Origin of the sequence: Prochlorococcus sp. MIT 1303 (genome assembly GCF_001631965.1) — a bacterium.
Lineage (GTDB): Bacteria > Cyanobacteriota > Cyanobacteriia > PCC-6307 > Cyanobiaceae > Prochlorococcus > Prochlorococcus marinus_D.
In genome coordinates this window covers 171,195-286,537 of sequence record NZ_LVHK01000044.1, presented here as the reverse complement: position 1 = coordinate 286,537, position 115,343 = coordinate 171,195, and the positions used below count along the sequence as shown (strand labels likewise).

Genomic DNA, 115,343 nt, shown 5'->3' with positions numbered 1-115,343 from the left:
TATGATTGACGAATTAAACCTGTAATCTTGACTCAAGACGAACGCCATCAATCTATCAATGATAGTCAAACAATTTGCGCAAGAAATGCCTGCAATGACCCAATTAATCATCACAATATATTCAAGGCTTTCACGTATAATTAAAAATCTTATGCACAAAAATTCAATGGCATTCATTCCGAGTTACTAGAAGCATTGCCGCCTTAATCTCGAATCCCGCAAAAGCAATCAACAACAGAACTCAAGAACAGGCCTAGATTCCTTAAGAATCCCCAGAAGACATCCATCCACCTGCGTCATGTCGGTCGCCGAACCCAACCAAGCCAACCAATCATGGACCGTTGCCGACAGTACCACCCTCTATGGCCTGGATCGCTGGGGTGAACCATATTTTTCAGCCAATGCACGCGGTCATGTCGTTGTACAGCCACGTGGTGACCACGGTGGTTCTCTTGATCTGGTGGCCCTGGTTCAAGAGCTGCGCGGCCGCGATCTCAACCTGCCATTACTCATCCGTTTCGACGACATCCTCGAAGATCGTCTCGAACGATTGCACGGCGCATTCGAGAGAGCCATCACTCAATACGGCTACACCAATCGGTATCAGGGTGTCTTTCCTGTCAAGTGCAACCAACAGCGTCACGTGGTTGAGCAACTAGTAGAGAGTGGCCGTCGCTGGCACTTTGGCCTCGAGGCTGGCAGCAAGGCCGAACTGCTGATTGCTCTTTCCTTGGTAAGCGATCCAGAAGCCTTATTGATATGCAACGGCTACAAAGATCAGCGATATATCGAAACCGCAATCCTGGCACGCCAACTCGGCCGCCAGCCTGTTGTGGTGATCGAACAACCCGATGAGGTGGAACGAATTATCCGCTCCAGCCAAGAACTTGGCGCAGCACCCTTCATCGGTGTACGAGCAAAGCTAACGACACGCAGTACGGGCCACTGGAGTAGCTCAGTAGGCGAGAAAGCCAAGTTCGGTCTCTCAGTGCCGGATCTGCTAACCACAGTGGAAGCCTTAAGGCAAGCTGATCTACTCAGCGATCTGCGCCTACTGCACTTCCACATCGGCAGCCAAATTAACGACATCGCCGTACTCAAAGACGCGCTTCAAGAGGCCGCCCAAATCTACGTAGAGCTGAGCAAGCTGGGAGCCCCCATGGGGTATTTAGATGTTGGGGGTGGGCTAGGTGTCGACTACGACGGCAGCCGCAGCGCTAGCGCAGCATCGACCAACTACTCCCTACAAAACTACGCCAATGATGTGGTCGCAACGGTGCGCGAATGCTGTGAACCCCATGGCATCACTTTGCCTATCCTTGTGAGCGAAAGCGGGCGCGCGATCGCTAGTCATTTCTCAATACTCGTGTTCGATGTACTGGGCACAAGTACTGTCCCAGGCGCTGTCCCCCTGCAAACAGGAGAGGAACCCCTCACCATTAACAACCTCAGGGAGACCCTCGCCGAAGTAATGGCAACTCAAAAGAGTGCTGTGACTGAGACATCGCGCCTACAGGAAGCATGGCACGACGCGATCAAATTCAAAGACGATGCCCTCGCTGCCTTCCGCCTGGGTTACATCACTCTGCCAGAACGGGCTCTGGCAGAACAGCTCACATGGGCTTGCGCCGAAACAATTGTGGGCCAATTGCCTTGCAACGAAACAATTCCCGACGACCTACAAGGTTTAAGAGCTGTTCTCGCTGGAACCTACTACGCCAACCTTTCAATATTTCGTTCAGCCCCAGACACCTGGGCCATCGATCAACTCTTTCCACTCATGCCGATTCACCGATTGAATGAAGAGCCAACTCGGCTAGGTCACTTCGCTGATCTCACATGCGACTCCGACGGGAAACTGGACCGCTTTATCGGGAATGGGCAAACCAAAACTCTGCTGGAGCTTCACAACCTGCGCCAAAACGAGACTTACATGATTGGCATGTTTCTCGGCGGTGCTTACCAGGAAGTGATGGGCAATCTGCACAACCTGTTCGGCAGTACCAATGCAGTGCACATCCGGCTAACAACTGGTGGTGGCTACCAGGTAGACCACGTTGTGCGAGGCAACACCAATTCCGAGGTGCTCGAAGCGATGGAGCACAACCCTGAGCTCCTGCTAGAGAGGCTGCGCTTAGCTAGTGAACTTGCTATTCAGCGAGGCGAGCTCAAGATCAACGATGTGCGGCGGCTGATGGACCATCTAGAAGCGAGCCTGCGTCAGGCGACGTACCTTCAAGGCTAGAACTTGACATCCTTTTTATATCGCATAAATGAGCCACTGTGATCACAGCTACTCATTGAGCACTCAAGCTTCTTATGCCTGGAGATCAGAAACTTGTTTGACTGAAACCTTCCCTAAAACACCTTAATCCAAAACTGTTCTGGCTAGTCAATTCAACCCGTAACCGTGCTCAAAAGCTCTAAGAGCCCAGCGGCAACAGCCCTCGTTTAACCAGCGGCTGCAGATCTACCAAACGCAGGGAGCCTTCGATCTCCTCCAGTGTTCCACGACTGCGCAGCTTGCTCAATGTCCGAGAGGTAGTCTCCCTGGACAAACCTGCCATCAGACCCAGCTCCCTTTGGGCCAAAGGTGGAATCACCACTTTGGGATCATCGGCAGAAGAACTCTTACGGGCCAAGTAAGCCAATGCATTGAGTAAGCGCGTCGTGGCATCACTGGTCTGGATTGCAAAACGCTGATTGAGATCCCGCAAGCGAGATGCCTCAAGCTGAGCAAGGGCAAGGGCAAAGCCCACTTCCTTGCGCAGCAAAGCCACAAAAGGCGACGTTCTCATCTTCAAAAGCTTCACTGGCGTTAAGGCCACAACATCAGCAGACCTAGGTGCTGCATCAAGAGCAGCCATCTCACCAAACAAATCCCCCTCCCCCAGCACTGACATCACAACTTCTTCGCCATCAGCCGTATAAGTGCGGACTTTGGCCATGCCTGAGCACAACAGAAAGACCGACTCCCCCCAGTCTTGCTCCATCACGAAAACCTGTTCAGCACCATGACTGGACTCAAGATGGCGATCCAATAATTGCTGACACTCATCAGTTGTTAAAGCCGAAAAAAATTGCACCGCCTGCAACTGCTCAACGCTGAAAATAGCCATTTCAATTATTTTTTAGTTATTAAATAGTAATACAATAATTCCGATCAAGCCAACTTGCAAGAAAAATGCAACCTCGAAATCGCTCTTCAATTAACAATCAATTACAGGCGCATGAATCGACCTCCACTCACACAATAAGTATGAACTATTCCTGATGAAAACAGTCGATCTCAAAATAAAGCTGTTCCTGCCTAATACAACAAGAGCTGGCTGTTCCGAACGACTGGCATCACGATGGTTATTAGCAGTCTTGAGCATGGGTAGCGGCAAAGGGCAAAGAGATCAAGCACCAAGCGACTGTCTTAAGCCTTGGAGTGGTAATTGGCGGCATTGGCTTGCTCTATCCCAGCCCAAAAGAGCTTCTTGAACTGGCATTTGTCGATGCTGCCCAAGAGCTTCGTGGCCCACGTCGGGCTCCCGATGGCATCACGGTCGTGGCCATTGACGACTTCAGTCTGCAACAAGCATCCAATACAGATCTTAGTGAGAGAAGAGATTTACGTAGTTTGCAGCCTTGGCCATGGCCACGAAAAAACTATGCAACTGTTTTGGATCGTCTCATTGTCTTGGAGTGAAGGCTATTGGTGTTGACATGCTCTTCGATAGCCCAAGTATCTATGGCCCAAACGACGATCAAGTCTTATCCATCAATTTAAAGCGCTTCCAACTCAAAGTCGTATTGGCAGCAAAAGTGCTCGAAAGCCTTGGTGCTGTAGGAGGCCTAAGCCTTCTTCGTGCCACCCCTGCACTTAGCGCTGCCTTGGGAACAAACCAACTAGGACTCCGTTGAAGAGTCTTGGGGAATGATGATGTGCTCCGCCAACGCCCGATTAATTACTCCACCACGGTCAGCAAGACTCTTGGCAAAACACTCCTCGAAGCCTAGGGATGACGCTCTTACAAGCTGCAGACCTAGCAATTAATCATCAGGTTAGAATAAACAACAATTTAGAAATACCATGCAGTTTCAATCAGTTAGCTGCTCAATATGAACTGGTTAAATAAGTCCAAAGAAACCAAAAAATAACTAGCCGAATGCAGATAAATCTATAGACACTTCTAGTAATGACCCAGGCGATACCTCTCCAAATCATTCAGACAATTTCAAGAGGTCAATGAGCTCTGTCAGCAATGAACAGTCAGCAAGCCGGCAATCTTTAATGGATGGGCTATTTGATGGTTCCACTAAAAATATGCACTCAAGCTTGCAATCTTCTATCATTTTCACGTAAACATGATTCTACGGTGCTGCACAATATTGATTAGAAGACAAATGAAGCCTTAACATAAAGCCAATCATTTTGAAAACTGCTGTCCAGTCGCCAACATTACTGGTTTAACTAAACAAGTTTTTCCGAATCAAGCAACAGCTTGCATCGGCTCTGCAAACTGTTGCCATTCATACCAAGATAATGAAAGCCATCCACAGCAGCCATGTGGGGACAAGAGCCTCAACTTCAGCGAGTCCGCGAGCGACTGAAGTTACTGCTGGCGACCCACGCCAATGAACTCCATCCCAAAAGCTTGTATGCCAAGCCAGGAGAGCTGCTCCTCAAGCAAGACGCAGCAGCCAAGCACCTGCTTCTGCTGACTCAAGGAAAGGTGGCGATTGAGATCCAACAACAAGGTCAATCTCCTCACACGCTGACAGTGATAGAAGCCGAAGCATTATTGGGGGAGATGGGCCTATTCGGCGATGGCACCCACTCTGCTGATGTCAGGGTGGTTGATGGACCTGCGGAACTACTCCAAATCAACGGTAACGATCTACTCAAAGCACTGATCTATGACTCCGAACTGCTGATCGAACTGCTTGCTCTGATGAGTGAGCGTGTCCGCAATACCAATAAGATAATCACATTGCTACTTGATGGAATTAACGGAGCCTGCAAAAGAGATGATATCTTGTTGGACAAAGCACTCCAAGACTTAAAAAGTCTGAACCAGTTCGTTTCACAAACGGCCGAACAACTGAAACACCACTAGGAAAAATGAATAACCAAAGAAATCAGTCATTAACAAATGGCATCTTGTTCATAATGGCTTTCAAGTATTAATAGAGCAGCTCGTCAGGTCTACTCAAAATCAACCAAAGAGAACCCATCTTGATCAATAGCAACTTGACTCCCAAAGAAAAAGATTTTCTAGGTTAGGCTAGAAAAATCCTCATCAACGAACTAGAAAACCATTATCAAGACATTAATCCTATCCAGCAAAGCTAGAGCCATCAGACGGATCGATCAATGTTTACCTGTTAACCGATCGATGACAGTCCAGCCCTAAAGAAACCTATCCAAGCAATATTCCTTTACTTATTGCCACTAGCAATCATCAATCAGCTACAAGTAGTTTCTATGAAAAACATTTCAGTCCGCAGTCTTCTTCTAAGTTTTGCTTTCACTGGCTTAGTGTCACCATCTGTTTATGCCGAATCAAGCAATCCAGCGAAGGGATTAGTTCTAGATATCCCTGCCCTGCGCAAAGTAATCGGTGATCCTCCAGAAATAGGTAGCAAGTCATTACAACGTGATCTCGATATTCTCTTCTGGCTTCAAAACAGCAGAAACCCTAGCGGAGTTAGAAATGCTTGGACCTATCTGGACAAAGTTTTGACAGTTTTCGAACCTGCCTTGGGTTCTGATTTCTCCAAAACAGCTCCAAAGATCAAAAAAAAGCTTCCCCAATTCATCAAGCTAGTCAACAACGTGAAAGACACTTTCAAGAAAGAAATCAGTCGTGATCGCCCCTTCGTCGCCTATTCCACCATCAAACCCTGCCTACCATTGGAAGATAGCAAGAGTTATCCCAGTGGCCATGCAAGCTGGTACACCACAGCGAGTTACCTGCTAGCCGATCTGTTCCCGCAACGGCGTGAGCCCCTCTTGCTAACAGGGCGCCAGGGGATCTATGCCCGTCCGTTTTGCGGCTTGCACTACCCCAGCGACGTAGAAGCAGGTCACCGACTCGGCAAGGCCGCTGCTCAACAGATTATCCGCAGTCCCCAGTGGTCAAAATTTAAATTATCAGTGCAGCAGGAAGCCAAAAGAGCTCTAAATCCGCCACCTGCAGGCCTACCATTAATTAACTACTAAGCTGATTGAATCAACAAGCTTAGGCGGTGATTGTAATCCAGAGCCTTGTGAAATTTCTTTTTTTGATTCAACCTAAGCTATTAGAATATATTAGCCCAATAAATATCATCTGATTTTGCTACACATGCAGTAAATCCTAGCTGAAGCGATTGGCCATAAGCAAGCACCTAGAAGCATGTCTTTCAAAACTCCCGCCCTAAAGACGTAGCAAATATCGTTGAATGAACTCAATAAGAAAACTAATACAGCAAGGTCATACAATTACTTGACATCTCAACAATCAAGCTCTTAGTTAAGACGTCTACCTGCAATTAAAAACTCAGCCCAAGGCTTGCTGCAGATCAACCTTTGCCGCTTCCAATGCTCCATCCAAAGCCGCGCCATCGCGTCCGCCCGCCTGAGCCAGATTGGGGCGACCGCCGCCGCCGCCGCCGCAACGCTTAGCGATCAAGCCAATGAACTTGCCCGCTTGCTGACCCTGAGCGATCAACTGCTTGCCAAAGGCCGCTACCAAAATCACCTTGCCTTCGTCGCTCGGATCAGGCAAGCCTCCCAACACAACAGCAGCACCATCCCCCAATTGATCCAATAAACCCTGAGCTGCGTTTTGTAAACCCGCACCCTCCACACCATCAAGACGGGCCACCAACAACTGGTACTCACCAACAGCTACTGCCTGGGTTGCCAAGGCCGCTGACTTCGCGACCGCTAATTCAGCCCGTGCTGCAGTCAACGCTTTTTGGCTGCTCTTTAGCTCCTCCTGCAGCGATGTCACCCGTTCGACGATTTCGCTGGGCTGCACCTTCAAGCGCTCCAAAAGTTTCTTCACCACCTCATCGCGCTCATTGAGATACGCCAGCACCGCCGGGCCAGCTACCGCCTCAATCCGCCGAATTCCTGCAGCAACACTGCTCTCAGCAACGATCTTGAACAAGCCGATCTCAGCTGTATTGGCCACATGGGTTCCGCCGCAAAGTTCCATCGACACACCTGGCACATCCACCACGCGCACCACATCGGCGTACTTCTCTCCGAACATCGCTACAGCACCGGCAGCCTTGGCCTCTTGGATCGACATCTCCTCAACAATCAGATCATGAGATTCCATGATCCAACCGTTAATCAAAGCCTCAATCTGCTCGAGTTCCTTGGCCGTAACAGCTCGCGAACAGTGGAAGTCGAAGCGCAAGCGATCGAAGTCCACCAGAGAACCTGCCTGACCGATCCCCGAATCAACGACCTGCTTGAGCGCCGCCTGCAAAAGGTGTGTTGCAGTGTGATTGGCCTGGGCACGGCGACGACAGGCCCGATCCACCTGAGCGTTAACCAGGTCGCCCAGGGCTAACGTGCCGCGCTCAATACGACCAAAATGCACAAATACGTTGCGATGACGACTCACATCGTCAACAGCCACGATCACACCATTGCCGCCGGATCCTTCACCCGAAAGCACACCGTGATCACCCACCTGGCCACCACTTTCACCGTAAAAGGGCGTGGTATCGAGCACGATCTGCACACTGTCACCAGCGCTGGCTCGTTCGGCCGACTCCCCATTCACGACTAGGGCCAAGACACAACAGGGCTGTTCCAAGACCTCATAACCCTTGAAGAGAGTGGCCTCCAGCTCAGCTGCCATTTGCTCGATAGCCCCCTGAAGCGTGAGATCAATGCTCACTGCAGCGGCCTTAGCCCGCTGACGTTGTTGGCCCATCGCTTGCTCAAATCCTTGGAGATCCACAGTCAAGCCATGCTCTTCAGCAATCTCCTGGGTGAGCTCCAAAGGAAAGCCATAGGTGTCGTACAACTCAAAGGCCTGGGCCCCTGAAATCATCTGGGGCTTAGCAACCAACACATCAGCCAGCAACTTCTCACCACGCTCCAACGTTTCCAAGAAGCGGGCCTCCTCGCGATTGAGTTCCGCCAAAATCAGCTTGCGGCGCTCCTCAAGCTGGGGGTAAGCCTCCACCATTAAGGCAATCGCCGCTTCCCCCATTGCCTGCAGGAAAGGCTTCTCGATCCCGACCAGTCGCCCATGACGAACCACTCTGCGTAGCAAACGCCGCATGATGTAACCGCGGCCAAGGTTGCTAGCAGTAACCCCATCACAGATCAGATGCGTAATCGCGCGGCAGTGATCGCCGATCACCTTGAAGCTGGTCTTCCCCTTGTCATCAAGCTTTTGATAATCGAGACCCGCCAGGCCAGCAGCCGTCTCGATCAATGGGTAAATAATGTCAGTTTCATAGTTATTAGGGACGCCCTGCAAAATCTGAGCCATCCGCTCCAAGCCCATGCCGGTATCAATATTGCGGTTCGCGAGTGGGGTGAGATTGCCCTCCCCATCGCGGTTGTATTGCATAAAAACCAGGTTGTAGAACTCAACAAAACGACCGTCGTCTTCCAGATCAATGTCGTCGTTGCCCAGATCAGGCTTGAAGTCGTAATAGATCTCCGAACAAGGTCCACAGGGGCCAGTCGGCCCTGAAGCCCAAAAATTATCAGCCTCATCCATACGAATGATGCGCTTGGGGTTCACCCCCACCACATCTCGCCAGATGGCCTCAGCCTCATCGTCCTCACGAAAGACGCTCACCACCAAATTCTTCGGATCAAGTCCAAACACCTCAGTCGAGAGCTCCCAGGCCCACTCAATCGCTTGTTGCTTGAAGTAATCGCCAAAAGAGAAGTTGCCAAGCATCTCAAAAAACGTGTGATGCCGCGCTGTGCGACCCACGTTCTCGATGTCATTCGTGCGAATACATTTCTGGCTACTGGTGGCCCGCGGCGCAGGGCGTTCAGCCTGACCCATGAAAACGGGCTTAAACGGCAGCATGCCAGCGATGGTTAGTAGCACCGTGGGGTCTTCAGGAACCAACGAAGCACTAGGAATCACCTGATGCGCACGCTCAGCAAAAAATGTCAGAAAAGCACTGCGGATCTCTGACCCAGTGCGAGGTCCCGACTCACCAGAACGCAATGATCTTGCAACGGCCATGAAGAATTCGGACGTGGAACAAGGATCCACCAGCCATGATCGCCTTTGGACCTCCCTATGACGTTGGCCGCCACCCCAACCATCCCCATGGATTGGGCCCAGATGCACTTGCATTCGCTTGGGCAATGCCAACTTCAGGCATGCGTGCAGCCCTGTTAAACCTGCCCTTCAAACTGATAATGGCCTTATTTTCCTAAGACTGTGACTTGCTCTATTGCAGCTGTAGCTTGCGCAATCCACAGCCGCACCCCCCTCGAAAGCAGCTGGCAATAGCTAGGGGACCGGCGCCCTGGCATGATTGGTTGTGGAACTCCTGCGTGGATGGTTGCCGTTGATCGGCAGTGCACTCCTGCTCCAAGAAACCCAACACATACTTTTTGCGTCGCGGCCATGAGCCTGCTGCACGCCACCTGGCTTCCAGCCATCCGTACTCCGACCAGCTCCGGTCGCCCTGCGCTCCTTGTGTGGGCAGATACCTGGCGAGTCGCTACCCCAGCAGGACCAGCAGCAACTCCCGCACTCCACCCCTTCACCCTCAACCCAGACGATCTACGTGCCTGGCTGATTGAGCGCGATCTACTGCCCGATGAAATCATCGACGCCACAGCATGTCTGACCCTGCCTAGCCGAACAGTCAAACCGCGCAGCAAAGCCAAGAACGTATCCACTGAATCCGACGAAGACAAAGACCACAAAACAAGTTGGACAGGACTGCCCCTACAAGCAGGCGAACCCATTCCCAAACAAACGGAATGGTGGCCCTGGCAGGTGCAAGGCCTAGCAGTGGAACCTGCTGCTGCAACGGCCTGGCTTTCGAAACTGCCTCTTTCAGGAGATCATCCTGATCTCGCCGATGAATTGCGCTGGTGGAGCCATCTCCAGCGCTGGGCCCTGAGCATGATTGCTCGCGGACGTTGGCTACCCCAGGTGGAACTCAGCAAGGGAGAGGGCTATCCCCACCGAGCACGCTGGACACCGCTACTCAACCGTGAAGATGATCGCCGCCGCCTCGAAGACCTTGCCGCTCAGCTCCCCTTAGTGGCCACCTGCGCCCTCCCCTGGCGGGAGCCCACCGGAAGGCGTAGCAACCGAATGACCCGCCTAAGACCAGATGCGATGCGAGCCGCTAACCCTGTGGCTTCATGCCGACCCCGCAGCGGTCGCCTTCGCGTAGCCAGCCTGCTGGAAGAACTCTTGGATGCCCAACTGCGCACCGGATTTGAAGCGAGTGAGCAAGGCCTAGACCCATTGCTCACAGCCTGGCAGGAAGCACTGGGGTCGGACAGCGGCGTAATCAACCTCCCCGATGAGGAAGCCGAACGTCTCGCTACAGCAAGCAACCATTGGCGAGAAGGCGTGGCTGGCAACGTCGCACCAGCCAGGGCCTGCTTAGAACTCTTCACTCCCGGCGAAGGGGAAGACCTCTGGGAGCTGCGCTTCGCCTTACAGGCTGAGGCTGATCCCACGATCAAAGTCCCGGCCGCAGCAGCCTGGGCAGCTGGTCCCAAGGTCCTGCAACTAGGCGAAATCCGTGTGGAACATCCAGGCGAGGTGCTACTGGAAGGCATGGGGCGAGCCCTCACGGTGTTTGCACCGATCGAACGAGGCCTCGACAGCGCCACACCAGAAGCAATGCAGCTCACCCCTGCTGAAGCCTTTGTATTGGTGCGCACTGCAGCGGCCCAACTGCGTGATGTTGGCGTTGGCGTGGAATTGCCTGCCAGCCTCTCGGGAGGGCTGGCCAGTCGCCTAGGCCTAGCGATCAAGGCGGAGCTATCGGAAAGATCTAGAGGTTTCACTTTGGGCGAAACCCTCGACTGGAGTTGGGAGCTCATGATCGGTGGCGTCACCCTGACGCTTCGCGAACTGGAGCGACTAGCAAGCAAGCGCAGCCCGCTTGTCAACCACAAGGGCGCCTGGATCGAATTACGCCCCAACGATCTCAAACATGCAGAACACTTCTGCAGCGTCAATCCAGGCATCAGCCTCGACGATGCCTTGCGCCTTACCGCAACTGATGGCGACACGCTGATGAGACTGCCCGTTCACCGCTTTGAGGCCGGTCCACGACTACAGGCGGTGTTAGAGCAGTACCACCAGCAAAAAGCTCCCGACCCCCTACCTGCTCCCGAAGGCTTCTGCGGTCAGCTAAGGCCTTATCAGGAAAGGGGTCTGGGTTGGCTGGCCTTCCTGCATCGCTTCGATCAAGGGGCATGCCTGGCCGACGACATGGGCCTGGGCAAAACGATCCAGCTACTGGCATTCCTGCAACATCTCAAGGCGGAACAGGAACTCAAACGGCCGGTATTGCTTATCGCTCCCACATCCGTACTCACCAACTGGAAGAGAGAGGCATTGGCCTTCACACCAGAGTTAAACGTCCGCGAACACTATGGGCCGCGTCGGCCCTCTACCCCCGCCGCCTTAAAGAAAGCACTCAAAGGCTTAGATCTCGTTCTCACCAGTTACGGGCTCCTGCAGCGAGATAGTGAGCTCCTAGAAACGGTCGACTGGCAAGGAGTGGTCATCGATGAAGCCCAAGCGATTAAGAACCCCAACGCCAAACAGAGCCAAGCAGCACGCGATATGGGCCGCCCAGACAAAAACAATCGCTTCAGGATTGCTCTTACCGGCACACCCGTCGAAAACCGAGTCAGTGAACTTTGGGCACTGATGGACTTCCTCAACCCAAGGGTTCTCGGTGAAGAAGACTTCTTCCGCCAGCGCTACCGGCTGCCAATTGAGCGCTATGGCGACATGTCTTCCCTGCGAGACCTCAAAGGCCGTGTTGGCCCCTTCATCCTGAGACGACTAAAAACCGACAAGGCAATCATCTCCGACCTACCTGAAAAGGTAGAGCTGAGCGAATGGGTGGGTCTGAGCAAAGAACAGGCAGCCCTCTATCGCAACACAGTGGATGAAACGCTGGAGGCCATTGCCCGCGCACCCAGGGGTCAACGTCATGGCAAGGTGCTCGGATTGCTTACCCGACTGAAGCAAATCTGCAACCATCCCGCCCTAGCCCTCAAAGAAAAAACCGTTGCCAAAGGCTTCATGGACCGCTCCGCCAAGCTGCTGCGTTTGGAAGAAATTCTCGAGGAAGTGATCGAGGCAGGAGATCGCGCTCTGTTATTCACCCAATTCGCAGAATGGGGTCATCTCCTTAAGGCCTACCTGCAACAACGCTGGCGCTTTGAAGTTCCCTTCCTGCACGGCAGCACAAGCAAAACTGAACGTCAGGCCATGGTTGATCGCTTCCAGGAGGATCCACGTGGACCCCAACTGTTCCTGCTGTCACTCAAAGCCGGTGGCGTAGGCCTCAACCTCACGCGGGCTAGCCATGTGTTTCATGTTGATCGCTGGTGGAATCCTGCCGTAGAAAACCAGGCCACTGATCGCGCTTACAGGATCGGGCAAACCAATCGGGTGATGGTGCACAAATTCATCACCAGCGGCTCAGTTGAAGAGAAAATTGATCGCATGATTCGTGAAAAATCTCGACTTGCCGAAGACATCATTGGCTCTGGAGAAGACTGGTTAGGTGGCTTAGGCGTCAGTCAATTGCGCGAACTAGTGGCCCTAGAAGACAGCTGATTCAAAGATGACCTCATGACAAGCAGCACCAACAACACCAGCATCACAACCGCCCTAGGGGAAGAGGGGCTAGGTCAACAGCCTTGGTGGGTGGAGCAATGGATGGAATTGATTAATTCCTACCGCTTCAAAAAGCGACTTGAGCGTGCCTGGACCTACGCCAGAGAAGGCAATGTCACCTCAATACGCTTCGAGGGTCGCCGAGTACACGCCAGAGTCCAGGGCACCGGTGAAGACCCCTACAAGGTGAAACTCTGGCTTGATGTCCTCAACGACGAAGACTGGGGGTATGTACTAGAAGCCCTTACCCAGAAAGCGCGCTGGTCTGCCCAGTTGCTGGCAGGGATCATGCCGGCAGACATCGAGCGGGCATTTGCAGCCAGTGGACGACGTCTTTTTCCCTTCAAGCTGCAGGAAGTCCGCAGTGAATGCAGCTGCCCAGATAAAGCCAATCCCTGCAAACACATCAGCGCCATCTATTTCCTGATGGGGGATCGCTTCAGCGAAGATCCCTTTGTACTGTTTCAGCTACGCGGTCGCACCCGCAACAAATTACTTGCGGATCTAGCCGAACAACGGCGCGATGCACTCGCAAAACTGGCAGAAACAGCTGCCGCAAAGAATGAGGTTCCTGCTGAGTCATCCAGCAGCGACGACCTGCCTGTACCACCCCATCCCGCCGTTGTGGACCCGAGCTTATGGTGGCGCTACGACTCCAGCCTCGATGCCGATCTGGTGGTGATTACTCCAGCCATGGAAGGCGACACAGGGCTCGATGCAGCAGGTGATCTTCCCCTGGCCGAAGAACCCCGCTTCCCAAAAGCCCGTCAGACTTTCCTCAATCATCTCAGGGAGCAGGGACAAGCCCTATCCCAGCAAGCCATGCTTCAGGCGATGGCGACCGGTGGCTGAAGCCCCCTGGCTATCTTCGGAGAAGCAGGAGCTGGTGAACCTGCTTTTAATCTCTCACCAACAAGCTTTCAATCACCCACTTCTGGCATGTGAACGGCGGCGGCCTTCACAACGTCTTGCCAGCCAGGAACTGTTTGCCTCAAGACAGCCCGTACTGGCCCATAGTGATGGGCACGATCCAAATCTCAGCTATGCCAATGCTGCAGCACTTCAGCTGTGGGGACGGCGCTGGGCAGAGATGGTCGGCATGCCTTCCCGCTTGACAGCACCAACCAGCGAACAAGTTGCACGCGCCAATGCCTTAGACAAAGCGCTCCAACAGGATGCAATCAAAGACTATCAAGGGATCCGTATTAACCATGAAGGGCGAAGGTTTCTAATCAAGAACGCACGCATATGGACCCTATGGAATCAAGAAGGTCTACGCATCGGCCAAGCTGCTGCGATCGGCAGCTGGCATTGGTTATGAGTGCACACCAGCCCATTAACAATCAAAGCTTCACGCTGCCTTGAAACCAAGTTCATGCAAAAAGCTAAGGCGATCATCAGCCAATACGCATGGACTACTTTCTAACAAATGAAGTTCAAATAAAATCCACAGATTGACTTTGGGGCAATCACTTAAGCCCTGAACATTTCCTGCTTTGAGAATCAAAGAATGCTGATCAAAAGCCAATCTTCCTTTGCGTTATTTGAACGCCTGGAGCAGTAACTCGACACATCACAGCCCATTACCACAACTGAAATTGTGCAAACAGCAATGAAAGTTACACAATTTCAGTTAACCGATCGGATTTAGGCAGGCCGCCATGAGTTTAAAAAACTACCAATCTGACCCTGATATTCAATAATTAAGGGCGCAACAAAGACAAAAACACTTAGCTGACAAATAACAACAAAGAGTCTCTGATCCTGCTGTCAAAGTTTTGGACCATGAACTGCTCAAAACATTCTGCTATGGAGTCTTGCATCATCACTTCCACTGGCCCTAAGAGCGAGAGCGCGAACAGACAAAAGCGACCTGGCCCGCTGCGATTCTGGAGATCAGCGTCGCCAAAAACCAAGCATCACATCGCGAACACAGTTCAGATTAAGAACGACGTGTGATACCAATAAGACCCTTTAAGCATGACTCAATGTTGTGGAGGAGTGCTCTTTGAAACCAGCCCTAGCCCGAAAAGCAACTCCAAGCTTCATTCTTCAACTGACATCGTTGCTCTGAACTTGTCGATGCGCCGTAAAATCGCAGCGACCCAGAGAACTGTATGCAACGTCGAAAACTACTCGGGTCTGGTGCTACGGCTGTCTCAGCAGCCGTCGGCGCAGGCATTCTCAGTGCCTGCACAATCCGTAAAGAGGAAGAAAGCGGCAGTAACAGCAGCCAGCCGAAGGTGCTCTGGCGCATGGCCACCAGCTGGCCCCCCTCACTAGACACGATTTATGGGGCTGCCGAAACAATCAGCCAACGGGTGAATGAACTAAGCGGCGGCAACTTCCAAATCAAACCCTATGCCGCCGGTGAGCTCGTACCAGGCCTAGAAGTCCTTGATGCGGTTCAGGCGGGCTCCGTCGAATGCGGTCATACCGCCAGCTACTACTACATCGGCAAAAATCCCAGCTTTGCCTTCGGCACTTCCGTACCGTTTGGCCTTAGCGCACAACAACAGAACGCTTGGCTCTACGAAGCAGGCGGTAACGACGCCATTAACAACCTCTATGCCGATTTCGGAGTGATCAGCTTCCCCGCCGGAAACACCGGAGCACAAATGGGCGGATGGTTCAAGCGCAAACTCGAAGGCCTGAGTTCTCTACAGGGACTCAAAATGCGCATTCCTGGTCTAGGTGGAAAGGTACTTGCCAGCCTTGGCGTCAATGTGCAGGTCTTACCTGGCGGAGAGATCTACCTGGCCCTAGAGCGTGGCGCGATCGACGCCGCTGAATGGACCGGCCCATACGATGACGAAAAGCTTGGCCTAGCCAAAGCTGCACGCTTCTACTACTACCCAGGTTGGTGGGAACCCGGACCCACCCTTGCAGCTCTGGTCAACCAACAAGCTTGGAGCAAGCTGCCGAGCGAATATCAAGCGATGTTCAACACCGCCTGTTACGAAGCCAACCTCACCATGCTCAGCCGATACGACAACCTCAACGGGGCTGCTCTGCAAAGGCTTTTAAAGGGCAACACCGAGCTGGTTCCCTATGACCAAAGCATCCTTAAAGCTGCCCAGGAAGCAGCCTTCCAGCTCTACAGCGATACCGCCGCGCAAGATGCCAGCTTCCGCAGCCTGCTTCAGCAATGGCAAGGCTTCCGTAAGGAGGTTTACGCCTGGAACAACGTCAATGAGTTCTCATTCGCTCGCTTCAGTTACGACCAGCTGCAAGGAACTTGATGAGACGCTGGCTAGACCTAGCAGAACGCCTTGACGCCTTAAACAAGGCCTTTGCATTCATTGCTCGCTGGTCGGTGTTGATGATGTTGGGATTAGGGCTCTGGAACGTTGTGGGGCGCTATCTGGGTGTGTCCATCGGCCACAATCTCAGCTCCAACGGTCTCATCGAAGGGCAGTGGTACCTCTTTGATCTGGTGTTCCTCCTGGGACTGGGCTGGACCCTCCAACGCCATGGGCATGTGCGGGTTGATGTGCTTCAAAGCCGCTGGGGAGAAAAGCACCAAACACGTATGGAGCTGCTTGGCACCCTGGTCTTCCTGTTGCCATTTGCCCTGGGAGTGATGCTGATCTCGCTCGAACCCGCCCTGCAGTCTTGGAGGATCGGCGAAGCCTCACCCGACCCCAACGGCCTGCCGCGCTACTGGGTTAAATCCCTCATCCCATTGGGCTTCCTACTCTTGGCCCTACAAGGCGTCGCCGAAGCCATTCGAGCCTGGGCAAAGCTAAAAGCCCAAACATTTAGGCCATTCAACCCTGAAGCGGAACAGGGCGGAGATCGCCTTGATTGAGATTGAACTACTCGACCATGTGATCAGTTTCGATCCCGCCACCACACTGGGGCCTGGGATGTTTGTAGCCCTGGTCTTCGCCCTATTGAGCGGCTATCCAGTGGCCTTCTGCCTCGGTGGCATTGCCGTGATCTTCGCGTTGCTGGGCATGGCTCTTGGTGTGATCGATCCACTGTTCGTTACCGCTCTGCCGCAGCGAATCCTGGGGATCATGGCCAACTTCACCTTGTTGGCCATTCCGGCGTTTGTGTTCATGGGCGCCATGCTCGAGACATCAGGTATTGCAGAGCGACTGCTCGAGAGCATGGGACGTCTACTCGGCAAACTGCGCGGTGGCCTAGCCCTGGCCGTCGTGCTCGTGGGCTCACTGCTCGCTGCTACCACCGGAGTCGTAGCAGCGACAGTCACCACTATGGGGCTGATCTCTCTACCGGCCATGCTGAGAGCGGGCTACGACCGCTCACTCGCCACGGGGGTCATTGCTGCCTCAGGCACCCTTGGCCAGATCATCCCACCCAGCATTGTCTTGGTGGTTCTCGGCGACCAGTTGGGTGTCTCAGTAGGAGATCTGTTCCTCGGCTCACTGATTCCAGGGGTTCTCATGGCTGGTGCATTTGCCACTTATGTGCTCGTGATCAGCCACCTCAAACCTCATCTCGCCCCCCAACTGAATCCAGCCGAACTGATCCCCATGCAACCTGGCCAACTGCTGCGTGTGATCATCCCGCCCCTAGGCCTGATCCTCTTGGTGCTAGGCAGCATCTTCTTTGGAATCGCAACACCCACCGAAGCTGGCGTTCTTGGTGCCACTGGCGCCATGGCCCTAGCAGCTCTCAATGGAGGGTTCAGCCGCAGCAGCCTCTCAAAAGTATGCGATGAAACCCTACGAACCACCGCCATGGTGATGGCGATTTTACTGGGCTCAACAGCTTTTAGCCTTGTCTTTCGCGGCGTAGGCGGCGATCAACTCATTGCCGATCTTTTGCTCAACCTACCCGGGGGCAAGGTTGGTTTTATGGCCGTGAGCATGCTCACGATCTTCGGCCTCGGCTTTTTCATCGACTTCTTTGAAATCGCCTTTATTGCCGTTCCGCTCTTACTCCCAGCAGCTCGCGAAATCCTTGGACCCGAGGCCTTGATCTGGCTAGGTGTGGTCATCGGCGCCAATTTGCAAACCTCCTTCCTCACTCCACCTTTCGGCTTCGCACTCTTTTATCTACGTGGAGTAGCCCCTAAAACCATTACCACACAAGAAATCTATAAGGGTGCACTGCCCTTCGTGGGTCTGCAAATCGCTGTCTTGGTGCTGATCATTGCAGCCCCACCCCTAGTGGATTGGCTGCCCAACCTTGCCGCCTCCTGAACGACAGCACAGTTCTCCGAACACCCTCCGTAGAGTTTTGGCATTGGTGTAAAGGGTCCATGAACGTTGCGAGCAAAGACACCACGGTGACAACGACCAGCACTGCTCCAAGGTTGTCACTCCAATGCGCAGTTATCGCTAGCGACACCACCACGATCCGTGCCCTCGATTGGGACCGCAGCCGCTTTGATATCGAGTTCGGGCTCCGTAACGGCACCACCTACAACAGCTTCCTGGTGAGAGGTGCCCAGACAGCACTGATCGATACCAACCACCTCAAGTTTGAGGACACCTGGCTAGCGATGCTTAAGGAGCAAATCGATCCAAAAGCGATCGACTATCTCATCATCAGCCACACCGAGCCCGACCATTCCGGTCTAGTGGGCCAGATCATCGATCTCAATCCCGAGATCGAAATCGTTGCTTCGAAGGTCGCCATCAAGTTCCTAGAAGATCAGGTGCATCGCCCCTTCCGCTCGCGAGAAGTCAAAAGCGGCGAAGAACTGGATCTAGGCACTAACCCAACAAGCGGTATCGCTCACCGCTTCGAATTTCTGAGTGCGCCCAACCTGCACTGGCCAGACACAATCTTCTCTTTCGACCACGCCACAGGGATTCTTTACACCTGTGATGCATTTGGTCTGCACTATTGCTCAGATGAACTCTTCGACCAGGACCCCTCAGCACTGGCCCCAGACTTCCGCTTCTATTACGACTGCCTGATGGGGCCCAATGCGCGCAGTGTTGTCCAAGCTTTGAAGCGCATGGATCAGCTACCAGAGATCACCACAATTGCCGTTGGTCACGGCCCGCTACTCCGCCACCATCTCAAGCTTTGGGTCGACGACTATCGCGACTGGAGCAGCCAACGAAGCAAAGGAGAAAGCTATGCAGCCATCTGTTATCTCAGTTATTACGGCTTTTGCGACCGGCTCAGCCAAGCCATTGCCCACGGCATCGGCAAAGCCAAAGGAGAGGTACAACTAGTCGATCTTCGAGCCACTGATGCCCAAGAACTGAGCGCATTAATTGGGGAAGCAAAGGCAGTAGTAGTACCAACTTGGCCATCCCAACCAGATGCAGAACTGCAGAGTTCAATTGGCACCCTATTGGCAGCTTTGAATCAAAAGCAATGGGTTGCCGTTTACGATGCCTATGGCGGCAATGATGAGCCAATTGATGCAGTAGCAGCGCAGCTGCGTAGCCTTGGGCAAAAAGAAGCTTTCGAACCTTTAAGGGTGCGGCAAGCTCCTGACGGGAATCTCTACCAACGCTTCGAAGAAGCTGGTACCGACCTTGGACAACTGCTCAACCAAAAGCAAAATATTGCGGCCATGAAAAGCCTAGATACTGAACTTGACAAGGCCATGGGTACCCTTAGTGGCGGCCTTTATGTCGTCACCGCCAGCCAAGATGAAGAGTCCAGCCAACGACGTGGCGCCATGATCGCAAGCTGGGTAAGTCAAGCAAGTTTCACACCGCCAGGGCTAACCGTCGCAGTAGCCAAAGACAGAGCCATAGAAACCCTGATGCAAGTAGGAGATCGTTTCGTGATCAACGTATTAAGAGAAGACAACTATCAACCCTTACTAAGGCAATTCCTTAAACGCTTCCCCCCCGGAGCCGATCGTTTCGAAGGAGTGAATGTACTCAACAACGTTGCTAAAGGAGGCCCCGTACTCGTGGATGCGCTGGCCTTCTTGGATTGCCTCGTCAAACAGCGACTAGAAACCCCCGATCACTGGATCATCTACGCCCTGGTGGAACAAGGCAATGTGGCGGATGCTGAAGCTAAAACAGCAGTACATCACCGCAAAGTAGGGAACCACTACTGATGTCGATATCCTCCATCCACGAGCCTGCTGCAGCAGCGCAGCGAACGGTGATCACACTCCCAATCGAAAAGGGCCTGATCAGCTTGCGCGGCCTTAGTCCACAACGTCTGCGCTTTGAGCTGGAATATGCCCTGGAGCGAGGCAGTTCAGCCAATAGCTTTCTTTTCTCTGCCGGTGACGACTCACATGGGCAACCTCAATCGGCTGTCCTCGTACACCCCCCTGGCGACGCCTATGCCGAGGTTTTCATGCCGGCACTCGCCAAGGCTCTACCTTCAGATACCAAAACGTTGAAGGTGGTCGTTGGTCACATCAACCCCAACCGAGTTGCGCTACTCAAAAAGCTGGCCAACAGCTACCCCCAGCTGGAGTTAATCAGTTCCAATCCCGGCGCCAAATTGCTCAGAGAGCTTTGGGAACAACGCAAACCAACAACACCCAACAACAATGAACAGGAAGAGTCATCCCTTCCGTCTCTTCCATCCATTGAGATTGTTCGACAAGAACAGAAGCTCTCCCTCAGCAATGAACACGCATTGTGGCTGCTACCAGCGCCAACAGCTCGCTGGCCAGGAGGTCTACTGGCCTTCGAGGAAAGCCTTGGCTTCTTGATGAGCGACAAACTATTCGCCGCCCACCTCTGCACAAGCGAATGGGCAGAAGCCAATCGCATCAGCACAGAAGAGGAGCGTAGGCATTTCTATGACTGCCTGATGGCTCCCATGGCCAGCCAGGTAGATACCTTAGTAGAGCGGCTTGAAGAGCTAGACATCCGCACGATCGCCCCATGCCATGGGCCAGCCATAGAAACGAGCTGGCGGAGCCTGCTGAATGACTACCGCCGCTGGGGTGAAAGCCAACAACAAGCCACTTTAAAGGTTGTTCTTCTTTTCGCCAGCGCCTACGGCAACACAGCGGCGATTGCTGACGCACTCGCAAAAGGAGTCTCCAGTACTGGTATTCAAGTAGAAAGCCTCAACTGCGAATTCACACCTGCGAATGAATTGGTAAATGCAATCCAACAAGCTGATGCCTACTTGATTGGATCGCCAACCCTTGGAGGGCATGCACCAACCCCAATCGTATCGGCCCTAGGAACCTTGCTGGCCGAAGGTGACCGCAACAAAAAGGTAGGCATATTCGGCAGCTATGGCTGGAGTGGAGAGGCATTGGAACTTCTCGAAAAGAAGCTACGTGATGGTGGGTTCTCCTTTGGATTCGAGCCAATCAAAGTGAAGTTCAGTCCCGATGCTGCCATGGTGAAAACCCTGGAAGAAACAGGCACACTCTTTGGCCGAGAACTCCTCAAGCAACAACAACGCCAGCAACCACGAGCAAGCAGTGGCATGAGTGCAAGCCGTAGTGATCCAGCCGTGCTTGCCCTTGGTCGGGTAGTGGGCTCACTATGCATCTTGACGGCTCGTAAAGGTGAAGGGAATACAGCGCTTAGCGGCGCAATGGTCGCAAGCTGGGTCAGCCAAGCCAGCTTTTCACCGCCAGGGCTGAGCGTGGCCGTCGCCAAAGACCGAGCCGTTGAAGCGTTGCTGCATCGGGGCGACCACTTCGCTCTCAATGTGTTGGCAGCAGGAAGGCAACACGAACTGATGAAACATTTCCTGCAACCATTCCCAGCTGGTTCAGACCGGTTCGCAGGGCTAGACCTTGACGCCAGTCCCGCAGGTCAACCGCTGCTTAAAAATGCTCTGGCATGGCTTGAAGGATGCGTACAGCAACGCATGGAATGTGGAGACCACTGGCTGCTATATGCCGAGATCAGCCATGGTGCCCTACTTGAACGAGAAGGCACGACGGCTGTGCATCAGCGCCGGAGTGGAGCCAACTATTAGTCCATGGTCGCGATGACTGCTGGCGAGCATTCATGTACTGGGTACCTGATTCTTCATAAACCTCTCCAAGCCCACAACTAGCGCCAATCTCGAAGCCGCCTTCGCTGGCGAGAGCATGGCCAATCGCAAATAACTCTTCTTCGCCGACGTTGCCAAGACACTTGGCAACAATGCATTAGCCAAGCTTTTCCGCGATACCGCTGCTCAAGAAACTAAGCACGCCTTTGCCCGCTTCCGGCTCCTCCATCCCGAACTGGAGATTGACGATCCAGCCAAGCTCAATGCACAACAGAAGCAACAAGTCCTCAGCCGATGCCTCGAGCTGGCCATTGAAGGTGAAACCTACGAATTCACCACGATGTATCCCGAGTTCGCAGCTCAAGCCCGTACTGATCGTGACAACGACGCAGAAGCAGAATTCAACGAACAAATCGACGAAGCTCAGCAACACTCAAGCCTTTTTCCTCGTGCCGCTCGCAACTTCGGCTTTTTAGTGCCAATCGAGCAACATCATGCTGAGCGCTACGGCGTTGCCCTCGATGCACTGGAAGGGAAGTGTGTAGCAGGAGAAGCGGAGCAGCCCGTAGCTGGTCAATGGATTTGCAAAGTGTGCTCAATGCTCTATGACCCAGCCATCGGTGATCCCGAGTCAGGCATCTCCGCAGGAACCGCATTTGAAGCGATTCCGGAGGATTGGTTCTGCCCCATCTGCGGCAAGGAAAAGCCAACTTCATGCCTTACCGAGAAGCAGAACTAACCGAAGCAGCCTGAGGTTGCTCAGGTGCTGCAAAACCTTTTACATATTAGTTGCGTGAGCACAGCATCTCTTGAGTTAGACCAATCCTTATGGCCTTATCACCCCCCCCCGATCTGCTTGTCATCGCCGCTAGCAATGGCGAAAATTTAAAACTAGCCCGTCGCATCGCCGCTCAAGCTGAACATCAGTGCCACACAGCTAAGGTTCTCGATCTCACAAGCTTGGGCCTGCCACTGTTTACCCCTGTGGCAAAGGAAGCTGGAATGCCAGACGGTGTAGCACCACTCCATCAACAGCTGATCGCAGCCACGCACTGGGTGATCTGCGCGCCTGAATACAACGGCTCGATTCCACCTGCATTCACAAGTGCCGTCGCCTGGCTCTCCGTGCAAGGAGATGACTTCCGCAGTTTGTTCAACGGCAGGCCAATCGCAATGGCAAGCTTTTCCGGCGGGGGCGGCATGGGCATGTCGATGAGCCTGCGCAATCAACTCAGCCACCTCGGCGCTCAAGTGCTTGGACGGCAGCTGATGAGTAACCACGCCAAGCCCGCCAAAGACGAATCCATTCGAGACTTAGTGCACCTGCTGATGCAGATGCAACCTCTCAAGCTTTGATCCATCCGAACCAATCACCGTTGTTGCAACAGCCTCGACAAGGATCTTCTCGACGACCGCTCGAAGGCCTAGAACTGCGAAACGAACTAAATCTAGTGAACACTAGATGTGGATTCTGACAAAAGAAACTCTCTACAGCTTTAAACGCAAAAAATCTGGTTTTGCTAACTTAAGAATGAGAGCAAAAGCCTGACCTACCAGAAGCCTTGCCCTGTCTAGAAGCAACAAAAGCCAGACGCAATCATAATCATAAAGATAATCTAAAAAAAGATTGGCACGCTAGATATTGTGGCTTGAAATGCACAAGTCATTTCATTCAGCCCTCGGCGCGATGGGATCTCAGCCTGGCCAAAACGCTGCTGTTCGATACCGCGGTTTTCTGCTCCTGCCACAGAGCAACCAAACATGGTTGGTTAGACCTGAACGCAGTCCAATGCTTTTGTTGCCGTTCCGCACCCCAATCTGTTCCTTGACAGATGTCAAGTCGATGCTGGATTGGCGTCTCTCTCAACAAACAAAGTTGTTTGATGCTGCCTGATCAATTAGGCAGCATGAGGAGGAGGTGTGGGGTGTCCTTGAGATTGAAATGGCAGCACCAATGTTGCCCATCGCTCTGGACGATCAGGTCGTTGACGGCGTGGCTGACGGACACCAAAAGGAACACGCACCACATTGGTACCATCAACCGCCAAGGTATGTCCCTGCAGCAGAGCAGATTCCAATCCATCTGGAAGGGTAGGAAGAGTTACCCCAGCCCCCCTAGAGGACTGATCTCCTTGGTTCAATGAAGTGTCGCTATCCATGCTGTCCCCCCAGCGATGGTGCAGATGCGGGACAGTATGGTCAAAACACTGCCACATGTGCTGAATTAAAAACCAAAAATTCGGTTTTCAGTGAAAAGTTACTGCCTTTAATCTGTTCACACCAGGGGAGGTTTAAGAACAGCGTTATCAGCAAGCTCCTCAACTGATGGGCAGCTACACAGCAAATTACGATCGCCATAGGCATTATCAATTCGCGAAACCGCAGGCCAAAACTTGCTTTGGCGCTGCTCAGCCAATGGGAAAGCAGCTTCGGCGCGGGAGTATGGACGATCCCAAACCTCTGCTGTGACGGCCGCCAAGGTGTGAGGTGCCCGTCGCAGCGGGTTGTTCTGAGGATCGATCTGGCCTGACTCAATCGCTGCCGTTTCTTCGCGTATGGCAATCATGGCGTCGCAGAAGCGGTTGAGCTCCTCCAAGCTCTCGCTCTCAGTGGGTTCCACCATCACAGTCCCTGCCACCGGCCAGCTCACGGTTGGGGCATGAAAGCCGTAGTCCATCAACCGCTTTGCAATGTCATCCACCTCCAAGCCTGCACTTCGCTTAAGGGGGCGCAGGTCAAGGATGCATTCATGGGCAACCAACCCTGCTTGACCCCGAAACAGCACCGGGTAATGAGGATGCAACCGATGGGCTAGGTAATTAGCAGATAACAGTGCAACAGCACTGGCCTGCCGTAATCCCTCCGCACCCATCATGCGCAGGTACATCCAGCTGATCGGCAGGATGCCTGCACTGCCCCATGGCGCAGCCGAAATTGCGCCGATTCCCTGCTCGCCGCCGCAGGCAGCGAGGGGATGACCTGGGAGGAAGGGCATCAAATGAGCAGACACCGCGATCGGACCAACCCCTGGTCCACCACCGCCATGGGGGATACAAAATGTTTTGTGCAGATTGATATGACAAACATCAGCGCCATAAGTCCCAGGACGACAAAAACCGATCTGCGCATTGAGATTGGCGCCATCGAGATACACCTGGCCACCGTGGCCATGAACGAGCTCACAGATTTCACGAATCTGCGGTTCAAAGACACCATGGGTTGAGGGATAGGTGACCATCAGGGCTGCCAGCTGAGGAGCATGGGCCTCTGCCTTGCTGGCCAAATCATTGAGATCCACGTTCCCGTCTGCATCACAAGCCACAGGCACCACCCGCAAACCGGCCATCACGCACGTGGCTGGATTGGTGCCATGGGCACTGGTCGGGATCAGACAAACATCTCTCTGCTGCTCTCCGCGGGAATGATGCCAAGCGCGAATCACCAACAAGCCAGCTAATTCCCCCTGAGAGCCGGCATTCGGCTGCAAAGACACCCCGGCAAAGCCAGTAATGTCTGCAAACCAATGTTCCAGGTCCTGAACCAATCTCTGATACCCCTGGCAATGATCCTGAGGAGCAAAAGGATGCAGCGCCGCAAACTCCCTCCAACTAATGGGGATCAGTTCAGCTGCAGCATTGAGCTTCATCGTGCAACTGCCCAGGGGGATCATCCCGTGCACCAATGAAAGATCGCGGCCCACCAATCGCTGGAGGTAACGAAGCAACTCGGTTTCGCTGCGATAGCGATGGAACACCTGCTGCTGCAGCCAAGGTCGCTGGCGCAACGGCAAGCCAACAAGCTCCTCAAGGTGAGGGTTTCCAGGGTCTTCGAGAACCGGCACAGGCTGACCTGCAGCCTCAGCCAAAATCTGGAGGATCGACTTCAGCTCCTGATCGGTGCTGAGCTCATCAAAACTAATGCCAAATCCATGGGCCGCCTCTGGAGCAACACCCAAAGGCAACACCCGCAGGTTGAATCCCGCCAAAGCGGCTGCCTGATGAACAGCAGGAGCTTCACGACAGATCACCTCAATCGTGTCAAAGCGAGCTATCGACTGGACTGGATAGCCCAACTGGTGCAATCCCCTCTCCAGTTGAGCCCGTAAAAGCAGGACTCGTCTAGCGATTGCAGCGAGCCCATCGGGTCCATGGTGCACTGCATAGAATGACGCCATCACAGCCAATAAGACCTGCGCCGTGCAGATATTGCTGGTGGCCTTGTCTCGGCGGATGTGTTGCTCCCGGGTCTGCAACGCCAATCGCAAAGCCGGTTGGCCCTCCGCATCCACAGACTGGCCGACTAGACGTCCGGGGACCTGGCGCTTGAAGATCTCAAGGGTGGCAAAAAAGGCGGCGTGAGGTCCCCCAAAGCCCATTGGCACCCCAAACCGTTGAACACTGCCAACAGCAATATCAGCTCCAAATTCAGCCACTGGAGCAAGCAAAACCTGAGCAAGAGGATCAATGGCAACAGTTGCCAGGGCCCCTACCTCATGAGCAGCCTGAATGGAGGTCGTGGGGTCCCAGAGCCTGCCGCTACGTCCAGGCAACTGAAGCAAAACACCAAAGACCTCAGCATCAAACTGAAAGGTCATCGGCTCGGCCACCTCGAGATCAATGCCCAGAGGTTCAGCCCGAGTTCTCAACACAGCAAGAGTCTGGGGAAGAACCTCCGCATCCACGAGAAAACGATGAGCCTCAGGGCGCTTGCAAATCGCAAAGCTGAGGCTCATCGCCTCAGCAGCTGCCGTTCCCTCATCAAGCAAGGAAGCATTGGCGATCGGCAACCCCGTGAGCTCACTGATCAGCGTCTGGAAGTTGAACAGAGCCTCAAGCCGTCCTTGAGAGATCTCAGCCTGATAAGGGGTGTAAGCGGTATACCAAGCAGGATTTTCAAGCACCTGTCGCTGAATCAACGCAGGCGTTGCTGTGCCGTAATAGCCAAGCCCAATTAAAGAACGCCTCACCCGATTCGCCGCCGCGATGAGACGCAGTTCCTCCATAGCCTGAACTTCACCACAGCCCTCAGGAAGGGAACTGCTGGGTGCCGTTGTCTCGAGAATGTCTGGAGGAACTACAGCAGCAACAAAGCTCTGAAGATCACGATGACCAAGCTCCAGCAGCATTTGCTGCTGGTCTTCCAAGCTGGGCCCAATGTGCCTCACCAAAAAAGGTGAAGACTGAATGCTTGAAGCCTCAACTGCACGCTGTTCAAGCAGGGTCAAGGGACATTCATCAACAAGATGAACAGAAGTTTAGAAAATTTGGCCCAGAACCATCGCACTTCATCGGGTGATTAGTTGCTGGATTCGACAGCAACCTTGTTGGCATAGGTGGCTGCGTCCATCAGATCCTGCAATTGAGCTGGGTCCGCTGGGCGAACCACGAGCAACCACCCCTCACCATGAGGATCATTTTGAAGTTCATCCGGGCTGGAAAGCACCGACTCATTAATCCGCACCAACTCACCGCTGATCGGCGCATGCAAATCCTCGACAGCTTTCACTGACTCAACGGACCCGAAAGTGGTGCCGCGATTCAGCCGATCGCCCACCTCCGGCAAATCCACAAACACAATGTCACCCAACTGATCAACAGCAAAGGCACTGATGCCTATCCGCACCAATTCACCATCCAAACTGGCGTATTCATGGGTATCGGCAAACCGAAAGTGGTCGGGGAATTGGAAAGCCATCGAGCCTGGCGAGGCAAAGCTCACCCAGTCTGGGGTACATCCAGCAAACCGGCGCGAACCAAAGCCACCAAAGCTCGAATCAGTGCCAATTCCACATGAGTGCGATGGGTACCTCCCTGCACATAGAGGTTGTAAGGGGGGCGCAAGGGAGCATCTGCAGAAAACTCACTGGTGCTGCCGTCAATAAATGTTCCGCCCGCCATCACCAAATCGCTTGCATACCCAGGCATCGCTGCCGGCACAGGATCGAGATAGGCCCCAATAGGTGAACATGCCTGAAAGGCCCTGCAAACAACTTTCAAAACCTCAGGGTCTCCAAGCTGCACCGCCTGAATTAAATCGCTACGAAAGGCTCCCATCGAGGGCTTCACTGCAAAGCCCAAAGTGTCGAACACACCCGCGACCAAATCAGCTCCGATCAATGCCTCTGCCACCATTTGTGGAGCCAAGAACAGCCCCTGCAACACCAACCGATAAAGATCAAAGCCACTGCCCCCCTGACTACCAATTCCTGGAGCAGTGAGCCGACAGCAAGCCTGCTCGACCAAATCAGCCCGACCGGCGACATATCCACCAGTTGGAGCAATCGTGCCACCGAGATTTTTGATCAAAGAACCCGCAATCAGATCAGCACCAACTGCTGGGGGCTCCAAATCCTCAACAAGCTCGCCATAGCAATTGTCGACAAAACAGACACATCCAGGCTGAGAGTTATGGATGCGATGACACAACTCGCCAATGGCTTTGATCGAAAGAGATAACCGCGAGCTGTAGCCACAGCTGCGCTGTATCAACACCATCCTTGTTGGCACCTCCAAGGCGCGTTCCAAGGCTGAAACATCCACACATCCCTCGGCCGTGAGGGGCAGCTGGTCATAAGAGATCCCTAATTCGGTTAAAGACCCCTGGCCGGATCCACGCAGACCAATCACTTCTTCAAGGGTGTCGTAAGGCTCTCCGGTCACTGACACGAGTCGGTCACCAGGCCGAAGAACGCCAAACAACGCAGTCGCAATTGCATGGGTACCACTCACAAACTGGAGTCGAACAGCTGCTTTCTCAGCACCAAGCACCCTTGCAAATACACGATCAACCACCTCCCGAGCCTGATCTCCATGGCCATAACCGGTGATGGAAGCAAAGTGTTGCGTGGCGACTCGTTCGCTGCTGAAAGCCTCCAAAACCTTCGCAAGGCGAACCGCTACGGCAGCCGTCCGCTCGCATGCGATCCCCTCAAGGCGCTTAGAGACAAAACCAACGTGCCGCCTGGCCCACGCCTGCACCAGCAGTTCATCAAAGCCAGCTGCGGGGAATGTCTTCAAAACAACCCGGGATCAGAATCAATCATCCCCATGCTGAATCCTCGTTGAACGTCAAACGAAATCGAAAGTGAAGAGCAAGAGCAGAACATTGCCAAAATCACAGCTCACCGAACCAAGTCAGCGCAAATCATTGGCAAAACTGCCATAGCTCAGCACGCATCAAGAAGATGCACAGCTGAGCTATGGCTCCTGGAAACAGTTCCATAGTTCCTTTAGATTTGAACATGTCTCGGCCCTTTCCGCTCCACTCGCCTTACAAGCCAAGCGGCCGACCCATCCAAAGGAGTACCTCTTGGTTTCCCCTCTTCCGGTCTCTTCAGCCACAAACCGTCAGCAACGTTTGTGGGCTGCTGTAAAGGCTCATCGTGAGCCACTACCAGCAAAACAACGTCGATTCAAATGGGGCACCACCAGTTTCATGCTGGCCATGCATGTAGCAGCAACCTTCGCACTGCTACCACGCTTTTGGAGCTGGCAAGGGTTGGTCGCTTTTGCCGTTCTTTATTGGACCACGGTGCTCGGGGTGACCTTGGGATTACATCGACTGGTCGCTCATCGCAGCTTTGTCGTACCCGTTTGGCTGGAGAGGATTCTGGTGATCATGGCCACGCTTGCCTGCCAGAGTGGCCCCATCGAATGGGTGGCTCTGCATCGCCACCATCACCGCTACTCCGACCAAACCAATGACCACCACGACGCCGGCCGTGGCCTCTGGTGGGCCCACAGTGAATGGATGCTGCATGAGATTCCAGCGCTGGATCACATGGACCGCTTTGCAGGAGATCTGCTAGCCGACCCTTTCTTCCGATGGCTTGATCGCTGGTTCCTGCTGCTACAGATCCCTCTCGGTCTTGGGCTCTACTGGTACGGAGAAGTCGCCCAGGTGCACGGTGGAGGACTTGGCCTGGTGCTCTGGGCCATCCCCCTGCGACTGGTGGTTGTGTACCACGTGACCTGGTTTGTGAACTCGGCGACCCATGCATTTGGCTACCGCAACTTCGACAGCCCAGACCTCTCTCGCAACTGCTGGTGGGTGGCGGTGCTGTCCTTCGGCGAGGGTTGGCACAACAATCACCATGCCTATCCCTCCAGCGCCCGTCATGGCCTGCGATGGTTTGAATTCGACATCACCTGGCAACACGTGAAGGCGTTGCGTCGTCTTGGCCTGGCTCGTCGAGTCCAGCAAGCCCGCTATGTTTCCGGGGCTTCCTGAGCAACCAACAACTCTGAGCGGGCCCTGAGATCATCCAAAAACCCCTCTGCTCCCTGTCTGTTCACTCCACCCAAGGCCACCTGAGTTGCGTGCAGATCAAGCAATTCGCCATCAAGCTCCTCAGAGTTGTAATCCCTCAAACCAGCCATCACCTCCGCAAAACGTTCTCTGCGCTGCGCCTTAGTGACTGGATAAGCCTCCATCACCTTGTCCCGGCATTGACGCCACGATTTTCCATTGCATAGACAATCAGCCAAAGCAGCACTAAGAGCTGCGGCCTCATCTTCTTCAATTCGCCAATCAAAGCCAGCAGGTAAGGCAGCAAGACCCACAAAAATCTCAAACAGAGCGCCAGCGCCGAGTGGCTCACCATCTGCTCCTTCCAGAGGAAGAGAACTTTCCGAAAGCACCTTGAGTAAGTCGGGATGCCCCTCAACCAAGCGATCACGAATCGGCTCTAGACCGGCATGAAGGATGGCGTTGGCTTGACCCAATGCCAGAAACACTTCGGGGCCTGGTGAAGCGAGTTTGCCGTTGCGCAGATTAGAAATCTGCGAATTGTGCACCCGGCCGAGATCAAGGCATTCAGCCAGAGCCGGCAAGACCTTATGTGACCAACCATTGCGCTCATGCCAGACATGAATGAGATGAGCCATGGCCCGCCGCCCATCATCCAAGCGCTCGCGATAGCCCCTGGTCGCCGAATCAGATTCAACATCAGGCTTAGTCACTGGATAAGGATCCGTATCGTGTATAGTTTATGCACATTCGATAGATCGCTCATGGCCTCCAGAGTGATACCTACGCCTTCAACGATAAGCAGGCCTGCAGCTTCGCATAAGGCCTCAAGCCTTTCTACAAAACTTCAGCGCTCCTACACAAGCCAGGCCATTTGCCCACCCAAAGAATCAAGACGCTGGGGAACGATCGGATTCATGATCGCCATTCATGCCCTATCCATCCTGGCCCTGTTGCCCCGTTTCTGGAGCTGGCAAGCGATCACAACCCTTCTCGTCCTCTACTGGGTCACGGCCTGCCTCGGCGTGACGATCGGCTACCACCGTCTGCTCTCACACCGGTCGTTCCGAGTACCCCACTGGCTGGAGCGCTTCTTTGCCACCTGCGGAACCTTGAGCTGCCAACACGGTCCAATCGACTGGGTAGGACTCCATCGCCACCATCACAAGTTTTCCGATACTGACCCCGACCACCACAACAGTCATAAGGGCTTCTGGTGGAGCCACATGGGCTGGATGTTTGAACCCATTCCAGCCATGCGGGTCGTGCCACGCCTCACTGTTGACCTGGCAGCGGATCCCTATTACCGCTGGCTTAACAAGTACTTTCTACTGTTGCAGCTCCCGCTAGCCGGTTTGCTCTTCTGGATCGGCAGCGTCAGTGGAGCCGGTGGGTGGGCCCTCGTGCTGTGGGGTATCCCCTTGCGCCTAACGATCGTGTATCACATCACCTGGCTGGTCAATTCCGCCAGTCACTGCTGGGGGACTGTGGCCTTCGACAGCGGTGACAACTCCCGCAACAACCCTTGGGTAGCAGCTCTTACTTTTGGCGAAGGTTGGCACAACAACCACCACGCCTTCCCGCACTCCGCCATTCATGGACTCCAGCGCGGTCAGATCGACCTCACCTGGCAGCACATCCGCCTCATGCGAGCCCTAGGCTTGGCTCGCAAGATCCGGCTACCGATCACATCGTAAGGTTGTCGATCGCTCAACAGTCGTCGTCCGTCTTCTTATCGCCATGGCCAAGCGCGTACAAGTCGTCCTGAACGAAGACGTCCTCAGCCTCGGCAAGGACGGCGACCTAGTTGAGGTTGCTCCTGGTTATGCCCGCAACTTCCTGCTTCCCTTCGGCAAGGCTGTCCCTGTTACCCCAGCCGTGATGAAACAGGTCGGTCACCGACGTGCCAAGCAGGCCGAACATCAGGCGGCAATCAAGCAGGAAGCCCTGGACTTCCAAACCGCGCTGGTCACAATCGGGCGTTTCACCGTTAAAAAGCAAACCGGCGAAGACGATGTCTTGTTCGGCACAGTCACCAATGGTGATGTCGCTGAAGCAATCGAAACAGCCACAAAGAAGGAAATCGACCGACGCAATATCATCGTTCCGGAAATTCACCGAACCGGTAGCTACAAGGTGCAAGTGAAACTGCACAATGAAGTCAACGCCGAAATCAACCTCGAAGTCGTCAGCTACTGATTGCTGGCAAGGCTTACAAAACAAGCCAAAGTAGGTCTCCTTATAACGTCAGCTCCTCATCCATGGTGAGCGCCCCCCTGCCAAACAACGGCGATACCGCCGCAGAGGGGTCCCGTCCCTTCAGGAAAGCCTCTTCTACATCTCGAGAACCGAGCTTTGAAGCCCTGCCAGACTCCGTGCCTCCTCAAAATCTGGAGGCAGAGGAAGCTGTTCTAGGAGGCATCCTTCTTGATCCTGATGCCATCGGCAGAGTGGTCGATGTGCTCCAACCTGAGGCTTTTTATCTCAACGCCCATCGAGAGATCTTCCGCACAGCCCTGATGCTTCACAGCCAGGGCAAACCCACCGATCTCACAGCAATGAGCGCCTGGTTGGCCGACACAGGGTCCTTGGAGAAGGTAGGTGGCAGCAACCGTCTGATCGAACTTGTAGAGCGCGTCGCCTCCACTGCATCAATCGAGCAAGTGGCCCGTTTGGTGATGGACAAATTCCTACGGCGACAGTTGATTCGCTCAGGCAACGAAGTGATTCAACTCGGCTTTGACCAGGGCCTACCGATGGAACAGGTTCTCGACAAAGCAGAACAAACAATTTTTGCGATCAGCCAGGAAAAGCCATCCAAAGGTCTCACCCCCACAGCAGAAATCCTTACCAGCACCTTCAACGAGATCGAAAGCCGCTCACTAGGTACGTCCGTCGCAGGCATCCCTGTGAACTTCTACGACCTCGATGCCATGACCCAGGGTCTGCAGCGCAGTGATCTGATCATTGTGGCTGGCCGCCCAGCCATGGGCAAAACCTCCATGGTGCTCAATCTGACCAAAAACGTTGCTCAACTCCACAACCTGCCTGTGTGCTTGTTCAGCCTGGAGATGAGCAAGGAACAACTCACCTATCGCCTCCTTTCAATGGAGGTTGGCATTGAAAGCAGTCGACTGAGAACAGGCCGTTTACGGCAGGAGGAGTGGCCTCTTCTGGGCCAGGGCATCAACACCCTTGGCCAGCTACCGATCTACATCGATGACAAACCCAATTCAGGCGTCCTGGAGATGCGTTCTCTCTCCAGGCGGCTCATGGCCGAACAAGGCAAAGAGCTCGGACTCATCGTGATCGACTACCTACAACTGATGGAGGGCTCCACGCCTGATAACCGTGTTCAGGAACTCTCCCGGATTACCCGCGGCCTTAAGGGCATGGCTAGGGAACTGAACGTACCTGTGATTGCCTTATCACAGCTCAGCCGTGGAGTGGAATCCCGCACCAACAAACGCCCAATGCTCAGCGACCTGCGCGAGTCAGGCTCGATCGAACAGGACGCCGACCTGGTGCTGATGATCTACCGCGACGAGTACTACAACCCAGAGACCCCCGACCGCGGCATCACCGAAGTCATCGTGACCAAGCACCGCAACGGCCCTGTCGGCACAGTAAAACTACTGTTCGAGCCCCAATTCACACGGTTCCGCAACCTGGCGGCCTAAAGCAGCAATACATTGATGATTTCTACTGTTCTCTAGAACGTCACGGGCCCCATGCCCTTCAGTGCTCCCCCAACCGAACACTTCGACGTCATCATCGTCGGCGGTGGGCACGCCGGTTGTGAAGCCGCGATTACGGCAGCGCGCTTAGGCCTAAGTACAGCTTTATTCACCCTCAACCTCGATCGGATTGCCTGGCAACCGTGTAATCCCGCAGTGGGAGGGCCAGCCAAGAGTCAACTCGTGCATGAAGTTGATGCCCTTGGGGGGGTCATCGGACGCCTTGCCGATGCGACGGCGCTGCAAAAACGTGTGCTGAATGCAAGCCGCGGCCCTGCGGTCTGGGCCTTACGCGCCCAGACCGACAAACGCCTCTATTCACGCCAAATGCTGCAGTTGCTTCAACAAACAGCCAACCTCTCTCTAAGAGAAGCGATGGTGACTGGCCTCGAAGTCAAAGGTGATCCATCGGGTGGCGGGGAGCACTGGGAGCCAGCTCAAGGACATGCAGCACAAATCACAGGCGTACGGACCTATTTCGGCAGTATTTATCGGGCCCAAGCCGTCGTGCTAACCACCGGCACGTTCCTTGGTGGTCAGATCTGGGTTGGCAATCAATCCATGCCGGCAGGTCGTGCCGGCGAGCAAGCCGCAGAAGGGCTCACCGAAGCCCTCGAGTCACTTGGCTTCCAAACCAATCGCCTCAAGACAGGCACTCCGGCCAGAGTCGATCGACGCAGCATTGCTCTCGATCAACTGGAAGAGCAACCCAGCGATGCCGCTGATCGCTTCTTCTCCTTCGACCCAACCGCCTGGGTTAGCGGTGAACAGATGAGCTGCCACATCACCCGCACCACCGCATCAACCCATCAACTGATCAAAGAGAACCTCGAACTAACGCCTATCTATGGAGGCTTTCTCGACAGCAAAGGGCCGCGTTACTGCCCATCAATCGAAGACAAGATCGTCCGTTTTGCTGACAAAGACTCTCACCAGATTTTTCTCGAACCGGAAGGTCGCGACACGCCAGAAATTTATGTGCAGGGATTCTCCACCGGACTACCTGAGCGGTTGCAACTCGACTTGCTACGCACCCTGCCAGGGCTTGAACAATGCGTCATGCTGCGGCCTGCCTATGCAGTCGATTACGACTACCTTCCCGCCACACAGCTCAGTCCTTCATTGCAAACCAAACGCGTCAAAGGGCTTTTCACTGCTGGGCAACTGAATGGCACAACCGGCTATGAAGAAGCCGCCGCCCAAGGGCTGGTTGCCGGTCTCAATGCAGCCCGTCTCGTCCAAGGCCAAGAGCAAGTGCAATTTCCGCGCGAGGGCAGCTATATCGGCACAATGATCGACGATCTTGTCAGCAAGGATCTACACGAGCCGTACCGGGTGCTCACCAGTCGAAGCGAATACCGCCTGATTTTGCGGGGCGACAACGCAGACCGACGCCTCACGCCTCTGGGCTATCAGCTAGGCCTGATTGATGCACGCCGTTGGCAGCTGTTTCAACGCAAACAAACCGCTCTAGAGGATGAAAAACAACGACTCGAAAAGCAGCGACTCAAAGCTAGCGATCCAGCCGCACCGGCCCTCGAGGCCAAAACAGGCGCAACAATCAAAGGATCCATAACTCTGGCCGATCTGCTCCGACGTCCTGGCGTGCGTAGTGCTGATCTGATCGAGCATGGCCTAGTCGATCCAAAGCTTGCCCTAGGCGTAAGAGAAGGAGCAGAAATTGATATCAAGTACAGCGGTTACCTACAACGGCAGCAACAACAAATTGATCAATTGAAGCGGCAGAGCCAAAGACGCCTACCTGCAAATCTCGACTACGCCAACATCAGCACCCTCTCTAAGGAAGCCCGCGAAAAACTAACCGCTGTAGGGCCACTCAATTTCGCTCAGGCCAGCCAGATTCCCGGTGTTAGCAAGGCAGATCTCACCGCCCTATTGGTCTGGCTGGAACTGCAGAAGCGCCGAACCCTCGCCGCCTCTGGTCACGATCGATAACGTTGGATGTCATTGGAAACGAACGGTGCCCTCTCAGCTCACCACCTCGCGGGCCTACTGGAACCTACGAGCTGAACAGGTGATGGACCGCGTCTTCCACGAGCAAGACAATCATCTGACCTCTGCCAGGGTGCATGTCCACGAATCACTCAAGGCGAAGCCACCTCAGTGGCAAACTCTTACTCTGTCTCTTACTGGTCTTGCCACTGCGGGGCTCATCAGCAGTGTCTGGCTAGCTCACAATTGGCAGGCCTCCCAAGCCCAGCTTGACCGAGAACGAAATTTGCTAGTCATGGAGCGGCTCAGAAAGTTACCCGCCGCATCTCGAACGACCAGCGAAGAACCCAGCAACAGCTCAAGCATTAGCGCCCAAAACACAAACGCTGAGCTGGCAGTCCTTCCCCAAACCCCGCTTGATCCTGATTGGGTCCAAAGCTTGGAGCCTGTCATCGTTCCCATCCGCGAAGAAACGTTCTCCAGCCAATCAAGTCACTTGCAGGGCAATGCAAGCGAAGTCCCCGTACTTGTAGGTGTCGTACATGGCCCTAAAGGCAGCAGCTCAGCAATCTTTCAGCTGAAGCAAACCTCAACCTCCGCAAAACCCGGAGAGAACATCGGTAGCAGCAACTGGCGATTGGACTCTGTCAACGCCAATGGTGCCGTCATCAAAAATCAAGGTCAGCAACGTCAGCTCAACATTGGAGGCGCCTTCTGAACCAGACACCCTCAGGACTGATCTCACCAGCACGGGTCTGGGACGCCCCTAGCAAGGCAGTGCTCTCTGGTGAAGGCCCCTGGCAACTTCCCGGACCCTGGCGATTGATGCTGCTTGGGGATGGCAGCCCAACCCGCCACCTGAGACTGCTCACAGGCCATGAAGTGCAAGTCAACCTCATTGCCATGCAGCCGGAACCCAATCCTGATGCAACAGCCCCGCAGGAAGTGCGCGAACTCAAACCACCTTTACTAAGGCGTCAGGTGTGGTTGATCTGCGACTCCCATACCCTGGCCTGGGCAGAAAGCTGGTGGAATTTCGATGAAGCCGAAAAGCATCTCCACAATCGCAATCAACCCATCTGGGACAGTCTCACAAAAGGCCGTTCCGAACTGTTTCGTGAAGTCGACGGACTTGGCCTTGTCGCTGCCGATTGGCTCGAATCCGCATTCGGCCAAACAGGGCCATTTTGGAGCCGTCATTATCGCTTCTTTCGCCAAGAGCGTGAACTAACAGTGATCCGAGAAGTTTTCAGCCCTGAGCTCGAGAAATGGCTCGGACCCACTCCACGACAAGAGCTTCAACTCTGTTCATGACCAGAGCTCTCGATTTGTCGATTTTTAACTTGACAACTTGCCAACTCTTGTGCTTTCGGGAAGATTATTCAAGCGGTTCCCCTCTCCATGGCACCCTCCCCAAGCTGGCTGAGCCTCACTGATCTGGGACGCATCTACGGCATCTCAGCAATCAATTGCGGCCGGGCTCTACAACTGCAAGGCTTGCGCGATCGACATGGACGACCAACTCCAGGAGCCCTTGAGACTGGTGCAGCCCATAAGCACGGTCCACAAACCCCTCCACGCACAGCTCTCTGGAACGCCAAAATCTGCAAAGGCTTGCTTGAGAAAAGCGGCTACCAACCCATCAACCGAACACTTCAGGTGGAGCAATGGGCCGAACTACTTGAGGCCCTTGAAGAGGGATCGCCCTCCATCAATGCAACAGCAGAGCAAATGGCTGAAGATCTACCTGAAGAACTGGTAGGTGACGTCAATGATCAACTCGCACTGCGAGGCTGCCATTTTCGCGTAGCGCACAAACCACATCAGGCATCTTTGAGCGCTGCAGCCTGATTGAATCGCGCACGCTCAATCGCGCCGACGACTGGAACGCGGCAAAGGTCTCCGCTCCAGCGGTCGCTTCAATGATTCTGATGCGCTTCGGTTTGAAGCGGCCTCAGGATTAAGCCGCTCTGATGGGCGACGCTGCCAACGATCAACCTGGAAGGTGGACTCGTCGGGCCAATCATCCTCATGAGGCACAAGCTCACTGCGAGAAGACGCAGGTTGAATCAAAGGGGGAACACGGCGAGAGATCGCTTCCAGTGGTCGCTTCACTCGCATTTCAGTGGACTGAGGCTCGGACTGCCAAGGCTCAAGCCAACCATCATCCTCGTCCTCTTCCAACAACCATTCAAGCTTGTCACCCACCCAGCGACCAACCGTTCCCAAGCTCGCAGCGGAACGACGGTCTGTACGACCAGATCCACGCTGTCCAGGGCGGGTGCCGGCCACACCATCAACCAACTGACGACCTGTCTCAAGCCACTGATCCAAACGACGATCCAAGGGATCCCTGGACCTTTGGCGACGTTGACGACGTGTATCCATGCATCGACGTTACCGGCGCCGCCGCTGCAACCATTGCTCCCGTTGCCAACCGATTAGGGCAATCGAGACCCCACTGACCTGAAGCACCCAGAAAAACATGTCCACTCAGGCCTCCGGCAACGCAGGTTCATAGACGAACACACAGCTGGCATGCCAGCTACCCCCATAGTGACGGTCGCAACATTGCCGACAAGCAGCGCGATGAACACGTCGCTGATAAGGAGAACGAAGACCACAGCGAGGGCAAACCGCCCACCACCGCGGCGGCGTTTGAGGCACGGGAAACTGATGGCGCACACTCACCTGAAACTGGTTCTGGGCAGCGTTAATGGCGGCCATCCGGGCATGAAAGTTGGGGCCATGACTCTCCTTAACCTGCAGTACAAGATCAATCCAGGCATGGATCATTTCGTGGCAAAGAGTGCTTTCAGTGGCGGTCTGAGGCAGAAGCTCCAGCAAAGGACGAGAAAGAACAATCTCGCAGCTATTGCGGCCGTCAACCCTTAAGCCACGACGATAAAAACCTGCTGTCTTGCGCAATCGACCATCACTCCACCGCACAGACAGAAGAGGCTGGGATCCAATCGCTAGGGCGCCATTGAAATATTCCCTATTGAAGCGATGAAACAGCGGCAGCAGAGGCACCAGGGGCATTAATGCGCGTGGGGTAGGCCCTTAAATCAAGCTTTGACAGTCTGCCCACTTCACACAATCGCTGAAGAACCATATTTCTGAAGTCGGTCAGTCAGACTCTCTTTTCAATTGCATCAAGATGATGGATCTAGCCCTAGCACGGGACATTGGGACCAAAGCCCTACTAGCTGGCGCTGGAGCCCTACTGCTCTACTGGACCATCACGGCCGTCAGGCTGGTCTTCAGTGCAAGGGGCATCAACCCCTTGGTCAAGCAGTTCTTCACTCAGGTCGCGGCAGGTCGGATTGATGCTGCCTACCTACTCACCACCAAGACCTATCGGCAGCACGTCAACAGACAACAATTCATCCGCTTCCTGGCCAGTCTGAAACTCAACCGATACCGCAACCTCAAATCCGGTCGACCTAGGCTTCAAGAAGGTCAGGTCATCCTCACCATCAAACTCAAATCTGATGGCAAAGATGAATTAAAAATGGATTTCACATTCAGCAAGATTGATGATTCATGGCGAGTCGATCGCATTGTGCCCCTCAATTCATGACCGATCGTTCTTAAGACAGCTGCGGTGACCCCGACGTCGAGAACACCCCCAGAGCGGGCAGCCGAACTACGCCAACTACTCAATCAGGCCGCCCACTCTTACTACGTACTTGATACACCAACGATGGAGGATGCCGTCTACGACCGCCTCTATCGCGAGCTACTGGACCTAGAAGCTAAAGATTCATCGCTACTCACCCCAGACAGCCCCACCCAAAGGATTGGTGGAGCCCCTGCTCAAGGCTTTGCAAGTGTTCAGCATCGCATCCCATTACTCAGCCTCGACAATGCTTTCAATGTTGACGAACTAACGGGCTGGTCCGTCCGACTCGCCAAGCTGCTTGGTCATCAAACCAACCCTAAAACGCCTCAACCTGATCTATCGATGGTGGGCGAACTGAAGATCGATGGCAACGCGCTAGCCCTCAGCTACGAACACGGCGTACTCATACGCGCAGCCACCCGCGGTGATGGCGCTAATGGAGAGGAGATCACAGCCAACGTCCGCACCATTGCCTCCATTCCGTTGCGATTACAACTCGTGCATCCGCCAGCCTGGCTGGAAGTGCGAGGAGAAGCGTTTATCCCGAATAGCACCTTTGCAGACATCAACACTGCCCGAGGAAAACAGGGCGAGGTCGCCTTTGCCAACCCCCGCAATGCCTGTGCCGGCACGTTGCGACAACTGGATCCCAAGGTGGTGGCCTCACGCCAGCTGGACTTCTTTGCCTACACCCTGCATCTACCAGACAACTGGCAAGCGAAAGCTCATGATCCAGCCAGACCCATGAACCAATGGGCAGCATTGCAATGGCTCCAGGCCATCGGCTTCAAAGTGAATCCAAACACCGCGTTGCTTACGGATTTAACTGCGGTAGAACACTTCTTCAAGCTCTGGGATGAGGATCGCCATCAACTTCCATACGCCACCGACGGAGTAGTCGTAAAGCTCAACGACTTACAACTACAAGAAACCGCAGGCTTTACTCAAAAGGCCCCACGTTGGGCGATTGCACTCAAATACGCCGCTGAAGAAGCCCCAAGCAAATTGCTAAGACTCACCTGCCAGGTGGGACGCACAGGCGCCGTAACACCTGTGGCTGAATTCGAAGCAATACCACTAGCAGGTACAAATGTGAGCCGCGCCACACTGCACAACGCCAATCGGGTCAGCGAGCTCGATCTCCATAGCGGCGACACCATCGTGGTGCGCAAGGCCGGCGAAATCATCCCGGAAGTGATAGGTGTGTTGAGAGAACTACGGCCTGCAGGAGCAAAGACACTCAAGCTGCCTCATATCTGTCCAGAATGCCGATCAGAGCTAGTGCGGGAAGAAGGCGAAGCAGCAACACGCTGTGTCAACAGCAGCTGTCCAGCGATCCTGCGCGGCACACTACGTCACTGGGTCAGTAAAGGAGCTCTGGATGTAGATGGCCTAGGCAGCAAGCTGATCGAACAGCTGGTCAACCGCGGCCTAGTGCAATCGATTGCTGACCTCTATGCCCTCGAGGCAAGCCTTCTGGCAAGCATGGATCGTATGGGCAGCAAATCAACAGCAAACCTGATAACCGCCCTGCAAGCCTCCAAAAGCAAGCCCTGGCATAAGCAGCTCTACGGCCTAGGCATCCACCACGTCGGCGAGGTCAACGCTAAAGCCCTAGCTAAAAAGTTCCCCAGCGCCGCCACACTGGCCAACGCCGCCTGCAAGGCACCCGAACAAATCACATCAGTGTTCGGAGTCGGCAACGAAATTGCGCAGTCACTACAACAATGGTTTGCCACCCCCGCCAATCAACAGCTTCTGGCCAAGTTGAAACAGCTAGGCATCTCCCTGGAAGCCAATGAAGACAAGCTCGCTCACGACACAGATCAAAACCAAAGAACGGTGAGCTTGCAGGGCCAAACCTTTGTATTAACAGGCACTCTGCCAACCCTGAGCCGCAGCGAAGCCCAAGCCCTGATCGAAGCTGCCGGTGGCAAAGTCAACAGCTCTGTCAGCAAAAACACCAGTTATGTGGTGGCTGGAGTTGAAGCGGGCAGCAAACTGAACAAGGCTGAGAAACTTGAAGTCACGGTCCTTAACCAGGAGGAGCTGCTCAAACTTTTGGCCAGCTGAAGTTCTTCATCCCTAGGCTTTTAATCACTGCATAAGAGCATGAGCCAAGCCAACATCAACACCTGGATCAAAACAGCCTGCGGACGTGCCAAATATGCAGATCTGGCGCAACGCACTGGGGTACTTGCACGCCTCCGTCTGAGCTGGTTCGTGTTCTTTGCTGCCCTCAAAGACTGGCAGCTAGACAACCCAGATCAACTGGATGGCTCGGAATCCTGAAGAGCTCGCTTGGCTGCAAGGCCTACCAGCCATACCACCACAACCGTGGCCAACACCCCAACAATCCTGAGAGTCCAGGTGGCCAGATCAGCCTGGCCAGAGAGAACATCGCCAAATCGGGCCACATCCCCAGCCAATGCACCAAAACCACAAAACAAAACAGTGCCGGGAAGAATGCCGATCAAACCGATCGAATAATCCCGCAGGCTCACCTCACTAAGGCCATATGCCAGGTTGAGCAGACTAAAAGGGAACGCCGGAGACAGGCGGGTTAAAAGCACCAACTTGAGACCCTCACGACTCACGGCCTTCTCAACAGCCTGCAGTTTTGGCACAACTGCCAAGCGTCGTCGAGCCCAATTCCTGAGCCAGTAACGTCCAAGCAGAAAGGATGCCTCTGCACCCAAGCAAGCGCCGACAAACACCAGCAAACTTCCTAACCCAGTCCCGAAGAGCGCACCTGCAAGCATCGAGGCCCAAACACCTGGCAGCAACAAGGTGACCCAAAGTGCATAGAGAGGTACAAACAGAACTGCACCCAAAGGTGTCTGCAAGAAAGGCAGCCAAGACTCCAACCAAGTCCCCGGATCAATCAACACAAGCGATCTGCATGCAACACCAATACCTCTCATACTCAAGATTCATGCTGAGTTGGCGATGCGTCGGCGCAAACTCTGCAGCAAGCCTGATTGGCCACTCTCTCCGCCATAGGCCTACCAGCGCTTTGGCGACAAGCGAAAGCTCCGAACACAAAAGCAGCCATCAACAAACTTCGCCGATGCCTCGGCACACGTCTAATCAGAGCCACACTTAACTTGGGCAAAACTACAAGCATCAACAGGATGTGAATCGTGCCATGGCCTTCATTCGCACAGCCGCACCTGGAGCTATCTCCTACGTGAACGAAGGTCATGTCTTCGAACCAAACTTGAAGCAGGAGTTCTGGAGCCCGAACTACGAGCACCTTCTGAGTATCAAGCGACGTTACGACCCAACCAATCTTTTCCGAGTACTCCATGGCGTCGGAAGCGACACCTAAATTCAAGCCTCAAACCAATGCCCACCGGCAAAACACATCAACTCGAAGCTGATGTGTAATAGCGCAAAGCGAACAGCCAAAAAGCCCGGCTTCCAACAAAAAAAATCACAGCCAAAAACAATCCCAAAGCCAACATCGGCATTGCCGCACGACCAAGGATGACCTCGGCTGGAACCGTGGTCAAAAAAGCAACCGGTAACACCAAAGTGAGCACCAAGCGCAGAGTCGGTGGATAGGCACTCACTGGGAACCGACCAGAAGCCAGCACGGCCCTTAGCACTTCAGTGGCATTCCAGGTCTTCACGAACCAGATGCTCGTGGCAGCAATCACAAACCACAGGGCATAGAGAATCACACCGCCTACACAAAGCATCAAAACAGCGACCAATACTGTGCCAAGGCTGAAAGATGCGCCTGCCCGGGATGCAGCCCAGACGATCAAAACCAACCCCAACCCCATTTCCGGAAGGCCCGCCGGCGCCATGATGCGTAGCGAGACCCAAAACTGGCTGTCGATCGGTTTCAACAGCACAAAATCCAAAGTGCCCTCACGCACGTGGGTGACAATCGCACCGAGGTTTGGTCGTAGCCAAGTGCTTGAAACGCCATCCAAAAAGGTGTAAATGCCCTGAACCACAAGAGCAGCTTCCCAACTCCAACCACCCAGTTCTCGCCCCTGCCCAAAGAACACAGACAGCACAAAGATGCTGCCAGCCAAACTGCCGACCATGGCCATCAAATCGATCAGCATGTTGACCTGATACTCCAACTGCCCAGCCAATGCCGTGCCCCAAAAACGCTTCAGGCTGAGCAAGTAGCGCCCCATCTCAAGCCCCCATCGCTGTATAGCGACGCACCCCAGCGCGCCAGGTCATCACCACCAAAGGCATCAACAACGCTACCCAAAACAACTGAGCCGCAAAGCCGGCTACAAAATCAACAGGCAAACCCGCCAGAACCCTTGCCGGGAAATCAATCAGATAGGGAAACGGCGTCCAGAAACAAACCGTTCGCGCCGCATCTGGGAATGCAGCAAGAGGGACCAACCAACCAGAGAAATAAAGATATGGAATCAGCAACAAGCGCTCCAAAGCACTAGCCTTCTCACTCCAAAAGCAAAGTGCGGCAATCAAACTCTGTAGCAAAAAATTGATACTGAAAGCGAGCAAGATGGCAAGACAAGCCAACAAAAACTGGCCAAGCGACGGCAACCAAAAAGACGTTGGATAAAGCAAGAAAAAAATAGCTGCGATCCCAATAGAAAAAGGAAAGCGAGTCACTCGTTCAGCCACATGAGCAGCCACATAACGCCAAAGTGGATGCAAAGGCTGGAGCAAAAAGGGAGATAAACGCCCGAGCAAGGCATCCTCCTCAAAGGCAAAAACCACCCAAACCACTGAAAACTGACGCACCATGAAGACGCTGAGGTAATAACGGGCCAAGCCCACCCCCTTGAAGCCCAATGACGCTCCAGCGTCACTTTCACTCCAAAGGCTCAACATGATGAAAGGCAGCACACCGGAGAGAGCCCAAAGGGCAATCTCAGCGCGATACTGAACCATGTTGGCGTGCTGAGAAGCCAACAAGGCCCTCACCACCGGCCAAGACAGGCCAGCGATCTTCATACAACCCTCCCCTTACGAAAAAGGCTGCCAATCAATTCATCGATCGGTGGATCATTAACTTCAAGATCCAAAACATCAAAATTGGCCAGCAGACGTGCCACAACCTCAGTGAGCTCACTGCGTGAAACCAGAAGACGCACGGCTCGATCATCCAGTGCTTCCAACTCGCCATAACCGACGAAGTCTTCCGGGGAAGCTGACCGATTGAGCTCAAGACGAACCTGACGGAAGGGAGACAGGCTCGTGGCTAATGCATCAAGGCCACCATCGTGAATGAGCTCTCCTTGATGAATCAATAACACCCTCGAACACAAAGCAGTGATGTCGGCCATGTAGTGACTTGTCAGCAACACCGTTGCGCCCGTTTGACGGTTGTACTCGGCCAGGAAACTACGCACCCTCGCCTGAGCATTCACATCCAAGCCAAGAGTCGGTTCATCAAGAAAAAGCACCGAGGGACGATGCAATAGGGCCGCTAATAACTCAGCCTTCATGCGCTGTCCAAGGGACAACTTACGCACCGGGCGGGTGAGCTCTTCTGCGATCTCCAACATCGCCGCCAACTCATTAATGCGGTATCGGGCCTCCTTCTCTCCAATGCCATACACCGCAGCATTGACCGAGAGCGAATCGAGTGGCGGCAAGTCCCAGATCAGCTGCTGCTTCTGACCCATCACCAAAGTGATCTGCTTGAGAAAAGCAGCCTGACGTCGCTGAGGCACATAGCCAGCGACATGCACCCTCCCTGCGCTGGGATGAATTAAGCCGCAAAGCATTTTCAAGGTGGTGGTTTTACCGGCACCGTTAGCACCAAGGAAGCCCACCATTTCCCCTGGCTGGATGGTGAAGCTCACATGACGAACCGCTTCAACATCATGAGTCTTGCGGCGAAAAAAATGGTTGAGCGTGCCAACAAAACCAGGACTCTTATCCGCGACTTGATAGGTCTTACTTAGCTGCTCTACTTCAATCACCACATCAGCCCAAATCGGACAACCGCTGACGCGCAAGCTCAGCCTGAGCCTCAGCCTCAGCAAGGTTGGATTGGCATTCCTCCACGACGTTCGGCGGAGCTTTGATTGCGAAATTCGGATTGGCCAAGCGACCCGCCAGACCAGCAATCTCTTTCTCTGCTTTAGCTAAATCCTTCTCCAAGCGACCCCTAAGAGCATCCAGATCCACCAATCCATCGATGGGCAGCAGCACTTGCAACTCCCCACTAACTCCAGCTAAGCAGCGCTGCGTCAGATCAGCACTGGTCGCCACCACCACGCTCTCAGCACGCGTGAGAGCTGTGATATCCGCCGTCGCCTGCTCTAACAAAGCCGCCAGCTCACGGCGGCCTGTAATGAATTGAACCGGCACTGTCTGAGCTGGCTTCAGACCAGCAACTGCACGCAAGTTACGCACCACCCGGATGGCCTCTATCAGCTCAGTAAACGACAGCTCAAGATCGTCATCAAGAGCTGATGTGTTGCTTGCTGGCCAGCTTTGCAAAGCCAGAAAAGTATCTTTGGGCGCACCAGTTAACCCATGCCAAAGTTCCTCGCTCAAATGAGGCATTAATGGGTGAAGCATCACCAATAGATCAGCAAGCACCTTGGCCAGCACCTGACGAGCTGTGCACTGATCGGCCAAAACTTCATCACTGGCATCTTCACCCGGATGCAGCCGTCGTTTACTCAGCTCTAAATACCAGTCGCAAATATCGTTCCAAGCGAACTCATAAAGGCATTTAGCCGCCTCACCTAGGCGATAACTGTCGTAGCGCTCCGCAACATCGCGATTCATGCGAGCTAGGCGAGAAAGAATCCAACGATCCGCGAGCTGCAAGCTCGCAGGATCAGGCTCACCAAGCGATGCCGGCGTCTCTCCACCCAAATTGATCAAGGCAAAACGAGTGGCATTCCAGAGCTTATTAGCGAAGTTCCGGGCCGCCTCCACCGTCGCGGAGGTGTCGCTCTTGCGGTCGTAATCCAGGCGGATGTCTTGACCAGCTCCAGCAACTTCACGCACAAGGGCAAAGCGCAGAGCATCGGTGCCATAACGCTCGATGAGCAACAACGGATCAATACCATTGCCGGCGCTTTTGCTCATCTTGCGATTCTGCTCATCCCGCACCAAGCCATGGATATAGACGTCTGCGAACGGCATGCGACCGGTGAAGGCACCAGCCATCATCGTCATCCTCGCCACCCAGAAAAAGATGATGTCGAAACCTGTGACCAAAGTGCTGGTGGGATACCAACATTCAAGGTCTGCACTCTCTTGATCAGGCCAGCCCATGGTGGAGAAGGGCCAAAGACCACTGGAAAACCAGGTATCAAGAACATCTTCATCCTGCTGGATGACCACAGCCTCTCCAAACTGATCACGAGCCTGCTGCCATGCCTCCTCCTCCGAGCGAGCCACCAGATAAGGAGTGGCATCGGTCAACTGATCGTCAGTCTCACTAACAACAAACCAGGCAGGAATGCGATGGCCCCACCACAGCTGCCGGCTGATGCACCAATCACGAATGTCAGTGAGCCAATCGCGATAGACCTTTTGCCAACGATTGGGGACGAAGCGGGGTGCTCCATGATCAAGACACTCATGGCAACGGGCCGCTAGAGGTTCCATACGCACGAACCACTGAGTGGAAAGCAAAGGCTCCACCGGCACCTTGCCCCGGTCGGAATAAGGAACGCTATGGCGATGAGGCTCCACTTTCACCAATAGGCCCTCCTGCTGCAAGGCCGCCACCACTGCCTTGCGGGCCTCAAAGCGATCCAGCCCCTCAAAACGACCGGCATGACCATTCATGCTTCCGTTTTTGTTCATCACCGTGATCTGAGGCAAGTCGTGCCGCCGTCCAATCGCAAAATCGTTGGGGTCATGGGCGGGTGTCACCTTGACGCAACCAGTCCCGAAATCCTGATCCACATGGTCATCAGCAATCACGGGAATCTCTCGCCCCAGTAGGGGCAATGTGAGGGTTTGACCCACCAAATGGCGATAACGCTCGTCGGCCGGATTCACCGCAACAGCCACATCGCCAAGCATGGTTTCAGGGCGAGTTGTGGCCACTTCAAGATGAGTAGTGCCATCAGCGGCTGGGCCACCCGTTAGGGGATAGCGCAAGTGCCACAGATGACCATCGACTTCCTTCATCTCAACCTCCAAATCGCTAACGGCCGATCCGGAAGCCGGGCACCAATTCACGAGGTACTCACCTCGATAGATCAAGCCCTGCTCATGTAAGCGAACAAAAGCTTCACGGACAGCCGCACTGAGACCTTCATCCAACGTGAAGCGCTGACGCTGCCAGTCAACCGAGTAACCCAAGCGGCGAAGCTGATCAACAATCCGCCCACCGCTTTCCTCCTTCCAGGCCCAGGCACGTTCAAGAAAGGCCTCCCGGCCTAAGTCATAACGACTGATCGCTTCAGCCTTGAGCTGCTTTTCAAGAATTGTCTGCACAGCAATCGATGCGTGATCGGTCCCAGGCAGACAGAGCACATTTTTTCCTTGCAAGCGCTGAAAACGCACGATTGTGTCGATCAGAGCCGTATTGAAGGCATGCCCCATATGCAAACTGCCAGTCACATTCGGAGGGGGGATCACCACCGAAAAAGGCTCGCCTGCAGCCTGTGGGTCAGGGTGAAAAGCACCACTCTCCTCCCATGCGCACTGCCAGCGACTCTCCGTACCAACTGGGTCGTAGGTCTTAGCAAGGGCATCAGCCGCCTGAACAAAGGCTGGGTCTGCGGCGCTCAGCTCAGTCACGATGGAAGTGGACGGCATTCGAACCATGCTCGCAAAAGGCCGCGGCGCATCCATGACGGCTCGAAACCATCACCCACATCACTGAGAAACTTTCCAAGGAATAGCGACCAGCGCATCAAGCCTTTGCCAGCGACTGCGGTCGGACTCAACCCTTTCCAGCAACCCCACCTGATCCAATGCCCTGGAAGCCTGCTGGGGTGTCACTACGGCCCCAGGGGCTATAGGCATCACCAGCACCTGGGGCTCAGCTGGATCAGCCATCAGCTGCAATTCGAGATCCTCCAAGGTTCGTTCGTAAAACAACCCGCGCAAGCGACCCGTCAACCTCGGCCCCAGAGCCTCGGCAAATAACTCAAGACTCTCGCGCTCTCCCGACAAACCACAGTTCAGGGCCATCCAGATCAGCAACTTGGCCCAACTATCCACCGTCCAGAGGGGCTGAAAGCTATCCCGGTGCTGCCGCACCAGCTCAGCCAAAGCAAAATCAACCAATTTGCCCTGAAATAAAATTGCTTGGGAATCGTCCATGGCAGACATCCTCTCCTCCAGCAGGCAGACTGATGAGGTGTCTAATCCGGCAGGGCCCATGACCCTGGATCTGAACGATCCCGAACTCGAATTTTCGAATTTGGTGGATGCCTACATCACGTGGGTATTGGCCGTGATCAATGATGAGAAGCTTGAATCTGAGGATCAGCTGCTCACTGATGAGATCTCTGAAGATGCGCTCAATGCGATGCGCTTCCTTCCAGGAGACGTGACCAGCGCCATTGAAACCAGCCTGGCGCGAGTCTATGACGTTGATGCAGAAGAACTCGCGAACCTGCTTTTCCCAGAAGACTGAACTTGATCGTTGATCCCCTGAGCTGCTCATGAGCTGCCTAGGAAGCATTCGTTTAGATCTTCTTCACTGATCGATGAGGCATGGTTCCGCTGGATGCCAGATCCCCCAAGCAGACATGACACTTGCTGGCACCTCCATCGAGCTGATGATGAGATGGGCAAAGTTAATGCAACGAAGCTGGCAAAGTCAGCACGTTCAATCAGGACCCTTCAGGTATGGCAGCATCGGCTGGGCTGAACACACTGGACGCACTCGCTTGAGAGCAAAAGGGACATCTCGGGAGAAGCTTTTCAAAAACCAGATCTGGAAACTTGAGCTCTAGGAAGAGTGTCCAACAACGAATTAGGCCCAATCAAGACTGATCAAACGGCCTGCTCGCAAGCAATAGCAAGGAAGAATCGTTGAGAGGTGTTCCCTCAGTGATCACAGCTCATCCACAAAACTCAGAGCGATCTCCAGCGATTGGTCAACCCGCCACAATCACCCACGCTTAGGCAAGAACTAAGGCAAGTCTTGCAAAAGGGAATAATGGACCAACAACGAACTGCGTCAATCCTCAACATTTCGGACGAAAAAAGTAGGCCGCATGAAGAACTTGCCTTGGCGGTGCTGCTCTTAGCGAGTAGAGCTAACGGGATCGACTAACAAGCTAAAAATAGTGTGATTGATGGCTTCAGATTCCTTTCAATCGCAATATCAGAGCAATCGTCTTGAAAAAACAGCCAAGTAGAGCACACAACCAAACTGGAGAAGGCAAAGGCGAAAACCTATAAAACAATCAAAGCAACGCCCTACCATTGCCACTAAAGGCTGAGCTCCATCCTGCAAAGACAAAACAACTTGGCGTATAAGATTGATTTAAAGGATTTCTCTAAGCACTTTTCGCCATGTCAGAGACCCAAGCTCTCTTCGTACTATTGGCCCCTACCGGCCAACTGACCGGCAATGGGCAATTACGAGAAACAATTCGCGAACGTCGGAAGCGCAATGGCGACGATGTAGCTTTTTGGTATCTTTCTCCTGAACTGGTTCAGAAATTCAATCTGCCTGGCACAGGAGTGGAAGCAGTGGTTGCCAACGAACTCACAACAATCAATTGGCTAAAAATGCGCTTTGGTGGTGAGAGTTGCAGCATTCAACTAGATGTGGAGCAATTACATGAACATGCAAGTTCATTACCGCCGGCACCAACAAATAGGGATCTTAGTATTCAATAAATAATTGCACTGGCAGTTGATACGGGTGATCAATCAACACCAAGCCAACACTACAAACTCATCTGCTAGCGAAGCATAAAAAAAATACCTATCCTTACTACATTGAAAAAACACTTTCACATTCTTGCTACTCATATGACATCCCTTCACAAGATCACAATCCACCACCGCCAAGCAGGCCGCACAATTACTTTTGATGTGCCAGATGGGGAATATATTCTACGCTCTTTCGAGTCACGTGGAGAGCAGCTGCCTTTTTCATGCAGAAATGGCTGTTGCACAACATGCGCGGTAAGAATTTTATCTGGCGAGATGGATCAAACGGCTGGTATTGGCCTTTCAAAAGAAATGCGCGACAAAGGATATGGGCTGCTTTGCGTGGCAAGAGCAACTGGAGATCTAGAAGTTGAGACTCAGGATGAGGATGAGGTCTACGAAATGCAGTTCGGCAAAGATTTGGGTACCATTAAATCTAAAGCAGGCAGCCCTTTTGATCTATAAACATACTCAAGCATCAAAGCCTACAGAAATATAACTTGTGTTGTACTCTGAAGAAAACTCTCAGGATTTCATCAAGTCTTCTTCAGCAGAATCATTTATCCATAGCGAACTGCATTTGTTTTCTGCATTGGCAATGCAAATTGCCGAAGAATCAAGGAAACAAACTTACTAAGAGCTACTGGCTTAGCCAAGCCGGAGCTTTCCCTCCAATTACGGAATGCCTTCAAGATCTGCATACGCATTTCCAGGAATTTGCCATCATCGAAGTTGTAAACCCAAGGGAATGCATTGCGAGAAGTGTTATTGGTTTGCACGATCACCTCCTCATCAAAAAGGACAGGGTCGATACCCAAAAGCCCATAGAAATCACCCCGCTCGCAAACAGTGAGTGTGTGTGTAAGAAAAACACTCCAAAGGAAAAAGCGGCTGAGAAGCTTGCCTCGGAAGCCTTTGGTCATTCCTGGCCAGCAACGCATCATCAGATTGATGCAATCACCATGACGATTTTCGTCCTGACACCATGGCTCAAAAAAGTCAAATAAAGGCGCACATACCTTCTCTGGGTTATCATTTAAGTGACGGTTAATCAAGATATAACGCCAATAGCCAATCTTCTCAGAAAGATATAAAGAGTAGAGCACCCAGCTGAGCGGAAAAAATGTGGCCGCTCTTTTGTTGCCTAAGTTTGGCAAATCAACATTAATTCCTTCTGCCTTTAATGCCCTACCAAGAAAACCTGCATGACGAGCTTCATCCCTTGCTAAAAATGTAAAAAACTGCCCTAATTCCTGACGACCTGCTTTCTTAAATCTATTTGAGATCTCCTTAAAGAGTAAAAATCCAGAAAACTCTGAGACCACAGAGCGAACCAAGTAGCTCTCATAAATAGCCTTGTCCTCAGGAGAGAGTTCAGAAAGGCGCTCTAGAGAAGCCTTGCGATCAAAATGTTTCAGGTTGTAGTCTGCTTCCATCTCTTTAAACATCGCCTCAAAATCTTTGCGGGCGATGTCAAGATCAGTTTTGGCTGCCTTATCGAATTCTGTGGTGTAAAAACGCGGAGTCAGGAGGTTGTCATCAAGGTGTGGCGGAAGCTCATTCCTCCCTCCTCCTCTCATGGTAGGGGCAGTAGCAGTAGTGGCCGTCATCACCTTGCTCTAACTGGCAAGTGATCATAAGGCCTTTGCTTTAAAAATCGCCCTTTTCCTTAGGCAATCGCAAAATACACCGAGTATCCAAATCACAACACAAGAACACAAGCAGCCTCGATACAGCCAATCGCGCCCAAGAACCCGCAAGATCTAGAAGTCTCAAGGCTGATCAGCAATCCTGTAACTACAAGCCTGCAGGGGCTTCGGCCCAGACAACAATCCAAAAAGGAGGCCTAAGCCAATATAACGCTATTGCGTTAACATACCTCATCAAGTCTCAGCAGGTCACGCTAAGTTTATTCTGTTTTATATAAGTTATTGATATGGAGCTCCTCGCCGAGTACTTCAAAGTGTTCTCAGAGCCCAATCGCCTGGCAGTTCTTGAGGCACTCAGGAGCGGACCTCTCAATGTAACTGCCGTTGTTGAAAAAACTGACCTAAGCCAGGCCCTGGTATCGAAACACCTGAAGCTGCTGACCATCGCTGGAGTGGTGCATCGCCGCCCTGAAGGATCCCTCGTGTACTACGAGGTGATGGACAAGGCTGTGTTCAAACTGATTAGCCAGGCGCAAAAACTGATCATGACCGCCCGCCGCCAACAGCTCGACGAGCTCTCCTCCATCATTTGATCGAGGAGATCCCTTCCCTTAGCCCACAAAACCTCGACCAATTACGACAAGCCCTTGCTGATGGCAAGCGTTGTTTTCCAGGGCTTCAGCTCATTCAAGTCGATGGTCTTGATCTCGATCTATCAAGTTGCGAACTCACCGAAAGCTGTTTCAAGGAAGCCCGCTTTGGTCATGCCCAGCTAAGCAATGCCAACGTCCAGGGATGCTGTTTTCAAGAAGCCTTGCTATGGGGGGCAGATCTTTCCAATCGTCAAGCTCAGCAATCGTTTTGGCACGAAGCTGACCTCTCCAGATCCCGTATGCAAAAGCAAACTTCAGCGAGGCTGTCATGCATCGCTGCTGCTTAAGAGGCGTGATTGCTGCCAGCAGCAGATGGCATCACACCCGGCTAGTCGAGGCAGAATTCCGTTCATACCTCGATCAACTCACTGACCTAGGCAAAGAAGATCTCAACAACGCAGACCTTAGTTATGTCCTTCTGCAGAGAACCAATCTGCACGGAGCCAACCTGCTTCGCTGCTGCTTCTACCGCACATCCTTCTGCGAGGCCGATCTACGCGGAGCGGACCTAAATGGATGCGATCTGGGGACAGCAAGCTAGAAGGAGCCCTGCTACCCGAGGGAGTTAAACCTAAAAACGCAACACCCATCCATTGATGAGCTCATTGCAAGGCGCTGATGCGGATCTTGACCAGTGCGGCAAATTCAGATCTTTCAAAACCGATACTGAAAGGATTAAGCCTCAGCAGTAATACACCCTGCTAAACAGATAGAACATCAAGCGGCGGGCCCAAGCGGCATTGCTAAGGACCTTCTTAACCCCCCATGGGTGCACCCTCCCCTGATCAAGACATTGCAGCGATTAGGCGAAATTACCAAAGAGCAAGCCTGCGCAGTGTCGACCTAGATACCGATCCAGTCGAGCAATTCCGTCGCTGGCTTCAGCAAGCCATCGCAGCTGATCTGCAAGAGTCCACAGCCATGGTACTCAGCACCTTTGATGGCAAGCGCCCCAGTAGCCGCACAGTGCTGCTCAAAGCCTTTGACAAGCACGGATTTGTGTTCTTCACCAATTACGGCAGCCGAAAAGCCCAAGACATTTCTGCGCATCCGAATGTGAGCCTGCTATTTCCCTGGTATGAGCTTGAGCGGCAAGTCGCAATCATGGGCCCTGCTGAGCGCATCAGCAGAGCTGAATCTCAGGCCTATTTCAGCTCAAGGCCCTTCGGGAGTCGCCTTGGGGTCTGGGTATCGCAGCAAAGCCAAGTGATCAGCTCGCGCCAGATCCTGGACATGAAATGGCAAGAAATGAATCGTCGCTTCGCCAATGGTGAAGTACCCCTCCCTGAGTTCTGGGGTGGCTTTCGGGTGGTTCCGACTGAATTCGAATTCTGGCAGGGACGCGAGAACCGGCTAAACGATCGATTTCGCTACCGGCCCCAACAAGACAGCCACCATGCGCAAACCTGGCGCATCGAGCGCTTAGCCCCATGAATTAATTGATCAAGATGAGCTTGAGCCGCAATGGCTTTCTGTCAGCTTGGATGAGTTGGATGTCCCTCGTGTCTGTTCGGTATGGAGTCCACCACCCCCAGCCATCAATGCATGATGCGGATGGCTCCCTACCTAATCGGTCGCCCACGCCGCGGCGTCGTGGGAGGCAGCCGCTATGCCTGCAAGTTACGGGAATCCATTCGCCAAGCAGCCAATGATCCAGAGCGCAAGCCAGTCTTAATCAGTGGTGAACCAGGCTTAGAAAAAGACAACATCGCCAGACTGGTTCATTTCGGCTCTGCCGATCGACGCCTTCTTTTGATGAGCTTCGATGCCAGCAACATACGAGGGCAAGGCGTTGAACTTTTTGGCAGAGAAGGCTCTCATGAACTGTCTCTGCTCGATTGCCTAGGGGATGGCAACTCCGAACAACTTTTGCCGTCAGTATCGATGTCAATCTGAACCTTGGTCAACGGCGCCAAAAAAGCAACAACACCAGACAAAGCACCCCAATCAAAGGCCCAGGCGGCAGATCCAACAAAATCGCCAGCATTAATCCGCCACTGCTCAGCAGCACACCAGTGCCAGCAGAGCGCAGCATCAAGACGCGCAGACTCTCGCTGCGATCAAGATTCACCAACACAGGAGCGCAAAGCAGGGCAATCACAAGCACAACACCAACGGCAGTGATTGCACTGATCACGACCAAAGCGGTGATCAGAATCGTGATGAAACGGATCTGCATGACCGGTCGTCGCGCCGCGATCGCACCCTCCTGATCCACACCGAGAAACACAAGATCCTGATAACGACTGAGCAACAGCAGCAGCAAGGCAGCGGCAGCGATCAGCGTCCGGATCACATCGCTACCGTTGCCAGCAAGCATGTCTCCAAAAAGAAGGGCTTCCAGATCGATTCGCGCTTGCAGCAGGGGCACCAGCAGCACCCCCAGGGCAGTGAAACCCGCCAGCACGGTGTTCATTGCGCCCTCCTCCCGGCCTTTGAAGCGATGGTTGAGCTGTTCTGCCAGCAACGCACCCAGCAGACCGCTCAGCAAACCACCGATTAGGGGATCCAGCTCGAATGCCAGCGCAAGCACCAGCCCTGGCAAGACCGAATGGGCCATCAGATTGGCTAAAAGGATGCGTCGCTGAGTAATCAGCAGAGCACCAGTCGTCGGGCAGATCACCCCAACCATCAGAGCCAGGATCAGTGGCGTTAGCCACCAAACGCCAAAGTCATCCACAGCAGTGACTGCCCATCATGCAAGTCATGTCGGTGAGGTTCTGGCGCACTTCCTCGGGTGTGCCACAGGCAAGAACCGTGCCGTCGAGCACCACCACTCGGTCATAACTGTCCAGGGCACTGCCCCAATCATGGCTACTCACGAGTAGGGTTTGTCCCGATTCTGCTTGCTGGCGCATCACTATGAGTAGGTGTTCACGCGTCGGCGGGTCGATGGCGCTGCAAGGTTCATCGAGCAGCAAGATGCTGGTCTGCTGCATCAGTGCCCGTGCCAGCAGCACCCGCTGCTGCTGGCCTCCTGAAAGCCGGTCGAGACGTCGAGCACCGAGACCATTCAGCCCAACCTGATTGAGTAGCTGCTGCGCAGAAAGCTGCTGCCCTCGATTGCGCCTACGCAATCTTCCCAACTCCACCATCTGCGTCACCGTGATCGGAAACGACCAGTCGATCGACGCCCGTTGTGGCATCAAAGCAATACTGCCGTTGCTTTCAATCGTGCCCTGGTTCGCTCTAAGGCAACCCTGAATCAAATGAAGCAGGGTGGACTTACCAGCACCATTAGGACCGACGAGGGCTGTAAGCGTCCCAGGGTTAAGGTCGAGATCAACGCTCTTAATGGCAGGGCAGTTGTCGTAGTCATAGGAGACACCTCGCACGCTGAGGCTCGGCATCGCTGAGGCAATGCCAACACCCAACTGATGAAGACCTTGGTCCTGTCTTGGAACTGAAACAAGAGCACGCACAGAACCCCGCCTGGTCATAAAAATGGGAATCATTCTCATTTTAGAACATTTTGGCTTCAGCTCGCCGTATCACACCTTCAGCCATAAACGCTCTACTTGTTCTAGCCACAGTCTCCGCTACTCCAGTTTCTGCACAGGCAAGTCAGCCAACCGTGGTAGCCATTGATGGTGTGCTCTGTGATCTCACTCGCACCCTTGTGGCCTCAGATGCCAAGGTGGTTTGCCTGATTCAACCGGGTAGCGATCCCCACAACTACCGGCTCAAACCCAGTGATCGACAAGCTCTGAGCAGTGCGAGTTTGGTGTTGCACAACGGCTACAACCTCACCCCGAGTGCAAACAAAATCAGCGGCTCAGCCAAGGTGGTAGCCGTAGCGGAGAAAGCAATACCCACTACGGTCCACGCAAACCACGACAACGGCCATGCGGAGCATGGTGCTCATGACCACGACGAGTCAGACCCCCATGTCTGGCACGATCCCGCCAACTCGGCCGCGATGGTGACCGTTATTGCTGAGCGTCTCGCTCCTGTCCTGCCTGCAACGCAACAGGCTGCATTGGCTGCTCGGGCGGCAGAAGCGATTAACGTGCTCAATGCAGTTGGTGATTGGGGCGGTAACCAGTTCGCCACGATTCCTGAGAATCAGCGCGTTCTCGTGAGTGAACACAAAGCTTATAGCTACCTTACGAATCGCTATGGGCTGAGACAAATCACCATGCTCGATTCCTTCACAACCGGAGGCGTTTTGCGCCCCTCTAGCCTTCGAACGATCACAGCTGAAGTGCAGGGCTCCGGCGCCCAAACCCTTTTCCCTGAATCTCTGCCTGTCAGCAAGACCCTGCGCCGTATCAGCCGCAGCACTGGTCTGCCCGTTTATAGCTCACCTCTGTTCGCCGATGGCCTCGCTCCCGATCGCTCCACAGTGGGCACGGCAACGCTAAACATTTGCACTGTGGTCCAAGGCCAAGGAGGCCAGTGTGATCAGGCTGCTGCCGATGAGCTGATGGCGCGTTGGTCCGCAATTCGTTGAACAATCAATTTCACCTTTGTTGAATCCCTTTCAAGTCATTCCTACACAAACCAATGTCTCATCGTCTCTTCAATCGGCCCAAGCTTTTACTTCTAGCGCTCCTACTTGCTCCAACAACGCTTGATGCCAGCCTCTGCCGCCCCAGCGTTGCAGGTGGCAACCATGGCGGCGGTGGCGCAGAAGCGCTAGAGGCAGGTGAATTTCGTACATCCCCCGTTCTCACCATCGAAGGCCATGGAGGGTTCGAAACCAACCTCGAGGGCAGCCCTGAGCACTACGCCATCGATGGTTTGTTTGGCGTAGTGATGGAGTGGGGTCTTGGCAATAACGGTAGCTTCGCGATTGAAGCCGCCATTGGTCCAGCCCTGGTGTGGGGTGAAGCGGAACACTTTTACGGCAAGGTTCATGTGGATGAGCATGACGAGGAGACGGATAGCCATAGCGACGATGAACATGCCGAGCATGACGACCATGATGAGCATAACGACGACCATGGCGATGACCATGGCGACCATGCTGACGACGATCATGACGAGCATGATGACGACGACCATGCCGAGCATGACGATCATGACGACGACGATGAGCATGCTGGCCATGACGACCATGCTGGCCATGGGGCCCATGACACCGACTACAAACGCTCCGATGTCCGCGGTTTCCTACAGGCGCGCTATTCCCCTAACGATCGGCTGAGCCTCTCGGTTTCCTGGAATCCCTACTACGTCACCAAGGATCAAGGCGAAGACATTAAGGGTCTGAAGAATGAACTAGGCGCGAAATTGGTTTGGGCACTGGGTGATGGAGATGTCAATTTTGCTCTCGGCGATCGCCTCGAAGACCTGATCGATGGCGTTTATCTCTCTATCGAGCATCGGCAGGGATGGGAATCGGATGGCACATGGATGGGCAACTACACCGATCCCCGAGTTGGAGTCGGTTTCAATGTCGACCTGTTGAACATCAGCCTCAACGCTGGACCACGCTTCTACGTACCGGGCAGCTACTCCGGACTAGAACAGCGCACCGATTTCGCAGGCGAACTGGAAGTTGCATATCCTGTCGGCAACAACACTGTTCTGTTCGCCCACTGGCAGCCCACCTACAGTTCAGAAGGAGGCTCAGGCTGGGGTGAAGGCTGGCAGCACCATGTCGGCACCGGCGTCACATTCAGCTTCTAAGCAAACAGCGATAGATCACCCTGCGGACAACCAAAGTGCCTCCTTAATTCGTACTGGCAATACCTTGAGCCATTCAAGCGTGGTGGCATCCATCAGAGCCGCTCGACCTGCGTCCAATCCTGGCTTGGTGACAGTCATCAACAACTGTTCGCCCACAGGGTCAAACTGCAGCATTGAACGTGGCTTAAAAGTCCATGGTGCTAGTTGGCGGCGGCCCAGTACCAAGCCGTCGCCATCCAGCAGAAGAAGCTCATGTTGCATGCGGCGATCCTGCCTGCGACCAAGAACCGCCCAAACACGTTCGCCCCTGTTATCACAACTCAAGGCCAGCACTGACTCTTCGCCAAGCCAGAGCTGCTTAGGGGGCAATCCTGGAATCACCAACTCGATTGAACGGCGATAGTCGGGCCAATGGCGGATGAGTACTACCCTGCCCGTGGCTTGGCAGAAATCTCCGAGATCCCTTGCCCCGGGGAGGAGTTGGGGGGTCTTGTAGTTTTCAATCAATGGACGCAGTGTCAGCCCGTTGAAGGTGGGCACAACTGCTCCACCACCGGCCGGCAGCAGCTGGATCGGACCGGAGGCTTTGATCTCAAGGGTTCTTCTCTGGCCATCCGCTTTGATCAGTTCAGTGCGTCCACTTCCTGGAGAGAATCCTCCTGTTTGCGCAAGCAGGTCACCGTTCAGGTTGCTGCTGAGATCAGCAAAAAGATATTGCCCTGGCACTAATGGCATCAATTTCCCTGCCTTTGGAGCAGCGAGCTGGTCGCGATGAGCCGTGATATTGCGTGGCAACAAAGGCAGCAAAAAGAGTCGTTGCTTCCAGTCCTTATCCTTTTCGATCAAGGCGGCTCCCTTGCCATTGCCAAGGGGAACAACTCTCTGAATCTGATTCAGCGTGGGGCTCAGGGGTATCCAACGCCCATCACGGCTCTGGACTTGCAGTTGGTCTCCGCCATCCACCGGGCGATTCACTAACAGCCAGGGTCTCGGATCCCACCACCAGTGTTGGGGGGGTAGAGCCTGGGCTCGATGATCCTGTCCAGCAACCGTCAGCTGAATTGAAGCCTTGATTCTCTGATTGGCATCAATCAACAAATGCAGAAGATTGTTCTCCCCCTGCCAACGGTGAGGTAGGTCCGGTTGTAGTTGACTATCTGCCGCCACGCTCCCCAGTTGCATCGGCCGACTGAAGCGAAGGTCAAGGGCAGCGCTACCTGACTGAAGGGGCTGCGGTGTGCGTGACAGCAAGCGGGGTGGACGGCTCAGCAGCAGTTGCTGTTGCGCCAGCACCAGAGCCGCGAAGCTTGTTAGCAGCACCCACATCTTTTGCTTCATGGTTCCAGCGGTCGTTCCGGCCTTTGAATCGGTGTGATTGTCTCGGGAACCACAACGGCGACTCTCTGGCCCTGACGTGTTTCCACCTTCATCTGCCCTTCAATCTTGAGCCACTGATTGACCTTGGGTTGAGCCTCCAATGGCCAGGACACCGGTAGCCCTGCAGGGGTGGCATCCGCCAGACAGCAGCGCACCGTAAGGCGTGCGATCTGGGCTGGCTGATCGCCTCTCTTGAGCACAAATCCACTGATGTTGACAGGATTGCCATCCACCAGATCCGGGTCAGGCTGGCTGCGCAATAGCCTTACCCAGTCCGTAAGCGTGCGCTGTTGAGGCGGCAGCACGAAAGCCAGATCCGGCGATTCAAGTAGGCCTTGCGGGCGCGAGGCTGCCAGGTCGCTGAAGGAAGGTTGCGGGGGCACGACTAACACAAGTACTGCCATCCCAGCACTGGCCAGCCAGGGCCATGAGACTGATTCTTTCCGCTTGCGGCTTTTCAGCCCCACCATCACACCCGCAATCAGCAGCGCCACTCCTGAAGCACTCACAAGTTTGTGGAAGCCACCAGCGAGAAGGAGATCGAGGCGGCCTGAATGAACACTCCAGACCACCATCCATCCCCACAGCTGCAGAAGCAGGGCACGCATCATCGTTTTCTCCTGTTCAAAGTTGCCATAAATTGACCCACTGGCCGATGAGCAACACGCCTAGACAGGCCACGATTGCTGTGATGCCAATTGCTTTTGGCCTGAGCAATACAGTGAACAGACCTGCAAGTTTCAGATCCACTACCGGACCCAGTAACAGGAACGCCAGCAGGGCTCCAGGTGTCACCTGGGCAGCGAAGCCAAGGGCCAGAAAGGCATCCACGCTTGAGCACACCGAGACCACAATCGCCAGCAGCATTAACGCCACAATCGAGAGTGTCGGCGCGCTGCCTACCGCCAAGAGCCAACTGCGTGGCAACCAGGTCTGCACAAGGGCGGCGATCACACAACCGAGCACGAGCAGAGCAAGCAAGTCAAGAAATTCCCGGCTGCTTTGTTCCAGCACCTCACTGAGTTGAGGTCGCTCAATTCTCGTTGGTTGTGGATCTGGTATCGCGGCTCCGATCAGCCCACCGCCTCTTTCTAATAGACCGATACTGCTCAAGGGCTGGCTAAGACGCCGTTCTGCCAATAGGGACGATTCAATCAGTTGCGCTTCTGGTAGCTGCACCAGGAGTGCACTCAGTAACAGAGCGATGAGAAAGGCTCCGAGTGGTCTAGCAATCAGCAACCAAGACTGATCAGGAAAAGCGGCCCAGGTGCTGGCGAGAACGATCGGATTCAGGACTGGCGCTGCAAACAAAAAGCCGAAGGCTGTTCCCAGAGGAGCACCGCTGGCCAGTAAGCGGCGGGCGACAGGAACATTGCCGCATTCACAAGCAGGTAGGGCAAAACCCATTAAGGCACCCGTGATCGGCGCGAGCAGTGGATGGCGGGGGAGACGTCCGATCCAGGCCCCCTGGGGTACAAGCCAGCGGGCCAGGCCAGCAATGGTGACACCCAGCAACAGGAAGGGAATCGCTTCAAGCAGAAGGCCCTGAAATATCGCCCAGGCTGTGGCGAGCCTATCCATCTAGCTCAACTGTGCATGTGGCTGATTCTGCAGCAATGGAAATCTTTTGCAGAATTTTTCATGATATTGGATGGATCAGGTTGAAAACTTGTGCCCAGTGATCGCTGCTAATCATGTAATGATATGAGCATCCAAAGCAACCTTAAAAACTACTTATAACCTACAGGCAGCGACTGACTCGCGTTGAGCATCAGGCGAAGCTAATTGCCCTTGTGAGTTCAAAAGCTTGGCGAATAGTCTTCCACTTGATTTTCATACGAAGCCCTGCCAAAGCAAGTGCCAGAACTCCAATCAAGACGCTTCCAGATCCTATTGTCATGCAAAAAATAAAAGAACTTCCCTGGCCTGAAAAACATTGTCTGCTCTGATTAATCAATGACAGCTTGAACAATCACGCGCTTATTTTCACCTCCAGCCCTTGAAGGATGCTGGCTTAATTAGCAATCAACGCAAGGCCACTGGAGTTCTACCACTTGAGAACAAAGACCTTCATATCTTGCAGGGCCGGCTTGATTTTCAGTAAAAAATATAAAAATTAGCCATTGATTGCGAATCATCGCGATGAATGACACATCAGTGAGTCAATTGCCGAAACTAAATCACAAACCAAAGTTCTGATGAATGTCATTTCAAAATGAGGCAAAGAGTTTGTCAATCAAAGATTCTATATTCTCTTGAGATCAGCTCAAACATCTGCTTTTTTGCATGAAATTGAATTCGTGCAATGGTCTTGCTCGTTGATTGTCTAGAATCATTTATGCAAAAAATTTGTCAAAAGCAATCCTCTTGCCAGCTCCTCTGAGCTAAAAGAGCAAGTGAACGAGCTCATCCATGCCTGTCGATCAGAGTCAGCCCACACTGCGGCAGAACCAACTTTTGAAAGAACTACGTGGCTGTTGCGATGAAATGAGCGGTCAGCAGCTGTATCGCGCCTTGCAGGACAGCCCCTATGCCATGGGACTTGCGACCGTATACAGAAACTTGCGCCAGCTTCAACAACGAGGACTGGTGAGATGCCGACACCTACCTACAGGTGAAGCCCTCTATGCGCCAGTGGAAAGGGACCTTCATCACCTCACATGCGTGGACTGCGGCAAAACGCTGCCGATCGATCATTGCCCTTTGCACAACCTCAAAATCCCGCAAGAACAAAGTCATAATTTTCAGCTGATCTTTCACACACTTGAGTTCTTTGGTCACTGTGAGAGTTGCCAAAAGGGTCAAACCCTGACCTGAAATATCACTGAAGAAATGCTTATCTAGCGGCCCAACCTCCTGCAAAGTTCATACGTCAAAGCAATGAAAATGATCAACAAGAAAAGCTATCGCCAACAAATCAAATCACAGTTGAACAATTTAACCATGCCAAAATTCAGATGGCATGTTAAATAAGCCGGAGCATTTGCTAGAAATAACTACCGTTCTTTTTCTATAAAACGAAAACCTCCACCACAAGCAGTTGCTTCAGCTCCCTCAGGCACACTAATCAAGAAACCGCCACCACTCAAATCTCCATAATAATTGAGGGTGAGACCCGAAAGTAAATGGAACTGGCCCACCGGTGCAAAAAGAGTGATGCCATCGGCTCGAGCGAGAGGCACACCACCACATTCACCAGGCTGGAGTCGTATGTAAAGCCAACCCTCATCGCAGGTGGCCTTAATCAAATCGAGGTGCATCAAGCCTGGCTTGCCGGCCAAAGCAGCCTGTCGAACCAGCTCAGCTGCGGCCGTTGGCGTAATGCCTAGGCGCGGACCATTTTCCATCTCAAAGAATTAACGATGCATCACTATTGCATCCCTAGCGAAATTCTTCATGCTCAAGAAATCAAGCTCTGCCGCGGACCCTTTCAGGCCTAGGACTTGGGAATCCTGCCTTGATAATGCGGATCAACCTTCATGGGTCTGAAGGGAGTTGTGATCAGAAGCTCGCCTCATGCTGAATTGATGAGGATCATGATGAAGTCCTGCCTGAATCGGCAGAGCAGGCAGAGAGCTCTAAACAGTGCAAGCAGATTCATTTGAGAGAATGGCTGAACTGGGGCAATATTTATATTGCTACTCAATTGAAACATAGACGGCCTACCAGCAACTCCTCTCGACCTGGCTCAGGAAAGATTGGAGCATTACTTTGTTGCCCTAATCACGACTCATCATCAAGCGATATGCTTTGTAAAGACCGTAAGCCGATTAGCACATTAAAAGCATGCTCAATTACAGATTTCCGTTCGCGAAGGCTTCACTCATGGCCTCAAAAGTCAGATTCAAAGGCATTCATAATTAAAGATGCAATAAAACATTCTTCAGGTGCATGTCTTGACACAAAGCAAGGTGCAGAATTCAGCTTATTGGCCTGCCAATACCATCAGTTAGCAATCGCATTTAAGGCTCATTGAATTGAGTGAACAGCTTTTTATGAGTTTTAGGCAAACCAAAAATTCATTGAGGCCAATGAATGGGCGATGCTGGGTTCGAACCAGCGACATCCTGCTTGTAAGGCAGGCGCTCTACCGCTGAGCTAATCGCCCCTAGAGACAATTGTGCCCCAAGAGGTCAGGGTGGACTTGATCACCATAGAAGAGACATGGCCTCAGGCGAAGACCACGACAAAGCCACCTGCTTCTGGAGCCTTCCATTTGGCTTCGCTCTGAGCTTTGTGATGGGTTTGCCTAGTGGTCTGATGGGTGGGCTCGCCTTTGTAGTCGGCGGACTGTGGCTTTCGCCAGACCTCGACACTTACTCAAAACCATTGAAGCGCTGGGGGGTCTTGCAAGGACTTTGGTGGCCCTACCGCAAGCTGATTCCCCATCGCTCCCTCTTCTCCCACGGCCCACTGATCGGTACCGGTCTAAGGCTCGCCTACCTGATGAGTTGGACTGGCCTACTACTGATGCTCTTGCAGCCGCTGGGTTGTCCTGCACCGCTCAGCCTTGCCAAAGCATTGAATGAGCAGCTGCGGCTTAATCCCCAACCAATCCTGTCACTGCTGCTCGGGCTGGAAGCCAGCGTTTGGCTACACCTGATTCTCGATGGCGATCCCCTCCCCGCCGAATGGCATCGCTGGCGTCATCGATGAGAAGGTAGGCCAATACAAACCAATGGCCATGGACGCCGAACAGCATCTGGCTCCCACAGAAGCCATCGCGGAGCTGGTCAACATCGTGGCCCAGCTCAGGGATCCAAAGGAAGGTTGCCCCTGGGATCTGGAGCAGACCCATACCTCCTTGATTCCATGCATGTTGGAAGAAGCCCACGAAGTGGCCGACGCCATCCGCAACGGCGATGACAACCACCTCAGCGAAGAACTAGGGGACCTTCTGCTGCAGGTCGTTCTACATGCTCAGATCGCTAACGAAGAAGGACGCTTCAATCTTGAAGACATCGCCCGAGGCATCAGCGCAAAGCTGATTCGCCGTCACCCGCATGTGTTCGCAGAGGCAGTCGCAATCGACAGCAAAGCAGTTCGGCAAAGTTGGGAATCGATCAAAGCGAGCGAGCAACCCAGCTCAGCCTCTAAAAGTCCACTAAGCGATCGTCTACGTAGCAAGGTCAGAGGTCAGCCAGCTCTGGCTGGAGCGATGGCCATCTCCAAAAAGGTCGCGAACGTTGGCTTCGAGTGGAACACCATCGATGGAGTATGGGGAAAAGTGCAAGAAGAGTTCGAGGAACTCAAAGAGGCGGTAGAGCATGAAAACCAAGCCCATGCACAAACAGAACTTGGTGATGTGCTGTTCACTCTTGTGAATGTTGCTCGCTGGTGCGGCCTAAACCCAGAAGAAGGCCTTTCAGGTACAAACCAACGCTTTCTTGATCGCTTTTCTCGCGTTGAAGCAGCACTCGAGGGCCAGCTAAGCGGCCACGCACTGACGGAACTAGAACAACTTTGGCAAGAAGCCAAAGCAGCAATTCGAGAAGAGGCTGACGACAAAAAGATATCGAATTAACACACATTGAAGGCATATGAGAACAAGTTCTATAGCCTAAATTTACAACCTCAAACTCAAGCCATCTACTTCAGGTAAAGCCAGAGATGATTTATCCAATGTTCGCTGTATCAATTACCGATTTTCCCCTAACGATTACAGCCGTATTAATTGCAATCGCATTTTGGACAGGCGAGAGGGCATTCCGAAATCGTAATAATCAAAAAAAAGAAGAATGATCACCTGCTTATTAATTTAGTCCTTGGACGCCAATTATTCATTGAATGGATCATTGGGATTGTTTGGCTTTGAAAGCATCCAAAAAGCGATTCGACCTCAAAACCCAGTCATTAGCTTAGGAGAAGATTCTAAGCTTGTCTTGCGAAGTTTCCATAAGCAAAAGTATGAACAATCTCAACCTTCAAAAAAGAAGGGTTAGCGCCAATGCCATGGCCAGTTAAATCTAGCCTAGCCAAATCTTGACCTGCAACAATCATGTGTTTTAATCATTAGCATGCCCATGCCACTAAGCCCACTTCAATAGAGTCATACTCCTAAAAAATACTTCCAAGATCTGCGACAAAAGTCAATGGACGATCTAAGAGTTAATTCACAATTAGTCATCCCATCAGCTGAATTACAATGGCGATTCTCCAAAGCTTCAGGTCCTGGTGGGCAAAACGTCAATAAGACCAATAGTCGAGTTGAACTGATCTTTGATCTCAACGCAACATCTGCACTAGGACCTTTTCGAAAAAAACGCTTATTAAATCAACTTCAACATCGCTTGGTGGCTGGTTGTGTACGTGTGGTTGCAGAGGAAGAACGTTCGCAATATCAAAACCGTCAGTTAGCCCTTTCCAAACTGGCTTATTTTTTACGAATGGGCTTAGAAGCAGTTCCCAAGACACGCAAACCAACCAAACCCAATCAAGCAGCAAAGAAACGTCGTCTTCAAGCCAAAAAACTGCGCGGCGAATTAAAACGTACCCGACAATCTAAACCTTCACTCGATGCCTAATTAGCATTCAGTCAGCATGAATTGCGTTAATTATTCATGTAAAGATGCACTTCTAAGTACAAAACAACGTCCTTCGGACAGAACAACCAAAAAGGACTCAAAACATTGAATTAAGTCAATTCCTTTGCTCGCCGGCCCTCCAGGCCCAGAAGCCCTTGAAAACACCACTGCAGTTCAGCAGCAGAAATCAGCAAGCGATTCGTAATCAAAAGGTCTTGCACCATGGGCCCACGCTGGCAACCAAGCCCTACAGGGGGCTTAGCTGGAAGACAGTTATAGGCCTCCTTGCCATGGACAGCCCTTCAACTCCAGAAGAAGGCTGGATCGATGAACACCACCAGGGCGTTCGCTATGGCCTTCAAGGCCGTGTATTGGTTGATGAAAAAAGCCCATACCAGCGAATCACGGTGATCGATAGCAACCGCTACGGGAAAGGGCTGTTGCTCGACGGCTGCTGGATGACCGCAGAACACCAAGAACGCCACTATCACGAATCCTTGGTTCACCCAGCTCTGTGTAGCGCTGCCCAACTTGAAAAGGTGTTGGTCATTGGGGGTGGCGATGGCGGCACAGCAAGGGAGTGCCTGCGCTACCAAGGCGTCAAACACCTCGACATGGTGGAAATTGATGGTCGAGTTGTGGAACTTAGCCAAAAGCATCTGCCCAGCCTTGGAGGCCATGCTTGGAGCGATCCCCGCTTTCAGCTCAACCTGGCAGACGGCATTGCCTGGGTCGCCAATGCAGCTGACTGCTCCTACGACGTGATCCTTGTAGACGGCTCAGATCCTGCGGGGCCCGCGGAAGGTCTCTTCAATCAAACCTTCTTTGAGCATTGCCGACGCATCCTGCGGCCCGGAGGAGTTTTTGCTACTCAAAGCGAGTCCCCAGAAGCGTTCCGCCAGATTCACATCGACACTGTTCGTCTGATCCGTCAAATTTTCGGCTACGCAGATCCCCTCTACGGCTGGGTGCCGATGTATCCAAGCGGCTGGTGGAGCTGGACCTTCGCCGCCATCGATGGTCCTCGTTATCGCAACCCACTCCCAGCAAGAGCGGCCGCCATCTCCTCAGGCTGTGAAATCTGGAGCCCACGCTGGCAACAGGGTGCCTTTGAAGCCATCCCAGCTTTCATTGAAAGGGAACTGACTTGATGCCCCAAAACACAACCACCACTGCAGCAAGATTCGACAGCGAAGGTGCCATCTTCATGGCTGCAAGACGCGACCCTACCGGATGCAACGTCGGACTTTTTGGCGTGCCTTACGACGGCACCTCTTCATTCCGCCCAGGCAGCCGCTTCGGTCCGGCAGCCATCCGCGACGTCAGCAATGGCCTAGAGAGCTACTGCCCGCAGCTTGATCTAGATCTAGAAGATCTTGCCTTCACTGACCTTGGCGCCCTTGAGATTCCCTGTGGCGACCCTAAGCCCGTTGTAGAAGCAGTCAAAAAAGCCACCCACAACGTGCTGCAAATGGGTCTCAGGCCGCTGATGCTAGGCGGCGAGCACTCGATCAGCTCCGGAGCAGTGGCTGCAATCACTGAATCTCATTCAGATCTCGTGCTGTTGCAACTGGATGCCCATGCAGACCTCCGCCAAGAATATCTAGGTGCGCGACACAGCCATGCCTGTGCCATGCGCCGTTGCCTCGAGGTACTTCCCAGCGCTCAGCTGCTGCAGTTAGCAATCCGCAGTGGCACACGCGCAGAGTTTCAGGAACTACACGATCAGCAACGGCTGGTGAACCACAACCCCGGCCAAGCAGCGACTGAGTTAGCTAAAGCCCTTGAACCCCATCAAGGCAAACCTCTCTATCTCACCGTGGATTTGGATTGGTTCGACCCATCCGTACTGCCGGGGACGGGGACACCTGAACCAGGCGGCTTTCTATGGCGCGATTTTGCCACCGTCGTGGATGTAATACGACACCATCAGCTTGTCGGCGCAGACGTGGTGGAACTCGCCCCCCAACTTGATCCTTCAGGGATGAGTAGTGTGCTCGGCGCCAAGGTGACCCGCAGCCTGCTCATGCTGCTCAGCCTGTGTGCAACATCTGAGCAAAATTGAGCAGCATCACTCCATTGCGTCAGCAGAATTTCGAGCAGGATCTTCTAACACTCAAAGCAGTTCGGACAACATCCAGGTCTGAAAACAGCTCCCTTGTATCCCCTGATTAAAGATCCTCACTAAGACAACCAACCAAAGTACGACCAAGCTCAAGCTGCCGATCCATCTGAATTTCAGTCGCTTTCTCCTTCAACAATGGCAGTGATGGGGCTTGTTCTGTCCAGTGATGACACAGAGCAACGTGCGCCAACTCAGGATGCACGCTGATTTGCCTAAGACGACACCAACCCGGAGCCGCCAACTGACTGGTACCACAGTGTTCACAGGTTTTGCAGCTGGCTCTCGTGGACATTTTTCAATCCCCGAATGACGCTCAGGGTAAGGACTGTTGACGGATTGGACGACTGAAATCGTCAAATCTGCGACTTTCCTTCCGCTTCTGCAAACCCGATAGCACCCTCCATAGGATTTCGGCACTGCAACTTCCAGCCCGTGAATCTGCAACACACACCCCTCCATGACCTCTGCCGAGATGCAGGAGGCCGGATGGTGCCATTTGCCGGCTGGGACATGCCAGTGCAGTTCTCTGGCCTACTCCAAGAACATCAGGCAGTGCGTCAGCAGGTGGGAATGTTCGATATCTCTCATATGGGAGTGCTGCGTCTCGAAGGAACCAACCCCAAAGACACCTTGCAGGCACTAGTGCCAACCGACCTCAATCGCATCGGTCCAGGTGAGGCTTGCTACACGGTGCTGCTCAACGAAACAGGCGGAATTCTCGATGACCTAGTTGTTTACGACCTTGGCACCAATAAGCAAGACAGCCAAAGCCTGCTGATTGTGATTAATGCAGCCTGCAGCGAAACCGACACCATCTGGTTAAAGCAACATTTGCAGCCCGCAGGCATCGCACTCTCGGATGCCAAGAGCAATGGCGTCTTACTGGCACTACAAGGACCCCAAGCGACCAAGGTGTTGGAACGCTTAAGTGGCGAATCACTAGCGAGCCTTCCCCGCTTCGGCCATCGCCAAGTTCAGTTTTACGGCCTGGGAGCGGAAGATCCCTCTTCAGTCTTCGTTGCACGAACTGGCTACACCGGCGAAGACGGCTTTGAACTGCTGCTGGAGGCAGAAGCCGGCAGAGCCCTCTGGCTCCAATTGCTCACCGAAGGAGTCATCCCATGCGGACTCGGTTCCCGTGACACCTTGCGTCTAGAGGCAGCAATGCACCTCTATGGACAGGACATGGACATCAATACAACACCCTTCGAGGCTGGTCTCGGCTGGTTGGTACACCTGGAAATGCCTGCTCCATTCATGGGTCGAACGGCTCTAGAGCAACAAGCAGAGCAAGGCCCCATTCGCCGCTTGGTCGGCCTAAAGCTGTCTGGACGAGCCATAGCCCGTCATGGATACCCACTGCTTCACAACAACAACAAAGTGGGAGAAATCACAAGCGGCACCTGGTCGCCCAGCCTGGGAGAAGCGATAGCCCTGGGATATCTACCCACAGCTCTAGCCCGCATCGGCAACGAAGTGGAGGTAGAGATCCGCGGCAAGCACCACCCGGCAACGGTGGTGAAGCGCCCCTTTTATCGCCGTCCTTCCCTTAGCTGAAGGCCATAGCTGAAAGCCATCGCCAAAACCGGTCGCTCTAATAAGCGGCAACAAGCCCCTGTGGGAAACTCGCTTTTCATCCTGAAGCCTTCACCATGCGCAGCAACAGTTGCGGCGAACTGCGCAGTAAGCACATCGCCTCCAACGTGCAACTGTGTGGCTGGGTTGATCGCTGTCGCGACCATGGCGGAGTGATCTTCATCGATCTGCGAGACCGCAGTGGAACCATACAAATCACCGTGGATCCCGATCAAGGTGCTGAGCTATTCGCCAGCGCGGAGAGCCTGCGGAATGAAACCGTCCTGCAGATCACTGGTCTGGTCAGACCCAGGCCGGCCGATGCAATCAACAGCAAACTCAGCACGGGCGAGATTGAGGTACTGGCTGATGGTCTCGAGGTACTCAACCCCGTCACAGGCAACCTGCCCTTTACGGTCTCGATCCACGACGAAGAACCCGTCAAAGAAGAACTACGTCTGCGTCACCGCCACCTGGATCTGCGCCGGGAGCGAATGAGCCGCAATCTCCAGCTACGCCACACAACCATTAAAACGGCTCGTCGTTTTTTGGAAGACGAGGGATTCATCGAAGTGGAAACACCTGTTCTCACACGCTCCACTCCCGAAGGAGCCCGCGACTACCTAGTGCCTTCAAGGGTATGCAGCGGTGAATGGTTTGCTCTGCCTCAATCCCCCCAGCTGTTCAAACAATTACTCATGGTGGGCGGCTTAGAGCGCTACTACCAAGTAGCTCGCTGCTTCCGCGACGAAGACCTACGCGCCGACAGGCAGCCGGAATTCACCCAGCTGGACATCGAGATGAGCTTCATGGATCAAGAGCAAATACTCGATCTCAATGAACGACTGATCGCCACCATCTGGAAAGCAGTGAAGGGCATCGACCTACCACTTCCCTTCCCAAGATTGACCTGGAATGAGGCCATGGACCGATACGGCACCGACCGACCCGATACCCGCTATGGAATGGAGCTCAATGATGTCAGCGACATCCTCAAAGACATGGGCTTCAAAGTCTTCTCCGGGGCCATAGCCGCTGGAGGCTCCGTCAAGTGCATCACTGTGCCAAACGGGAACGACCTGATCAGCAACGTGCGCATCAAACCCGGCGGAGACATTTTCAACGAAGCCCAAAAAGCTGGGGCCGGTGGCCTGGCTTTCATCCGTGTACGCGATTCCGATGAGATCGACAGCATCGGTGCGATCAAAGACAACCTCAACAGCAAACAAAAGACAGCCCTGCTGAAACAGACTGGAGCCAAAGCGGGCGACCTGATTTTGTTCGGAGCCGGCAAGACGGCCACCGTCAACAGCGCCCTTGACCGGGTGCGGCAATTCCTGGGCCGCGAGCTGGGCCTGATCCCCACAGACCAAGACAACAAGCTATGGCAGTTCCTCTGGGTCGTGGACTTCCCGATGTTCGAGTTGAACGCAGAAGAAAACCGCCTTGAGGCTCTCCATCACCCCTTCTGTGCACCAAATAAAGACGATCTAGGCAACGATCCCGACGCCTGGATGGAGCGCCTACCTCAAGCCCGTGCTCAGGCCTATGACCTTGTCTTGAATGGGCTGGAGCTTGGCGGCGGATCACTGCGCATCCACAATGCCGAACTGCAACGACAAGTGCTGCAAACCATCGGTCTGCCCCTAGAAGAAGCAAATCAACAATTCGGCTTCCTCATCGATGCCCTTGAGATGGGAGCCCCACCTCATGGCGGCTTGGCATTCGGGATGGATCGGATCGTCATGCTGCTCACAGGGGAAGACTCGATCCGCGACACGATTGCCTTCCCAAAAACCCAACAAGCTCGCTGCCTGATGACCCAAGCCCCCGCAGGTGTCTCCAACCATCAATTAGAGGAACTGCATGTAGAAAGTACCTGGGTCGATCCCGAATAGATTCAGCGGATTCCAGACAACAAGGGGCGTCTTCATTAACCCTGAAGGCATATCTTCGCGGGCAACCCTTGAAGAGCAGCCCCCAGCAAACCAAGACTTCCCGAGTCCGCAGAAGCGGCAGCACTGATCCTGTGCGTCTCTACTTACAGGACATTGGACGCGTAGAGCTACTGACCCATGAAGAGGAAGTGACCCTGGCGCGACTTGTGCAGCGCAGGGAAGCCCTACTCAAACAGGAAAGGCAACTGGCCTCCAGCCAAGAAGCGATCAAAGAATTACAAAGACTGGAGGAGTTACAGCAGCGAGAAGCGAACCATTCCTGCCACTGGCCCACCAAACAGGAATGGGCTATGGCTGCTGGGCTCACCCTGGCCGAGCTGCAAGAGAAAATCGAGACTGGTTACAAAACCTGGGGAGCCCTGACTGGTCTTGACCCCTTGGCACTCAAGCGAAGTTTGCGAGCTGGTCGGCGTGCCAAGGATCAGATGATCCAGGCCAACCTTCGGCTTGTGGTGGCTGTAGCCAAGAAATATCAACAACGGGGCATAGAACTGCTGGATCTGGTGCAAGAAGGCACCCTGGGCTTGGAACGCGCAGTAGAGAAATTTGACCCCGCTAGAGGTTTCCGCTTCAGCACCTACGCCTACTGGTGGATCCGTCAGGGCATCACCAGGGCCATTGCGACGCAAAGTCGGACGATCCGACTGCCGATGCACATCACCGAAAAACTAAACCGCATCAAACGGGTTCAACAGGAGATTGCTAGCAACCAAGGACGATTAGCTTCGATTGCCGATCTCGCCAAGGCACTTGGCCTTAGTGAAGAAACAGTGCGCCTAACCCTAATGAGGGTTCCACGTTCGATCTCCCTGGAAACTCGAATAGGCCAAGAACAAGACAGTCAACTCGGCGATCTGCTGGAAGACAGCAACGCAACCCCAGAGGAGAAACTCACCCGCGATCAATTGCACAACGACCTTGAAATCTTGCTGGATGAACTAAGCAACCGCGAAGCGACAGTCATCAGACGACGTTTTGGACTTGAAGACGACACTCCGCAAACCCTGACGCAAATTGGCGAGGCAATGCATCTATCGCGAGAACGAGTGCGTCAGATTGAAACCCATGCCCTCTTGAAATTGCGTCAACCGCAACGTCGCTGCAAGGTACGGGACTACATTCAAAATCTCGATTCCTGATTAACACTTAACAAACGCAATGAATTTCAATACCTCAGACCTCCTTCGTTGAAATCGGCATCCCAGCAGACAAACGACAGGCAATCTCTGACGGCCTTGGAAGGGTTCTCGCCGATACCTATGTGCTCTACGGCAAAACCCACGGATTCCACTGCAACGTAACCGGCCCGATGTTCAACACGCTCCACCTGATGTGTATGGAGCAATACACCGAGCTCTGGAATGCCCTCGATGTGATCGCCGAACGCATTCGTGCCCTTGGTTTTCTGGCACCCTTCGGCGGCAATACCCGCGGACAACTCGCTTCGATCAAGGAAGCGGAGCACCATCCCGCCACCCTCGAAATGGTGCGCGAGCTGGTCGATGGTCATGAAGAAGTGGCACGCACCGCTCGGGAAATTTTCAAACTGGCTGAAGCCGCCAATGACCAGCCCAGCGCCGATCTATTAACCCAGCGGCTTGAGATTCACGAAAAAACCGCCTGGATGCTGCGCAGCCTGCTGGAAGCATGAGAAAGCCGAGCTAACTTAAAGAATCAGCCTGAAATTCATGGCCAAGTTCGTCTTTGTTACCGGTGGAGTCGTATCAAGCATCGGCAAGGGAATTGTGGCCGCAAGCCTTGGTCGCCTACTCAAGTCGCGTGGCTACAGCGTCTCGATCCTGAAGCTGGATCCCTACCTCAATGTGGACCCAGGCACCATGAGTCCATTTCAACATGGTGAAGTGTTCGTCACCGAAGACGGCGCCGAAACCGACTTGGATCTTGGGCACTACGAGCGCTTTACTGACACAGCCATGTCACGCCTCAATAGCGTAACCACTGGCTCGATCTATCAAGCAGTCATCAATAAGGAACGGCGCGGCGACTACAACGGCGGCACTGTGCAAGTGATCCCCCACATCACTGGTGAGATTCGCGAACGTATCCACCGAGTAGCCGCCAATAGTGGTGCAGATGTCGTGATCACAGAAATCGGCGGCACTGTCGGAGACATCGAATCTCTGCCCTTCCTCGAAGCAATCCGTGAATTCCGTGGTGACGTAGGACGCAACGACCTCGCCTACATCCATGTGACCCTTCTCCCGTTCATCGGCACATCTGGTGAAATCAAAACCAAGCCCACACAGCACTCCGTCAAAGAACTGCGCGCAATCGGCATACAACCAGATGTACTGGTTTGCCGCAGCGACCGCCCAATCAATGAAGACCTCAAGAGCAAAATCGGAGGCTTCTGCGGGGTACCAAACCGGGCTGTCATCACTGCCCTTGATGCCGACAGCATTTATGCCGTACCCATCTCACTAGAGGAAGAGGGCCTCTGTCTAGAAATGCTGGATGTACTCAACCTGACTGACCATGACAGCGACATGAAAAGCTGGGTTCAGCTGGTTCATAAGCTGCGCAACCCAGGTCCCGCTGTGAAGGTGGCCCTAGTCGGAAAATATGTGCAACTCAACGACGCCTACCTTTCAGTAGTGGAGGCCCTGCGTCATGCCTGCCTCACCCAAGATGCCTCCCTCGAGCTGTCTTGGGTCTGCGCCGAGCAGATCGAAACGCATGGTCCTGAAAACCTACTCAAAGGAATGGATGCTGTTGTAGTTCCTGGAGGCTTCGGTAACCGCGGCGTCGATGGCAAAGTTGCTGCCATTCGCTGGGCGAGAGAACAACGAGTGCCATTCCTAGGGCTTTGTCTAGGCATGCAATGCGCTGTGATCGAGTGGGCACGCAACCAGGCAGGACTCACTGGAGCCAGCAGTTCCGAGCTGGAGCCCAACACCAGCCATCCTGTGATCCACCTCCTGCCAGAGCAACAAGACGTCGTAGATCTGGGCGGCACAATGAGGCTTGGAGTCTATCCATGCCGCATCGCACCAGACACGTTGGCTCAGAAGCTTTATGGCGAACAGGTTGTCTACGAACGCCACCGCCATCGCTATGAATTCAACAACTCCTACCGCAACCTATTTATTGAATCCGGCTACACCATCAGCGGTAGCTCACCCGATGGACGCCTCGTAGAACTGATCGAGCTGAAAGGTCATCCCTTCTTCACAGCCTGCCAATACCACCCTGAATTTCTATCCCGACCCGGAAAACCCCATCCCCTCTTCCGGGGATTAATCGAGGCAGCTCAACTACGACTACCAGCCTCACCTGACGAAGCCCTACGACGACAAAGCCAGACCAACATCTCCGCTCAGGAGCAACCCAGCCGGATTGGATGACCGGCAATCTGCCGGTAGTAGAAACCTTCCATTCCCTACAAGGAGAAGGAGCCCATGTCGGTCGCAGCGCCTTCTTCATCAGGCTCGCCGGCTGTGATGTTGGCTGTTCATGGTGCGACACCAAGCACTCTTGGAACTCGAGAAACCATCCGCAAATCACGCTTGAACAACTAGCAGAGGAAACAGCAACAGCAGCAAAAGATGGCGCGGCCTTTGTGGTGTTGACCGGGGGTGAGCCATTGCAACACAACATCGCGCCCCTATGTGAAGCCCTACACAGGGCTACAGAAACAAGCCCCGGCGGGCCATTGCCAATCCATCTAGAAACCAGCGGAGTGAATCAGCTCAGCGGTGTTCCCACATGGATCACCCTCTCACCAAAACGCCATGCGCCACCTCGCACAGACTTATTAGCAGCGTGTCATGAGCTTAAAGTTGTAGTTCATGAAACAGACGATCTGAACTTCGCCGAAGTCATGGCCAAAGCTGCCTTGGAAGCGAGAAAGAACGACAACGCCTCACAATCACGCCTCAGCAACACATCAAAGGAACCACTCCTCTTCCTTCAACCTGGCTGGGAAACAACAACAGGTCAACAACTAGCTTTCGAACACGTACAAAGTCATCCCCACTGGAGGCTCAGCATGCAAACCCACAAGTGGCTTGGTATCCGTTGAAGCTCAAAGCTTGGTTGCCTCACGCTGAGTGATCTCAGCCTTCCACAACCGCCAACGCACCTCTAAGCCACCAGGTACATCAACGACGATCGGGAAGGAGGCGTTATAGGGAACCAAATAGGGCTTACTGCCAAGAACCAGAAAGCTCTCACGCATCGGCTCATCAGGAGGACAAACCATGCGGGTGGACATCACCTTGACTGCACCTGCAACGCTATAGAGCATCCGCTGCTCAGCTCCTTGAAGCCGCTCCATCCTCAGCCCTTGACCAGCCAAGTGATACTGATTGCAGTCCAATTGGATCGTTCGACCCACAATCAACTGGACCCGCCAATCCACAGCATTAGTGGACAGGCCAGGATCAGAACTTTTTGCTAGCAACCCTGGGAGCTGAATCACCCAGCGTTGCTGTCCAGCAATCGGCTGCGGGTAATCATTCAAATCCATTCGAGGTATTGCCCGCAGGGGTTCCAACACTGTCGTCGACCACAAAACAACCAGCCCGAAAAAGATTCTGTTCTGAATTGATGCCTGCATACCAACAAGCGCTAGAGAATGGCCAGCATGATCCACTCAACAACCATTGCCCTGCTATCAGGAGGTCTTGATTCCGCCACTGCCGCTGCCTTGGCAGTGGAAGCAGGTCAAAAGGTCATCGGACTTTCCTTTGATTACGGGCAACGACATCGCAAAGAACTGCAAGCCGCTGACGCGCTAGCGGCCCACATGGGTCTAACCGAACACCATGTAATCAGTGTCAACCTTGGCAGTTGGGGAGGCTCCTCCCTCACCGATCTAACGCAAACAGTACCCAGTGAAGGAGTCGTGGACGGAGTGATCCCCAACACTTACGTACCTGGACGCAACACGGTCTTCATTGCCATTGGCCTCAGTCTTGCCGAAGCCCGCAATGCCAATCGGCTGGTGTTAGGGATAAATGCAATGGACTACTCCGGCTACCCAGACTGCAGACCTGACTATCTCAAGGCCTATCAGAGCTTGGCTGATCTGGCCAATAAGGCTGGCCGTGAAGGACATGGAATCAAGCTCTGGGCTCCACTCATGCATTTGAACAAGAAACGAATTGTGCAAGAGGCGCTGAGGCTAGGGGTACCAATCGATAAAACCTGGAGTTGCTATAGCGGAGGCGATCATGCCTGCGGCATATGCGACAGCTGCCGCATCCGCGATGCAGCTTTGAGCGAGGCTGGCAGATCAGATCTCTGCAGCAAGCCAACACCATGACTTCTCTGGAGCGGCGACTTTGCCGCTGGCAAGAACCAGCGAATTTGGCAAAACAACTCACCAAAACTTGGGGAGAAGCTGGGCTTGTCTGGCTGGATGGAGACGGCAGTGGTCTAGGTCGTTGGGCGACTCTGGCAGTCGATCCCATTAATCAGATTTGTTGCCGAGGCATCCCTGGCGAAAAAGGCGCCAGCAACCCATTCGAAGCCCTACGTGATCTAGAACCAGGACACTGGACAGGCTGGCTTAGCTACGAAGCAGCAGCCTGGATAGAACCCAAAAATCCCTGGAAAGCAGATTCCATGGCGACTCTGTGGATGGCGCAACATGACCCAGTACTGCGATTTGACCTTCAAAAGCATCAACTCTGGATTGAAGGATGTCATCCCAAACGACTGCAAGAATTGGCAAGCTGGCTAGAAGCCAACCCACCTGAAGATGCACCTAAAAGCAGCAAAGGTGAGTCGTTACTTGCAACAACAGACCTCAACATTCCCGTCAATGCATGGGAATGGCTCACCACTAGAGCTGACTATGCACGTGATGTGCAGCAGATCAGACATTGGATTGCCAACGGCGATATTTTCCAAGCCAATCTCAGCGCTTGCTGTACCACCACGATCCCTTCCGGAAGCTTCGCCGTAGACCTTTTCCTAAAACTTCGTCACCACAACCCAGCTCCATTTGCCGGCCTAGTGATAGCTGCAGGCCTTGCAAAAGGTGAAGCCGTGATCTCCGCCTCTCCAGAGCGTTTCCTAAAAGCACTCCCCACAGGAGAAGTTGAAACGCGACCAATCAAAGGGACCCGACCACGCCACCCCAATCAAAGCCAAGACGCTGATCTGGCAGCTGATCTTGTTTGCAGCAGCAAAGACCGAGCTGAAAACGTGATGATCGTCGATCTATTGCGCAACGATCTAGGGCGAGTCTGTAAACCCGGCTCCATCACAGTGCCTGAATTGGTAGGCCTTGAGAGCTATCCCCATGTGCATCACCTCACCTCAGTAGTGCAAGGACGGCTTCGATCAGACCAATCTTGGGTAGACCTACTACAAGCCTGTTGGCCGGGAGGCTCCATCAGCGGTGCCCCCAAGCTGCGCGCCTGTCAGCGGCTGAACGAACTGGAACCAACAGCACGCGGGCCCTATTGCGGATCGTTGTTGCATCTCAACTGGGATGGGCAGCTCGACAGCAGCATTCTGATTCGCTCGATGTTGCTCGAGGGGAACACGTTACGAGCCCATGCCGGCTGCGGCATCGTGACCGGTTCCGACCCCTATTGCGAAGCTGATGAGCTGAACTGGAAACTGCTGCCACTACTGGAGGCACTGCAATGAAAAACCAGATTGCCTGGATCGATGGCAGCTGGGGGAGCACTGCGGAGCTCGCTCTTCCTCTAAGAGATCGAGGCCTGCAGCTTGCCGATGGCATCTTTGAGACAATTCTGATCCTTGATGGACATCCACAACTCCTCAATGCTCATCTCAGCCGCTGGCAGACCAGCGCATGCCTACTAGAGATGGCCCCCCCGCCTACAGCGAAATGGTTGACACCTCTGATCAAAGAGGGCCTGAAACAATGCAACTTGGACAATGGCAATGGGGCCCTGCGCCTCAACTGGAGCCGTGGCGATAGGTCAAGCCGAGGCATCAGTCTGCCCCAGAGCAACCCGAGTTCAACAACCCATCGCTTCTGGCTAGAGCTGAATGCAGTGGAACCCTGCTTTACTCCACTTACGACGATCATCAGTTGCCATGAGCGTCGCAACGCCAATAGTTGCTTGAGTCGTTGCAAAACCTTCGCCTACGGTCAAGCGATACAGGCCCGCCACGAAGCACAGAAAGCGAATTGCGATGAGGCCATACTGCTAAGCACAAGCGGTGAACTTTGTTGTGGCAGTACCGCCAACCTCATCGTGCGACGAAACAATCATTGGCTCACACCTCGGCTTGCTAGTGGCTGTCTACCAGGTGTCATGCGACAACAGGGCCTCGAACAAGGATGGCTGCAAGAAACTCAACTAGAAGCCACACCAGAAAAAGATGATCAATGGCTACTGATTAATAGCCTCAGCTGCCAACCCATCGTGAAGCTCGATGATCATCTGCTCAGAGCATGGTCGGATCCTGAAGGCCTTTGGTACTCCCTCTTAAAAGCCAACAACACTGACACTTCTCCCAGACATACAGATTAATGCCCCAGCCCTAAACATCTCCATACGCACTCATACACTGAGGAATTGATCCACCACTGCCTGACTAAGGTCGCTGGTCGGACCACTGGCCACAATGCCACCTCGTTGCATGGCGTAGTAGCGATCAGCTTGACGAACAAAGTGCAGATGCTGCTCTACCAAAAGAACGCCAATCCCTGTCTCGGCAATGATGCGTCGAACAGCCCTTTCAATGTCTTGAACGATATTGGGCTGAATACCCTCCGTCGGTTCATCTAGCAGGAGCAATTTCGGCTTACCAAGCAGAGCCCGAGCAATCGCAAGCTGCTGCTGTTGCCCACCACTGAGGTCTCCGCCCTTACGCGGCAAAAACTCCTGCAAGATCGGGAACAACTCATAAACAAGCGGGTCAATGCTGTGGTTTCGCGCCAAGCCGCCGGGCAATGCCTCCATCCCTAGCATCAGGTTCTCCTCCACCGTCAGATGGGGAATAATTTCTCGCCCCTGAGGCACATAACCAATGCCAGCACGGGCCCGCTGATGCGGAGGATGGCGATCCAAGCCTTCACCATTAAACAGAATCTCTCCACTACGAGGACGCAACAGACCGATCAATGATTTCAACAAGGTGGTCTTGCCCACACCGTTGCGACCAATCAAGCAGACCATCTCACCAGCTTTCACAGTGAGGTCGACATCCCTAAGGATATGGCTCTCACTGTAGTAGGTGTTTAGACCACGGATCTCAAGAATGGTCATCGGCTGCAGAGAATCATGAACTGCATAGGTAGAAAGCGCTGCATCAGGCAACCTCCTCATTACGACCTAGATACACCTCGATCACGCGTGGATCACACTGAATCTGATCCATCGAGCCCTCGCAGAGAACGTGGCCCTGATGAAGAACAGAAACCTGACTCTCCAGGCGCCGGATGAACTCCATGTCATGGTCAATCACCAAAACAGTGTGATCACCAACAAGAGACTTGAGCAGATCCGCAGTGAGATCTGTTTCCTCATCCGTCAAACCAGCAACTGGCTCATCAACCAATAACAGGTCAGGTGACTGACCCACAAGCATGGCGATCTCCAACCACTGCTTCTGCCCATGAGACAACGATCCAGCAACTTGATGCGCACGTGTCTGCAGGGAAACGATACCCATCAAATGGGCTATGCGATCGCGCTCAACAGCATTAAGACCTGAGCTTAAAAGTGGCCAAGGGCGCTTTGGATGACTGACCGCCAAGGCGAGGTTTTCCTCAACAGTGAGGTTTTCGAAGACTCTCGGGCTCTGAAACTTCCTACCAATCCCAAGCCGCGCAATCCTGTGTTCCGGCTTGTTTAAAAGAGATTGGCCCTTAAACAAAACATCACCTGCCGTTGGTCGAAGCTTGCCAGTAATCACGTCAAGGAAGGTGGTCTTGCCTGCACCGTTGGGACCAATCACGGCACGCAATTCTCCTGGCTGCAGGCTGAGATTGAGATCACGCAGTGCCATAAAGCCATCAAAGCTGACACTGATTTGACGCAGCTCAAGCAAAGCAGTTGTCATGACTTCGCCTCCTCCTTACCATCCATTTCCAAGCGTGGATAGGTGCCGATCCTGCGCGCGACACCCAAGCGAGTAAGCAGGTTTCGTGGCCCACCCGCCTGCCACCAGCCCACAACACCTTCTGGTAGTGCCGTAACGACGAGAATAAACAAGCCTCCCAGGATAAATAGCCAGCCTTCTGGCCAAACCGTGCTGATTTGGCTCCTCGCCAAATTAATGACTAGAGCGCCAAGAATGGCACCAATCAAAGTTCCGCGTCCGCCCACTGCCACCCAAATCACCATGTCGATTGAGAAGGGAACAGTCATGTATTGCGGCGAGACGATGCCGGACTGCACGGTGTAAAGAGCACCGCCGATGCCGGCCAAGCCACCAGCCATCGCAAACACGATGGTTTTAAACAAGGTGGGGTTGTAGCCAGCAAAACGCAAACGCGGCTCATCATCGCGAATGGCGATCAACACTTCACCAAAACGGCCACGCACCACCCAGCGCACAGCCAACCAGGCCAAGATCACCATCACGGCCGTTAACCAGAAGAAGCCTCGCTGCATGAATGCAGAGCCCACCTGCTGGCCAAAGAGCTCTGTAACATCGGTCTTAAGACCGTTGGTGCCATTGATCAGTTTCTGCTGTCCGTTGAAGAAATTAAAGAAAACCAGCAAGGCGGCCTGGGTAAGAATCGAAAAATAAACTCCCTTGATCCGGTTGCGGAACACCAAGTTCCCTAACAGCGCTGCAAGCAGTGCAGGGATCAACCAGATGGCAATCAGCGTGAACCAAGGCGAATGAAACGGCTGCCAAAATCCAGGCAGTTGATCCACCCCATAAAGGCCGAAGAACTCTGGAATCCCGTTGGGTTGTTCGCTCGAACTGTTGAGCTGAAGGTACATTGCGGCTGCGTAACCACCGAGCGCAAAGAAGATGCCCTGACCCAGGCTCAATAAGCCTGTAAAACCCCAAATCAAATCAATGCCGAGGGCCACGATCGAGAGAGAGAGAAAACGACCGAGCAGGTTGAGCCCAAATACCGACACCACTGCAGGCGCCGCCACAATCGCAGCAATGATCAAGACCCAGACAATCACCAGGGGCCAACGGCGTTGTTGAAACGCTTGCAACATCGATTTAAGCCTCCACCATGCGTCCCCTCTGGGGAAACAGACCAGCAGGTCGGAACTGCAGGAACACCACAATCAGCGCAAACACCATCACCTGGGCCATGCTCGTGGTAGCAAAAAAATCAACCACACTCGCCAAAGGCGCAGGCATCGAAGGCCAGATACTGAGCAAACGGCCAGCACCGATCAGGTCTGTTAGCACCCCAATAGCAAAGGAGGCCAACACGGTGCCGAACAGATTTCCCACACCTCCAAGCACTACCACCATGAAGCAACCAACGATATAAGAAGTGCCGACGTTGGGTCCCACGGATCCCAACAAAGACACCGCGACCCCAGCGATGCCAGCCAAACCGGAGCCGATACCAAAGGTAAGCACATCAACAGTATCGGTTGAGATTCCAAGGCAATCACTCATGGAACGATTCTGAGTCACTGCCCTGATGCGCATCCCCCACACACTGCGATTCAAAAACCAGGTGATGCCGAGTACAGCGAGGATCGTGATCACAATGATCACCAAGCGTGGTACGGGGAAGGTCATGCCCGACAGTTCAATCCCCCCACGCATCCACTTAGGTGCCGTGACATCGACATTGCGAGAGGTCGCACGAGCGATACGACTGATCTGAGAGGCCAAACCACCCGCCAGTAACACCCCAGCCAGAGCAGACACAAGCCAGCTTCCAGCACGCACCAGGCGGGCCCGCGGCCCCTGCAAAAGCTTGTCAGGAAGAATGATCGGCAGACTGAAGCCAAGCACTAACGCCAGCACCAAGCCAGCCGCATAAGCCAATGGAAAACTGCGCACAAACTGCTGCAGAATCAGGCTAACGCCCCATGTCGCCAACAATGTCTCCAACGGGTTGCCGTAGAGACGACGAATCACGGTGCGTTCTAGCAATATACCAACCACACCACTAACGATGAAGGCCAGAGGAATCGCCACCAACACATAAGCGTTGTAGAAAGGCTGCAGAGCAGGCAGCTTGAAGATCAGCTGTACCACATAAGTGGTGTAGGCCCCGAGCATGATCAACTCGCCATGGGCGAGGTTAATGACACCCATCAGGCCGAAGACTATCGCCAGTCCGAGGGCAGCAACCAGCAGCACCGAGCCGATGGCCACACCATTGAAAAGACTTTCAAGAAGCAGTTGCACGGGCGAAGATCAGAGACCGGAAAAACGACGAAAGGAGGAGCCCGTTTCCGGACTCCTCCCAAACAATGCCAAAGCGGAAAAACGCCTTGGCGAGGCAATCAAAGCTTGTACTTCTCGCCTTTGTTGGCATCAGTCCAGTCGCAAGCATAGCCCTTAGAACTGGGCTCGAACTGGTTCCAAGCCTGTGGAGCCACAGGGCCGTCGGTCTCTTCGAGAATCTCGAACTGACCATCTTTGGTGATCTTGCCGATACGTACAGTCTGGGACAGGTGATGGTTTGGCATCACTTTCACAGGACCCTGAGGCGCATCAAACTCAATTCCGATCAAAGCTTCACGTACCTTGTCGTCATCAAAGCTATTGGCCTTCTCTACCGCAGCTTTCCACAGATACACCATGTTGTAAGCCGACTCCTGAGGGTCAGCAACCTGACGATCATTGCCATATTTGGCCTTGAAGTCAGATGCAAACTTCTTCGAAGCAGGCGTATCAATCGACATCATGTAATTCCAAGCCCCATAGTGTCCCTCAAGGAACTCAGGCCCGATCGTGCTGATCTCTTCTTCCGCGATGGAATAGCTCATCACGTAGTAGCCATTGTCAGGAGTCAGTCCGGCATCCTGAATTTGCTTAAAGAAAGCGACGTTCTGGTCACCATTGAGGGTGTTGATGATCACACCACCATCAGGCAATGCCTTCTTGATCTTGGCAATGATCGGCGCCACTTCAGTGTTGCCGAGGGGCAAATAATCCTCTCCAACCACTTTCCCACCAAGAGCTTTGACCTGCTCCTTAGTGATGGTATTGGAGGTGCGAGGGAAAACGTAATCAGAACCTACAAGGAAGAAGGGCTTGCCAGCAGCGGGCGACTTCTCGAACATGAACTTGGTTGCAGGCTCCGACTGCTGATTCGGAGTCGCACCTGTGTAGAAGATGTTATTGGAACACTCCTGGCCCTCGTACTGAATCGGGTAATAGAGGAATGCATTCTTCGATTCGTAAACCGGCAGCATCGCCTTACGGCTTGCGGAAGTCCAACCACCAAAGACAACAGGAACACTATCTTGATCGATCAACTTCTTGGACTTCTCAGCGAAGGTTGGCCAATCAGAAGCGCCATCTTCAACGATGTAGTCGATCTTGTATTTCTTGCCATCAACTTCAACACCACCGGCAGCGTTGATCTCTTCAATCGCCATTTTCTCGGTGTCCACAAGGGTGGACTCCGAGATGGCCATGGTGCCACTTAAGGAATGGAGGATACCAACCGTGACCGTGTCGTCGAAATCGGTATTAGCGGTTTTATCACTACCACCACCGCAAGCCGTAATGCTGACACCAACGGCGGTTGCGGCGAAGCCAGCCACAAGGCGCTTTGAGAATGAAACGTTCATTGAAACCGTAGATAGGCAGAATATGGAGCACGCCTATTCGGGCGGCCTGGGGAACGTAAAGATCAGCCAGGCATGATTCTGTAGTGAATGATACAAAGCCCTTTGCGCTGATCATTGCTAAGGGCGATTTGGTAGCTGTTGCAACAAAAATTGCAGCACGCTCTCCAAGCCATCGCCGCTCCGCAAGTTGGTGAAGCACCAAGGGCGCTCTCCCCGCATCCGCGTCGTATCGCGCTTCATCACTTCCAAATCGGCCCCGACATGGACAGCGAGATCAATCTTGTTGATCACCAATAAATCCGAGCGTGTAATCCCAGGGCCACCCTTGCGAGGGATCTTGTCGCCAGCCGCCACATCAATCACATAAATGCAAAGGTCCACCAATTCTGGACTGAAGCTGGCGGCAAGATTATCGCCACCACTCTCCACAAGCACAACATCAAGATCTGGAAAATTTCGCTCCAGATCTTCTACGGCCGCGCGATTAATCGAACAATCCTCACGAATAGCAGTATGAGGACAACCGCCTGTTTCCACTCCGCGAATACGCTCTGGCTCAAGAGCTCCAACACGCGTCAAGAACTCTGCATCTTCCTGGGTATAGATGTCATTGGTGACAACTGCCAATTGCAACTGATCTCGTAGACGGCGACACATTGCCTCCACTAGTGCTGTCTTACCCGAACCCACCGGGCCAGCCACACCTAAACGCAGTTTGCTACTCATCAGCTCCGGAATAATCGGGAATACAGCTCAGCATGGGAGAGCTGTGCAATAGCAGAACCCACTCCTCCGCACCAAAGCTGCTTTGGATCCACATCAAGCAAGCTACTGGCCTGCATTTCAATCAGCGGCTGAAGCTGACGCTGCAACCGTTGTGCCTCAGTTGGCCCCAGCGGAACAAGACGCACGGCCGCACTGAGCTGATTAGCCACCCAGCCAAACAAGTAACCCTTCACAACCTCCAAAGGCGTTATCTCCCAAGACAAACCAGCCCAAGCCCACGCCACTGGCCAACCAAAATCCACTCCTCCATCAGGGAGAGGATGACCCAGGTCAGCTAATAACTGCAAAAGAGAGCGACCCATCTGCTGTTGCTGCGCTCTTACTTCAGCCGCATCTCGCAGTGCAATCAACCATTGAGCCCAATCGCGCACGTCAGTGCCATGGTCAACTTTGCCCTGCTCAGCACTCACCTTCCATTGGCTGAGGGAATGACGCAGCGGGCGCAAAGCAGCAGCTTCGATCATGACCTGCCCGCGACTGAGCTCCGCCTCCAACCAACGTGCCAAAGTTGCTCCATCCTGAAGCTGATCTCGCTGCACCAGCAGTTCCAAACCCTCCGAATAACTGAACGCACCCACCGGCAAAGCCGGGCTAACAAGCTGAAGCAAAGCGAGATTGCTCATCAGTGATGACGTTGTTGCTGCCCATCAATGGTCTGGTGATCATGGCTATGGACGCCTTGATAGGCCCCAGGCTCCGGATAAAAAGGCTCCATCACAGACTCCAGAGCCAAGCCACGCACCCGCAGCAGATCGGCTAAGACAGGATCATCTAGCAAACGCAGCTGCTGCGTGCGTAGCTCTAGTGCCACGTGACGATTACCCAAGTGATAAGCCGCCTCAAGCAAAGCCAGTTCTGAAGGAGCCCTAACCACCAAAAGTTTCTCAGGAGCAGCGACCACCCTCACCAAAACAGGACCTTCCGCCGCAGCCAAACTTTCTCCAGGCTGCAATGGGCCCTGCCGCGGCAATTGCAATAAGACGGACTGACCACAAGCCGTGCATCGCAGCCCTCGCAAACGTGTGCGTTCTTCAGCAGTAAGAGGCAATTCCATACAAGCCTCAACCCCAACAGCATCAAGCCTGCGGGTGAGCACCGGAACAGTATCGAGAGAAGGAAAATCGACCAAGCTCATGACCATAAGCCTGCCAAACGGCAACTGCTCCATCCGTGAGTGTTGCTAAAGAGTTAAACCGTGCTCGATCACAGCGTGCTCCGATGACTGGCGATAAACCCTGGCACGGCCAATGTTCCCTGCAACTGATCAGCAAAACTGCGACAGACGATCTTCAATCCCGGCTCACCGTGCATCAGAGCCAATGCACGGCTCCATTCAAGATTCAGCGTGCCAATCTTGATCACGACGGCCGCTGTCAACTGCCCTTACTTCACACCGCAGGGGGTTTGGTCGGAGGAGATCAGCTCAGTGTGAATGTCAAAGCTGGAGCAGACAGCCGCGGCCTGGTCACAAGTGTGGCTGCCCAGAAGGTCTATGGCTCCGTAGGCCGCTCCAAACAACACCCCAAAGGCCGCTGGGCAAGTCAAGAGTGTCACTTCGAACTAGAAACCAATGCTGACCTGGAATGGTTACCCCAAGAGCTCGTGGTTTTTCAAGGAGGCCTCTACAAGCAACGGATGCAAGTCGAACTGCAACCAAAAGCCAGTTTTCTCTGCGCCGAAGTGGTGCGCCTAGGTCGCACAGCTGCTGGAGAAACACTGAACGAAGGCGCCTGGAGGTCAAGCCTGGAGATCTGCCGACAAACCCCGATTGGTCGTCAATGGGAACTAGTCGATCAACTCGAGCTCAACAGCGAAGTGCTGCAGAGTTTGCACGGCATGGGGACACAGCCCGTGTTCGGATCTTTTGTTTGGGCCGCACCGAATCCTCTGACTGCCGACGTGATGGAGATACTTCTGCGGAACTGTCGAACAGATCGCGCAAACCTAGAAGGTTCGATGGCTTGTGGTGGTCTCGATCAAGGCTTAGTGGCCCGATATATAGGGCCATCAAGCCAAGCCGCGCGCCAATGGTTTTCCCGCCTCTGGGCCCGCACACGCCAGCTACGGCGGCTAAGCACTCCTCAACCTCCACGAGAATGGCCCCTGCAAGAAGAGGGAACGTTCTCAAACGAAAGGTTCACAAAGGACCATCAATCGCCTTCTGCCTCGCCACACTGAAATGAAATCCTGGCTTCCATGCACCTCAGCCCCCAGGAAAAAGACAAACTCCTGATCGTCACCGCTGCCCTGCTTGCAGAACGACGCCTCAACCGCGGCCTGCGGCTCAACCACCCCGAAGCCGTGGCCTGGCTCAGCTTCCTTGTCATCGAAGGCGCTCGTGACGGCCAATCCGTCGCGGAGCTGATGGCCGAAGGCAGCACTTGGCTGCGTCGCGATCAGGTGATGGATGGTGTTCCCGAACTGATCCCGGAGGTGCAAATCGAAGCCGTCTTTAAGGACGGCACCAAATTGGTCACCCTCCACGACCCCATCCGCTAAAAAATCCCCATGCCTCCGCTAATCCCCGGTGAACTGATTCCTGAACCGGGCACGCTTGAACTCAACAGCAACCGGCCAACCCTCACCCTGCGCGTGGCCAATAGTGGCGATCGACCGATCCAAGTTGGCTCCCACTTTCACTTTTTCGAGACCAATACAGCTCTGCACTTCGATCGTGATGCTGCACGGGGGCACCGATTGGACATCCCTGCTGGAACAGCGATCCGCTTCGAACCCGGCGACGAACGTGACGTGCGCCTGGTTGCCCTTGCTGGTCACCGCAAGGTTTTTGGTTTCAACGGTCTGGTCAACGGACCCCTCGACTGAACTGCTTCTACACCTCGTCCCTTTCGCTGCATTGCTATGGCCTACCGGATGGATCGCCAGGCCTACGCCGAAACCTACGGCCCCACCACAGGTGACCGCATACGCCTAGCAGACACCGAGTTGATCCTGGAGGTGGAACGCGATTTCACCACCTACGGCGAAGAAGTCAAATTCGGTGGAGGGAAAGTGATCCGCGACGGCATGGGGCAATCCCAGCAATCCCGCGCCAATGGTGCTGTTGACACCGTGATCACCAATGCCCTGATCCTCGACTGGTGGGGGATCGTCAAAGCAGATATCGGCCTACGAGACGGACGGATCGTTGCCATCGGCAAGGCTGGCAATCCCGACATCACTGACGGGATTGACATTGTGATCGGCCCAGGCACTGAAGCCATTGCTGGAGAGGGTCACATCGTGACCGCCGGCGCCATCGATAGCCACATCCATTTCATTTGCCCACAGCAAATCGAGACTGCCCTAGCTAGCGGCGTTACCACCATGCTCGGTGGTGGTACAGGTCCGGCAACAGGCACCAATGCCACTACCTGTACACCTGGCGCCTTTCATATCAGCCGCATGCTGCAAGCAGCCGAAGGCTTGCCGATGAATCTTGGCTTCTTTGGTAAAGGCAATGCCAGTACAGCTGAAGCTATCGAGGAGCAAGTACTAGCCGGTGCCTGCGGCCTCAAACTCCACGAAGACTGGGGTACCACTCCAGCAGCTATTGACTGCTGTCTTTCGGTAGCCGATCGCTTTGATGTCCAGGTCTGCATCCACACAGACACGCTCAATGAAGCAGGTTTTGTAGAAGACACAATCCGAGCCATCGGCGGACGCACCATCCACACCTTCCATACCGAAGGGGCCGGTGGAGGCCATGCACCAGACATCATCCGTATCTGTGGTGAAAGCAACGTGCTGCCCAGCTCCACAAATCCAACCCGGCCTTACACCCGCAACACCCTGGAAGAGCACCTCGACATGCTCATGGTTTGCCACCACCTAGATCCAGCGATTCCTGAAGATGTGGCCTTTGCCGAATCGCGCATCCGTCGCGAAACGATCGCCGCGGAAGATATTCTCCACGACCTCGGTGCCTTCAGCATCATTGCCAGTGATTCCCAAGCGATGGGACGAGTCGGAGAGGTGATTAGCAGAACATTCCAGACCGCTCACAAGATGAAAGTTCAGAGAGGCCCTCTGCCAGAAGATGCTGCCAATCCACGTGGCACTCGTAACGACAACAACCGCCTAAAGCGCTACATCGCCAAAGTAACGATCAACCCCGCCATTGCCCACGGCATTGACAACCATGTTGGCTCAGTAGAGGTAGGCAAACTGGCAGACTTGGTGCTCTGGAAGCCAGGCTTCTTCGGCGTGCGGCCAGAACTTGTCATCAAGGGCGGGTCAATCATCTGGGCGCAAATGGGCGATGCTAATGCCTCGATTCCAACACCTGGACCAGTCCATGGCAGACCAATGTTTGCAGCATTCGGCAAAGCCCTTGCCCCCAGCTGCCTCACCTTCCTGAGCCAAGCGGCCATCGAAACAGATCTTCCCAACAAGCTGGGGCTGCAACGTGCCTGCATTCCCGTTCTGAACACCCGCACGATCGGCAAAGCAGAAATGCACAACAACAATTCACTACCAAAAGTAGAGGTAGATCCACAAACTTACGAGGTGTTCGCCGACGGCGATTTACTCACATGCGACCCCGCAGAAGAACTACCAATGGCCCAGCGATATCTCCTAATCTAAACGCTAAATTCAACATCTACCTTTAGTTTGCTAAGTCATAGATCAAGACTTAATCGGCATCACAACCTCAGCCGGCTGAGGAGCACACGCTGCCACCTGTTCATCAACTACTGCACCCACAATCACAATCGACGGAGCTGCAAACCCTTCGCTCTGCACCCTTTGAACCAACTGTTCCAAGGGAGCTTTGAGGTAGCGCTGACCTACGACAGTGCCCTGTTGAATGATTGCTGCGGACGTAGCTGGATCGAGTCCACCGGCAATCAACTCTTCGACGATATAAGCAAGGTTATGCAAACCCATATAAATCACCAGGCTGTCACTTGCGCTAGCAAGATCCTTCCAATTCACAGAAGGGCGCTGTTTGTCGATCTTCTCGTGACCTGTCACAAAGGTGACAGAACTACCACCACAACGATGGGTCAGAGGAATACCCACATAGGCCGGCGCAGCCATCCCCGCTGTAATCCCAGGGACCACCTCCACCGATACCCCATGACTCTGCAAATAGGCGGCCTCCTCACCACCCCGCCCAAACAGAAAAGGATCACCACCTTTTAGGCGTACTACACAGGAATGACGCTGAGCCAATTCAACAAGCAACTCATTTGTCTTGGACTGTGGGACCCAATGACGTTCTCGACGTTTACCAACAAAATGCCGTTCACAAGACTCGGGTACTAACTCGAGTACTTCCTTAGGCACCAGAGCATCGTGAACCAAGGCTCCGCACTGGCGAAGCAGACGATAAGCCTTCAGTGTGAGCAAATCAGGATCACCAGGGCCTGCACCCACCAAATACACAGTGCCAAAGTCCAAAGAGCTCATGGCAATGCAGCCAGCAAATCAATCAAACCCAATCGAAATAACTCAATCTCAAGTAGGGAAGTCATCACCCCAGAATCGCGCAGCGTCTGCGTAATCTGGATTGGCGCCAAGGCAAGAAAAAGAGGCGTGGATGCCTCCTTCGCTGAAGCGACATCAGCATGCCAGTCGTCCCAGGAAAGCATGGGCAACGCCAGCCGCTGCTGCAGCAAACTTAAATAGCGATGAGCAACACCCTGGCGAAGGGGATGGTGAACCAAAACAAGAGAGCCATCACGACAATCCTGACGCTGCACCCACTGCTGTAACAATCGCCACCAAGAGGGCCAGGCACCCAAGAAAGGCACCAACCTGGTGTTCACACCCTGTTGCTGAAGTCGCTGACGAATCAACGGCACATCCTCTCGAACATGAGAACCAGGCAGCAACAACAAAGGAACCAGCCAAATAGGATCTGCACTCTGCTCATGGCGATCAGTAGCCGTTAAGGCCTCTACCAGCACAGGTGTGCCTCGACGTTGCGCGACCTGCAGAGCAAAAGAACGCACACAAGAAGGAACATACCCACCAGCACGGCCATGCACGATCAAACGCAAAGCGCGCTTACAACCAACCTGCTCATGCTTTCGTAACAACGGCCACGGATCTAAGACATCCGAAACTGGTGAAGTCATTCCAGTCTTAATAGTCAACTGCAACCATGGCATCCCGTCGCTATCGAACACAGTCGCAAACTCGGTTGAGGACGAGTGGTCGCCAAGGCAGACAGGGTGCAACCCGCTCAAAACGCTTTAACAGTGACTTCGAAAGGGATTTAGCTGCCATGAACCGTGTGTGGAAAATGCTCAGACAAGGCACAATCCGTTGGCTGGGAGAGATAGGCCGCCAATACTGAAATCACTTAAAATTTATACACAGCAACCATAAAGAAGGAAACTTGTGCACCTAGATGTATCGATAAACACCAAATCTTGAATTTCACACAAATGCTCAGTTTTGTTCAATCTGATACCGCCAATACCCTCTTCCATCAGGCTTAATGACTCCATTCGCAGCGTGACCTGAATCCTCAACACCCCTGGCTCAGTCAAATCAGCCGGGCTCAGAATGTATACAAAGACACCAAATCTTGAATTTCACACAAATGCTCACTTTTGTTCAATCTGATACCGCCAATACCCTCTTCCATCAGGCTTAATGACTCCATTCGCAACTTACCCTTACTTCAATAATGGCAGAGTCTAAAAACCATGGGCATCGAATAAGCAAATAAAGTTTAAAAAACATGATCACTTCTTTTCAAGTTTAATTTCAACAAAATGTCATGGTTATTAGCTCTCCTGCTAAACAATTTCTCCAAGGAAAGAAGCTCAACAAAATTGAGCAAAACAAAGCTTTTAAAGATGGCTTAGATGTTGGTGATGAACTTGAAACCTTTGCTCAGGTTGGTTGGGAACAGGTCGATAAAACAGACCTCGAACTGCGCCTGAAATGGTATGGAATGTTCTGGCGACCCAAAACTCCTGGCAAGTTCATGCTACGGCTAAGGGTACCCAATGGTGTTCTCAATAGCCACCAAATAAAAGTAGTGGCCTCAATCGTGGGTCGCTACGGAGAAGACGGCAGTTGCGACATCACAACACGCCAAAACCTACAGCTTCGTGGTGTTTTACTGAGTGATCTTCCCGAAATCCTCAGACGTCTTGAAGAGGCAGGTCTCAACACAATCCAATCAGGTTTTGATAACCCACGCAATGTCACAGGAAATCCACTGGCTGGGATTGACCCTCTTGAAATTGTTGATACTCGCCCATACACAACTGAACTACAAAATTTCCTCACGAATCAAGGAAAAGGAAACCATGAATTCTCCAACCTTCCCCGCAAATGGAATACGGCAGTTGCAGGGGCCCGCGATAATTTCCTGCTCCATAACGACATCATCTTCCATCCAGTGGAACACGATGGGGTGATGGGTTTCGGCGTCTGGCTCGGAGGGATCCTCTCCTCGCAGATGAATGACTATGCGCTGCCTTTAAATGCCTGGGTTAAACCGAATGAAATCTGTCGGCTCACCGGCACTATTCTAACGCTATGGCGAGATAACGGTGAGCGTAACAATCGCCCTAAGGGCAGGTTTCGCATGTACCTCGACAGCGTGGGCATCGAAGCGTTTCGCACCATGGTGGCGGAAAAATTTGGACCGCTAACTCCTGATCCCGGTTCTGTATTTGACGACAAGCCTCGCTCTTTTTACGGAATCCACCCTCAGAAACAAACAGGACTTCACTACGCCGGCATGCATGTACCCGTTGGACGATTAAGCGCAGAAGATCTTCAGGATCTTGCTAGCGCCAGTCTTAACTATGGCAGTGGTGAAATTCGTCTTACTGAAGACCAGAACATCATTTTGGTGGGGCTATCAAATACCAACCTCGACAAATTTCAAGCTGATCCACTGCTACAGCGTTTTCCACTTGAACCCGGTTCCTTTGCCGCCGGCACTGTCTCCTGCACAGGAAATACGTACTGCAGCTTCGCCCTTACAAACACCAAAGATCAGGCCATGGCAATGGCCCATGAACTGGATGCAGAACTCATCCTCCCTGAGGAAATAAAAGTCCATTGGACTGGCTGTCCCAACAGCTGTGGCCAGGCCTACATGGGCGCAATCGGCCTCACAGGAACCAAAGCCCGTGCACCGAACGGGGGCCAAGGCATGGTTGAGGCCTATGACCTCAGCCTTGAAGGCCGGCAAGGGCCGGATGCCCGAATCGGGACACTGCATCGCAAAGGCATTCCTGGCAGCGAACTGAAAGACGTACTGCGGGAATTACTGATCGAACGCTTCGGTGCTCAACCTCGTAGCCAACCGAAGCAGAACAGCGACCCTTTCTCCAACTTCATGAACTGGTTCAGCAATTTAGGCGAAAACAGCAGCCCATCCCCTTGAGCTGCGATCGCTAAACCACCGTTCTTAAATCAATCACCTATCAAGCCCCACCATGCAATCGACTTCCCAAGCACGTGATCTTTTCTCTCGCTTTGTCAACTGGTTAAGCAACAGCGGTAGCGACAAGCCTGCAATCAATCAAAAAGAAGGTGGCCGAGATGTCTTCTCACGCCTGATGAACCGAATCAGCGGCTGAAACCCTCAATTCCTTCCTTCAACACTCCACCCCAACGAGAACTGCCATGGATGTGAACACATCCCAAATGGACTACGTCCTGCCCAATGAACTCGTCGACGGCATGATTACTGCCGGCGGAAAAAAATCCAGTGTCAGTATTAAAAATCTGCTGGTACGTGGTTTCTATTCAGGAGCGATTCTTGGCCTAGCCACCTGCTTAGCCATCACCGTAGGAGTCCAGTCTGGAATGCCATTTCTAGGCTCCGTTCTCTTCCCCTTTGGGTTTGCCAGCATCGTGCTCTTCGGCATGGAGCTCGTCACAGGCAACTTCGCCTTATTGCCAATGGCAACCTGGGCTGGGAAAAGCACATGGCAAGCAACCTTCCGCAACTGGATATGGGTTTGGATTGGCAATTTCATCGGCTGTGCATTGGTGGCTCTATTACTCGCCACAAGCCTTACCAGCGCAGGCACCGTTGAGCCACTTGCGGCAGCCGATGGGGGCAAAGGTTGGGCCGTGATTGCCGCCAAGATCATGGCACTCAATAAGGCCAATGTCGTGGCCAAATATCAAGACCTAGGCAGCACTGGTTTCTTCCTCGCGTTCCTACGCGGCATGATTGCCAACTGGCTAGTTTGTCTTGGGGTCACGATGGCCTTGGTAAGCAAGAGCGTTCCAGGAAAGATCCTGGCCTGCTGGCTGCCGATCACAGCATTCCAAACCATGGGAATGGAGCACATCGTGGTGAACATGTTCCTACACACCGCCGGACCCATGCTTGGTTCAGGCGTTTCCTTTGGCCAGGTAATCGTTTGGAACTTCATTCCAGTCACCCTCGGCAACATCATTGGCGGGATGGTGTTTATCGGCATGCTCTTCTACAGCACCCATCGCACCCAAATGAGCAACGTACTGCCTACGGTTCACGATGAGAAGCTGGAACGTGAACTCGCCGCCGAACTAGGCGCACGCTGATCTAGAACATTCATGAGCTTCGATGAAGCCGTTCTCTGGGAACGTCTCAATAAAGTAGGTAAGGCTCCTCTAGAAGCAGACTGGCTGGGGAATGTTTACTGCCCCAGCCAGTCTGCTGATCTACGTAAAGCCTTAGCGGAAAGACTGGGCTTACTTGGTGATGATGGCTGGGGAATATTAAAAACCCTGCTTAAGCAACATGGTAAGCAGTCCGAGCTCATCCATGCAGCTGGCCTCTGCCATCAACCTGAGGCTCGAGACTGGCTCATCCAACAACTTGGTGATAGAGAAGAACTGGAGCTCGAGGTACTACAAGCAATGGCCTGCTGGGGAGCCATAGTGCCAATTTTGCTTATAAAAAGGATTTTCAGAGAACCTTCCCAAGCAATGCGCATGGCTGGTCTGGAGTTGTTGAACTTCAAGGCATACCAACTCAGCGATGACGAGCTGCTGAACCTCCTTGACGACCTCCTCAACGACATACGCGATCCGGTGGTGTTAAGCACCATTCGAATTCTGCAACGACGCGATGGTGTCGACATCAGCAACCGCATTGCCGAAGTAGCAAGAAAAGGTTCCGAAGCGACAACACGAGCAGCATTACTAGCCCTGGGCTGCATCGGCACATCCAGCAGTCAATCAAACCTGTTCAAGCTCAGCCAAAGTCTGCCAACTGATCTCCATCGAGACCTAGCCAAAAAACAACTTGCTCAGCAATACAGATCATGATCCTGAATCCATAGCCAACGGATACGCCAATATGGGTTATTTAATCAAAAAGAGGATGATGGCAACAAAGGAAAACTTCAATCCAAGCAAAAGCAATCGCATCTAATGATTCACTTCATTGACACCAATCAACCACAGAAAAGCAGAACTACGGTGCCACAAAAAGCACTCTTACTCTTAGATGAATCTTCCATGCAAGATGCATTCCGAATCCTTGCAATCAAAAACCCGGTAATCAAATGAAAAAATAGCATAAAACTAGTCTCGACGTTGATCAATACCCCAGCGCAAAAAACTTTGGAGATTCGAACCTTGCACTTAAAGGACATAACTACGCTGAAATGCAAACAGCCTCGCTTTATCGTTGAAGTGATTCCTAAAGCCCAACTGAGCCAATTAGGCCTGTGCCAAGCAGACGTGTCACAAGGATATCTTAATCGCTACTCCACCCAGCTACATGACTACGGAAAGATCCAATGAGTTCCGGCAATCAATCGTGACCACATGCCCCGAATTATCCGGCCGTGAACGCTTCAAAGCCCACCTCAGGAAGGTGGGAAGTGGAGAGCAAACCAGTCGTGGCATGAGCCGTGAAGAATCAGCTGATGCCTTGCATCTCATCCTTACAGCCCAAGCCAGCCCTGCTCAAATTGGCGCCTTCCTCATCGCCCATCGCATTCGTCGACCCGAGCCCCAGGAACTCGCCGGCATGCTCGATACATACAGAGTCCTTGGGCCCAAACTGAAATCAGCCAATGGCCAGAAACGACCCATTTGCTTTGGGATGCCATTCGACGGCCGCAAGCGAACAGCCCCGATTTATCCGCTCACAGCACTGGTCCTACTCAACGCTGCTCAACCCGTCGTCTTGCAAGGGGGGCAGCGTATGCCAATCAAATATGGCGTCACCACAGAAGAGTTATTCAAAGCCTTAGGGCTACAACTCCAAGACCTATCAATAGCAAACCTAGAAGCTGGCTTTCAACAACATGGTCTGGCACTGATCTACCAGCCAGATCACTTCCCACTGGCCGAAAGCTTGATCAGTTATCGCGACGACATCGGCAAGCGACCGCCTGTGGCCAGTTTGGAGCTGCTTTGGACAGCACATCAAGGACAGCATTTACTCGTCAGCGGCTTCGTGCATCCACCCACCGAAGACCGCGCCTGGAAAGCCCTTGAGCTAGCTGGTGAAACAAATCTCGTGACCGTGAAAGGGCTCGAAGGAAGCACAGACCTTCCCACAAGTCGAACTTGCATCACATCCCGAGTTCAAAACGGCAAGCCAGAACGACTCATCCTCCACCCCCGTAACCACGGCTGCTTTAGCCAAGACGTTGAGTGGAGCAACCTTACGGAGTGGCGCGAGCAGGCAATGGAAGCTCTGCACAATCGCGGGCCATTAAGCCAGCCCCTCCTCTGGAATGCTGGTACCTACCTATGGTTAGCGGGCCTTGCCGACAACCTCGATGAAGGTATCGCTCATGCTGAAAAGTGTCTGCAATCAGGCTTAGCCCAAACCACGCTTGAGCAGCTCATTGCTTGGAGAGAGACCATCATTTGAAGCGAGCCTGTAGGTTTTTCGCCATGCGATAACGATCGAAACTCACACCTCCGATCTGAATCACTTCCTTAGCCATTTCAATCCAGCCCCACTTCAACAGCAAAGGGTGACTACACAAACTGGCTTCCGTCACCAAGATTAGCTGGCCTTCCTGCAAGGCTTCAGCTTCTACCTGTTCAAGCAACGCAGTGGCATGGCCACAACGAGCAGAGCGGCCCCGGCAATAAAGCAACGCCAAACGGTCAGAGGGATAACGAAGAGCGAAAGCCTCAACCTCGTCGTTCTCAAGACTCAACCAACCTCGTCCTTCGATCAGTGGCCGATCCAGAACTCCTGGTAACCAGGCCAAGGCTGCCCAAGCACTGATCTGAGCAGGGGAATACAAGCCTTCCCCTTGAGATTCAATCGCATCGGCATAAATCTCCCTGACAACAAAATGATCAGTTTTTGTAAGGGGTCTTAAGCGGCGACAAATCACAAGAGCCTGCCATTTAGATCAATGGCGTCAAGTCTCTATGGGATCGTGACATTCATCCTGACTCATTCCCAATTGCGCCGACCACAGATTCCCATCTTTCTCTGTGCCTTTGTCACTCTGTTGAACGATCGCCTAGGTGAAACCCTCTTACTGCCATTACTTCCATACCTCCCAGGACGCTTCACAGACAGCGGCACAATTCTGGGGCTACTGGGAGGTACTTATGCATTGGCTCAATTCGTCGTGGCTCCCCTAATTGGCGCTCTCAGTGATCGCTTTGGCCGCAAACCAGTTTTAACCGCTTGCGTTGCTGGCTCAGTAGTAGGCCTTGGCTTATTCGCTATCACAATATGGATTGATTGGAACATACTTCCAGCCGCTTGGATCGGCATTGTTCCCCTGATCCTTCTCTTCTCAGCAAGAATCATCGATGGCGTTAGCGGTGGCACAGCAAGTAGCGCCACCGCAGTGCTTGCCGACATCTCAACACCTGAGAACCGAGCAAAGGCATTCGGCCTTATTGGCGTTGCATTCGGCCTCGGGTTCATCTTGGGCCCTTATATCGGTGGCCGCTTAGCAGAGGTCAATATCGCTCTACCCGGTATAGCCGCCACAGCCTTCGCAGTCGCGAACCTGCTCCTTGTGATCTATATCCTTCCCGAAACACACCCGCCAGCAGCTCGCAATTCCCTACCAAGCAAAAGACAACTCAACCCGATCACCCAGCTAGCTCAGATCTTTGCCAATCCACTAGTAAGCCGCCTTTGTTTCGCCTTCTTCCTGTTCTTCATGGCATTCAACGGTTTCACAGCTGTGCTGGTGCTTTACCTGAAGCAAGCCTTCTCATGGACAGTCAGTTTGGCAGGCCTGACCTTTGCAGTTGTAGGCGTGATCGCAATGGTGGTTCAAGGGCTGCTAATCGGTCCACTGGTCAAATCCTTCGGCGAATGGCGGCTCACCATTGCTGGCATTGGCTTCGTCATTGCAGGCTGTCTGCTATTGCCCATGGCCACTCAGCAGAATTCGATTTCTGTTGTATTCACTGCCGTATCGGTACTAGCCCTTGGCACAGGTCTAGTCGTGCCATGCTTGAGAGCGCTTGTCTCCAGACGCCTCGACAACGCTGGCCAAGGGGCAGTGCTCGGTAGCCTTCAAGGTCTTCAGAGTCTAGGGACCTTCCTTGGTGCAGCCGCCGCAGGATTCGCCTACGACCAAATAGGCACTCGCAGTCCCTTCTGGCTGGCCAGCCTCGTACTAGTGGGAGTGATTGCCCTTGTTGCAGGAGGCCTGCCTGCAAGCACAAGGAACACAACAATCAAACAATCATGATTGCTACTTTGCCTGGATAGTGGATGAACAAACTGGCCTTCAATGAGTAATCCAGCGGTAGCTTCGGAGCACTACATCAACCGCGAGCTCAGCTGGATCGCCTTCAACGAAAGGGTCCTTGCTCAGGCACTGGATACGCGCACCCCGCTGCTGGAACAAGCCAAGTTCAGTGCCATCTTCAGCAACAACCTCGACGAATTCTTCATGGTTCGCGTGGCCTCCCTAAAAGCGCAAGTGGAAGCCGGCATTACCAAAACCAGCGCAGATGGTCTAACCCCTATTCAGCAGCTCCTCACGATCCGAGATCACCTTGTTCCTCTCATCGAGCAACAACAAGATCACTACCGTAAACACCTCAAAAACCAGCTAGTCGAGCAAGGTGTTCACCTACTCGACTACGAGCAACTCAATCAAAAAGAACGCCTCTGGGTTGACAATTATTTCCAGACAGCCATTTTCCCGGTGCTGACACCACTAGCCGTGGATCAAGCCCATCCCTTCCCTTTCGTTAGCAATCTCAGCCTCAACATTGCGACCCTGATCCTCGATCCGGAAACAGGCCAACAACAATTCGCCCGGGTCAAGATTCCACAAAAAACGATGCCTCGTTTTGTCGAGATACCTCCTGATCTAAGTGGCATCAATCCCAAGCCGGTTCACACAGCAGTTCCATTGGAGCAAGTGGTGGCCTTCAACCTCAAATTGCTCTTCCCCGGAATGAAGATTGAAGAGCACTACTTCTTCCGAGTCACCCGCGATGCCGACCTTGAACTCAGGGACCTAGAAGCCGACGATCTCATGAGCGCCATGGAACAGGGCCTTCACAAGCGGCGGATGGGCGGAGAAGTGGTGAGACTCGAAGTGACAAACGAAATGCCCCAGAGAGTCGTTGAGATGCTGATTGAAGGTATGGCTGTTGAAGAAAACGACCTTTATCGCATCGAGGGACTACTAGGCCTCGATGATCTATTCGGTCTCATGCGTTTGCCCCTGGAGCAACTCAAAGACCAACCCCACATTGGCCTGACCGCCAAAGTTCTATCCCGAAGCCAGCGCAGAATGCTTGAAGACGAATCAATCAAAGAAGAAGAATTCAAAAGCATCTTCTCGGTGATTCGCCGCAAAGACATTCTCCTTCACCACCCATACGAACTGTTCGCGACCTCTGTAGAGGAATTCATCAATCAAGCAGCAGACGATCCCCTCGTCATGGGAATCAAGATCACGCTCTATCGGACATCCAAGGATTCCCCAATCATTGCGGCCCTGATCCGTGCAGCCGAACACGGTAAGCAGGTCATGGCTCTGGTTGAACTCAAGGCACGCTTCGATGAAGGCAACAATATTCAATGGGCCCGTCATCTAGAGCGATCGGGCGTTCACGTTGTCTATGGCGTTTTAGGACTAAAAACACACACAAAAACCATCTTGGTCGTTCGCAAAGAAAAAGAGCGCCTACGCAGCTACGTGCACATCGGCACAGGTAACTACAACTCGAAGACATCACGTCTCTACACCGACCTTGGCCTGCTCTCTGCACGACCGGAACTCAGCCAAGATCTAGTTGAACTATTTAATTATCTCACTGGCTTTTCAAAGCAACAAAGATTCCGTCGACTTCTGGTGGCGCCTGTCACCCTACGCAAGGGGATGGAATCACTGATCCTCCGCGAAATCGAACACGCCCGCGAAGGTAGAGGCGGACACATCCGCGCCAAGATGAATGCTCTGGTAGATCCAGCCATCATTAGCCTGCTCTACGAAGCTTCCCAAGTTGGAGTTCGCATTGAACTGATCATCCGCGGTATGTGCTGTCTCTACCCAGGGCGAAAAGGGTTCAGCGAAAACATCAGCGTGATCAGCATCATCGGCAGGTTCCTGGAACACTCCCGTATCTTCTGGTTTGCCAATGACAACAACCCAGAGGTTTATATCGGCAGCGCAGACTTGATGCCTCGAAACTTAGACAGACGCGTGGAAGCCGTTACTCCAATTGAAGAACCAGAGCAAAAGGAACACCTAGAGCGACTGCTGAACCTCTACCTAAACGACAACCGGGAAGCCTGGGATATGCAGAGCGATGGCAGCTTTTTACAGCGCCAACCCAAGCCCAATAGTGAAGAACATCGTGCACAGCAACAGCTGATCAACCTCTGGCAACAAGGCATCCCTGCAGGGTGAAACTCCGTGCCTCACGAGACCATAACTGTAAGAAAGTGCTCTTTGCTACCTAAAAAGGAATGATCAGCATGCAAAACAGTTTTTTTACTTAGAAGCGACCAATCAACTGATCACTCGCATGGGCTAACAAAAACTTTTTGCTTCAACCAAGTTTCTAAGCTCTGTGAGTGCTACATTCCGCGCAAATCTAATTTAGGAGGCCAGGGTGATGGGGATCCCTCTGGAATCTGCGAAGGGTGCTTCACTCACGCCTTCGTCAGAAGTTGTATTACCGTCTACATCTAAGCAACCTTCAGAAAAAGCGAATCGAGCTGGCCGTAACGGGCAGACATCCCGTAACCAAAATCGCCAAGGTGGTCGTTTGGGTACTGATGCGATCGGGTTCTACCTGAGCAGCATCGGACGCGTCCCTTTGCTGACCGCAGCTGAGGAAATTGAGCTGGCACACCATGTGCAAGCGATGAAGGAATTGCTGGAGTTACCAGAGCAAGACCACACTCCACGACAACGCCACAAAATTCGCATGGGCAAACGCGCCCGTGACCGCATGATGTCAGCCAACCTCCGGCTCGTGGTTAGCGTTGCCAAAAAATATCAGAATCAGGGCCTTGAACTCCTTGACCTAGTCCAAGAAGGAGCCATTGGTCTCGAACGTGCTGTCGACAAGTTCGATCCAGCCATGGGTTATAAGTTCTCCACCTACGCCTATTGGTGGATTCGTCAAGGGATGACCAGGGCCATCGACAACAGCGCCCGCACCATCCGTCTACCCATTCACATCAGCGAAAAACTCTCCAAGATGCGACGCATCTCAAGAGAGCTTTCCCATCGTTTCGGCCGTCAACCAAATCGATTGGAGTTAGCCCATGCCATGGGCATTCAACCCCAAGACCTTGAGGATCTCATCGCTCAAAGCGCTCCTTGCGCATCCCTCGATGCCCATGCCCGCGGAGAAGAAGACCGCAGCACCCTAGGTGAACTGATACCCGACCCCAATGGGGCCGAACCAATGGAAGGCCTAGATCGCAGCATCCAAAAGGAACACCTAGGAGGTTGGCTATCTCAGCTCAATGAACGTGAACAGAAAATCCTGCGCTTGCGCTTCGGTCTAGATGGTGAAGAACCACTGACCCTCGCTGAAATCGGTCGGCAAATCAGCGTCTCACGAGAACGCGTACGACAGTTGGAGGCCAAAGCCATTCTCAAGCTACGGATGATGACCAACCATCAACAAGCTGCATGAGTTAAGTCTTGGGGTATATCAACTCTCTGGTTGCCATTGCATGCTGGATAGCTTTTGTGCTTTCAGCTGCTGTGGTTTGCAGGGTCCGCTGGCCTAACCAACGAGAACTAAGTCGCAAGATCGTTCACATCGGTACTGGCCCAGTGATCCCTTTAGCCTGGTGGCTCGGGATCCCATCGGATTGGGCGATTCCAATGGCAATCCTCATTACCATTGTGATCCTCATCAACCACCGCTGGCGCTTACTACCAGCTATTGAAGACGTCAATCGACACAGCTACGGCACAGTGGCATACGCTCTAACAATCACCCTGTTGCTGATTTTCTTCTGGCCAGAAAATGCTGCAGCGGTCTGCTCCGGAGTGCTTGTGATGGCTTTCGGCGATGGGTTAGCTGGCCTCATCGGTCGCAAAGTACGCTCACCCAATTGGTTGATATGGGGTCAACGCAAATCAATCGCAGGCACTCTTACCATGGCTGTGATAACCCTAATCATTCTGTTCACTCTAAGCCTGCTCATTGACGCTAACTTCCATCCCCTACGCATCTTCGCCGTCACAGGCCTTGCCGTTGGACTAGAGCAACTAAGTCGCTGGGGTATCGACAACCTCACTGTGCCAATGGGAGTCGCAGTCGCCTGGTCATGGATGACAGCGATCTAAAAACTCTTCAAGTTATTGGTGACAACGTCACTGAAGCCACTGCAGCCGCCAAATCCTCAAGGAGAGTTGCCGTTGTCTCTATATCGATACAAGCATCCGTAATGCTTTGACCATAGACAAGAGTAGAGAGGTCTTCAGGCAATTTCTGATTGCCCTCGACAAGATGACTTTCCAACATCACACCCATGAGGTGGGTTGATCCTTGGCGTACCTGAGTAGCAACAGCCTGCAGCACCTCTGACTGTCGCCGAAAATCTTTATTCGAATTGTCATGGCTGCAATCCACCATCAACCGATCAGCCAAGCCAGCCTTCATTAATTCTTTTGCAACCCCTTCCACCGCTTCGGGATGGTAATTGGTGCAGCCATTACCTCCCCGCAACACGAGATGGCCATCAGGGTTTCCAGTTGTATGCACAATCGAAGCCTGACCCTGCCGATTGATCCCTAGAAAATGATGCGGTCTAGATGCTGCCTGCATCGCATGGATAGCAATCTTGGCACTGCCATCGGTACCGTTTTTGTAACCAACGGGCATTGACAATCCAGAAGCCATCTCCCGATGGGTCTGACTCTCAGTGGTTCTGGCTCCAATCGCCGTCCAACTGATCAAATCAGCGATGTATTGAGGAACAACCGGATCCAGCAATTCAGTGGCCGTGGGCATACCCTCGCGGGCAAGATCGAGCAACAACGACCGCGCACGCCTCAAGCCAGTGTTGATGTCATATGAACCATCGAGATGGGGATCATTGATGAGACCTTTCCAGCCAACGGTGGTGCGAGGTTTTTCGAAATAGACCCGCAAAACCACCTCCAACTGGGCGGCATATCGCTGTCGCAATGGCTCCAACTGACGGGCATAGTCCCTTGCAGAGGCAATGTCATGAACCGAGCAGGGGCCAACAATCACCAGCAAGCGGGGATCCTCACCACGCAGAATTGCCTGGATGCGCCTACGAGTATCTGCAACGGTTTTGAGAGCCACTACATCGAGGGGCAGCTCCTGATGAAGCAAGACGGGTGACACCAAAGGCCGGGTATCCACCACATGCAAGTCGGAGGTGGTGGTCATTTCGCCAGAATTCATGACAACCCAGGCTAGGAAACCACCAAGGTGGCAGCATCCGGTAATTGCATTTCAATATCGATCTCCTTCCAGGAGGGATCGACGGCAAATAACAATAGAAGGGCCATTACCGCTGCCGAGGAATCACCCAAATGCTGAGTGCTTATCGCCAGCTCGCCGCCGAACGTGACGCCCAGGGCATCCCCCCCCTGCCCCTCACTGCCGAACAAACCCAAGCACTCACCTTAGTTTTACAAAATCCACCAGCAGGAGATAGCTCTGAATTGCTGTACCTGTTGCGTGAACGCATCCCTCCAGGCGTAGATGAAGCTGCCTACGTGAAGGCAACCTGGCTGAGTGCTATCGCCCAGGGAAACAGCAAGAGCCCACTCATTACTCCTTTAGAAGCCACAAAACTGCTAGGCACGATGATTGGGGGGTACAACGTTGCAGCTCTGATTGAGCTGCTTCAACACAATGACCACGAGCTAGCTGAATGCGCCGCTAAAGGCCTGAGTCGCACCCTGCTCGTCTACGACGCTGTCCATGACGTTATCGAACTAGCTGAAACCAATCGCTTCGCCAAACAAGTTGTAGAAAGCTGGGCCGCCGCTGAATGGTTCACCTCCAAACCAGTCTTAGCCAAAGAGATCACAGTCACCGTCTTCAAAGTTGATGGTGAAACCAATACCGACGATCTATCCCCAGCCACCCATGCCACCACACGACCAGACATCCCCCTGCATGCTCTGGCCATGCTGGAAACACGGGATCCCAATGCCCTTGCCAAGATCATCAGCCTGAAGGCAAAAGGCCATCCCATTGCCTACGTGGGCGATGTGGTGGGTACGGGCAGTTCTCGCAAATCAGCAATCAATTCGGTGCTTTGGCACATAGGCGCCGATATCCCTTACGTACCCAACAAGCGATCCGGCGGCGTCATCCTTGGCGGCAAAATCGCTCCCATTTTCTTCAACACAGCGGAAGACTCCGGCGCCCTACCAATCGAATGTGATGTCAGTCAACTGCAAAGTGGCGATGTGATCACCATCCGTCCACATGCCGGCACCATCGAACGGGCCTTCGGAGAAGCTAAAGCAGGCGAAATCGTGGCTCACTTCAAGCTCAAACCAATCACCATCAGCGACGAAGTGCGAGCGGGTGGGCGTATCTCCCTACTGATCGGCAGAGCACTAACCGACAAAGTGCGTTCTCAATTTGGACTGACAACATCCGATCTATTCGTCCGCCCAGGAGACACTCCTGAAACGGGCAAGGGGTATACCCAGGCCCAAAAAATCGTTGGTCTTGCTTGTGGTCTCGAAGGAATACGTCCTGGGACAAGTTGCGAACCGCTGATGACAACTGTAGGCAGCCAAGACACAACTGGACCAATGACCCGGGACGAAATGAAGGAGCTCGCCTGCCTGGGATTTGCAGCAGATCTAGTCATGCAAAGCTTCTGCCACACCGCTGCCTACCCGAAGCCTGTAGATCTACAAACCCAGAAAGAACTTCCCGATTTCTTCGCCCAGCGTGGTGGAGTAGCACTTCATCCAGGCGATGGGATCATCCACAGCTGGCTGAACCGCATGCTTCTGCCAGACACAGTGGGAACAGGCGGCGATAGCCACACTCGTTTCCCCTTAGGCATTTCTTTCCCCGGAGGTTCTGGCGTGGTGGCTTTTGCTGCAGCTATCGGTGCCATGCCCCTAGACATGCCGGAATCTGTACTGGTTCGTTTCAGCGGCTCACTGCAGAGCGGCATCACACTGCGTGACGTCGTCAATGCCATCCCCTTGGTCGCGATTCAAGAAGGTCTACTCAGCGTAGAAAAAGCCAACAAACTCAATGTCTTTAACGGCAAAATCATGGAAATCGAAGGATTACCTGATCTGAAGCTGGAGCAAGCCTTTGAACTAACCGATGCCACTGCTGAACGTTCCTGCGCTGGCTGCACGATCAAACTCTCTGAATCAACGGTTGCTGAATACCTTCGCAGCAATATTGCATTGCTAAAAAACATGATTGCCCGCGGTTATCAGGATGCTCGCACCCTGGCAAGACGTATCAAAGCCATGGAAGCTTGGCTGGCAAAGCCAGAATTGATTAGCGCTGATCAAAACGCAGAGTATGCCGAAATCATAAATATCAACCTCGACGAACTCAAAGAACCCGTACTGGCCTGTCCCAACGATCCCGACAATGTAAAACTACTCAGTGAGGTTGCAAACAATCCAGTGCAGGAAGTCTTTATCGGCTCCTGTATGACCAACATCGGCCACTACAGAGCTGCCGCAAAAATTCTTGAAGGGTCTGGAACCAGCAAAGCTCGCCTATGGGTTTGCCCACCAACAAGAATGGATGAAGCCATGCTTCAAGAAGAGGGTTACTACAAAATCTTCGAAGCTGCAGGGAGCCGCATGGAAATGCCTGGTTGTTCATTATGTATGGGCAATCAAGCACGCGTGGAAGACAACACAACCGTTTTCTCCACAAGCACTCGAAACTTCAACAATCGACTAGGCCAAGGAGCCCAGGTCTATTTAGGCAGTGCTGAGTTGGCAGCAGTATGTGCCTTATTAGGCAGAATCCCTACACCAAAAGAATACCTTTCGATCGCTACAGAAAAAATTGACCCCCTCTCATCTGAGCTTTATCGCTATCTAAATTTCAACCAGATTGATGGCTTTGTAGATCAAGGACGCGTGGTAAGTAACGACATACAAGCAGAAGTTCTTGCAGAGTTTTCACCCACCAATGGCCATGCCGAATGATCTAAACCAGCAACAAAATCTGATGCAGTCCAGTCGCAGCATCCGCAAACTCTTAGAACAGCGCTGGTTTGTGGTTGTGCTGGCTCTGATGCTTACGGGCCTTGGAGCGGCCCTCACAGGAGTGCTTTTCAAAGCTGGTATCTATAGCCTCGCCAAGTGGCGATTCAAGCTTCTTGAGCTTCTTCCGCCATGGATCGTCCTACCAGCCCTTGGTGCCACAGGAGGCTTGGTTTCTGGGTTGCTTGTTTCCCGTCTAGCCCCCTCTGCGAGCGGTTCAGGGGTGAGCCACATCATGGCATTTTTACGCCATCGATCCGTACCAATGGGATTGAGGGTTGGGATGGTCAAGCTAGTCGCAGGAGTTATAGCCATCGGCAGTGGTTTTCCACTTGGTCCAGAAGGACCAGCAGTGCAAATGGGAGGCTCTGTCGCTTGGAAATTTGCTCAATGGTTAAAGGCACCAATCGCCTTTCGCCGAGTCATTGTCGCTGCTGGAGGTGGGGCAGGTCTAGCCGCTATTTTCAGTGCGCCAATTGGAGGCTTTGTTTATGTCATTGAAGAGCTACTTCATTCTGCAAAACCTGCAGTCTTGCTGCTGGTGGTTGTCACCACCTTCTGGGCTGATACTTGGGCCGATGTGTTCGGATTTCTAGGGCTAAGTCCATCAGCTGGAAGTCTTAGCAAAGGCGTGGGCTTTCAACTGGAACGTGAATACACACCCCTAGTGCACTTTCTACCAATCGACCTGGGCTACCTAATCGCCCTTGGTTTGGTCACTGGAGTCTTGGCGGAGTTTTACTGCCGCTACGTCCTAGCGATGCAACGCAAAGGTAAAAACTGGTTCGGCAATCGACTCGTTTTAAGGATGGTGCTCAGTGGTGGTGTACTCGGAGGGGTTTATGCAGCTCTTCCTGAGAGCTTTAGGAATTTGGATAACCTCCAAGATCTGGTCGGTGGAGGAGAAGCTGGTCCTCTGATGGCTCTGAGCACCTTCGTCGTGCTGTTTTTCACTACCGGGCTCGCAGCTGCCTCAGGAGCTCCAGGAGGCTTATTTGTCCCGATGCTGACCCTAGGAGGAGCAATCGGCCTGGCCTGTGGAGACTGGGCAGAAATGCTCACTGGCCATGCACCCAGTACCTTCATTTTTGCAGGCATGGGAGCGTTCGTAGCCAGCTGCTCACGCACACCGATCACAGCCATGTTTTTGGCCTTCGCACTAACAAAAGATTTACTAATCCTCAAACCAATACTAGTTGCATGCCTATCGAGCTTTCTCGTCGCTCGCCTCTTTAATGAACACTCAATCTATGAAAGACAAATCAAAATGGAATACAAAGAGTAACCAATCGAAAGAAGCAATCTGCTACTTATAATATCTAAATAAACTGGATAATTTACAGACAGCCAAAATCCATCCTCTAGAAAAATTTTACAAAGAGAATCAAAACAACCCATATTATTTGAATTCTCATAATCTGCATAACAAGACTCGTAAATATCCGCTCCTGAGCTCAAGACGTCAGCCAATATTGCCATTAAATATCACAATAACCTAGATCCCTAAAAGGCAGGTAGTCATCTAAATTCTTACTCCATCAATATAAAGTGAAGCAAGGAATTCGCTAAAGACAGCTGGCAGATCAAAACATATAATCAAACAAGATCAATCAACCCAATGATGAAGGGCTGATTCCTTAACCATTGATTTATTGACGTACATCAGATGATTTCGCACCCGATACCGATTACCTCTGCATGATGAACTGATGTTGCCAAGGTTGACCTCCTGAACAAGGAAACGCTCCTATTCACCCCCGCCGTTCCCGAACCTGGAGCGCTCCGAGCCGTGCTGGCGTTCCCAAGCACATACAGCATTGGGATTACCAGCCTGGGATATCAAGTTATCTGGGCCACCCTCGCTAAACGTGAAGACATCGATGTAAGGCGGTTATTTACCGATCAAGGGGACATCCCCCATCGCACATGCGACCTGTTCGGACTCTCCCTGAGCTGGGAACTGGATGGTCCGGTATTACTGGATCTACTTGAGCAACAACGCATCCCGCTATGGAGTCATCAACGCGGAGAAAACAACCCGATTGTTTTTGGTGGTGGTCCTGTACTCACAGCTAACCCCGAACCCCTAGCTCCATTTTTCGATGTGGTGTTGTTGGGAGACGGGGAAGAACTTTTGCCAGCCTTCATCGATACGCTCCAACAAGTGAAACAGTTGCCACGAACTGATCGCCTGCGAGCTCTGGCAAAGATTCCAGGTGTCTATGTACCAAGGTTCTATGAACCCATCTACGACGCTGACGACACCCTGCTGACAGTAAAGCCCAGCGAATCCGACTTACCCCCCTCAATCGCGAAGCAAACCTGGCGCGGCAACACCCTCACTCATTCCACAGTGATCACGCCAGATGCTGCCTGGCCAAACATCCATATGGTTGAGGTGGTGCGCAGCTGCCCAGAACTTTGCCGATTCTGTCTTGCAAGCTATCTCACACTGCCCTTCCGCAGTCCATCCTTAGACGATGGACTCATCCCTGCCATTGAGAAAGGACTCACCGCCACCAAGAGACTTGGACTACTAGGCGCCTCTGTTACCCAACACCCTCAATTTGGTGAGCTACTGCAATGGTTAGACAAAGATCGCTTCAACGACATCCGCCTCAGCGTTAGCTCTGTACGGGCAGCCACAGTGAACTCAGAATTGACCAGGATCCTGAACCGCCGCGGCAGTAAATCACTCACAATTGCCATCGAAAGCGGCAGCGAGCGCATTCGCGCAATGATCAATAAAAAGCTTGCTCAAGAAGAAATTTTTGCGGCTGCCAAATATGCGTTTGAAGGCGGCCTCAGGGGCCTGAAGCTCTACGGCATGGTTGGACTGCCTACCGAAGAAGACTCCGATATAGACGACACGAGCAATCTGTTACTGAACCTCAAAAAAACAACCCCAGGCTTACGCCTCACTCTGGGAGTCAGCACCTTTGTCCCTAAGGCTCATACTCCCTTTCAATGGCACGGGATCAACCGTAAGGCGGAGAAACGACTCAAACAACTAGCAAAACAACTGAAACCAAAAGGCATTGAGGTGCGACCAGAAAGCTTCGGATGGAGCACGATCCAGGCTCTGCTGTCACGCAGTGACCGACGCCTCGCCCCTGTGATTGCATCTGTCCGGGGCTCACACAACAAACTAGGCAGCTGGAAAAAGGCTTACAAAGCAGCACGTGAAGGGGATCTCAGTACAACGACTGAACAAGCCACACCACTACCCCGCCCACCCGCCTGGGAAGAAGTGGTGCATGAATCATGGGAGCCATCACGAACACTTCCCTGGACCCATCTAGAAGGGCCCCTCAACCAAAAGCAACTCATCGAACATCATCATCAAGCCCTAAACGAGCATGTTGGAGTGACTGCTGGGGAAGAATGATGCAACGCAATCCAGCCAAAAGAATCCAGCCGGCAATGTTGAGCCGACTGTCAAAGAAAGGCATATCAGTAGCGTGCATCACCACCAGGATCAAACTTGCTGTCCACCAAGCACGGTCAAAGACCGTGCTACTCAAACCTCGGCTTATCAAGACTCCACCAGTCAACACACCACGTCGCAAGACTGTGATCAAGAGGGCTAAAACAGTCCCCACCACTAGCAGAGCCACGGGTATCCCATGGCTCACAGCAAGTTCAAGAGGAAGGTTATGGGCATGGCCATGCCACTGACCAGTCCGCAGCGGATAGAGCACTGAAAAAGCAGCAGCCCCCCAACCCAGCCAAGGACGAGAATCAATGAACTGCAGAGCCACCCCCCACTGGCTCATGCGAGTTGACATCAACTCACGATCTTGGATATAGCGCATGTCATTAAGACGCGCCCAAATACCCTCAGGCACAAACGTGCGTGCCCACTGCTGCAAACCTGAAGGACTGCCTGGTAATGCTGCAAGGGTCACTGGTATCAGCGCTAACACGATCAACGGCAACAACCAGGGCCACCTGGCGGGCCCAAAAACAAAGGGAATCGCCAACATCAACCCTCCCCAAGCATTTCGTGAGTCGGTGAGAACCAATGCAGCCACAACAGCAATAGCGACCCCCAAAGCCACACTGCGTTGAAAACGACTGAGGGCAGGCTGAAGCAGAGCTGCAAAACAGAATGGCCAAACCAAGGCCAACCAGGCTCCAGCAATATTTGCGTAATCAAATAGACCAGATAAACGGCCAGTAGGCTCCCCCCCTGGAGCCATGAACCAGACGATTAAGCCACCGAACAATTGCCATGGCCCCTGCCATCCCCACCAGAGCTGTCCGAGACCGGTAATCACCACAGGCAAAGTGCCAGCGACAAGCCAAAGGGCACAACGTCGTCGGGCTTCATCACTAACTAAATAAGGCTGAAAAGCCCAAAAAGCCCAAAAGAAAGGCAACCAATTCCCCAGACCAACCCAAGCACGTCCACCCGAATAGGCCTGCACGCAACCAACCAGCATCAACAGTGCGGCAATCAGCAAAGGCCAATTCCAGGGATCGCGCCAAAACGGTTGCTGTCGCTGACAACTACCAAGCACCAGGGCCGTAAGCAGCAACAGGCCTGCCAACAATGCACTGGAAGGCAACAAAAAAAGCCCCCACTGGAAAGCAAGCCATCCAATGGAGGTCGCAGCAGCAGGGCGACATCGAGCCATCCAAGCCAACACCGTCATGCAAAAACAGCGGTTCTACCGCGATAGACCATCACCTGGCGACAAAGATGCAATCTCAAGGCCCTTGCCAAAGCGAGACGTTCCGTATCACGTCCTTTACGAATCAAATCTTCCACCTCATCACGATGGTTTACATGCTCGATGGTCTGCTCAATAATCGGCCCGTCATCCAGATCTTCAGTGACGTAATGGGCGGTAGCCCCAATCACTTTCACCCCTCGATCCCAGGCCCTGTGATAGGGCTGTGCCCCCTTAAAAGCCGGCAGGAAAGAATGGTGAATATTAATCACGGTGGGGAAACGCTCTAGAAAAGCACCACTAAGCACCTGCATGTACTTGGCCAACACAACCAGCTCAATCCGATGCTCAGCCAACAAATCCAGCATGGTGTGTTCCGCCTCAGGCTTGCTGGCAGGCGTCATAGGAACACACTCAAAACAAACACCAAACTCCCTGCATAAAGGCTCCAATTGAGAGTGGTTAGCAATCACAAGCGGCACCTGCATCGGCAACTCCCCACTGCGAGTGCGCCAAAGCAGATCCAACAGACAGTGACTCTGCTTGCTGGCGAAGATCGCCACCCGAGGGATCTCATCCGAAAAATGCAATTGAGCCTGACCCCCGAGGCGATCTGCCAAAGCATTCACAGCCGGTGCTATCGCCTCTCGAGGCAATCCGAAGCCCTCAATCCCAAATTCGATCCTGCTCAGAAACAGGCCAGCCCCAACATCCGTATGGTGATCAGCATGAAGAATATTGCCTCCATTAACAGCCACCCATCCCGACAACTCACTCACCAAAGCAGGCCGATCTGGGCAGATGAGCTGCAGAATCACACGAAGCTTGTAACCGTAGGGATTCCATACAGCACCAAGAGGGGAGCTCACTCAACCTGATTGCAAAAACTCATTCTGTCTTGACGAACGTCAGCACCAAGAACACCTCAAAGTGAGATGCATTGCTCGTCAATATCAAGAATGACTGCTTCCACCGTTGCAATCATTGGCGCCGGTGCGGTTGGCGCTGGCACAGCCTGGTATTTAGCCAAGCATGGCCACCAAGTGAGGCTGATTGATCCAAAACTGGATCAACCGATTAACAGATCAGGGACCCTACCGGGAACAACTGCTTCGCTAGGGGTACTCATGGGGCATGTTTTCAGGCGCAGCAGTGGACGAGCCTGGCGACTCCGACAACACAGCATGACCCTCTGGCCAGAGTGGGTTGCAGAACTGAGCAGTCAAGAGCATCCGCTCAAGCTCAACACGCCTCTGATTCAACTTGCGAGTAGCGAAGCAGAAGCCACCCTGATGAAGCAACTCGCAGAACAACGGCAACATCTCGGCCTTGAGCTGATCTCACCAAACTCGAATCCCTGCATGGGCCGATCATGGCCAAACACGCAACATGGGGGGCTGATCTCTCATCAAGACGGTTATCTAGACCCGATACTCCTACAAAAATGCCTACGGGCCGCCCTTCAAGAGCAAGGCGTACAACAAATCCAAGAACCAGTCGTCTCGCTGGAACGAAGTTCATCTGTCAAACAAAAACAGTGGCGCCTTCAACTTGCGGGAGGAACAAATTTGCACCAAGAGGCTGTCGTGATCTGTGCAGCACTGGGCAGCGAAGCCCTGCTGGAACCACTAGGCCACAGTCTTCCCATGACCCCTGTGCTTGGACAAGTGCTGGATCTAGAGCTGATCTCAGATCAGCACAATTGGAGCGGCTGGCCTGCCGTACTCGTGAGCCATGGCATCAACCTGATCCCCCACGGACCCAATCAGATCTGGATAGGTGCCACTCTCGAGCCAGGAGTGCAACCAATAGCGAGCCACCTAAAGGCCATGCAACACCTCGAGGGAGATGCCCCGGATTGGTTAGAGAGCGCGACTGTGAAAAACCAATGGCATGGATTGCGCGCTCGACCTGTCGAACGTCCAGCACCTCTTTTAGAAAAACTAGAGCCCGGGCTAATCGTGGCTACAGGCCATTACCGAAATGGCGTCTTGCTCGCCCCGGCCAGCGCTGCATGGGTCAAAGAGCAACTCACTCACGAGACAAGATCTTGACTTGACTCTTGATCAATTTTCAATCATCCAACAGCATCCAACAGCAAGGCATCCGGAGATAACCAGTTTGCTGCGTCAAAGAAATCTCGATGAGCCGGTAGACACACACTTGGATTGCCTTAATTCCTCGAAAAGCCAGTACCCATCTAAATTGATCAAGCTCCTAAAATGCGATTAAAATTACTCAATGCGTAAGAAGCTGCTGCTTGATAGATGGTGAGACTCCATGATGTTGAAGAAATAAAGCAAGGAGCGTTAATTCAGAGTTATCTCTTTGTCTCGGTGCCTGGCATAAAAATGTAACAACAGGCCAACAGGAACTACTGCCAGCAAACAAGCGAAAATGGTTCCAAGGGTTTCCATAAACTTTAGCGAATGGGATTTTCTATCCTGCAAGCTATAACACAGATCACTGCCTATAGACAGTGGATGCAACATTAACACGTTAAAAAGTTCATTAGAAGTTGCCATACAACAGGCTTTACCCACAAGTCTTTGACTCAGAGCATTCAGATTTACAGAGCTAACTGCTCTAAGAGAAAAACATAAGCAATTTAATCTCATCCTAATTTTTAAGACATTGCGCCTACATTGATAACAACTCATTATTGAACGAATGAGCCCTAAATCCAATCGTGATGAGGCTGCAAATACTAGAATTGAAGTTTCTAATTTCTGCAACTATATTCTCATAATACTTTGAAAGATTCACATCCTCCTCACGATCTAATGCCAAACATAAAATAATGACTCATTTAAGATTCTCTGACAATCCTCGACATCAAACGATTCGGAATTCGATTAAGGTTAACGTTTACCAAAAAGACCTGAGCCTCCTTTGCTTCATTAATTCCTAGATCAATAGGCTTTGTTTATTGATCGTTATGAAACAAAAGATGAAATCTCAAAGGTTTTAAGGGAATTTAAAATCCTACGGGATCAAGCATGGTCACCTTGCAAAAATTGTGAGTAGATAGGTGCAAAATAAGAGTAACGAGGTACTCCACTCTTCAAGCACTGATCACAAGATTCAAGTGCTACCAGGCAATCATTGATATGCTAAAGAACAAGCAGCAAAAAAGATTAAATCAATCAAATCTAGCGGCACATGAGTAGAAATATCCTCTTCCTGCCATCAGGCATGTATTTGTGAGAGTATGCATATCTATCATTTTCGTCAAAATAATAGGGTGTCTCAATGTTGATACAGTTAGGCATATTAAGTCAATCAAACAAAAGATCAGTGGGCAGCAGGCCTGCAACCTCCAATAAGCTCTTTACGCATAGATCAACTCTTGGATGAAAGCAAAGCAGCTTTCGAAATGGATCATTTAATCCATATGATCCATTAACAATACCATCAATCAAATCAACCTATTTTGCAAATATTTGATCTTTAGCCTCTCCAGGCATAATACTTTCTCAAACCAGCCCATCCATAATTAGCATCTATTTACCAGTGCCAGTCAAATAAAAGCCTAAACGAGAGATCGCTATTCCAAAAGGTGGCTAATGCATGTAAGCAAGACTGCCAAGCATTCGGATTAATTTCAGCAGAGCAGAATCTCTGATCAAAAAAATCCAAGAAATCCTTTGTTTCTTGATGCAAACTTGACTAATTAAAGAATAAAAACCATTAAAAAATATATGGCATTCACATAACCACAGAAATACAAATGTTAGCAAGAAGAACTTAAAGCTTATTGCTAGCTATAGGGACAAAAGCAAATCAGTCTTGATAACATCAGCAATCAAACTATCCGATCACTTCGACTCAGTAAATTCTGCGTCGATCACATCATCACCGCTACTTGAATCTCCGGCATCAGTGCCAGCTGCTCCAGCATCAGCTCCGGATTCTGCAGCGGCGGCACCCGCCTGCTGATAAACAGAAGCGCCCAAGGTATAAAGC

At 53.1% G+C, this 115,343-nt stretch carries 111 protein-coding genes, 1 tRNA gene and 1 pseudogene (1 of these 113 only partly in view); 73 read left to right on the top strand and 40 right to left on the bottom strand.

Annotated elements, in window-relative coordinates; translation table 11 throughout:
• Positions 1–298: 298 nt before the first annotated feature.
• Positions 299–2,245 (top strand): biosynthetic arginine decarboxylase, encoded by a 1,947-nt coding sequence (gene speA, locus PMIT1303_RS10550; RefSeq protein ID WP_063398659.1) that lies wholly within the window; start codon positions 299–301, stop codon positions 2,243–2,245.
• A 178-nt stretch (positions 2,246–2,423) separates the two neighbouring features.
• Here speA and PMIT1303_RS10545 read toward each other — a convergent pair whose 3' ends face one another.
• Positions 2,424–3,119 carry a Crp/Fnr family transcriptional regulator gene (locus PMIT1303_RS10545; RefSeq protein WP_063398658.1) on the bottom strand — a complete coding sequence of 232 codons (696 nt, stop codon included), beginning with the start codon at positions 3,117–3,119 and terminating at the stop codon, positions 2,424–2,426.
• 314 nt (positions 3,120–3,433) lie between these two features.
• Here PMIT1303_RS10545 and PMIT1303_RS14115 point away from each other — a divergent pair, with 314 nt between their 5' ends.
• The 4 genes from PMIT1303_RS14115 to PMIT1303_RS10530 all read left to right on the top strand — a co-directional run bounded on the left by PMIT1303_RS14115 (position 3,434) and on the right by PMIT1303_RS10530 (position 6,211).
• Positions 3,434–3,694: a CHASE2 domain-containing protein gene (locus PMIT1303_RS14115; protein WP_231901457.1), complete on the top strand. Its 261-nt coding sequence runs from the start codon at positions 3,434–3,436 to the stop codon at positions 3,692–3,694.
• A gap of 17 nt (positions 3,695–3,711) precedes the next feature.
• Entirely contained in the window at positions 3,712–3,909 is a 198-nt protein-coding gene (locus PMIT1303_RS14110) for a hypothetical protein (protein WP_231901456.1), read from the top strand.
• 644 nt (positions 3,910–4,553) lie between these two features.
• The gene (locus PMIT1303_RS10535) at positions 4,554–5,105 is read left to right on the top strand and encodes a cyclic nucleotide-binding domain-containing protein (RefSeq protein ID WP_063398657.1); all 552 of its coding nucleotides are present in this window, start codon (positions 4,554–4,556) and stop codon (positions 5,103–5,105) included.
• A 422-nt stretch (positions 5,106–5,527) separates the two neighbouring features.
• Positions 5,528–6,211: a phosphatase PAP2 family protein gene (locus PMIT1303_RS10530; RefSeq protein WP_231901455.1), complete on the top strand. Its 684-nt coding sequence runs from the start codon at positions 5,528–5,530 to the stop codon at positions 6,209–6,211.
• Positions 6,212–6,530: 319 nt separating this feature from the next.
• Here PMIT1303_RS10530 and alaS read toward each other — a convergent pair whose 3' ends face one another.
• A complete protein-coding gene (gene alaS / locus PMIT1303_RS10525) occupies positions 6,531–9,209 on the bottom strand; it encodes an alanine--tRNA ligase (RefSeq protein WP_063398655.1) in 2,679 nt (892 codons plus the stop codon).
• A gap of 35 nt (positions 9,210–9,244) precedes the next feature.
• Between alaS and PMIT1303_RS13565 the strand changes: the two genes are divergently transcribed.
• From PMIT1303_RS13565 to PMIT1303_RS10465, 12 genes and pseudogenes are all read left to right on the top strand, one after another.
• A complete protein-coding gene (locus PMIT1303_RS13565) occupies positions 9,245–9,406 on the top strand; it encodes a hypothetical protein (protein ID WP_156487000.1) in 162 nt (53 codons plus the stop codon).
• 193 nt (positions 9,407–9,599) lie between these two features.
• Entirely contained in the window at positions 9,600–12,803 is a 3,204-nt protein-coding gene (locus PMIT1303_RS10520; protein ID WP_063398654.1) for a DEAD/DEAH box helicase, read from the top strand.
• Between the two features lie 15 nt (positions 12,804–12,818).
• Entirely contained in the window at positions 12,819–13,715 is an 897-nt protein-coding gene (locus tag PMIT1303_RS10515) for an SWIM zinc finger family protein (RefSeq protein ID WP_063398653.1), read from the top strand.
• Entirely contained in the window at positions 13,708–14,184 is a 477-nt protein-coding gene (locus tag PMIT1303_RS10510; protein ID WP_011827412.1) for an MEKHLA domain-containing protein, read from the top strand. Before PMIT1303_RS10515 ends, PMIT1303_RS10510 begins: the two co-directional genes overlap by 8 nt.
• Before the next feature lie 796 nt (positions 14,185–14,980).
• Positions 14,981–16,105, top strand: coding sequence for a TRAP transporter substrate-binding protein (locus PMIT1303_RS10500; protein ID WP_063398651.1), 1,125 nt, complete (start codon positions 14,981–14,983; stop codon positions 16,103–16,105).
• Positions 16,105–16,674 carry a TRAP transporter small permease subunit gene (locus tag PMIT1303_RS10495; protein WP_063398650.1) on the top strand — a complete coding sequence of 190 codons (570 nt, stop codon included), beginning with the start codon at positions 16,105–16,107 and terminating at the stop codon, positions 16,672–16,674. Before PMIT1303_RS10500 ends, PMIT1303_RS10495 begins: the two co-directional genes overlap by 1 nt.
• Positions 16,667–18,037, top strand: a complete 1,371-nt coding sequence (locus PMIT1303_RS10490) for a TRAP transporter large permease subunit (protein ID WP_082824489.1) — start codon at positions 16,667–16,669, stop codon at positions 18,035–18,037. The genes PMIT1303_RS10495 and PMIT1303_RS10490 overlap by 8 nt, the downstream gene beginning before the upstream one ends.
• Positions 18,038–18,096: 59 nt before the next feature.
• Positions 18,097–19,872, top strand: coding sequence for a diflavin flavoprotein (locus tag PMIT1303_RS10485; protein WP_063398649.1), 1,776 nt, complete (start codon positions 18,097–18,099; stop codon positions 19,870–19,872).
• Complete coding sequence (locus PMIT1303_RS10480) at positions 19,872–21,719, top strand: diflavin flavoprotein (RefSeq protein WP_063398648.1); 1,848 nt, start codon at positions 19,872–19,874, stop codon at positions 21,717–21,719. Before PMIT1303_RS10485 ends, PMIT1303_RS10480 begins: the two co-directional genes overlap by 1 nt.
• Positions 21,720–21,774: 55 nt before the next feature.
• Positions 21,775–22,490 (top strand): annotated as a pseudogene (locus PMIT1303_RS14290) (rubrerythrin family protein).
• A 75-nt stretch (positions 22,491–22,565) separates the two neighbouring features.
• On the top strand, positions 22,566–23,093 hold the full coding sequence (locus PMIT1303_RS10470) for an NADPH-dependent FMN reductase (RefSeq protein WP_011827457.1): 528 nt from the start codon (positions 22,566–22,568) through the stop codon (positions 23,091–23,093).
• Positions 23,094–23,424: 331 nt separating this feature from the next.
• A complete protein-coding gene (locus tag PMIT1303_RS10465; RefSeq protein ID WP_063396955.1) occupies positions 23,425–23,631 on the top strand; it encodes a hypothetical protein in 207 nt (68 codons plus the stop codon).
• A 4-nt stretch (positions 23,632–23,635) separates the two neighbouring features.
• Here the strand turns inward: PMIT1303_RS10465 and PMIT1303_RS10460 are convergent, their stop codons facing one another.
• The 4 genes from PMIT1303_RS10460 to PMIT1303_RS10445 form a co-directional block, all read right to left on the bottom strand.
• Positions 23,636–23,896: a hypothetical protein gene (locus PMIT1303_RS10460; protein WP_063398963.1), complete on the bottom strand. Its 261-nt coding sequence runs from the start codon at positions 23,894–23,896 to the stop codon at positions 23,636–23,638.
• A 116-nt stretch (positions 23,897–24,012) separates the two neighbouring features.
• Positions 24,013–26,961, bottom strand: a complete 2,949-nt coding sequence (gcvP, locus tag PMIT1303_RS10455) for an aminomethyl-transferring glycine dehydrogenase (RefSeq protein ID WP_063398647.1) — start codon at positions 26,959–26,961, stop codon at positions 24,013–24,015.
• 71 nt (positions 26,962–27,032) lie between these two features.
• Positions 27,033–27,431, bottom strand: a complete 399-nt coding sequence (gcvH, locus tag PMIT1303_RS10450) for a glycine cleavage system protein GcvH (RefSeq protein WP_063398962.1) — start codon at positions 27,429–27,431, stop codon at positions 27,033–27,035.
• A 20-nt stretch (positions 27,432–27,451) separates the two neighbouring features.
• Positions 27,452–28,753 (bottom strand): methionine gamma-lyase family protein, encoded by a 1,302-nt coding sequence (locus PMIT1303_RS10445; protein ID WP_063398646.1) that lies wholly within the window; start codon positions 28,751–28,753, stop codon positions 27,452–27,454.
• A 292-nt stretch (positions 28,754–29,045) separates the two neighbouring features.
• Between PMIT1303_RS10445 and PMIT1303_RS10440 the strand changes: the two genes are divergently transcribed.
• Positions 29,046–29,966: a fatty acid desaturase gene (locus tag PMIT1303_RS10440; RefSeq protein ID WP_011131536.1), complete on the top strand. Its 921-nt coding sequence runs from the start codon at positions 29,046–29,048 to the stop codon at positions 29,964–29,966.
• On the opposite strand, the gene PMIT1303_RS10435 is transcribed toward PMIT1303_RS10440, so the two are convergent.
• Positions 29,945–30,697, bottom strand: a complete 753-nt coding sequence (locus PMIT1303_RS10435) for a hypothetical protein (RefSeq protein WP_063398645.1) — start codon at positions 30,695–30,697, stop codon at positions 29,945–29,947. The two genes, PMIT1303_RS10440 and PMIT1303_RS10435, sit on opposite strands and share 22 nt — an antisense overlap.
• A 51-nt stretch (positions 30,698–30,748) precedes the next feature.
• On the opposite strand from PMIT1303_RS10435, the gene PMIT1303_RS10430 reads away from it, so the two are divergent.
• The 7 genes from PMIT1303_RS10430 to PMIT1303_RS10400 all read left to right on the top strand — a co-directional run bounded on the left by PMIT1303_RS10430 (position 30,749) and on the right by PMIT1303_RS10400 (position 37,525).
• Positions 30,749–31,681: a fatty acid desaturase gene (locus tag PMIT1303_RS10430; RefSeq protein ID WP_063398644.1), complete on the top strand. Its 933-nt coding sequence runs from the start codon at positions 30,749–30,751 to the stop codon at positions 31,679–31,681.
• A 43-nt stretch (positions 31,682–31,724) separates the two neighbouring features.
• Positions 31,725–32,183, top strand: coding sequence for a 50S ribosomal protein L9 (gene rplI, locus PMIT1303_RS10425; protein WP_011131539.1), 459 nt, complete (start codon positions 31,725–31,727; stop codon positions 32,181–32,183).
• A gap of 62 nt (positions 32,184–32,245) precedes the next feature.
• Positions 32,246–33,664, top strand: coding sequence for a replicative DNA helicase (gene dnaB / locus PMIT1303_RS10420; protein ID WP_011131540.1), 1,419 nt, complete (start codon positions 32,246–32,248; stop codon positions 33,662–33,664).
• Between the two features lie 51 nt (positions 33,665–33,715).
• On the top strand, positions 33,716–35,677 hold the full coding sequence (mnmG, locus tag PMIT1303_RS10415) for a tRNA uridine-5-carboxymethylaminomethyl(34) synthesis enzyme MnmG (protein ID WP_063398643.1): 1,962 nt from the start codon (positions 33,716–33,718) through the stop codon (positions 35,675–35,677).
• A 25-nt stretch (positions 35,678–35,702) separates the two neighbouring features.
• Positions 35,703–36,392 carry a hypothetical protein gene (locus tag PMIT1303_RS10410; protein ID WP_063398642.1) on the top strand — a complete coding sequence of 230 codons (690 nt, stop codon included), beginning with the start codon at positions 35,703–35,705 and terminating at the stop codon, positions 36,390–36,392.
• Positions 36,393–36,409: 17 nt separating this feature from the next.
• Positions 36,410–36,988 (top strand): chorismate lyase, encoded by a 579-nt coding sequence (locus PMIT1303_RS10405; RefSeq protein ID WP_169190004.1) that lies wholly within the window; start codon positions 36,410–36,412, stop codon positions 36,986–36,988.
• 87 nt (positions 36,989–37,075) lie between these two features.
• Positions 37,076–37,525, top strand: a complete 450-nt coding sequence (locus tag PMIT1303_RS10400) for a hypothetical protein (protein WP_011131544.1) — start codon at positions 37,076–37,078, stop codon at positions 37,523–37,525.
• A gap of 15 nt (positions 37,526–37,540) precedes the next feature.
• Here the strand turns inward: PMIT1303_RS10400 and PMIT1303_RS10395 are convergent, their stop codons facing one another.
• Entirely contained in the window at positions 37,541–38,062 is a 522-nt protein-coding gene (locus tag PMIT1303_RS10395) for a hypothetical protein (protein WP_063398641.1), read from the bottom strand.
• 105 nt (positions 38,063–38,167) lie between these two features.
• Complete coding sequence (locus PMIT1303_RS10390) at positions 38,168–38,716, bottom strand: SprT family zinc-dependent metalloprotease (RefSeq protein WP_011131546.1); 549 nt, start codon at positions 38,714–38,716, stop codon at positions 38,168–38,170.
• A 121-nt stretch (positions 38,717–38,837) separates the two neighbouring features.
• Between PMIT1303_RS10390 and PMIT1303_RS10385 the strand changes: the two genes are divergently transcribed.
• The 3 genes from PMIT1303_RS10385 to PMIT1303_RS10375 are packed head-to-tail and all read left to right on the top strand — an operon-like array spanning position 38,838 to position 41,591.
• Positions 38,838–39,257, top strand: a complete 420-nt coding sequence (locus tag PMIT1303_RS10385; RefSeq protein WP_063396619.1) for a hypothetical protein — start codon at positions 38,838–38,840, stop codon at positions 39,255–39,257.
• Positions 39,258–39,281: 24 nt separating this feature from the next.
• The gene (gene ligA, locus PMIT1303_RS10380) at positions 39,282–41,372 is read left to right on the top strand and encodes an NAD-dependent DNA ligase LigA (protein ID WP_063398640.1); all 2,091 of its coding nucleotides are present in this window, start codon (positions 39,282–39,284) and stop codon (positions 41,370–41,372) included.
• Positions 41,373–41,411: 39 nt separating this feature from the next.
• Positions 41,412–41,591 carry a hypothetical protein gene (locus PMIT1303_RS10375; RefSeq protein WP_011131549.1) on the top strand — a complete coding sequence of 60 codons (180 nt, stop codon included), beginning with the start codon at positions 41,412–41,414 and terminating at the stop codon, positions 41,589–41,591.
• Here the strand turns inward: PMIT1303_RS10375 and PMIT1303_RS10370 are convergent.
• Positions 41,567–42,223, bottom strand: a complete 657-nt coding sequence (locus PMIT1303_RS10370; protein ID WP_231901505.1) for a TVP38/TMEM64 family protein — start codon at positions 42,221–42,223, stop codon at positions 41,567–41,569. The two genes, PMIT1303_RS10375 and PMIT1303_RS10370, sit on opposite strands and share 25 nt — an antisense overlap.
• 57 nt (positions 42,224–42,280) lie before the next feature.
• Here PMIT1303_RS10370 and PMIT1303_RS14370 point away from each other — a divergent pair, with 57 nt between their 5' ends.
• On the top strand, positions 42,281–42,439 hold the full coding sequence (locus PMIT1303_RS14370; RefSeq protein ID WP_156486999.1) for a hypothetical protein: 159 nt from the start codon (positions 42,281–42,283) through the stop codon (positions 42,437–42,439).
• An 8-nt stretch (positions 42,440–42,447) separates the two neighbouring features.
• Positions 42,448–42,630 carry a BBE domain-containing protein gene (locus tag PMIT1303_RS14365; RefSeq protein ID WP_074159233.1) on the top strand — a complete coding sequence of 61 codons (183 nt, stop codon included), beginning with the start codon at positions 42,448–42,450 and terminating at the stop codon, positions 42,628–42,630.
• A gap of 37 nt (positions 42,631–42,667) precedes the next feature.
• Here PMIT1303_RS14365 and PMIT1303_RS10360 read toward each other — a convergent pair whose 3' ends face one another.
• From PMIT1303_RS10360 to PMIT1303_RS10340, 5 genes are read right to left on the bottom strand one after another with little or no spacing between them, the layout of a single operon-like run.
• Entirely contained in the window at positions 42,668–43,456 is a 789-nt protein-coding gene (locus PMIT1303_RS10360) for an ABC transporter permease (RefSeq protein WP_063398638.1), read from the bottom strand.
• 1 nt (position 43,457) lies between these two features.
• Positions 43,458–44,255: an ABC-2 family transporter protein gene (locus tag PMIT1303_RS10355; protein WP_063398637.1), complete on the bottom strand. Its 798-nt coding sequence runs from the start codon at positions 44,253–44,255 to the stop codon at positions 43,458–43,460.
• Complete coding sequence (locus PMIT1303_RS10350; protein WP_063398960.1) at positions 44,252–45,229, bottom strand: ATP-binding cassette domain-containing protein; 978 nt, start codon at positions 45,227–45,229, stop codon at positions 44,252–44,254. Before PMIT1303_RS10350 ends, PMIT1303_RS10355 begins: the two co-directional genes overlap by 4 nt.
• 4 nt (positions 45,230–45,233) lie before the next feature.
• Entirely contained in the window at positions 45,234–48,041 is a 2,808-nt protein-coding gene (locus PMIT1303_RS10345) for a valine--tRNA ligase (protein WP_369818724.1), read from the bottom strand.
• Between the two features lie 60 nt (positions 48,042–48,101).
• Entirely contained in the window at positions 48,102–48,551 is a 450-nt protein-coding gene (locus PMIT1303_RS10340) for a hypothetical protein (protein ID WP_063398636.1), read from the bottom strand.
• Positions 48,552–48,609: 58 nt separating this feature from the next.
• Between PMIT1303_RS10340 and PMIT1303_RS10335 the strand changes: the two genes are divergently transcribed.
• The 4 genes from PMIT1303_RS10335 to PMIT1303_RS10315 all read left to right on the top strand — a co-directional run bounded on the left by PMIT1303_RS10335 (position 48,610) and on the right by PMIT1303_RS10315 (position 50,585).
• Positions 48,610–48,867: a hypothetical protein gene (locus tag PMIT1303_RS10335; protein ID WP_063398958.1), complete on the top strand. Its 258-nt coding sequence runs from the start codon at positions 48,610–48,612 to the stop codon at positions 48,865–48,867.
• Positions 48,868–48,940: 73 nt separating this feature from the next.
• Positions 48,941–49,189 carry a hypothetical protein gene (locus PMIT1303_RS10330; protein WP_063398635.1) on the top strand — a complete coding sequence of 83 codons (249 nt, stop codon included), beginning with the start codon at positions 48,941–48,943 and terminating at the stop codon, positions 49,187–49,189.
• 565 nt (positions 49,190–49,754) lie between these two features.
• Positions 49,755–50,084 carry a hypothetical protein gene (locus tag PMIT1303_RS10320; protein WP_063398633.1) on the top strand — a complete coding sequence of 110 codons (330 nt, stop codon included), beginning with the start codon at positions 49,755–49,757 and terminating at the stop codon, positions 50,082–50,084.
• A 135-nt stretch (positions 50,085–50,219) separates the two neighbouring features.
• Complete coding sequence (locus tag PMIT1303_RS10315) at positions 50,220–50,585, top strand: 2Fe-2S iron-sulfur cluster-binding protein (RefSeq protein WP_063398632.1); 366 nt, start codon at positions 50,220–50,222, stop codon at positions 50,583–50,585.
• Between the two features lie 95 nt (positions 50,586–50,680).
• On the opposite strand, the gene acsF is transcribed toward PMIT1303_RS10315, so the two are convergent.
• On the bottom strand, positions 50,681–51,730 hold the full coding sequence (gene acsF / locus PMIT1303_RS10310; RefSeq protein WP_063398631.1) for a magnesium-protoporphyrin IX monomethyl ester (oxidative) cyclase: 1,050 nt from the start codon (positions 51,728–51,730) through the stop codon (positions 50,681–50,683).
• A gap of 326 nt (positions 51,731–52,056) precedes the next feature.
• Between acsF and PMIT1303_RS10305 the strand changes: the two genes are divergently transcribed.
• The 5 genes from PMIT1303_RS10305 (at position 52,057) to PMIT1303_RS10290 (ending at position 54,318) form a co-directional block, all read left to right on the top strand.
• Positions 52,057–52,362, top strand: a complete 306-nt coding sequence (locus PMIT1303_RS10305; protein WP_011131561.1) for a helix-turn-helix transcriptional regulator — start codon at positions 52,057–52,059, stop codon at positions 52,360–52,362.
• The gene (locus PMIT1303_RS14090; protein WP_231901454.1) at positions 52,359–52,709 is read left to right on the top strand and encodes a pentapeptide repeat-containing protein; all 351 of its coding nucleotides are present in this window, start codon (positions 52,359–52,361) and stop codon (positions 52,707–52,709) included. The genes PMIT1303_RS10305 and PMIT1303_RS14090 overlap by 4 nt, the downstream gene beginning before the upstream one ends.
• A complete protein-coding gene (locus PMIT1303_RS14085) occupies positions 52,691–52,963 on the top strand; it encodes a pentapeptide repeat-containing protein (protein WP_231901453.1) in 273 nt (90 codons plus the stop codon). Before PMIT1303_RS14090 ends, PMIT1303_RS14085 begins: the two co-directional genes overlap by 19 nt.
• A gap of 224 nt (positions 52,964–53,187) precedes the next feature.
• Complete coding sequence (pdxH, locus tag PMIT1303_RS10295; protein ID WP_063398630.1) at positions 53,188–53,856, top strand: pyridoxamine 5'-phosphate oxidase; 669 nt, start codon at positions 53,188–53,190, stop codon at positions 53,854–53,856.
• Positions 53,857–53,937: 81 nt separating this feature from the next.
• On the top strand, positions 53,938–54,318 hold the full coding sequence (locus PMIT1303_RS10290; protein ID WP_063398629.1) for a sigma 54-interacting transcriptional regulator: 381 nt from the start codon (positions 53,938–53,940) through the stop codon (positions 54,316–54,318).
• Positions 54,319–54,325: 7 nt separating this feature from the next.
• Here the strand turns inward: PMIT1303_RS10290 and PMIT1303_RS10285 are convergent, their stop codons facing one another.
• On the bottom strand, positions 54,326–55,102 hold the full coding sequence (locus PMIT1303_RS10285) for a metal ABC transporter permease (protein WP_011827494.1): 777 nt from the start codon (positions 55,100–55,102) through the stop codon (positions 54,326–54,328).
• Entirely contained in the window at positions 55,095–55,772 is a 678-nt protein-coding gene (locus PMIT1303_RS10280) for an ATP-binding cassette domain-containing protein (protein ID WP_063398957.1), read from the bottom strand. The genes PMIT1303_RS10285 and PMIT1303_RS10280 overlap by 8 nt, the downstream gene beginning before the upstream one ends.
• Positions 55,773–55,894: 122 nt before the next feature.
• Here PMIT1303_RS10280 and PMIT1303_RS10275 point away from each other — a divergent pair, with 122 nt between their 5' ends.
• Both PMIT1303_RS10275 and PMIT1303_RS10270 read left to right on the top strand, forming a co-directional pair.
• Positions 55,895–56,875: a metal ABC transporter substrate-binding protein gene (locus PMIT1303_RS10275; RefSeq protein WP_063398628.1), complete on the top strand. Its 981-nt coding sequence runs from the start codon at positions 55,895–55,897 to the stop codon at positions 56,873–56,875.
• 53 nt (positions 56,876–56,928) lie between these two features.
• Positions 56,929–58,056, top strand: a complete 1,128-nt coding sequence (locus tag PMIT1303_RS10270; protein WP_063398627.1) for a hypothetical protein — start codon at positions 56,929–56,931, stop codon at positions 58,054–58,056.
• A 15-nt stretch (positions 58,057–58,071) separates the two neighbouring features.
• On the opposite strand, the gene PMIT1303_RS10265 is transcribed toward PMIT1303_RS10270, so the two are convergent.
• Genes PMIT1303_RS10265 through PMIT1303_RS10255 form a run of 3 tightly spaced genes read right to left on the bottom strand, consistent with a single transcriptional unit; the run spans position 58,072 to position 61,014 of the window.
• Entirely contained in the window at positions 58,072–59,394 is a 1,323-nt protein-coding gene (locus PMIT1303_RS10265) for a hypothetical protein (protein WP_063398626.1), read from the bottom strand.
• A complete protein-coding gene (locus PMIT1303_RS10260; RefSeq protein WP_063398625.1) occupies positions 59,391–60,044 on the bottom strand; it encodes a TIGR03943 family protein in 654 nt (217 codons plus the stop codon). The genes PMIT1303_RS10265 and PMIT1303_RS10260 overlap by 4 nt, the downstream gene beginning before the upstream one ends.
• Positions 60,045–60,057: 13 nt before the next feature.
• Positions 60,058–61,014: a permease gene (locus PMIT1303_RS10255; RefSeq protein WP_063398624.1), complete on the bottom strand. Its 957-nt coding sequence runs from the start codon at positions 61,012–61,014 to the stop codon at positions 60,058–60,060.
• An 831-nt stretch (positions 61,015–61,845) separates the two neighbouring features.
• Here PMIT1303_RS10255 and PMIT1303_RS10250 point away from each other — a divergent pair.
• Complete coding sequence (locus PMIT1303_RS10250) at positions 61,846–62,250, top strand: Fur family transcriptional regulator (protein ID WP_063398623.1); 405 nt, start codon at positions 61,846–61,848, stop codon at positions 62,248–62,250.
• Between the two features lie 179 nt (positions 62,251–62,429).
• Here the strand turns inward: PMIT1303_RS10250 and PMIT1303_RS10245 are convergent, their stop codons facing one another.
• On the bottom strand, positions 62,430–62,780 hold the full coding sequence (locus PMIT1303_RS10245; protein ID WP_063398622.1) for a hypothetical protein: 351 nt from the start codon (positions 62,778–62,780) through the stop codon (positions 62,430–62,432).
• A gap of 689 nt (positions 62,781–63,469) precedes the next feature.
• Positions 63,470–63,541, bottom strand: a tRNA-Val gene (locus PMIT1303_RS10240).
• Between the two features lie 56 nt (positions 63,542–63,597).
• Here PMIT1303_RS10240 and PMIT1303_RS10235 point away from each other — a divergent pair.
• The 5 genes from PMIT1303_RS10235 to speB all read left to right on the top strand — a co-directional run bounded on the left by PMIT1303_RS10235 (position 63,598) and on the right by speB (position 68,022).
• Positions 63,598–64,089 (top strand): metal-binding protein, encoded by a 492-nt coding sequence (locus tag PMIT1303_RS10235; protein WP_011827505.1) that lies wholly within the window; start codon positions 63,598–63,600, stop codon positions 64,087–64,089.
• A complete protein-coding gene (gene mazG, locus PMIT1303_RS10230; RefSeq protein WP_082824486.1) occupies positions 64,043–64,957 on the top strand; it encodes a nucleoside triphosphate pyrophosphohydrolase in 915 nt (304 codons plus the stop codon). The genes PMIT1303_RS10235 and mazG overlap by 47 nt, the downstream gene beginning before the upstream one ends.
• 568 nt (positions 64,958–65,525) lie before the next feature.
• Positions 65,526–65,957, top strand: a complete 432-nt coding sequence (arfB, locus tag PMIT1303_RS10225; RefSeq protein WP_063398620.1) for an alternative ribosome rescue aminoacyl-tRNA hydrolase ArfB — start codon at positions 65,526–65,528, stop codon at positions 65,955–65,957.
• Between the two features lie 290 nt (positions 65,958–66,247).
• Positions 66,248–67,108 (top strand): polyamine aminopropyltransferase, encoded by an 861-nt coding sequence (gene speE / locus PMIT1303_RS10220; RefSeq protein WP_063398956.1) that lies wholly within the window; start codon positions 66,248–66,250, stop codon positions 67,106–67,108.
• On the top strand, positions 67,108–68,022 hold the full coding sequence (gene speB / locus PMIT1303_RS10215; RefSeq protein ID WP_063398619.1) for an agmatinase: 915 nt from the start codon (positions 67,108–67,110) through the stop codon (positions 68,020–68,022). Before speE ends, speB begins: the two co-directional genes overlap by 1 nt.
• A gap of 106 nt (positions 68,023–68,128) precedes the next feature.
• Here the strand turns inward: speB and PMIT1303_RS10210 are convergent, their stop codons facing one another.
• On the bottom strand, positions 68,129–68,374 hold the full coding sequence (locus PMIT1303_RS10210) for a hypothetical protein (RefSeq protein ID WP_063398618.1): 246 nt from the start codon (positions 68,372–68,374) through the stop codon (positions 68,129–68,131).
• A gap of 140 nt (positions 68,375–68,514) precedes the next feature.
• On the opposite strand from PMIT1303_RS10210, the gene gcvT reads away from it, so the two are divergent.
• The 6 genes from gcvT to PMIT1303_RS10180 all read left to right on the top strand — a co-directional run bounded on the left by gcvT (position 68,515) and on the right by PMIT1303_RS10180 (position 75,657).
• Positions 68,515–69,639, top strand: coding sequence for a glycine cleavage system aminomethyltransferase GcvT (gene gcvT, locus PMIT1303_RS10205; RefSeq protein WP_063398617.1), 1,125 nt, complete (start codon positions 68,515–68,517; stop codon positions 69,637–69,639).
• Between the two features lie 95 nt (positions 69,640–69,734).
• Positions 69,735–71,555 (top strand): aspartate--tRNA ligase, encoded by a 1,821-nt coding sequence (gene aspS / locus PMIT1303_RS10200; RefSeq protein WP_063398616.1) that lies wholly within the window; start codon positions 69,735–69,737, stop codon positions 71,553–71,555.
• A 68-nt stretch (positions 71,556–71,623) separates the two neighbouring features.
• On the top strand, positions 71,624–72,754 hold the full coding sequence (locus PMIT1303_RS10195; RefSeq protein WP_063398615.1) for an RNA polymerase sigma factor, RpoD/SigA family: 1,131 nt from the start codon (positions 71,624–71,626) through the stop codon (positions 72,752–72,754).
• Between the two features lie 29 nt (positions 72,755–72,783).
• On the top strand, positions 72,784–73,266 hold the full coding sequence (locus PMIT1303_RS10190; RefSeq protein ID WP_063398614.1) for a Dps family protein: 483 nt from the start codon (positions 72,784–72,786) through the stop codon (positions 73,264–73,266).
• A 37-nt stretch (positions 73,267–73,303) separates the two neighbouring features.
• Positions 73,304–74,980: a CTP synthase gene (locus PMIT1303_RS10185; RefSeq protein ID WP_063398613.1), complete on the top strand. Its 1,677-nt coding sequence runs from the start codon at positions 73,304–73,306 to the stop codon at positions 74,978–74,980.
• Positions 74,977–75,657, top strand: coding sequence for a 7-carboxy-7-deazaguanine synthase QueE (locus PMIT1303_RS10180; RefSeq protein WP_063398612.1), 681 nt, complete (start codon positions 74,977–74,979; stop codon positions 75,655–75,657). Before PMIT1303_RS10185 ends, PMIT1303_RS10180 begins: the two co-directional genes overlap by 4 nt.
• 3 nt (positions 75,658–75,660) lie before the next feature.
• Here the strand turns inward: PMIT1303_RS10180 and PMIT1303_RS10175 are convergent, their stop codons facing one another.
• Positions 75,661–76,230 carry an ecotin gene (locus tag PMIT1303_RS10175; protein WP_231901448.1) on the bottom strand — a complete coding sequence of 190 codons (570 nt, stop codon included), beginning with the start codon at positions 76,228–76,230 and terminating at the stop codon, positions 75,661–75,663.
• Between PMIT1303_RS10175 and queC the strand changes: the two genes are divergently transcribed.
• The 3 genes from queC to PMIT1303_RS10160 are packed head-to-tail and all read left to right on the top strand — an operon-like array spanning position 76,222 to position 79,096.
• On the top strand, positions 76,222–76,902 hold the full coding sequence (gene queC / locus PMIT1303_RS10170) for a 7-cyano-7-deazaguanine synthase QueC (RefSeq protein ID WP_063398955.1): 681 nt from the start codon (positions 76,222–76,224) through the stop codon (positions 76,900–76,902). The two genes, PMIT1303_RS10175 and queC, sit on opposite strands and share 9 nt — an antisense overlap.
• Positions 76,899–78,239 (top strand): anthranilate synthase component I family protein, encoded by a 1,341-nt coding sequence (locus tag PMIT1303_RS10165; RefSeq protein WP_063398610.1) that lies wholly within the window; start codon positions 76,899–76,901, stop codon positions 78,237–78,239. Before queC ends, PMIT1303_RS10165 begins: the two co-directional genes overlap by 4 nt.
• On the top strand, positions 78,236–79,096 hold the full coding sequence (locus tag PMIT1303_RS10160) for an aminotransferase class IV (RefSeq protein WP_063398609.1): 861 nt from the start codon (positions 78,236–78,238) through the stop codon (positions 79,094–79,096). The genes PMIT1303_RS10165 and PMIT1303_RS10160 overlap by 4 nt, the downstream gene beginning before the upstream one ends.
• A gap of 30 nt (positions 79,097–79,126) precedes the next feature.
• Here PMIT1303_RS10160 and urtE read toward each other — a convergent pair whose 3' ends face one another.
• The 8 genes from urtE to ureE all read right to left on the bottom strand — a co-directional run bounded on the left by urtE (position 79,127) and on the right by ureE (position 86,228).
• Positions 79,127–79,834 carry an urea ABC transporter ATP-binding subunit UrtE gene (gene urtE, locus PMIT1303_RS10155; protein ID WP_063398954.1) on the bottom strand — a complete coding sequence of 236 codons (708 nt, stop codon included), beginning with the start codon at positions 79,832–79,834 and terminating at the stop codon, positions 79,127–79,129.
• Between the two features lie 43 nt (positions 79,835–79,877).
• Positions 79,878–80,630, bottom strand: a complete 753-nt coding sequence (gene urtD, locus PMIT1303_RS10150) for an urea ABC transporter ATP-binding protein UrtD (RefSeq protein WP_063398608.1) — start codon at positions 80,628–80,630, stop codon at positions 79,878–79,880.
• Positions 80,627–81,754: an urea ABC transporter permease subunit UrtC gene (gene urtC, locus PMIT1303_RS10145; RefSeq protein ID WP_063398607.1), complete on the bottom strand. Its 1,128-nt coding sequence runs from the start codon at positions 81,752–81,754 to the stop codon at positions 80,627–80,629. The genes urtD and urtC overlap by 4 nt, the downstream gene beginning before the upstream one ends.
• 4 nt (positions 81,755–81,758) lie before the next feature.
• Positions 81,759–82,913 carry a branched-chain amino acid ABC transporter permease gene (locus PMIT1303_RS10140; protein ID WP_011131592.1) on the bottom strand — a complete coding sequence of 385 codons (1,155 nt, stop codon included), beginning with the start codon at positions 82,911–82,913 and terminating at the stop codon, positions 81,759–81,761.
• Between the two features lie 98 nt (positions 82,914–83,011).
• A complete protein-coding gene (gene urtA / locus PMIT1303_RS10135; protein WP_063398606.1) occupies positions 83,012–84,307 on the bottom strand; it encodes an urea ABC transporter substrate-binding protein in 1,296 nt (431 codons plus the stop codon).
• Positions 84,308–84,424: 117 nt separating this feature from the next.
• Positions 84,425–85,033: an urease accessory protein UreG gene (gene ureG, locus PMIT1303_RS10130; protein ID WP_063398605.1), complete on the bottom strand. Its 609-nt coding sequence runs from the start codon at positions 85,031–85,033 to the stop codon at positions 84,425–84,427.
• The gene (locus tag PMIT1303_RS10125; protein WP_063398604.1) at positions 85,033–85,716 is read right to left on the bottom strand and encodes an urease accessory protein UreF; all 684 of its coding nucleotides are present in this window, start codon (positions 85,714–85,716) and stop codon (positions 85,033–85,035) included. Before PMIT1303_RS10125 ends, ureG begins: the two co-directional genes overlap by 1 nt.
• The gene (gene ureE / locus PMIT1303_RS10120; RefSeq protein WP_063398953.1) at positions 85,716–86,228 is read right to left on the bottom strand and encodes an urease accessory protein UreE; all 513 of its coding nucleotides are present in this window, start codon (positions 86,226–86,228) and stop codon (positions 85,716–85,718) included. The genes PMIT1303_RS10125 and ureE overlap by 1 nt, the downstream gene beginning before the upstream one ends.
• An 83-nt stretch (positions 86,229–86,311) precedes the next feature.
• Here ureE and PMIT1303_RS10115 point away from each other — a divergent pair, with 83 nt between their 5' ends.
• The 4 genes from PMIT1303_RS10115 to ureC are packed head-to-tail and all read left to right on the top strand — an operon-like array spanning position 86,312 to position 89,680.
• Positions 86,312–87,271 carry an urease accessory protein UreD gene (locus PMIT1303_RS10115; RefSeq protein ID WP_063398952.1) on the top strand — a complete coding sequence of 320 codons (960 nt, stop codon included), beginning with the start codon at positions 86,312–86,314 and terminating at the stop codon, positions 87,269–87,271.
• 18 nt (positions 87,272–87,289) lie between these two features.
• The gene (locus PMIT1303_RS10110; protein ID WP_011131598.1) at positions 87,290–87,592 is read left to right on the top strand and encodes an urease subunit gamma; all 303 of its coding nucleotides are present in this window, start codon (positions 87,290–87,292) and stop codon (positions 87,590–87,592) included.
• A gap of 9 nt (positions 87,593–87,601) precedes the next feature.
• Entirely contained in the window at positions 87,602–87,919 is a 318-nt protein-coding gene (locus PMIT1303_RS10105) for an urease subunit beta (RefSeq protein ID WP_011131599.1), read from the top strand.
• 36 nt (positions 87,920–87,955) lie between these two features.
• Positions 87,956–89,680 (top strand): urease subunit alpha, encoded by a 1,725-nt coding sequence (gene ureC, locus PMIT1303_RS10100; protein WP_063398603.1) that lies wholly within the window; start codon positions 87,956–87,958, stop codon positions 89,678–89,680.
• A 42-nt stretch (positions 89,681–89,722) separates the two neighbouring features.
• Here ureC and cobA read toward each other — a convergent pair whose 3' ends face one another.
• Both cobA and PMIT1303_RS10090 read right to left on the bottom strand, forming a co-directional pair.
• Complete coding sequence (cobA, locus tag PMIT1303_RS10095; RefSeq protein WP_063396581.1) at positions 89,723–90,508, bottom strand: uroporphyrinogen-III C-methyltransferase; 786 nt, start codon at positions 90,506–90,508, stop codon at positions 89,723–89,725.
• Complete coding sequence (locus PMIT1303_RS10090; protein ID WP_231901446.1) at positions 90,505–91,290, bottom strand: CbiX/SirB N-terminal domain-containing protein; 786 nt, start codon at positions 91,288–91,290, stop codon at positions 90,505–90,507. The genes cobA and PMIT1303_RS10090 overlap by 4 nt, the downstream gene beginning before the upstream one ends.
• 539 nt (positions 91,291–91,829) lie before the next feature.
• On the opposite strand from PMIT1303_RS10090, the gene PMIT1303_RS10085 reads away from it, so the two are divergent.
• The 5 genes from PMIT1303_RS10085 to PMIT1303_RS10065 all read left to right on the top strand — a co-directional run bounded on the left by PMIT1303_RS10085 (position 91,830) and on the right by PMIT1303_RS10065 (position 96,905).
• Positions 91,830–93,458 carry a ferredoxin--nitrite reductase gene (locus PMIT1303_RS10085; RefSeq protein WP_063398602.1) on the top strand — a complete coding sequence of 543 codons (1,629 nt, stop codon included), beginning with the start codon at positions 91,830–91,832 and terminating at the stop codon, positions 93,456–93,458.
• Positions 93,459–93,510: 52 nt separating this feature from the next.
• Positions 93,511–93,654, top strand: coding sequence for a hypothetical protein (locus tag PMIT1303_RS10080; protein WP_063398601.1), 144 nt, complete (start codon positions 93,511–93,513; stop codon positions 93,652–93,654).
• A 67-nt stretch (positions 93,655–93,721) separates the two neighbouring features.
• Positions 93,722–94,612 (top strand): formate/nitrite transporter family protein, encoded by an 891-nt coding sequence (locus tag PMIT1303_RS10075; protein ID WP_011131604.1) that lies wholly within the window; start codon positions 93,722–93,724, stop codon positions 94,610–94,612.
• A 12-nt stretch (positions 94,613–94,624) separates the two neighbouring features.
• Positions 94,625–95,341, top strand: coding sequence for a hypothetical protein (locus PMIT1303_RS10070; RefSeq protein ID WP_063398600.1), 717 nt, complete (start codon positions 94,625–94,627; stop codon positions 95,339–95,341).
• A 457-nt stretch (positions 95,342–95,798) separates the two neighbouring features.
• Positions 95,799–96,905 carry an anthranilate phosphoribosyltransferase family protein gene (locus PMIT1303_RS10065; RefSeq protein ID WP_063398599.1) on the top strand — a complete coding sequence of 369 codons (1,107 nt, stop codon included), beginning with the start codon at positions 95,799–95,801 and terminating at the stop codon, positions 96,903–96,905.
• Here the strand turns inward: PMIT1303_RS10065 and PMIT1303_RS10060 are convergent.
• On the bottom strand, positions 96,898–97,383 hold the full coding sequence (locus PMIT1303_RS10060) for a GNAT family N-acetyltransferase (RefSeq protein ID WP_063398598.1): 486 nt from the start codon (positions 97,381–97,383) through the stop codon (positions 96,898–96,900). The two genes, PMIT1303_RS10065 and PMIT1303_RS10060, sit on opposite strands and share 8 nt — an antisense overlap.
• Positions 97,384–97,404: 21 nt before the next feature.
• On the opposite strand from PMIT1303_RS10060, the gene PMIT1303_RS10055 reads away from it, so the two are divergent.
• The 4 genes from PMIT1303_RS10055 (at position 97,405) to PMIT1303_RS10040 (ending at position 102,798) form a co-directional block, all read left to right on the top strand.
• A complete protein-coding gene (locus PMIT1303_RS10055) occupies positions 97,405–98,712 on the top strand; it encodes an MFS transporter (RefSeq protein ID WP_063398597.1) in 1,308 nt (435 codons plus the stop codon).
• A gap of 42 nt (positions 98,713–98,754) precedes the next feature.
• A complete protein-coding gene (ppk1, locus tag PMIT1303_RS10050) occupies positions 98,755–100,893 on the top strand; it encodes a polyphosphate kinase 1 (RefSeq protein ID WP_063398596.1) in 2,139 nt (712 codons plus the stop codon).
• A 208-nt stretch (positions 100,894–101,101) separates the two neighbouring features.
• Positions 101,102–102,136, top strand: coding sequence for an RpoD/SigA family RNA polymerase sigma factor (locus tag PMIT1303_RS10045; protein WP_011827563.1), 1,035 nt, complete (start codon positions 101,102–101,104; stop codon positions 102,134–102,136).
• Between the two features lie 56 nt (positions 102,137–102,192).
• On the top strand, positions 102,193–102,798 hold the full coding sequence (locus tag PMIT1303_RS10040; protein WP_231901444.1) for a diacylglycerol/polyprenol kinase family protein: 606 nt from the start codon (positions 102,193–102,195) through the stop codon (positions 102,796–102,798).
• 7 nt (positions 102,799–102,805) lie between these two features.
• Here the strand turns inward: PMIT1303_RS10040 and PMIT1303_RS10035 are convergent, their stop codons facing one another.
• Positions 102,806–103,873 (bottom strand): 3-deoxy-7-phosphoheptulonate synthase, encoded by a 1,068-nt coding sequence (locus PMIT1303_RS10035; protein WP_063398594.1) that lies wholly within the window; start codon positions 103,871–103,873, stop codon positions 102,806–102,808.
• A gap of 146 nt (positions 103,874–104,019) precedes the next feature.
• On the opposite strand from PMIT1303_RS10035, the gene acnB reads away from it, so the two are divergent.
• The 3 genes from acnB to PMIT1303_RS10020 all read left to right on the top strand — a co-directional run bounded on the left by acnB (position 104,020) and on the right by PMIT1303_RS10020 (position 110,089).
• On the top strand, positions 104,020–106,644 hold the full coding sequence (acnB, locus tag PMIT1303_RS10030; protein WP_063398593.1) for a bifunctional aconitate hydratase 2/2-methylisocitrate dehydratase: 2,625 nt from the start codon (positions 104,020–104,022) through the stop codon (positions 106,642–106,644).
• On the top strand, positions 106,628–107,986 hold the full coding sequence (locus PMIT1303_RS10025; RefSeq protein ID WP_063398592.1) for a ClC family H(+)/Cl(-) exchange transporter: 1,359 nt from the start codon (positions 106,628–106,630) through the stop codon (positions 107,984–107,986). Before acnB ends, PMIT1303_RS10025 begins: the two co-directional genes overlap by 17 nt.
• Before the next feature lie 504 nt (positions 107,987–108,490).
• On the top strand, positions 108,491–110,089 hold the full coding sequence (locus tag PMIT1303_RS10020; RefSeq protein WP_063398591.1) for a radical SAM protein: 1,599 nt from the start codon (positions 108,491–108,493) through the stop codon (positions 110,087–110,089).
• On the opposite strand, the gene PMIT1303_RS10015 is transcribed toward PMIT1303_RS10020, so the two are convergent.
• Positions 110,028–111,341, bottom strand: a complete 1,314-nt coding sequence (locus PMIT1303_RS10015) for an O-antigen ligase (protein WP_063398950.1) — start codon at positions 111,339–111,341, stop codon at positions 110,028–110,030. The two genes, PMIT1303_RS10020 and PMIT1303_RS10015, sit on opposite strands and share 62 nt — an antisense overlap.
• A 14-nt stretch (positions 111,342–111,355) precedes the next feature.
• The gene (gene purU, locus PMIT1303_RS10010) at positions 111,356–112,246 is read right to left on the bottom strand and encodes a formyltetrahydrofolate deformylase (RefSeq protein ID WP_231901442.1); all 891 of its coding nucleotides are present in this window, start codon (positions 112,244–112,246) and stop codon (positions 111,356–111,358) included.
• A gap of 66 nt (positions 112,247–112,312) precedes the next feature.
• Between purU and PMIT1303_RS10005 the strand changes: the two genes are divergently transcribed.
• Complete coding sequence (locus PMIT1303_RS10005; RefSeq protein ID WP_063398590.1) at positions 112,313–113,431, top strand: FAD-binding oxidoreductase; 1,119 nt, start codon at positions 112,313–112,315, stop codon at positions 113,429–113,431.
• Between the two features lie 1,764 nt (positions 113,432–115,195).
• Here the strand turns inward: PMIT1303_RS10005 and dnaK are convergent.
• A protein-coding gene (dnaK, locus tag PMIT1303_RS10000; RefSeq protein ID WP_063398589.1) for a molecular chaperone DnaK crosses the window boundary here: on the bottom strand, positions 115,196–115,343 show its final stretch. Its footprint extends 1,763 nt past the window's final position; 148 of the gene's 1,911 nt are visible here — the last part of the coding sequence; its start codon lies off the right edge, out of view; its stop codon occupies positions 115,196–115,198.

Excerpts from the sequence above, each read along its gene's own strand:
- ureE (WP_063398953.1), bottom strand. The coding sequence starts at position 86,228 with ATGAGCTTGGTCGATTTTCCTTCTCTCGATACTGTTCCGGTGCTCACC.
- PMIT1303_RS10250 (WP_063398623.1), top strand. The coding sequence starts at position 61,846 with ATGCCTGTCGATCAGAGTCAGCCCACACTGCGGCAGAACCAACTTTTG.
- PMIT1303_RS10165 (WP_063398610.1), top strand. The coding sequence starts at position 76,899 with ATGACTTCTCTGGAGCGGCGACTTTGCCGCTGGCAAGAACCAGCGAAT.
- PMIT1303_RS10080 (WP_063398601.1), top strand. The coding sequence starts at position 93,511 with ATGCAATCGACTTCCCAAGCACGTGATCTTTTCTCTCGCTTTGTCAAC.
- PMIT1303_RS10545 (WP_063398658.1), bottom strand. The coding sequence starts at position 3,119 with ATGGCTATTTTCAGCGTTGAGCAGTTGCAGGCGGTGCAATTTTTTTCG.
- PMIT1303_RS14365 (WP_074159233.1), top strand. The coding sequence starts at position 42,448 with ATGGCCTTCATTCGCACAGCCGCACCTGGAGCTATCTCCTACGTGAAC.
- PMIT1303_RS10245 (WP_063398622.1), bottom strand. The coding sequence starts at position 62,780 with ATGGAAAATGGTCCGCGCCTAGGCATTACGCCAACGGCCGCAGCTGAG.
- PMIT1303_RS10520 (WP_063398654.1), top strand. The coding sequence starts at position 9,600 with ATGAGCCTGCTGCACGCCACCTGGCTTCCAGCCATCCGTACTCCGACC.
- speB (WP_063398619.1), top strand. The coding sequence starts at position 67,108 with ATGCCCCAAAACACAACCACCACTGCAGCAAGATTCGACAGCGAAGGT.
- PMIT1303_RS10360 (WP_063398638.1), bottom strand. The coding sequence starts at position 43,456 with ATGGGGCGCTACTTGCTCAGCCTGAAGCGTTTTTGGGGCACGGCATTG.
- PMIT1303_RS10370 (WP_231901505.1), bottom strand. The coding sequence starts at position 42,223 with ATGAGAGGTATTGGTGTTGCATGCAGATCGCTTGTGTTGATTGATCCG.
- acsF (WP_063398631.1), bottom strand. The coding sequence starts at position 51,730 with ATGACGGCCACTACTGCTACTGCCCCTACCATGAGAGGAGGAGGGAGG.
- PMIT1303_RS10005 (WP_063398590.1), top strand. The coding sequence starts at position 112,313 with ATGCATTGCTCGTCAATATCAAGAATGACTGCTTCCACCGTTGCAATC.
- PMIT1303_RS10035 (WP_063398594.1), bottom strand. The coding sequence starts at position 103,873 with ATGACCACCACCTCCGACTTGCATGTGGTGGATACCCGGCCTTTGGTG.
- PMIT1303_RS10390 (WP_011131546.1), bottom strand. The coding sequence starts at position 38,716 with ATGCCCCTGGTGCCTCTGCTGCCGCTGTTTCATCGCTTCAATAGGGAA.
- PMIT1303_RS10105 (WP_011131599.1), top strand. The coding sequence starts at position 87,602 with ATGCCTCCGCTAATCCCCGGTGAACTGATTCCTGAACCGGGCACGCTT.
- arfB (WP_063398620.1), top strand. The coding sequence starts at position 65,526 with ATGGACGATCTAAGAGTTAATTCACAATTAGTCATCCCATCAGCTGAA.
- pdxH (WP_063398630.1), top strand. The coding sequence starts at position 53,188 with ATGGGTGCACCCTCCCCTGATCAAGACATTGCAGCGATTAGGCGAAAT.
- PMIT1303_RS10305 (WP_011131561.1), top strand. The coding sequence starts at position 52,057 with ATGGAGCTCCTCGCCGAGTACTTCAAAGTGTTCTCAGAGCCCAATCGC.
- urtA (WP_063398606.1), bottom strand. The coding sequence starts at position 84,307 with ATGAACGTTTCATTCTCAAAGCGCCTTGTGGCTGGCTTCGCCGCAACC.
- PMIT1303_RS10280 (WP_063398957.1), bottom strand. The coding sequence starts at position 55,772 with ATGCCGAGCCTCAGCGTGCGAGGTGTCTCCTATGACTACGACAACTGC.
- PMIT1303_RS10085 (WP_063398602.1), top strand. The coding sequence starts at position 91,830 with ATGGTTATTAGCTCTCCTGCTAAACAATTTCTCCAAGGAAAGAAGCTC.
- PMIT1303_RS10110 (WP_011131598.1), top strand. The coding sequence starts at position 87,290 with ATGCACCTCAGCCCCCAGGAAAAAGACAAACTCCTGATCGTCACCGCT.
- PMIT1303_RS10395 (WP_063398641.1), bottom strand. The coding sequence starts at position 38,062 with ATGGATACACGTCGTCAACGTCGCCAAAGGTCCAGGGATCCCTTGGAT.
- PMIT1303_RS10270 (WP_063398627.1), top strand. The coding sequence starts at position 56,929 with ATGTCTCATCGTCTCTTCAATCGGCCCAAGCTTTTACTTCTAGCGCTC.
- PMIT1303_RS10500 (WP_063398651.1), top strand. The coding sequence starts at position 14,981 with ATGCAACGTCGAAAACTACTCGGGTCTGGTGCTACGGCTGTCTCAGCA.
- PMIT1303_RS10185 (WP_063398613.1), top strand. The coding sequence starts at position 73,304 with ATGGCCAAGTTCGTCTTTGTTACCGGTGGAGTCGTATCAAGCATCGGC.
- acnB (WP_063398593.1), top strand. The coding sequence starts at position 104,020 with ATGCTGAGTGCTTATCGCCAGCTCGCCGCCGAACGTGACGCCCAGGGC.
- mazG (WP_082824486.1), top strand. The coding sequence starts at position 64,043 with ATGGCGATCCCCTCCCCGCCGAATGGCATCGCTGGCGTCATCGATGAG.
- PMIT1303_RS10535 (WP_063398657.1), top strand. The coding sequence starts at position 4,554 with ATGTGGGGACAAGAGCCTCAACTTCAGCGAGTCCGCGAGCGACTGAAG.
- PMIT1303_RS13565 (WP_156487000.1), top strand. The coding sequence starts at position 9,245 with ATGATCGCCTTTGGACCTCCCTATGACGTTGGCCGCCACCCCAACCAT.
- PMIT1303_RS10495 (WP_063398650.1), top strand. The coding sequence starts at position 16,105 with ATGAGACGCTGGCTAGACCTAGCAGAACGCCTTGACGCCTTAAACAAG.
- PMIT1303_RS10255 (WP_063398624.1), bottom strand. The coding sequence starts at position 61,014 with ATGGATAGGCTCGCCACAGCCTGGGCGATATTTCAGGGCCTTCTGCTT.
- PMIT1303_RS14110 (WP_231901456.1), top strand. The coding sequence starts at position 3,712 with ATGCTCTTCGATAGCCCAAGTATCTATGGCCCAAACGACGATCAAGTC.
- mnmG (WP_063398643.1), top strand. The coding sequence starts at position 33,716 with ATGCCCTTCAGTGCTCCCCCAACCGAACACTTCGACGTCATCATCGTC.
- PMIT1303_RS10385 (WP_063396619.1), top strand. The coding sequence starts at position 38,838 with ATGGATCTAGCCCTAGCACGGGACATTGGGACCAAAGCCCTACTAGCT.
- PMIT1303_RS10515 (WP_063398653.1), top strand. The coding sequence starts at position 12,819 with ATGACAAGCAGCACCAACAACACCAGCATCACAACCGCCCTAGGGGAA.
- PMIT1303_RS10045 (WP_011827563.1), top strand. The coding sequence starts at position 101,102 with ATGGGGATCCCTCTGGAATCTGCGAAGGGTGCTTCACTCACGCCTTCG.
- PMIT1303_RS10260 (WP_063398625.1), bottom strand. The coding sequence starts at position 60,044 with ATGATGCGTGCCCTGCTTCTGCAGCTGTGGGGATGGATGGTGGTCTGG.
- gcvH (WP_063398962.1), bottom strand. The coding sequence starts at position 27,431 with ATGGCTTTCCAATTCCCCGACCACTTTCGGTTTGCCGATACCCATGAA.
- rplI (WP_011131539.1), top strand. The coding sequence starts at position 31,725 with ATGGCCAAGCGCGTACAAGTCGTCCTGAACGAAGACGTCCTCAGCCTC.
- PMIT1303_RS10355 (WP_063398637.1), bottom strand. The coding sequence starts at position 44,255 with ATGAAGATCGCTGGCCTGTCTTGGCCGGTGGTGAGGGCCTTGTTGGCT.
- speE (WP_063398956.1), top strand. The coding sequence starts at position 66,248 with ATGGACAGCCCTTCAACTCCAGAAGAAGGCTGGATCGATGAACACCAC.
- ureG (WP_063398605.1), bottom strand. The coding sequence starts at position 85,033 with ATGAGTAGCAAACTGCGTTTAGGTGTGGCTGGCCCGGTGGGTTCGGGT.
- PMIT1303_RS10315 (WP_063398632.1), top strand. The coding sequence starts at position 50,220 with ATGACATCCCTTCACAAGATCACAATCCACCACCGCCAAGCAGGCCGC.
- PMIT1303_RS10160 (WP_063398609.1), top strand. The coding sequence starts at position 78,236 with ATGAAAAACCAGATTGCCTGGATCGATGGCAGCTGGGGGAGCACTGCG.
- urtC (WP_063398607.1), bottom strand. The coding sequence starts at position 81,754 with ATGTTGCAAGCGTTTCAACAACGCCGTTGGCCCCTGGTGATTGTCTGG.
- PMIT1303_RS10115 (WP_063398952.1), top strand. The coding sequence starts at position 86,312 with ATGACTGGCGATAAACCCTGGCACGGCCAATGTTCCCTGCAACTGATC.
- PMIT1303_RS14085 (WP_231901453.1), top strand. The coding sequence starts at position 52,691 with ATGCATCGCTGCTGCTTAAGAGGCGTGATTGCTGCCAGCAGCAGATGG.
- PMIT1303_RS10025 (WP_063398592.1), top strand. The coding sequence starts at position 106,628 with ATGGCCATGCCGAATGATCTAAACCAGCAACAAAATCTGATGCAGTCC.
- PMIT1303_RS10340 (WP_063398636.1), bottom strand. The coding sequence starts at position 48,551 with ATGGACGATTCCCAAGCAATTTTATTTCAGGGCAAATTGGTTGATTTT.
- PMIT1303_RS10335 (WP_063398958.1), top strand. The coding sequence starts at position 48,610 with ATGACCCTGGATCTGAACGATCCCGAACTCGAATTTTCGAATTTGGTG.
- urtE (WP_063398954.1), bottom strand. The coding sequence starts at position 79,834 with ATGACCATTCTTGAGATCCGTGGTCTAAACACCTACTACAGTGAGAGC.
- PMIT1303_RS10485 (WP_063398649.1), top strand. The coding sequence starts at position 18,097 with ATGAACGTTGCGAGCAAAGACACCACGGTGACAACGACCAGCACTGCT.
- PMIT1303_RS10290 (WP_063398629.1), top strand. The coding sequence starts at position 53,938 with ATGGAGTCCACCACCCCCAGCCATCAATGCATGATGCGGATGGCTCCC.
- ppk1 (WP_063398596.1), top strand. The coding sequence starts at position 98,755 with ATGAGTAATCCAGCGGTAGCTTCGGAGCACTACATCAACCGCGAGCTC.
- cobA (WP_063396581.1), bottom strand. The coding sequence starts at position 90,508 with ATGAGCTCTTTGGACTTTGGCACTGTGTATTTGGTGGGTGCAGGCCCT.
- dnaB (WP_011131540.1), top strand. The coding sequence starts at position 32,246 with ATGGTGAGCGCCCCCCTGCCAAACAACGGCGATACCGCCGCAGAGGGG.
- PMIT1303_RS10480 (WP_063398648.1), top strand. The coding sequence starts at position 19,872 with ATGTCGATATCCTCCATCCACGAGCCTGCTGCAGCAGCGCAGCGAACG.
- speA (WP_063398659.1), top strand. The coding sequence starts at position 299 with ATGTCGGTCGCCGAACCCAACCAAGCCAACCAATCATGGACCGTTGCC.
- PMIT1303_RS10055 (WP_063398597.1), top strand. The coding sequence starts at position 97,405 with ATGGCGTCAAGTCTCTATGGGATCGTGACATTCATCCTGACTCATTCC.
- ureC (WP_063398603.1), top strand. The coding sequence starts at position 87,956 with ATGGCCTACCGGATGGATCGCCAGGCCTACGCCGAAACCTACGGCCCC.
- urtD (WP_063398608.1), bottom strand. The coding sequence starts at position 80,630 with ATGACAACTGCTTTGCTTGAGCTGCGTCAAATCAGTGTCAGCTTTGAT.
- PMIT1303_RS10015 (WP_063398950.1), bottom strand. The coding sequence starts at position 111,341 with ATGGCTCGATGTCGCCCTGCTGCTGCGACCTCCATTGGATGGCTTGCT.
- PMIT1303_RS10265 (WP_063398626.1), bottom strand. The coding sequence starts at position 59,394 with ATGAAGCAAAAGATGTGGGTGCTGCTAACAAGCTTCGCGGCTCTGGTG.
- PMIT1303_RS10065 (WP_063398599.1), top strand. The coding sequence starts at position 95,799 with ATGACTACGGAAAGATCCAATGAGTTCCGGCAATCAATCGTGACCACA.
- PMIT1303_RS10430 (WP_063398644.1), top strand. The coding sequence starts at position 30,749 with ATGGCCTCCAGAGTGATACCTACGCCTTCAACGATAAGCAGGCCTGCA.
- PMIT1303_RS10460 (WP_063398963.1), bottom strand. The coding sequence starts at position 23,896 with ATGGATAGCGACACTTCATTGAACCAAGGAGATCAGTCCTCTAGGGGG.
- PMIT1303_RS10375 (WP_011131549.1), top strand. The coding sequence starts at position 41,412 with ATGAGCCAAGCCAACATCAACACCTGGATCAAAACAGCCTGCGGACGT.
- alaS (WP_063398655.1), bottom strand. The coding sequence starts at position 9,209 with ATGGCCGTTGCAAGATCATTGCGTTCTGGTGAGTCGGGACCTCGCACT.
- PMIT1303_RS10210 (WP_063398618.1), bottom strand. The coding sequence starts at position 68,374 with ATGTCCACGAGAGCCAGCTGCAAAACCTGTGAACACTGTGGTACCAGT.
- PMIT1303_RS10180 (WP_063398612.1), top strand. The coding sequence starts at position 74,977 with ATGACCGGCAATCTGCCGGTAGTAGAAACCTTCCATTCCCTACAAGGA.
- PMIT1303_RS10235 (WP_011827505.1), top strand. The coding sequence starts at position 63,598 with ATGGCCTCAGGCGAAGACCACGACAAAGCCACCTGCTTCTGGAGCCTT.
- PMIT1303_RS10345 (WP_369818724.1), bottom strand. The coding sequence starts at position 48,041 with ATGCCGTCCACTTCCATCGTGACTGAGCTGAGCGCCGCAGACCCAGCC.
- PMIT1303_RS10070 (WP_063398600.1), top strand. The coding sequence starts at position 94,625 with ATGAGCTTCGATGAAGCCGTTCTCTGGGAACGTCTCAATAAAGTAGGT.
- PMIT1303_RS10320 (WP_063398633.1), top strand. The coding sequence starts at position 49,755 with ATGTCAGAGACCCAAGCTCTCTTCGTACTATTGGCCCCTACCGGCCAA.
- PMIT1303_RS10330 (WP_063398635.1), top strand. The coding sequence starts at position 48,941 with ATGAGGCATGGTTCCGCTGGATGCCAGATCCCCCAAGCAGACATGACA.
- PMIT1303_RS10470 (WP_011827457.1), top strand. The coding sequence starts at position 22,566 with ATGGCCTTATCACCCCCCCCCGATCTGCTTGTCATCGCCGCTAGCAAT.
- queC (WP_063398955.1), top strand. The coding sequence starts at position 76,222 with ATGATCCACTCAACAACCATTGCCCTGCTATCAGGAGGTCTTGATTCC.
- PMIT1303_RS10465 (WP_063396955.1), top strand. The coding sequence starts at position 23,425 with ATGGGATCTCAGCCTGGCCAAAACGCTGCTGTTCGATACCGCGGTTTT.
- PMIT1303_RS10125 (WP_063398604.1), bottom strand. The coding sequence starts at position 85,716 with ATGAGCAATCTCGCTTTGCTTCAGCTTGTTAGCCCGGCTTTGCCGGTG.
- PMIT1303_RS10400 (WP_011131544.1), top strand. The coding sequence starts at position 37,076 with ATGGCACCCTCCCCAAGCTGGCTGAGCCTCACTGATCTGGGACGCATC.
- PMIT1303_RS10075 (WP_011131604.1), top strand. The coding sequence starts at position 93,722 with ATGGACTACGTCCTGCCCAATGAACTCGTCGACGGCATGATTACTGCC.
- aspS (WP_063398616.1), top strand. The coding sequence starts at position 69,735 with ATGCGCAGCAACAGTTGCGGCGAACTGCGCAGTAAGCACATCGCCTCC.